The sequence below is a fragment of the Epilithonimonas hungarica genome (assembly GCF_900102265.1).
Classification (GTDB): Bacteria; Bacteroidota; Bacteroidia; order Flavobacteriales; family Weeksellaceae; genus Epilithonimonas; species Epilithonimonas hungarica.
On record NZ_FNBH01000005.1, the window covers coordinates 1 to 115,343 of the forward strand.

Consider the following 115,343-nt stretch of genomic DNA (forward strand, 5'->3'; position numbering starts at 1 on the left):
GTTCTGTTCGCTTCCCCGGGACATCTAATTCTGTCATCTTGTCCCGATTTGCGAGTGCAAAAGTAGAAAATTATTTTTTAATGACCAAATGTTTTTGAAGAAAATCTTAAAGTTTTTTTTAAGTGACCTTAACCCCTTCTCAAACCCCCGGTCCCGCTCCTGCGCTCCCCTTCTCTCGATAAGGGAATGCAAAGATAGCTATTTTTTCCGACCCGGCAAGTTATTCTGGAAATATTTATAGTCGACCCGAAGGCACACAACCAAAAATCCCAACCAGATATCATAACCCCCTCCTGCGCTGCCAATTCTCTCGTTTTGGTTCTGCAAATGTATGTTGAAATATAAACTACTTCCAAATTGAATTAACAATTAGTTTACAATTGTGTAAAACTTAATTAACTAAATTATTATTTAACAGTGACTTATAAAAACAACAAAGTTATCCACATTATGTTAAATAAGCTTTGACAATAAATTAAATGTATTAATTCAAATTTAAAATATATAACTAAAGGTTATATTAATCTTAAACAGTATAATTGAATCTAAAAAGAAAGGTTAATTAAACTTCAAATATGAAAGAATGGAACGCACAACATATTATAAGTGAAAAAGGAATATAAACTATTATTCAGAATTGGCTAGAAAAGAATTATAATTCATCTTAAAAAAATAGGAGATCATTTCAAAGGGATAAAATTAGTTTACATCATTATAATTATAAGTACTACACTTATTATATATTGTATATAACTTTATATGATAATTCTATGGGAGTGTCTTTGGCTTTTGAACATACACGTTTTACATATTTTAATTGATTGTTACAATCTTTATTTAGGTTCTAAATAAGTATCTTTGCAAAAATTTTTTAGAAATAATGGATAAATTCCAACTTAATACGATTGAAGAAGCTATTGAGGACCTTAAAAATGGAAAAATGGTCATCGTAGTAGACGACGAAGACCGTGAAAACGAAGGAGACCTTCTGGCTGCTGCTGAGCTTACGACGCCCGAGATTGTGAACTTTATGGTGACGCACGCAAGAGGTTTGATTTGTATGCCACTTACCGAAAAAAGATGTGACGAACTTGAACTCCACTCTATGGTAGCTAATTCTACCGACCCAAAAGAAACAGCTTTCACTATTTCTGTGGATCTTCTTGGAAAAGGTGCCACAACCGGAATATCTGCAAGCGACCGTGCAAAAACAATTCAGGCGATTATGGATTCGGAAACCAAGCCCGGCGATTTGATGAGACCTGGACATATTTTTCCACTGCGTGCAAGAGAAGGCGGCGTTCTGAAAAGAGCAGGACATACTGAAGCAGCGATTGATCTGACAAGATTAGCTGGGTTGAAAGAAGGTGGCGTGATCTGCGAGATCCTGAATGAAGACGGAAGTATGTCTAGATTACCAGATCTTTTGAAATTCGGGGAAAAACATGATTTGAAAGTGATTTCGATAGAAGACCTTATTAACTACAGAATGAGGCAGGGCGACCTTGTGGAAAGAATCGAAGAGCGTGACATCAAAACGCATTACGGTGATTTCAAATTCTACGTTTTTGAAGAGAAACCAACTGAACAAATCCATTATGCCCTTACCAAAGGAACTTGGTCTGCGGATGAAGCTGTGCTTGTAAGAGTCCAATCAACGGGAACTTATTTTGATGTTTTCAGCAGATTGTCCAATGGTGAACATCCGTTGATGCAACAAATCACTGACCTTATCAACAAAGAAGGAAAAGGTGCAGTTGTATTCATCAACAATGTTTCTAACAAAGAAAATACGTTGAGCAGAATTAAACATTTCCTGAATTTCCAGGACGGAACTAGCGAACAGCCAACAATTGCTCCTAATTTCCGCGACTATGGAATCGGAACTCAGATCTTGAAAGACCTTGGAATTAACAAATTTAAAGTAATTACCCAGAATCCTAATATCAAACCGATTCTTTCCGGTTATGACGTGGAAGTGACTGAGATGATTTGTTTGAAATAGATTTAAAGATGATAGAGAAAAGATAAAAGACTTTTCTTTTTATACAAAAGCGCTCCAATTGGAACGCTTTTTTGTTTTCTCGATTCTAAAAATCTTAATTCGGCCAAGCATTGTTCTTAGGATTAATATCCGGAACAATAGATTGCGGATCAAGTTTTACTTGAGTTACTTCTTTGGTCGAATCGATTTGGAAAGTCCATTCTGTATTACGTTTCCAAACCTCAACAGGTAATTTCACAGTTTGCGTGGTTCCATCTTTGAAAGTTACTAAGACAGTTGTCGGCATTGGTAATTGTCCAATATTTTCAACCGTGATCTGTGCTCCGTTTTTGAAATCGCCATTCACAGGTTTTACAACTTTTACAGCCTGGTCTACCTTCCATTTATTCATAAACCAGCCTCTCCAGAACCAGTTCAGTTCTTCGCCAGAAACATTTTCCATTGTATGGAAGAAATCCCAAGGTGTCGGATGCTTGAATGCCCATCTATGAACGTAAGTTTTGAATGCTTTATCAAATTTCTCAGGCCCAAGAATAGTTTCTCTCAAAATTCCCAATCCTACTCCGGGTTTGAAATAAGCCAAAACGCCGATGCTTTTTTCCTTCATATTATCCGGACCAACCATAATCTGCTCAAAGTTATCACTCTGAACGAATGGCCCAATTTTGCTGATATCCTGCTTATGGTAATACTCACCTTTGTTGAAAGCTTCCGTCGATAACTCATTGATAAACGTATTAAAACCCTCATCCATCCAGGCAAAAACTCTTTCGTTGGAACCGACAATCATCGGGAACCAAGTGTGTCCAAACTCATGATCCGTCACTCCCCAAAGATCGGCACCTTTTGAATTTCTATGGCAGAATACAATTCCGGGGTATTCCATTCCTCCTTCGTTTCCGGCAACGTTGGTTGCGGCCGGGTAAGGATATTCAAACCATTTCCCCGAATAATGTTCGATAGCAGCTTTTGTATATTCGGTGGAGCGTCCCCAAGCTTTATCACCAGCGCTTTCTACAGGATAAGCCGAGATTGCTAAAGATTTTTTACCGCTTGGAAGATTGATTCTGGCAGCATCGATAATGAAAGCCGCCGATGAAGCCCAGGCAAAATCTCTCGCTTTTTCTATTTTGAATTTCCAGGTTTTTGTTCCCGAGTTACTTCCTTTACCTAATTCAGATTCCGTATGAATCATCACAGTTTTGTCACTTTTTCTAGCTTCATTCCAACGATTGATCTCTTCTTTGGAATAAACTTCTTTTTCGTTCAGTAACTCTCCCGAAGCTACAACGTAATGATTAGCCGGAACGGTAATATTTGCTGATAAAGTCCCGTATTCCAAATAAAACTCCGAAGCTCCTAAATATGGCAACGTGTTCCAACCCATTACATCATCATACACACACATTCTTGGATACCATTGTGCCAATGTGAATATTTTTCCGTTTTTGGTGTCTTCAACTCCCATTCTGTCCGAGCCATACTTTGGAGAAACAAAAGAATATTCGATTTTCAATTTTGCAACGCCACCGTTTGCTTTCAAATCACTTGGAAGGTCAATCTGCATTCTGGTATCGCTAATCGTATATTTCACATCTTTTCCTTCATACTTTACAGATTTGATTTTGTAACCGCCGTCAAAAGCTTCTCCCTTCGCACCATTTCTACTGCCTGATAATGGAATCACACCATTTCCTCTAGAATCTTTGGAAAAAAGATTTTGGTCAAGTTGGAGCCACAGAAAACTCAATTGGTCCGGGCTATTATTGGTATAAGCAATCTCGGCTGAACCTGTTAATTCATTGTTTGATTCGTTAAGGCTGACATTCAATTGATAATCGGCCGAGTTCTGCCAATATTTGTGTCCCGGCTGCCCGCTTGCCGAACGGGTCTCAGTTCCGGTCTGAGGATAGAAAAATGGTTTGAAGGCTTCTGTGTAATCATACTTTGGAGATTCCTGAGCGTAAGCATTGCCGACAAAAGCAAATATTGCAACAGCAGAAATCAAATGCGGAAGTTTGAATTTCATTAGAGGAAAGATTTTATTGTTAAATAAAATTAGTCAAAAAATCTTGAAACTTGTTACATTAATAAAAACAAGACTGGATATAGCGTAAAAAAACCAAGCTTGTTATTGATGAACAACAAGCTTGGTTTTTATCTGTGAGAAGCTTCTCATTTTATAATTAAAGCATTAATTCGATTTTTTAGCTTTAATCATAGCTTCCAGCATATCCCACATTTCCTGCGGAATATCTTCCAGCATATTGAATTCACCTGCTCCTTGAAGCCATTCGCCTCCATCAATTGTCACAACTTCCCCATTCATATAAGCCGAATAATCGGAAACCAGATAAGCGGCAAGATTGGCTAATTCCTGATGTTCCCCTACTCTTCTCAATGGTACTTTCTTCTTCATATCGAACTTCTCCTGCAAATCTCCCGGAAGTAATCTGTCCCAAGCTCCTTTTGTAGGAAATGGTCCCGGCGCAATTGCATTGAAACGGATTCCATATTTTGCCCATTCAACTGCAAGGCTTCTCGTCATTGCCAAAACGCCTGCTTTAGCACAAGCAGACGGTACAACATAAGCCGAACCCGTCCAGGCATAGGTTGTCACAATATTAAGAACTGTCCCCGGAACTTTATTATCTATCCAATATTTTCCAACTGAAAGTGTACAGTTCTTAGTCCCCTTCAAAACAATATCTAAAATTGAATCAAAAGCTGAATGTGTCAGTCTTTCGGTTGGTGAAATGAAGTTTCCGGCAGCATTGTTCAAAAGAATATCAATCCTCCCGAATTCTTTCAAGGTGATGTCTTTCACAGCTTCCACTTCGTCCCAATTTCTCACGTCACATGCTACGCAAAGCACTTTTCCGCCAGTCTGCTCTTCCAATTCTTTTGCCGTTCCCTGAAGTTTCTCTAAATTTCTGGAAGTAATGACGACTTTTGCTCCCAGTTCCAAAAAATACTTGGTCATTGCTTTTCCCAGTCCGCTTCCGCCTCCTGTAACGATAGCCACTTTATCTTTTAGTGCACCTTCGCGTAACATTGGTTGTGTATATAGATTCATAATTAAAATTTAAGGATTTGTGTCAGTGGTAAATTTAGATTTTTATTTTGTAAAGAAAATTAACAAAAGCTATGCGCAAAATATAACCGTAAAAAATATAGCATCTTATTTTTGGCTACAACAATCTTTGATTTGGTCACAATGTTCTTCCCATCATTTTTCAACTTTGCATTGTAAATAATTAACAATCAAAAAACAATCAAAATGAGTACAAAAAAAGTATGGTTCGTGACAGGAGCTTCAAAAGGTTTAGGCTTAACTTTAGTCAAAAAATTACTTGCAGAAGGTTATTCTGTGGCAGCAACATCAAGAAACATTGCAGAACTCCAGAAAGTCATCAACGGAGAAAACTCAACATTTCTACCGTTAGAAGTTGATCTAGTTAATGAAAATTCTGTTTCAGAAGCCATTTCAAAAACTGTAGAAAAATTCGGAAGGATTGATGTTGTTGTAAACAATGCTGGCTATGGACAATTGGGAACTTTAGAAGAACTTACAGATGAAGAAAGCCGCCAGAATTTTGACACCAATGTTTTCGGCTCTTTGAATATCATCAGAAAAACAATGCCGTATTTAAGAGAGCAAAAAAGCGGTTTCATCATTAATATTGCTTCAATTGGTGGATTGACGGGAGAATTTGCAGGTTGGGGAATCTACTGTGCAACTAAGTTTGCAGTTGTTGGGTTTACCGAAGCTCTGGCTGCGGAAGTAAAAGAATTCGGAGTGAATGCAACGGTGGTTTATCCCGGATATTTCAGAACTGATTTCCTGACTGGCGGTTCACTCAGAACGCCGAAAACTGAGCTTGAAGAATATACTGTAGCAAGACAGCTTCAAGCGGCACATGAAAAAGACATCAACGGAAATCAACCTGGAAGTCCTGAAAAAGCAGCGGTTGCAATGATAGAATTGACAGAAATGCAGACTCCTCCGGTTCATTTGGTTTTGGGTTCTGATGCTTTCAATATTGCCGGAAATAAATTAAATGCGCTCCAAAATGAAATTTCTGATTTCAAAACATTGAGTACATCTACAGATTATTAACTTTGTAAAGGCAACAGTCACAAACTGTTGCCTAATTTTGAAATAATGACCAACAGAAAATTATATAATATCAATACGATTGCTGAATTCCACAGGATCTCAGGATTGTCGCAACCTCAGCATCCGCTCATTAGTCTGGTAGATTACAGTTTGGTTGAATATCAAATCGAGGAATCAGAAATCAGCTGGATCCAGGATTTGTATTTTATGGGTTTCAAGCGTGATATTCAGGGGAAACTACATTACGGTCAAAGTCAATATGATTTTGATGGCGGTTTGATGTGCTTTATCGCACCGAGACAATTGGTGAAGATGATTATCGACAAGTACGACACAAAACCGTCTGGCTATCTTTTGGCCTTTCATCCCGATTTCATTTGGAATACGCCATTGGCAAAGACCATTCACAATTATAAATTTTTCGGTTATGATGTGAATGAAGCTTTGTTTCTTTCCGAAAAAGAAGAGCAGACTTTGATAAGACTTTTTAAAGGAATCGAACAGGAATATCAGTCTGGAATTGACGAGTTTACCCAGAATATCATCATTTCTCAAATCGAGGTTATTCTGAATTACTGCGAAAGGTTTTATCAAAGACAATTCATCACCAGAAAAAAGAGTAATCATCAGGTTTTAGACAAATTAGAAAATATTCTTGAAGATTATTTCAATGACAAAGTCATCGATAGAGGTTTGCCAACTGCCAATTATATTGCTGAATCACTGAATATTTCAACTAATTATTTAGGAAGCTTGTTAAAATCTCTGACTGGACAAACCACACAACAACACATTCATGAAAAGTTAATTCAAAAAGCTAAAGAAAAGCTTTCTACAACAGAACTTTCGGTAAGTGAAATTGCTTATGAATTAGGATTTGAACACTCACAGTCTTTTAGCAAATTGTTTAAAGCTAAAACTGATATTTCGCCTTTGGAATTTCGGAGATCTTTTAATTAAATTTTTCGGCTACAACATAATACTTTTCGGCTACAAGACTACACCAGCGTTATCTGAACTTTGCTTCATTAAAATATATCAAAATGAAAGTATTTGTTACAGGCGCTACAGGTTTCGTAGGAACAGCTGTAGTACAGGAATTATTAGCGAACGGTCACCAGGTTTTAGGATTGTCCCGTTCAGAAGGATCAGCGCAAAAATTAATTGAAGCCGGAGCAGAAGCACACCGAGGCGATTTGAATGATTTTGAAAGTCTCAAATCCGGAGCAACCGCTTCTGATGCGGTGATCCATTTGGGATTTGTGCACGATTTTACAAGATTTGAAGAAATGTGTCAGCTTGATGAAAAAGTGATTAAAACTATTGGTGATGCGTTATTGGGAACTGAAAAGCCTTTTATTATCACATCAGGAACAGCACTTTTTTCAAAAGACAAAATCACAACGGAAAAAGACCTATTTGCTGACCATCCGCATCCAAGAATTGCTACAGAAAATGCAGCCGATGCTGTTGCCGCAAAAGGCGCGAAAGTGGCAATCGTAAGATTATCGCCATCAGTTCACGGTAAAGGCGACATCATTGGTTTTGTTCCTACATTAATAAAATTTGCAAAAGAAACTGGCAAATCGGCAATCATAAACGATGGCAAGAATTTTTGGCCAGCCGTTCACAAATTAGATGTTGCAAAATTATATCGATTAGCCTTAGAAAAACCCTTTGAAAGCGGAACCAGATACCACGCAGTTGCAGAACAGGGAATTCCTTTTGTAGATATTGCAACAATAATTGCGGAACGACTGAATGTTCCTGTAGTTTCTATCAGCAACGAAGAAGTGGCGGAACATTTTGGCTGGTTCGGTCATTTTGCGAAACTCAATAATCAAACCTCCAGCGAAGAAACGAAATCAACTTTAGGTTGGAATCCACAATATCCAACATTGATGGAAGATTTGAAAAGTGATGTTTATTTTCCTGAGGCACAATAATGTGTACCTTTATATTCATTAAATATCAAAATAATGTCTGACAAGCCCATTCGAATCAAAACCATTTCCGAATTTCACACGTTGCGGGGTCTGCCAAAGCCGAAACATCCGCTAATTAGTGTGATTAATTTTGAGGATATGACCCAAACTTCTGAAATTGGGAGACAGAATCTGATATTTGATTTTTATATGATTTCTGTCAAACGGGATATGAATCACAAATACAGATACGGCCAGCAGGACTATGATTTCGATGAGGGTCTGATGTTTTGTATGGCGCCCAATCAGGTTTTAGGCGTCATACGAGAAGAAAACGGCAAACCGCCATCCGGATGGATGATGATGATCCATCCGGATTTTCTTTGGAACACTTCTATGGCCAATGCGATTAAAAAATATGAATTCTTTGATTATTCCGTGAACGAAGCTTTATTTTTATCCGAAGATGAGGAAATTAAAATCCAGCAGATCACTGAAAATATCAAGCAGGAATATCAGATGAATATTGATAAATTCAGTCAGAATATTATTATTTCCCAGCTGGAGACACTTCTAAATTATTCTGAAAGATTTTATCAAAGACAATTTATAACACGTCATAAAGCAAATCACCAATTTTTGGAAAAACTGGAGATTTTGCTCAACAATTATTTTGAAGGAAAAAATATCATTCAAAATGGCTTGCCGAGTGTTCAATATCTTTCTGGAGAATTCAATATGTCTCCACAATATATGCGAAGCTTGCTGAAATCTTTAACGGGACAAACCACGCAACAGTTGATTCACGAAAAACTCATTGAAAAGGCAAAGGAAAAACTTTCTACAACAGAACTTTCTGTGAGTGAAATTGCTTATGAATTGGGGTTTGAACATTCTCAGTCTTTCAGCAAATTATTTAAAGCCAAGACCGACATTTCACCTCTGGAATTTCGAAAGTCATTTAATTGATATCAGTAATCTGCATACAACATCCGTCGTTTTGCATACATCAGGCTTTTAATTTCTGCTGAATTTTGTATCAGTAAAATTTAACGATATGAAATTGAATCAGGTAAAATTAGGAAATCAGGGATTAATCGTTCCAAATATCGGTTTGGGATGTATGGGAATGACCGGTTTTGGCGAAGTTGATACTTATGGGAAAGCCGACGAAAAAGAAGCTATTGCAACCATTCATCGTTCTTTGGAATTGGGTGGAAATTTTCTCGACACCGCAGATCTGTACGGACCTTTTAAAAATGAACAGCTGATTGCAAAAGCTATTCAAGGAAACCGAAACCAATATGTGATTGCAACAAAATTCGGTTGGGAAATTGATGATAACGAACAAATCACGTGGAAAATCAACGGAAAGAAAGATTATGTGAAAAAATCAATTGAGCGTTCTTTGAAAAACTTAAAAACAGATTACATCGACTTGTATTATATGCACCGTCTCGATAAAAACGTTCCGGTTGAAGAGACGGTTGAAGCAATGAGCGATTTGGTAAAGGAAGGAAAAATCGGTTATATCGGTTTGTCTGAAGTTTCTTCTGAAACGGTGAAAAGAGCGCATGTCGTTCATCCGATTTCAGCAGTTCAGAGTGAATATTCTCTGTTTGAAAGAACGGTTGAAGAAAAAGGTGTCATCAAAACTTTGAATGAATTGGGAATTGGTTTTGTGGCGTATTCTCCTTTGGGAAGAGGATTTTTATCCGGACAAATCCGTTCGATTGATGATTTGCCTGAAAATGATTTCCGAAGAGGAATTCCGCGTTTTCAAGGAGAACATTTTCAAAAAAATATTGAATTGGTGGAAGCGATTGAAAATATGGCAAAGGAAAAAGAAATTACTTCTTCTCAACTGGCTCTGGCTTGGATTATCAGCAAAGGAATTATTCCAATTCCGGGAACGAAACGCAGAAAATATCTTGAACAGAATATTGAAGCCAGCAAAATTATCTTGAGTGAATCTGATGTTCAGAAGCTGGAAAGTATTGTACCTTTAGGAACAGATACGGGTGCAACTTACGATGAATTTGGGATGGGGCTTTTGGATTATTAGTTTTTATCTAAATTAAATCATTTGTAATCTGTCATTCTGAATGAAATGAAATGTAGTGAAGAATCTCAATTCAATCTCAGAGATTCTTCCTGCGTCAGAATGACAAATTCTGGCTGGAAGTTTATCAATCGTAAAGTTGGAACGCAATAAGATTGCAGCCCGACTTGAGCGGAAATCCTTTTTTGCTTGGTCTCAAATTCTATTGAACTGAAAATCCTCTGCAAAAAAGATTGGGAGCGGAAGGCGGATTAAGCTGCCCAAATTATTAACTTTAATACTTAGAATTTCAAATTATGAACACGATAAAATCTATTTCAGCTTTTCATCGATTATTGTCGCTTCCGGAACCGAAACATCCGATGGTAAGTGTGGTGAATCTTTCGGAAAGTGTTTTTATTGACGATGACGTCTGGAAAGGTTTTACGAGTAGGTATTATTGTGTTGCTCTGAAACGGAATGCGACCGGAAAAATAAGATACGGTCAACAACACTACGATTACGATAAAGGTGTGCTGAGTTTTACGGCCCCGAACCAGGTTCAGTATCTCGATTTGCAGACGATGGAATGTGAAAATACGGGTTATCTTTTGATTTTTCACGAAGATTTTCTGCTGAAACATTCTTTGGCGAATACGATTTCGTCTTACGGATTTTTCTCTTATGCTGTGAATGAAGCGTTGCATCTTTCTGAGGATGAGGAAAACGATTTGCTTGAAATTCTGAATAAAATCGATAAGGAATGTCAGCACATCGACCAGCACACGCAGGAAATTATTTTGTCGCAGATTGAATTGCTCTTGAATTATTCCAAACGTTTTTACGAAAGACAATTTATTACGAGAAAAAGTGGAAGTCATCAGCTTTTGACGAAGTTTGAAACGTTTTTGAATGATTATTTTGATAAAGAATCTTCTGAAAAAGGACTTCTGACAGTTCATCAAATTGCAGAAGCGATGAATCTTTCTCCAAATTATTTGAGTGACTTATTAAGAATTCAGACCGGACAGAATACACAGCAACATATTCACGAAAAACTCATCAGTAAAGCGAAAGAGAAACTTTCAACAACGGAATTATCGGTAAGTGAAATTGCTTATGAATTGGGGTTTGAACATTCTCAATCATTTTCTACACTTTTTAAAAAGAAAACGAAAATGTCACCGTTGGAATTTCGACAATCTTTTAATTGATGTTTTTTCTCTCGCTGATTTTACGGATAGAGCAGATGATTTGTTTAAAATCTGCTTAATCTGCGAGAGTATTTATTTTTCGAAAACATCTTCTCTAATATTATTTTTATGTGTTCTTCCCCATTCGGAAAGTGCCATAATCACCGTTTTCAAAGTCTTGCTGTAATCTGTCGAAATATATTCCACCACAACCGGAGTCTGTTCCGAATGCACAATTCTTTTCACAAAACCATTCAATTCCAAATCCTTCAACTCATTTGAAAGAACTCTTGCAGAAATTCCAGCGACAATTCTTTGGAGTTCATTGAATCGAATACTTCCGTGTTCCTGCAATGCAATAATAATTTTCAGTTTCCATTTTCCGCCGATAACATAAAGCGCATCTTCCACGGAAGAAAGATGATTTTGGCAATTTACTTTGGTAATCGGTTCTTCTAATTCAATATCATTTTCCATAAATTAATCTTAAACTAACCAAAAGGTTACTACTAACCTTTTGTTTACTACTAACTTTTGATAAGCAAATGTACATAATTTTGCTGAAGAATTTTAATCATCAAAAATGAAAAACATACTTCATATCATTTCAAGTCCGAGAAAAGAATTGTCTGCAAGCAGAAAATTAGGAACTGCTGTTATTGAAAAAATCCAGGAAAAATATCCTGACGTTATTGTAAAAGAGCGTGATCTAACAAAAAATTCAGTTCCTCTTTTGGAAGAAAAACACATCAACACTTTTTTTACTCCAGCGGAAAACCATTCTCCTGAACAGGCGGAAATTAACCAATATTCAACAGATTTAATTTCAGAATTACAGGAAGCTGACATTATTATTATTGATTCTCCGATGTACAATTTCTCTGTTCCTGCTACACTCAGAGCGTATTTTGATTTTACGTCACGAGCAGGATACACTTTTAAATATGATGAAAATGGACCGAAAGGTTTGTTGAATGACAAGAAATTATACATCGCTTTCACGTCCGGAAATATTTATTCTGAAGGTCCTTATCAGATTTTTGATTCTAATGTTCCTTACATTAAGAATGTTTTTGGTTTTTATGGCGTTAAAGATGTCAGTGTTTTTCGTGCAGAAGGTTTAGCAATCCCAGGAATTATGGAAACCGCTTTGGAAAAAGGTATTGAAAGTATTGTAATTGATTAATTTCAAGTGATTGTTCGATAAATACTCTCTCGTAGATTGAGCAAATTTTGCAGACAATAAAAATCTGCTTTATCAGCTAAATCTGTGAGAAATTAAAACAAAAAAGGCAAATCTGCAGCTTAGCAAATTTGTCTTTTCTTTGTTTATTCTTCAACTTCAAAAAGCAATCGCTCCCCGAATTTTTCTTCCTTGATTTTTCCATTTTCGTAAACAAGATTTCCGTTTACGAAAGTATGGGTAACTTTTGAATGAAACTCAATTCCTTCAAGTGGACTCCAGCCACATTTGTAAAGAATGTTTTCCTTATCAACTGTCCAGTTTTGATTTAAATCAACCAAAACCAAATCTGCTTTATAACCTTCTCTGATGAAACCTCTCTTCTCAATTCTGAACAAAATTGCAGGATTATGAGCCATTTTTTCAGCAATTCTTTCCAGAGAAATTTTTCCGTTTTTAAAATTCTCCAGCATCACTAACAAAGAATGCTGAACCAAAGGCGCTCCTGAAGGACATTTCGTATAAACATTTTGTTTTTCTTCCCAGGTGTGAGGTGCGTGGTCGGTGGCAATTACATCAATTCTGTCATCCAGCAAAGCTTCCCAAAGTCCATCTTTGTCTTTCTGAGTTTTTACCGCAGGGTTCCATTTGATTAATCCACCTTTTGTTTCATAATCTTCATTCGTGAAAGTCAAATGATGAACACAAACTTCTGCTGTTATTTTTTTATCTTTTAAAGGAATATCATTTCTGAAAAGGCCCGTTTCAATCGCCGTCGATAAATGAAAAACATGAAGTCTTGCACCGGTTTTCTTTGCCAATTCAATTGCTTTTGAGGAAGATTTATAACAAGCTTCCTCACTTCTTATTAAATGATGAAATTTTATAGGAATATCTTCCCCATATTCATCCAGATATTTTTGAGTATTGGCTCTGATTGTTGCTTCGTCTTCGCAGTGAACGGCAATCAGCATTTTGGTATTGCTGAAAATATTTTCCAGAGTTTCAGGATTATCAACCAGCATATTTCCTGTTGATGAACCTAGAAACAATTTGATTCCGGGAACGTTTCTTGGGTTTGTTTTCAGGATTTCTTCCAGATTATCATTCGTTCCGCCCATCATAAAACCGTAATTAGCATAAGCTTTTTGAGAACCAATTTCATATTTATCAGCCAATAATTCCTGAGTCACAGCATTCGGAACAGTGTTGGGTTGGTCTATGAAACTTGTTATTCCGCCGGCAATCGCAGCTTTTGATTCGGTTTCGATATCGCCTTTTTGCGTCAAACCCGGCTCACGGAAATGAACCTGGTCATCAATTACTCCAGGCAAAAGATACTTTCTGGAAGCATCGATAACTTGGTCAGCTTCTTCATTAATATTGGAATCTATTTTAGAAATCAAATCGTTTTCGATAAGAATATCACTTTGGATAATTTTTCCTTCGTTTACGATTTGAGCATTTTTTATTAGAATTTTCATTTTACTTTTTTAGACAGAAACAAAATTAAGTTTTTGAAAATTATTACTCAAGTTTTGAATCTTAATAATTGAACCACATAGACACATAGTTTTAAAAAATATAATTAAGTTCAAATAGATTCAATTCTACTATGTTTATTTTTTTAATATTAATTGTCCCAATAATTCTATGTGTCTATGTGGTTGAAATTAATCCAATCATAAATTAATATTCTTAAATTGCTTCAAAATTCCAAAGAATGTCTCCGAGAAAATACATTTTAATTCTACCCGTTTTATTCACTTCGTTATTCAGTTCCCAAAAATTAGAAAACCTTGTCAAATTCGTCAATCCAATCATTGGAACCGAAAAAATGGGACATACTTTTCCGGGTGCAACGATTCCTTTTGGCGCCGTTCAGCTGAGTCCGGAAACGGATTCTCTTTCATATGAAGTCAATGGAAAATATAATCCTGATATTTATAAATATTGCGCTGGTTATCGCTACGAAGACAAAACGATTGTTGGATTTTCACATACGCATTTCAGCGGAACCGGACATTCGGACTTGGGAGATTTTCTGATAATGCCGACAGTTGGAGAGTTAAAATTAAATCCCGGAACTGCTCAAAATCCAGAAAGTGGATTCCGTTCCAGATTTTCTCATCAAAACGAAAAAGCGGAAGCCGGCTATTACAAAGTGAAGCTTGACGATTATAATATTCTGGCTGAAATGACTGCTACAACCAGAGTTGGTTTTCATCAATATACGTTTCCTAAATCGGATGATGCGCACATTATTCTGGATTTGATGGCAGGAATTTACAATTATGATGATAAAAATGTTTGGACTTATATAAGAATTGAAAACGACCACAAAATCACAGGTTACCGACAAACCAACGGTTGGGCAAGAACGAGAGCGGTTTATTTTGCAATGGAATTTTCTAAACCATTTAAATCTTATGGTCAGAAAAATTTTGATACGAAACAAGCTTACCGAGGATTTTGGAGAAAATGGAATCAGGACGAAAATTTCCCGGAGATTGCAGGAAAGAAAATCAGAATGCATTTTGATTTCGATACTCAGGAGAATGAAAAAGTTCAAATCAAATTTGCGATTTCGCCAGTCAGTCAAGCCAATGCTTTGGAAAATTTAACCAAAGAAACGCCCGATTGGAACTTTGAAAAAATAAAATCTCAGGCTCAGAATGATTGGAATAAGGAATTGAATAAAATAGTTGTCAACACAATTTCCGAAGATGAAAAAGTGAATTTTTACACGGCGATGTATCACACATTCATCAATCCTACAACTTATATGGATAGCAATGGAGAATATAAAGGTCTTGACCAGAATGTTCATCAGGCTAAAGATTTTACTAATTACACCACGTTTTCACTTTGGGACACTTACCGCGCTTTGCATCCGTTTTTCAACATTATTCAGCCAAAACGGAATAATGATATGATTCAGTCGATGTTGGCACACTATGACCAATTCAGTTTGAAAATGCTGCCGGTTTGGTCGCATTATGCTAATGAAAACTGGTGTATGAGCGGTTATCATTCGGTTTCTTTGATTGCTGATGCGATTATCAAAGGCACTTACACTGGAAATCCGGAAGAAGCTTTGAAGGCTTGTATTGCGACTTCCAACAAGAGAAATTACGAAGGCATCGGCGAATACATCGATAAAGGCTACATCTCTGCGGAGAAAAACGGAACTTCGGTTTCCAACACGGTGGAATATGCGTACGACGATTGGGCGATTGCTCAGATTGCCAAGAAATTAGGCAAAACTGACATTTATAATGAATATCTGAAACGCTCCGAAAACTGGAAAAATGTCTTTGACAAATCGATTGGTTTTATGAGACCGAGATTGTCTGACGGAAGTTTTAAGAAAGAATTTGATTTGATGAGCACGCACGGACAAGGCTTTATCGAAGGGAATTCCTGGAATTACAGCTTCTTCGTCCCACACAATCCTGAGGAATTAATGAAATCGATGGGTGGAAAACAGAAATTCGGGGAAAAACTTGACGAATTATTTTCAATGCATTTGCCTGACGCGTTTTTTGCGGATACGGAAGATATTACCAGAGAAGGAATTATCGGCGGATATGTTCACGGAAATGAACCGGCGCATCATGTAGCTTATCTCTATAATGTTGCCGGACAACCTTGGAAAGCTCAGGCTCAAATCCGAAAAATTCTGACAATGCAATACAAAGCAAAACCTGATGGATTGGGCGGAAACGACGATTGCGGTCAGATGAGCGCTTGGTATATTTTCAGCAGTTTGGGATTCTATCCCGTTTCGCCAGGTTCCGATGAATATTGGATTGGAAGTCCTAGTATCGTGAATGCAAAACTGAATTTGGAGAACGGAAAAACGTTTGAAATTGAAGCTAAAAACCAATCAGAAAAGAATGTTTACATCGAAAAAATCGAACTGAATGGAAAACCGTTTGATGGCTACAAATTGAAGCACGAGGACCTTATGAAAGGTGGAAAATTGGTTTTCTTTATGAATTATAAGCTGAAGAAATAAATCGGATTCTTCTCAGAATAGATTATTTTTGCAAAAATTTTTGAATTGAAATCGCAGATTCCATCTGACCGATGAAAACAATAGACTATTAGATGAAAAAGCTTCTCGGACAAACCGCTCTTTATGGATTGACAACTGTGATTATCAGACTGTTTCCATTTGTAATTAATCCAATTATTACGAGAACATTTGGTCCTACAGCCTATTCTCCTTTTGCCGATTTTTATTCTGTAGCCGGCGTTATTGCAGTGCTTCTGACCCACGGAATGGAAACTACATTTTTCCGATTTGCATTGGATGAGAAAGATGACAGAAAACTGATTTCGACCTCGTTTTTCAGTGTTTTGGTGGTGACATTAATCTATTTATTTTTCACTTTATTATATCGCCAACCGTTGGCAATTGCTTTCAAAACTCCAGACCAAGTAGATTTACTGGCAATTCTTACTGTGACTTTGGCTTTGGACGCTTTTTGCGCAATGCCTTTTGTGATGCTTCGGAAAAATGAACGACCTCTAAAATATGCCGGAATCCGAATCACAAACGGAATTATAAATTTTCTTTTAGTTGTATTTTTCATCATCATTCTTCCAAAATATCCGGACGGAATTTTTGGATTGAAATACAGTTCTGAGTTTGGAATCGGTTATGTTTTTGTGGCCAATTTGGTCGCAAGTTCTGTTACATTCCTGATGCTTTCTCAAGAATTATTAATCGCAAGAATAAAGCATTTCTCTTGGGAACTTTGGAAAAAAATGATAAAATATTCCTGGCCAATCACCATTGCAGGTTTAGCAGGAATTATCAATGAAACATTTGACAGACAATTCCTTAAATTCCTTTTACCCGAAGAAATTGGAAGACATGAGTTGGGCGTTTATGGTGGTGTTGCAAAGGTTGTGACTTTTGTAATTCTTTTCCGTCAAGCATATTCTTTGGGAATCGAACCTTTCTTTTTCAGCAATTCTAAAAATAAGAATGCTAAAGAAATGTACGTGAAATTAATGGACATTTTCATTGCTATCAATTGTTTGATTGTCTTGTTTTTATCAGTCAATCTCGATTGGATTGCAAAAGTTTACATCAACAATCCTGAATATTACGAAGGCATTGGAATTCTTCCTATTTTGTTTTTTGCAAGTTTGTTTCTGGGAATCTATCTTAACCTTTCGATTTGGTATAAATTGACAGACAAAACAATTATTGGCGCTTACATTTCAGCAATTGGAGTATTGATTACAGTTCTGATTAATTTCTATTTTATTCCAAAATACGGTTATTGGGCATCGACCTGGGCAACCATTGCAAGTTACTTCTTTATGATGGTCATATCGTACGTTTGGGGTCAATTCCAATATCCAGTTCCTTACAACATTTATAAAAATATAACTGTCATTCTTATTACCATGCTAGTGTCGCTGGTATGTTATCAATATTTAAAAGAAAACATTTGGTTGGGTAATGTTATATTTATACTTTTGGCAACGATTTTATTAAGAAAAGAGAAATTAATTCCTCAGAAAATCCTTAATAAAACAGGAATAAAACAATAGTTCAACCATCTATTAATCAATTAATAGCAAAAATTTAATAACAAATTTATGAAAATAATAGTTCCTATGGCTGGTCGTGGTTCACGATTAAGACCACATACATTAACGGTCCCAAAACCACTAATTCCAATTGCAGGAAAACCAATCGTACAGAGACTTGTAGAAGACATTGCAAAAGTAGCTAATGAGCCGATTGAAGAGATTGCTTTTATCATTGGAGATTTTGGTCCGGAAGTAGAAGCATCTCTTATCAAAGTAGCTGAAAATCTAGGCGCAAAAGGAAGCATCTACACACAAAACGAACCTCTTGGAACAGCTCACGCTATCAACTGTGCCAGGGAAAGTATGAGCGGACCGGTGATCATCGCATTTGCAGATACACTTTTCCGTGCAGATTTTCATCTTGACACCAATGCTGACGGTGTGATCTGGGTAAAAAAAGTAGATGACCCTTCGGCTTTCGGTGTTGTGAAACTGGATGATTATGGTTTTATAACCGATTTTGTGGAAAAACCAAAGGAATATGTTTCTGACCTTGCCATCATTGGAATCTATTATTTCAATTCTGCTGAGAAATTAATGTCAGAAATCGACTATATAATGGACAACAACATTACTGAAGGTGGAGAATATCAATTGACAACGGCATTAGAGAACCTTAGAGCAAAAGGCGCTAAATTCTCTCTCGGGAAAGTGGATGACTGGATGGATTGTGGCAATAAAAATGCAACAGTTGAGACCAATAGCAAAATTCTGGAATACGAAAAAGAATGTATGTCAAAGTATCCGGAATCTGCCGTTATCGAAAATTGCATGATCATACCACCTTGTTTCATTGGTGAAAATGTGAAATTGACCAATTCCAGAATAGGACCTAATGTTTCTATTGGGAAAAACACGGTTGTTATCAATTCCAATATCGATAATTCTTTGATACAGGAAAACACGATTATAGACCATGGAAATTTGAGCAATTCTATGATTGGAAATTCCGCAAAATATTTCGGTGTAGCAAGAGAGATCTCTTTGGGAGATTATTCTGTTCTTGATTTCCTTTCAAAAGATTAAATTTAATTTAATAACATATTAGCTTTGTCAAAGTTTTGAATTTTGGCAAAGTTTTTTTTAGATACCGATCTGAAAATATATGCCAGTTTTTGGCGTTAATATTGTTAGACTTATCCTAAAAGAGTTTATGAAGCCATATATTTTAACTATACTTTCCGCATTATTAATAACTTCTTGCAGTGTTCAGAAAAAACAGACGGAAAACCCTCCCGTAAGTACTACGAAACCAATTGAAAACAATACTCAATTTTTCTCATCAATCGAGAAAAAATCTACTTTTGATGCCGTTAAAATCAACAGTAAGATTGATGCAAGAACCGGCTCTTTCATCCCTACCTTGGATGCAGTGATCTATGTTGAAAACGGACAAAAGATATGGATGAATTTAACCGCGGTCATCCTTCAGGCAGCCAGAGGTGTGGCGACTCCTGAAGGTGTGAAAGGTTATTATAAATTGGACAAAACGTACATCGATTCTGATTTCAGTTATCTAAACAAACTTCTGAATGTTAATTTCATCGATTATAATTCACTACAAAATCTACTTTTGGGAAAAACCTTCCTCCCGGTTTCCGATGAGAATTATAGATTGACACCAAATCTGCAAGGCTTCAATCTATCTTCAAAAGAGACTCAAAAAATCACCGAAAACGGGAAAACTACAGAATATAATATTTCTCTGGATTACGACATGGATCTGAACCTAAATCATGTTTTACTGACCAACACTTTAAATAACGATCAGTTGGAAATCACTTACTCCAACAGGGAAATCTTCAATAATGAGAGCTTTCCAAAAAGTGTTAAAATAATTATAAAAGCTAAGAAAACGGACGAAATATTAATTGAAAATACGAAATTTGATTTTTCCCGAATGGAAACTACTTATTCCGTTCCTGCCAATTACAAAAAGACAGAGATCAAATGATTAAGAAATTAAGCTTATTTATAAGTATCATCCTTTTCGGAAGTGCGTTTGGACAAAAAGACAAAGAAGTTCTGCAAAAACAAAATGCAGACTTGAAGAAACAGATTTCTTCCCTTAATGCCACCTTGAATCAAACTAAGCAAGAATCCAAACTTTCCATATCTTATCTCAATGCTGTAAACCAAAAACTTACCCTCCGAGAAAAAGTTTACACTAATACCCAAAAAGAAAAGAGATTTATTGAAGATGATATCTATAGACGCCAATTGGAGATCAATAAAAACAACCGTGAATTGGAAGTTCTCAGAAAAAACTATGCTGAGATTCTTGTAAAGGCCTACAAAACAAAAGGTGTTCAAAATAAAGTCACTTTCATCCTGTCTTCCAGAAATATAGGGGAGGCACTCAGCAGAATAGAATATCTGAAAAGATACTCCGAATACCAGGACAAAAAAGCTGCAGAGATCTCTAACAAAGCGAATGAGATAAAGAAAAACATTGCTTTAAAGAAAAAATCTGTTTCCGAAAAGGATAATCTTTTACTCTCTCAGAAAAAGGACCTTGCTACCATAGAGATAGAAAGAAAACAAAAGCAAGACCTCCTAAATGAGTTCAAAAAGAATGAGGCCAGATTGACCGCAGAAATAAGACAGAAGCAGGTACAGTCAAAAGACCTTGAGCGCCAGATCAGAAATATCATAGCTGAAGAGATCAGACTGGCAAAAGCAAAAGAGGAAGCAGAAAGAAAAGCTGAGGCGGAAAGAAAAAGATTGGCCGACATAGCTGCTAAAAAAGAGAAAGAAAGAATAGAGGCAGAAAATAGAAAAAAACTAGCAGATGCTGAAGCAGAAAGAAAAAGGGCTGAGGCAGAATTGAAAAGAGCGAATGAACTAGCCGCTAAAAAACTTGAAGAAGAAAAAAAATTAGCTGAAACCAATAAAGCCGTTGAAAGAAAAGCGGCCGCAGAAAAAGCAACCAGAGAAGCTGCGGAAAGGGCAAAAGCGGCCAATGACAAAGTAGTTGCTGCAAAAGCCAATGAGGCAGCAATCAACAAGAAGAATGAAGATGCCAAAGATGAAGCCGAGAAAAAAGTAATGAAGAGCTATGGCGTTGGATCCACAGTCGGCAGTAATTTTGCAGATAATAAAGGCAGGATATCGTTTCCTGTAGAAAAAGGAAGTGTCACCCACCGTTTCGGACGACAGCCACATCCTGTCTTCAAAAATATTATTGAAGATAATATCGGAATCAAGATCGCTGTTTCCCCAGGTACAAAGGCACGATGTGTCTTCCCTGGTGTGGTATCAAGCATACAATCTATCAATGGTAGCCGTACAGTAGTAGTAAAACATGGTAATTATTTTACCGTATACTCTAATTTGGCGACAACATTGGTAAAAGCCAACCAGCAGGTCTCTGCAGGAACACTTATTGGTGAGGTTGGCAGTGATTTTGATGAATCTATAACCTTAGACTTCCAGATTTGGAATGGAGAAAATCCTGTAGATCCTTTGGGATGGGTTTCGTATTAAAAAATACTTTAACTTTGCTAAAATTTTTAAAATGACATTATCCACAGTTATATTAAGCTTATCTTGGCAACACATCTTGATTGTTGCTTTGATACTACTTTTATTATTCGGAGGCAAAAAAATCCCTGAATTAATGAAAGGTTTAGGTTCAGGCATCAAGGAATTCAAAGATGCTGTAAAAGATGAGGACAAGAAAAACAATGACTCTTCTACTCCAACAAACAACAATCCTTCTTAAATAAATCGAAGCATTAATGAGTTTGACAGAAAAAGCATGGGAAATCTTTAATCGATCGGTTAACGATTATCACATTACAGACAACGTAGATTCACCAGAAAATAATCCATTCCAAGCTAATACTTTGGAATGGATTTTGTATTCAAAAAACTGGATTGATACCGTTCAGTGGCATTTGGAAGATATTATTCGAGAAGAAGATATCAACCCGGTAGAGGCTTTAAAAATAAAAAGGAGAATTGATAAACTTAATCAAAAAAGAACCGACCTTGTCGAGCAGATTGATTTCTGGTTCTATAAAAAATTTGAAAACATTACTCCTAATCCCGATGCTAGGATCAACAGCGAAACTCCAGCTTGGTGTATAGATAGATTCTCTATTTTATCTTTGAAAATTTATCATATGTCTATAGAAGCTTCTCGTGAAGACGCTTCTGAAGAACATAAATTGCAATGTTCACAAAAATTACAAGTTCTTCTGGAACAACGTAAAGATCTGTCAACAGCAATAGACCAGCTACTTGATGACATAGAGAACGGCAAAGTTAAGATGAAACTTTATAAACAGATGAAGATGTATAATGATGAAAGTCTTAACCCGATCCTATATCAAAAAATGCAAAAAAAATGAAAAGTTTCAGTAAACTTTTAGCAATATTAGTAATAATAACGGTTATAGGTTCTTGCTCTACAAGTTCAGCGGCATCAGATGAATTACAATCTGGTGCTGTTTCAGATACTTATGCATATCTTTCTCCGGAAGCTATTGTTTACGCCTCGTCTATTTCCAATTTGATTGCAACATTTCCAAAATTCAGGAATGATGCAGTAAACAGAGAGATTTCTTCTTTGAAAATTTCACTTTCAGATTATTTGGGTGCTGTTCGAGATTTCAACCAGCCTACAAAGCACAGATCTCTGGCAGATTTTGAAAAATATTATAAAAAGATTCAGAAATTAAGAAAATTCTTGATAAAAGATGACGATGAAGTTCTGAATAGGTATATGGTGAAGATCAAAACCAATATCAATCTCTTAGAAGCATCTCAATCAAAAATTGAAGAAACTTCTATGTCTTCCAATTAACACTTCTTAATTTAATGTTACAATTACAAGCAGAATCGAATGTTCCCACAGACTTTGGGGAATTCAGAATGATGGCTTTTTCTGAAAATGAAAAAGATTGGATGCCCCATATGGCTCTGATTGCTAAAAATACGGATTTGAGCAAGCCTGTTAATGTAAGAATCCATTCAGAATGTATCACTGGTGAAGTTTTTCATTCCAAAAAATGTGAATGTGGGCAGCAGTTGAATTCTGCAATGCAATATATGCAGGAAAACGGGGGACTAATTATCTACCTCAGACAAGAAGGCCGGAATATTGGCATTATTAATAAACTGAAAGCTTACGCATTACAAGAAAAAGGTCTTGACACCGTACAGGCAAATTTAGAATTAGGACTGCCTGCAGATGATAGGGACTTTGGGATTGCAATAGAAATGTTGGAAAAACTGAATGTAAAATCTCTAAATTTAATGACAAACAATCCTGAAAAAATTCAAATCATTAAAAACAGCAATATCAATTTTAATTCCAGGATACCTCTCCAAATCAAATCTAATGATGCAAGTGCTTCTTATCTTAAAACAAAAAAGGACTTTTTCGGACATCTTCTGGATGATGAAAACCCTGGGTCATAAAAAATAAAAAAACCGTCGATTGACGGTTTTTTTATTTGAAAATTTTTCAAATAGATTATTTTTTCTTAGCTCCAGAAACTGCAGTAGCCAAATCAGCTCCAGCTTTGAATTTTGCAACTGTTTTAGCAGCAATTTTGATTGGTTTTTTAGTTGCAGGATTGATACCTTGTCTTGCAGCTCTTTCAGATACTGAGAAAGTTCCGAATCCTACTAGAGATACTTTACCGTCTTTTTTCTTAAGTGTTTCTGTTACGTTAGCAACAAATGATTCCAAAGCTTTTTTAGCAGCAGCTTTTGTAATTTCTGCATCTTTCGCGATAGCGTCGATTAATTCAGACTTGTTCATAATATTTATTAATTAAAGTTATGTTGTTATAGCAAATATAAGACAATTTTGATATCGTGCAAATATTTTTATAAAATTTAGTGAAGAATCTACATTTACATCTAAAATGATGAATTTTTGATAAATCAATAATTAACGGAAACACTCATTTTATTGCATTATTTTATTATATAATTCCCTCTATTCATCAATAATCAAACCAAATATTAAAAAATAATAACAAGATTAATAAATTCATAAAGATTAATATTAATTACATAAGGTCTTGTAATATAATTTCAAATATAATTTTTTCCAGTTTTATTATTTAATGTAAATTTGTGCCTATGTTAATCGAAGTTTTTAAATCGAAAATCCACAGAGTCCGTGTCACTGCATCGGATCTTGATTACATCGGGAGTATTACTATTGATGAAGACCTCATTGAAGCAGCGGGGCTTATTGTTGGCGAACGTGTTTATATCGTAAATGTCAACAATGGTGAGCGTTTTGACACTTATGTCATCAAAGGAAAAAGAAAATCCGGAGAGATCTGTCTTAATGGGCCAGCTGCCAGAAAAGTGCAGAAAAATGACGTCATAATCATCATTGCTTATGCACAGATGACACCTGAGGAAGCAAAAGATTTTCAGCCAAAAATTGTTTTCCCAGACGAAACTACCAATCTTCTAACATAATTAACCTTGGAAGATAAGAAGCCATCATTACTCAAAAATGTCCTTACCGTTTTAGTTTCTATTGCAATTGCAGGGTTATTTCTGTGGCTTGCACTCAGAGGATTGGACTTTGACAAGATCAAAGGGTCCCTGCAAAAAGCCAATTATCTTTGGGTGGCTTTTGCAGCAGTTTTTGGAGTTTCAGCCTACGTCTTCCGAGCTGTAAGATGGAATCTTCTTCTGGAACCAATGGGTTACAAAATCTCCAATAGTAATTCTCTCTGGTCGCTTTCTTTCGGATATCTGATGAACCTCACTATTCCCCGAAGTGGCGAAGTTGCCCGTTCAACTGCACTTTATGGCGTTGAAAAAGTTCCGGTTGACAAATCTTTTGGAACGATCATTCTGGAACGTGTTGTTGATCTGGTTTGTATGGGAATTTTCGCATTGTTGGCATTGGTTTTCAAATATGATGCGCTTTTAGCTTTCTATAAAGCTGCGACAAAACAGAAAGACCAAACAGCACCTCAATCGAGCTCTAATACAAACTATATAATTTTAGGTATCATTATTTTCATTCTAATTCTATTCTTTATTTTCAGAAAGTCATTACAAAAGCTTTCTATTTATAACAAAATGATCAATTTTGGTAAGGGAATATTCGAAGGATTAAAATCAATTTTAAAATTAAAACAAAAAGGAAAATTTATCCTGTACACCGTAGGAATCTGGATCTGTTATTTCTTTGCATCTTATTTGGTTTGTTTTGCACTTCCGGAAACGTCCAATTTCACGCCTGCTGACGGCTGTTTCATTTTAGTCGTTGGAACTTTGGGAATGATAATCCCGGCAAGTGGCGGAATTGGCGCATTCAATTTGGCAATGAAATTTGGATTCACAGCCTTATTCATTTCTATGGGAAAAGATGCTTTAGAAGGTGGAGAATTAGGCCTCGCCTACTCTTTCATAACACTACCTTTACAAATCCTAATTATGCTTGTAATGGGCTTGATTTCAATTCCGATGCTGGCCAAGAATAGAAAGATTTAAAATAAAAGAGCCAAACATTCTTTGTCTCTTTCAAACTTGATTATTTTTTTATTTTAAATCGTCAAATTTTGCCTTCATCGTTGGATTTCCATAGGTCAGTTTTTTAATTGTCAAATCTTCTGCTTTGTTGTTTGCAAGACGCAGATTATTAACAGATGAAAGTAATGCGTCTTTTGTTTTTTGAAGATGCGTTATTGTTTTATCAATTTCCTCAACGGCAGTCTTAAATTGTCGGCTTGCCAATTCATAATTTTTAGCAAATCCTTGTTTGAAAGTATCTATTTTTTCTTCAAAGTTAGTAATGTCAATATTTTGGTTCTTAACCAAAGCAAGCTCTTTTTTATATTGTAAAGAGTTCATAGCAGCATTTCTTAGAAGTGTAATGATTGGTATAAAAAACTGTGGCCGAACTACATACATTTTCGAAAATCGGTGCGAAACATCTACAATGCCTGTGTTGTAAAACTCATTTTCGGCTTCTAATAATGAAACCATCACTGCATATTCGCATTTTTTCTCAGTTCTGTCTTTATCCAGTTCGCGGAAGAAATCTTCATTGCGTTTTTTGGTTGCCGTTTGGTCAGCTTCATTTTTCATCTCAAACATTATCGAAATGATCTCGTTACCGGAATCATCAAATTCCCGATAGATAAAATCACCTTTGCTTCCTGACCTAGAGTCATTATCCTTTTCAAAATAGACATCCTGAAATGCGGTTGCACGCAGTTTATTGAACTCGATCTCGCAATGCTGCTCCAAAGTTTCACCAAGCATTTTTGTGGAAAGTCTGGCTTTCATCTCTTTCACACGGTCGATCTCCTCGTCCTTGTACTTGATGATAATATCTTTTGATTTGAGTTTTTCATCAAACTGTTCTTTTAAAGATTTTTCCGAAAGTTCTTTTTCCATATCTTTATTTTTCAGCTTATTTCTAAGCTCATTTTTTTCGTTTTCGATACTGTTTTTTTCATTTTCTACTTTCTGAACCGCTTCTGAGATTGCCAATTTTTTTTCGGTTTCGGCTTTTTCAATTTTCGCTTTTAGTTCCAGAATTTCTTTTTCCTTTTCCGAAACTTTTCCTGTCATCTCCAATTCGCTAAGTGATTTTAACTGCGAGATTTCAGCATCTTTTTTGGAAAGCTGTTCTTGGAGATAACTTTTGAATTTTTCTTTATTAAGTTCAATCTCACTGTTTTTTTCTCTTTCAGCAATCCTTAACCGCTCTTGTAGTTCTTCTTCAAATTGATGGTTGCGAACTTGTTTCAGAATCTCCGCAAATCCCGCTTCGTCCACTTTAAAGGCCTTATGACAATTCGGACAAATGATTTCGTTCATAATATTTCGGTTTCGTAAAGGCAAGGTACAAATTAATCGATAATTTTAAAAAATAATATTCTCACAGATCGGGCAAATTTTACATCTAAAATAAATCTGCAAAATTCGCTCGATCTGCCAAATCAACGAGATTTAAAAATTTGAACAAGCCCTAAATTTATAATTCATATTGCGTAAATTTGTTCTGTGAATCCCAACTTAGAACTTCAACTCAAAACCCTTCCTTCAGAACCTGGCGTCTATCGATATTATGATAAGAACGACCAGCTTTTGTATGTGGGAAAAGCAAAGCAACTCAATAAAAGAGTTCTTTCTTATTTCAACAAAAATCTTTCCGGTTATCGTACAAGGATCATGGTTTCTAAGATACACAGATTGGAAACAACTGTTGTAAATAGTGAATATGACGCTCTTTTGTTAGAAAACAATCTGATAAAAGAACACCAGCCGTTTTACAATGTGATGCTGAAAGACGACAAATCCTACCCGTGGATCTGCATCAAGAATGAAGATTTTCCAAGAATCTTTCTTACACGAACAAAAATAAAAGATGGTTCCGAATATTTTGGACCTTACGCCAAGGTAAGACCTGCAAGAATTCTTCTGGACACGATTAAAAATCTATATAAAATAAGAACCTGCAACCTGAATCTTGCTCCTGAAAAAATCGCTGAAGGAAAATACCGCGTTTGCCTGGAGTATCATATCAAAAACTGTAACGGACCTTGCGAAGACCTAGAATCCAAAGAAGATTATGATGAAAAAGTAGAAGCGATCCGAGGAATTATCAAAGGCGATTTCCGTTACGCTAAGAAATATCTGGAGGACAGAATGTATCGTTTTGCTGCAAACCTGGAATTTGAAAAAGCTCAGATGATAAAGCAGAATATCGAATCTCTGGATGATTATCAAGCAAAACATACGGTTGTGAATCCTAGTATTGATGATGTGGATGTTTTCGGGATGACAAGCGATGAAACGGCGGCTTATGTCAATTATTTTAAAATCAGGAATGGTTCGATTGTTCAGAGTTTTACAACAGAAATCAAGAAAGTTCTTGAGGAAACAGATGAGGATATTTTGGAAGAAGCGATTATCGAAATTCGTCAGAAATTTTTATCTGAATCGAGAGAAATTTTGATTCCATTTCATTTGGGAATAGAAATCCCGAATGTGAAATTGATCGTTCCAAAAGTCGGCGACAAGAAAAGAATTGTAGAACTTTCTGAGAAAAATGCCAAAGAATACCGTCTTGAAAAGCTGAAACAAGTTCAAATTGTTGACCCGGAAAGACATACCAACCGGATAATGGCAGAGATGCAAAAACTCTTGCATATGCCCATAGAACCAAGACATATCGAAGGTTTTGACAACTCCAATATACAAGGAACTAATCCGGTTTCGGCTTGTGTCGTTTTCAAAGATGGGAAACCAAGCAAAGCAGATTACAGGATCTTCCATCCAAAAACCGTGGTTGGTCCGGATGATTTTAAAACGATGGAAGAAGTCATCTATCGTCGCTATAGAAGGTTGCTTGATGAAGGCGAACCTTTACCCCAATTGATTCTGATCGATGGTGGAAAAGGGCAATTGTCTTCCGCCGTCAAAAGTTTGAAATTACTCGGCCTTTATGGTAAAATCACGATTGTCGGGATTGCAAAACGCCTTGAGGAAATCTATTTTCCGGAAGATTCGATTCCATTATATATTGACAAAAAAGCTGAAACGCTGAAAATCCTTCAGCGCGTGCGGGACGAAGCGCACCGATTTGGCGTAAAACATCATAGAACGAGAAGAAAAAATTCGACGATAAAATCTGAGCTGGAAGAAATCCAAGGTGTTGGTCCGAAATCTGTTGAACAGCTTTTATCGAAACTGAAATCGGTTAAAAGGATCAAAGAGTCAGACCTGGCCACTTTGGAAGAAATTCTCGGAAAGTCTAAGGCAAAAATCGTTTGGGAGTTTTTTAATAAGAATTAAAGAGCACCTTACTTGGTGCTCCTGATATTATTTTTTGATTACTTTTTTAGTTTCTATAAAATCATCCGTATATACTTTGACCAGATAAATACCAGAATTCAACCTTATAAAATCCAAATTATCAGACTTTGATTCAAATATTTTTACTCCAGAAAAATTATACACTTCTACTTTGTTTATTCTAGATGGACTTTGAATTTTTACATAGCTTGAAGTAGGATTAGGATAAACAGACATTGCTATCTTATCTTTTCCTTCTAAATTTTCAACTTGCAAATCAGGAAGTTGATCTATTGTATGCAGTTGTATGTATTCCGCTTTATTGGTATAAGCAGAAAAATATAATGTATTGCCATCGCTTGCAATATTTTTAAAAGGAACAGCTAATACGGAATAATCCTCTTCAATGTTTGTATTACTATCTACAATATTTACATTAAATGACGTATTTATTCCTCCAAATCTTACTATTCTTGGATCAGACGTATTTAAAGTATATAAATAATTTTTACTACAAGCCATTTCATTCTCAGTAAGATTAGCAGAAAGATATGTAGTTCCAATAGTTGTCCCGTTACTTCTATATAGTCTATTATTGTGCAGTATGAACATATCATTGCCACATTTAGTCAAAACATTAGAGTCAGAATATGATGAAGATTCTGATAAATTGGTGCTTCCCAATGCTTTTACAAGAGCAGTTCCATTAATAGTACCGTCCGTTTTATAAAGGCTAATAGTTCCACTTTTAAATGTCAAAAAATATAATATCCCATCATTAACCAAAGAGTGGTTTGTAAAACTTGTATTGATATTTTTCAATAGTGAAGTTCCGGCTTGCGTTCCATCTGAACTGTAAAGATCAACATATCCACTCTGAACATTAGTCGATTTATAAAAGACAATTTTTGAATTAATTACGCCTACAATCTTTAACATTTGGACACTTTCATTTGAGAAGTCAATCGCTTTTTTAGTATTTGTAACTGTTCCATCGGTCTTCCAGATTGACCAACGACTATTTTCATCCATAAAAGAAAAGTACAGGAAATCATCCAGCATATAACCATTGTTCAATTTAGAATAATAGTCATTACTATAAAATGGCATTTCTTTTAATAGAACAGGAATCGAAGAGTTATTTTCCAAAAGGTAAACCTTTAGTTTGTCACTTTTCGTTACATAAACTACAGCTTGATCTTTAAAATTGTTGAAACTGATAATCTCCTCTGTCACTGGGATAAATTTTGTATTGTCTTTGATCCCGTCAGACTTTATAAAACCATTGCTGTTATAATTGCTGTATGCATAGTAAAAATCTCCCACTTTCAAAGTTTTATCCACAGTTCCGATATTAGCCGTGAAATTACTTACTTGAGTTAATTCACCAGAATTAATAGACTTCTTGAATAATTGTTTTTGACCTATCGAACTAGTACTCGCAATATAAAATAGACTATTGCCAATTTTCAGATAAGAAGAAAGGTAGCTATTATAGCTAAAATTAGTATCTATAGCCAGCTTATCTTCCTTGGTAAGTACATTGTATTTATAAAGCTCTCCGCCGTGTTCAGAAATCCCTGTTCCTGCCTGCCCATCTAATCCATAGAAAAAAATATTACCGTCTAGTTCTATATAATTACCATCCCAATAACCATTTCCAAAATTAATTTTTTTTGCATTGCTAGCATTTTCATCAGATATCCATATGCCACTGTTATACTGCTCGGAAGATTTAAATATCAAATAATTTTTTTTACTTGATAACGTTGCGAAATCCAGATCAGAATCTTTCGTCGTAAGATTAGCCTGAACAGTATTCTCAGTACTACCATCTGTTTTCCAGATATTTAGATTGGTATCCAAATAAATTTCATCCTTGAATTTAAAAATCTTGGAAATAGTTTCTGTAAATGATTTTACAATCTTTGTATTGGCCTGTGTTCCATCGCTGGACCACAAATTATTTTTAGAATCATAGAAAACTATTTTATCATTGACTACATCCCCATTTAAAGAAGATACATCATTAATTGGTATAATACTTTTCGTCCCAGCTTCTGTACCATCTGTACTCCATAAAGCTTTTATGCCATTATTTCGAGCCAAAAAAAACAATTGATTTTGGAATTTTATCATCCCAAAATTAAGACTTGTCAAAGAAGAATCAGTAGCTTCAAAAACCTTGAATGGTTTTGTTCCTCCAACTGTTCCATCTGATTCCATTATGACATGTTGATTGTAATTATTCTCGGAATAGTAAAGCTTATTATTAAGGAAATAATATTGTGATTTGTAATTTTTACCAGTCAAAGCAATAGTCCCCGCAAATGTTCCGTCTGAAGACCACAATTGGTAATCTGTGACCACAAATAGTTTTTCTCCGTTGGTGAAAATATCTATATAAACATAAGCGGCAGAAGAGTTATATAATTGTTTTACAACTTTGGTTCCCTCCTCTGTTCCATCAGTAACCCATAATTGATTATTATTGTCGTTCAAATTGGTGCCTACAAAATAAAGCTTGCCTTTGAAATTGATTATAGGACTTTTGATTCGGCTGTAATAATTATTAAAGCTTTGTGCAAAATTTTTAAGTACTTTTGCTTTTCCAGAAGCTTCATCATAAGACCACAGCTCATTTCCTCCAAATTCGTAAGGTCTATTTCCAGAAAAAATAATTTTCCCTTCATATTCTGCGATATAACTTGGGCTTCCACTTCCAGAATAGTTATGAGCTACTAATTTTGTATTAAGAATATTTTGTGCACTAGTCGTAATTGATAAAATCAAAACTAATAAAAGGTATATTTTTTTCATGATTATTTCTTGATAACTTTTGAAGAATAAAGTTTTGTATTGGTTTTGACTTTGATAAAGAATATTCCTACAGGAAGTTCTTTTATACTTATACTAGAATTTTTAGATTCCAGAACTTTCTTACCAGCAATATCTATAATTTCGATGTGCTCAACTTTTTCGCTGTTATCGAGTTGTATATTGACTATATCATCCGTTGGATTTGGATAAATAATTATTCTTCTTTCGGATTTTGAAGTTTGAGACTCATTCGTGTTTAGTTCTTCAACAACATCTGTGATAAATAATTCTTGACCAGAGCTTTTATAATCCATAGAAAAGTGGAATTTTCCTTTATCGAAAAACAATTGTTCTAACGAATAATAACCAGTTAATGAGTTATCATTCACTTTAATTTGAATAGGTGTAAAATCGTCAGCGCTAGTCCCTTTTGTTTTTCCAAAAACATTATTTGCATTTTGAAAATAAAGTTCATTATTTAAACAAACATATGGCCTATTGTATAGTAGAAAATTATTTAATTTAAATGTACCTATTTCAGTTCCATCAGTTCTGTAAAATAATGATGAACTACTGGAATCAGAAAAATAAGCAAAATTCCCACACTTTATAGCTGTTTGTACATCAAAAAAAGGAAGAGTTGTAAGAACCGACGTTCCATTAGATGTACCATCTGTCATATATAACCTTTTGTTTACACCATTATTAAGAATACTTGAAAATAAATAAACTTTATTATTGATAATAAAACTTGCATCAGCATCATATTTATCATTATTTTGGATTAATACGACATTATCACTTTCATCATTGATGGCATATAATCTATTAGGCACTGTATAATTAATAGTATTTTCTACAAAAAGCACCTTATTATTAATCTTATTTAGGAAAGTTCTATAGAAATAATAAGATTCCAAATCAATTATTTTTTTTGTGTTGACAACAGTTCCATCTGTTTTCCAGATTGATGTTGCATTGTTATCCATCATTTTAAGATAAATTCCGGAGTTTGTTTTTATATAATCTTTCTTTGCACCTGAAGAATAATTTGAAGGGCTTTCAAAAATCAATGATAGATTTTCAGAAGAATTTTCCAGTGTCCAAAGTCTCATAAAACCGTGAAGTGAATTATACGATTTTATTAAAACCTTATTATCATTTAGAGAAATAAGCTCTAACAATCTTTCATTGTTGGGTAAATTTATTTTTTTAGTATCATTTATACTTCCAGCGGTTCTATACAAAAAATTATCCTCCAAAAAATAATAAATGTAATTCCCCGATTTTTCTGAATCAAAAGCAGAAAAGAAATTATTATTAATATTAATATCAGAAAAATTACTTAACTGAACAATCTTATCATCTAAACCTTTTTTGAATATCTGTGCATAAAAACCTGCAGATGCAATAAAAAGAAGATTGTCATTCAGTTTCACAAAACTATTAGGCTTACTGTGAGCATTATAAAAAATTTCATTTTCTATTCCGGAAGATTTATCATTGATATTATAATAGCAGAGTTCAGTATTTTTATAAACTGTATAAAAATCTACATAAGATTCTATATAGCCAGAAAAATAAAGTTTGTTATCTCTTTCTACAAAACTTTTCTCATCATTATACTTGATCTTTGTTCTAGTGACTTCGTTACCATCATAAATATATACGAAAGAGTCTGTATTATTATCGAGTTGTTTCAAAACGAGAAAGTTTTGGTTAGACGATGTAGAAACAGTTTCTAGTTTTATCCCAAAATTATTACTTAAAATACTGACTTGGTCATTCTCATCAACCACATAAGTGTCAGTAGTCGTATTGATATATAATTTATTTTTAAAAGGAAAAATTGTTTTAATATTATTGATCTGACCACTAATAGATTTTGTACCATCTAAATTTCCGTCCGTTATCCAAAGACTATTATTAACAAAATAGAGCAGTTTATTTGTTATTGCATTTTCATAATCTGGTAGTTGATAGTTATATGAGATGTTTTGTAAAAAAATAGTCCCGTTAGAAGTTCCATCTGAAGTGTATAACCCTGGTGTTTGACTGACTCCCGCAGAAAAAACAATCTTACCATTCACAGTGTACAGTTTATCATAATAAGTACCAACAGAAGAACCACTTCCCGGGTTTAGATCTTTTACTATTTGGGTTCCATTTTGAGTCCCATCTGAACTCCAAAGTTCCTGACCATACAGAGCAGAATTACCAAAAAAATAAACCTTATTATTCAGCGAAGTGAACTGATTATTGACTAATGTTACATTTGGAATTTTAATGGTTCCTTCAGTTGTACCATCACTCACATAGATATTATTTCTATATGAGAAAAAAAGTTTATCCCCGATAGTTTTCCCGAATAAAGTATTTACATATGACGAATAAGTATCTTCATTCAAATCTTTTACCTTAAAGGTATTATTCATATTCAAATCAGTGCACCATAGTTCAAGTTTACTATATGTGCCTTCTGCAAAAAAATAAACCTTACCATTCAAATTATAAAATGAGCTTTTGATAATGCGACCAGGCGATGTATAGTCCTTTAAAAGTTCCGATTTCTGAGTATTGAAATTATATTTGTAGACCTCTCTCCCAAATGCGTTTCCAGCAGTTGAGAAGATTAGATCATTATCAAACAATTTCATTCCTCTTGGGTCTGAACCAGGAAAACGGTTTATTTCATTCAATTGAGAATTAATGACATTTTGAGCATTATGAAAAACAGAAAATAAAATGCACAAAAAGAGAATCGGTAGATGGTAGATTTTTTTCATCATTGATTATTAGTTTTAATTTTCCGCAAAAATAAAAATTAAAACTAATAATCAATGATTCTTTTAAAGATATATTAAACTTAATATAGATTTTGAATTTGTTTTTATTTAAAATTCTTCTCGGTAATTCTTATCTTTGCAACCTAAAATTTAAAAATGAACAAATACATAAAATTTGTAATAGCGGCATTAATCATTATTGCAGGAGTGTTTCTTATACTTAATAGGCAATGGGGTTGGGGAATTGTTTTAATCGTACTTTCTGCAATTCCTATCACACTTTTCTTCAAAAATGAAAATATCCTTTTGGCTTTCTGGCAATTGAGAAAACAAAATATGGAAAAAGCAGCGAAGTTTTTATCCAATATTACCAATTACAAATCTCAGCTTCATAAGAGCCAATACGGCTACTTCCATTATCTGCAAGCTTTGACAACAGCTCAGGATAATCCACAAAAAACAGAAGGATTGATGAAAAAAGCTTTGGATTATGGTTTGAATATGAAGCACGACAGAGCAATGGCAAAATTGAATTTGGCGGCTTCTGCACTTTCAAAAGGAAGAAAAAATGAGGCTCAGAAACTTTTGGAAGAAGCAAAACAATTGGATTCTGCCGGGATGATGACCGACCAGATCAAAATGATGAAGGAACAACTGAAAATGCCAACGATGCAAAAACATATGCACAACCCAAACATGAGAAACAGAGGAAAATTCTTCTAGTTAAATAAAATTAAAAGGAGCAAAAATTATTTCGCTCCTTTTTTATATACAGATTTTGGTTATTCAACAATCAGCTTTTCAGAATAAGCTTTGTTATCGACCTCATATCTTAATAGATAAGTTCCTTTTGGATATTTGGAAACATTGATCTCCAGTTTTTTATCAGATGTGTTATTGATTGTCTGCAATAGTTTTCCTGTTAGATCATAAAGCAAAACTTTTGTCGGTTTAGCGTTTTCCCAGACCAAGTTCACAATATCTTTTGCAGGAATTGGATAAATACTAATTCCATTTTTCTTGAAAGATGCTACACCTAAAGTTTTAACTTCAATCGTTGCCTGATATGGTTTGAGGTTTTGCTTGGTTGCCGTGATCATCAATGATTCTCCATCAGCAATTCCACTTAAATCAAATACAACACTTCCATCTTTGCTATGTGCAGAACCAATTATATTACCATTTTTAGTCAAAGAAATGACCGCATCTGTCTCTTCGCAGGAAACAGTAAGAGTCTGCGTATTTGGATCAATCTGATCTGGATGCTGCAACTCCAGATCTTTGGTTGTATCATATCGGAAAACAACAGAAGGGTCACCAAAAAGAACCCAGGTCTGCATGACCTCAACAGCTGTTGGCGAAGCATTATAACTTTCCAACATTCCTATTTGCGAGTTGTAAAACAACCCTCCAATCGTTTCTTTTTTATTGTTCTCATAAACTTCTGTAAGGATATTCGTCATCTCATCCTGCGTTTCCATAGGTTCTGCCCAAGCCATCAGAATCGTAGAAGCCGCTGTTGCAATAGAACCAGCTGGAGAATTGTTATAATTTACCGACATCAGATCTTCAGCAAGGCAAGTCTTTCCGACAAAAGTCCCATTATTACAAGCCACAGAGACCACAAAAGGATACATCCCGTTATTTTTCAGTTGTTTTACATATGTAGAAGTATAGTTTCCTGTTACCATTAGATTAAGGTCACCGTGTCCTGTGTAATTGAATAATCCAACGCCGGAATTCATTGCATTATTGATCATCGTTGGTGTTGGCTCTCCCGCAGTATCTTCACCACCTTGCGAACCTTGATAAAATTCATAAACGTTTTGATAACCATAATTCTTCAATTGAGTTCTGATTTTTCTAAGATGTACATAATCCGCTTCTCCATCATTTCCATAACCATTCCCTTCATTAGAACCAATTCCGATAGCATTTTTCATCCAATCACCCGCAATAGGACTTTTCTCATACTCCAGAATTCTGTCTGTCATTGTTTTGATACCAACACTATTCCCAGATAATCTTCCTACGAAAGCTTCCGGATAATAATCATTTGTAAATTGCCCATAATAAGAATCACTCCAAAGCTGCTCCCCATTGTATCCATAAGTATGAGAAGGAACATCTCCGGAATCACCAACCAAAAGAATGTAGACCAAATTAGGATTGGTTTGGTAGAAATTGGTAATATAATTTTTAATAGCCGTATCTGTAGTTCCAGTAGTTGTCGTGTTCACAACTGTTGTTTTGATACCTTTTTCCCGTTTCCAGCTCACTAAAGAACTTAACTGACTTTCAAATGCAGGAGCTGTGATAATTAACAGATCACCTTCTTCTTTAGCCGGAGCATATTTATTTGAAGTTATATGATTAAGATAATGTTTTGAATAGATATCATTGAAAAATGTATTATCTGCTTTTCTACTGGCAATTTCATTGGTTCCTTTCTTATCATTCAGCACAACTTCTACTCTCAGATTTTTATAGATTCTAAGTTTGTGTTGAACCGGATTGTATTGATAAGGAAAAAGTGAAAACGTAACACCTCTCGTATTTCTCAGAATGTGAGGATCTCCAAATTGAGCCAAATTTCCGGGAAAGAAATCATCCTTTTTATAACTCTCTCCAAAGACATACGGAATTGTTTCTGGGTCGGTATTTCTTTTTAGGTTTCCTTTAGACGGAGCGATGTCAATATTATTGATATCCTCATAACTATCATATACTATTTTGTAACTGAAGTCTCCTTTCTCAGGAAGCTGAATGGATCTGGAGAAATATGGCATTGCAGGATTTCCCGCCTCGGACATCAGAACAGAATATTGCTTGGAAAATGAATGATAGTTTTTCCCGTTGATACTTTTCTCTGTTTTTTCAAAATGACCGAGATCAAAATCAACAGTAATATTCTGATTGTCAGAATTGATCAATTTGAAATCTTGCGCAAATGAGTTACCGGAAAGAAAAATCAATATTAAAGAAGAAAATAGTACATTTTTTCTCATAAGTTTTATTTTTTTATCAAATATATAAATTTAAAGCTGATCAAGTTTATATATTTCAATAAAAAATAAAATTTAGCTACATTTCATCATTTTGCTCATAGCCATAAAATTTCGGAATTTGCCAATGGTATTTTACAGCGAGGGTCCGAATGGTCACAATCAAAATAATGGTGAAAATCTGAATAAGTCCATAAGAAAGAATAGAATATTTAGATAAAAGTAAAAATATTCCTCCGCCGATAATACAAGCAGTTGCATAGATCTCCTTTCGGAACACCAAAGGAATTCTATTCAGTAAAATATCCCTAATAATCCCTCCAAAACAGCCTGTAATTGTTCCCAAGGTCAAGCATATCAATGGATGAAGGCCTTCATTCAGCCCCTTTTGAATTCCAATGATCGTGAATAATCCTAGTCCGAAACTATCAAATATGAATAAAGTGACTTTGAAATTTTTCTCAATAGATTTGAAAATCATAGAAAATACACAAGTGAAAAATATCAATGAACAAGTCAGCATATCCGTCATCCAGAAAACCGGAACATCCAAAAGTAGATCTCTTACTGTTCCACCTCCAACAGAAGTTACAAATGCAATGATCAAAACACCGAAAGGGTCAAGACGCTTCTGCATTGCCGCAAAACTGCCTGACATTGCAAAAGAAATGGTTCCTAAAACCTCGATGATAAAATTGAATTGTTCGTGCACAGTTTTATAATTGTTAAATGATGATTGATAAGTGATAAGTGATAGGTTAGATAAAAAATAATCGCTGATGAAACATCAATTATCGATTATCATTTATCATCTATAGATCCAACTCCACCATTACCGGACAATGGTCAGAGTGTTTGACTTCTGCTAAAATTACGGCTCTTGTCATTTTTTCTTTCAGTGGTTCGGAAACGAAATTGTAATCCAAGCGCCAGCCTTTGTTCCTTGCTCTGGAACCTGCTCTATAACTCCACCAAGAATATTGGTCCGGCTGGTCATTGAAATATCTGAAACTGTCCGTGAGTTTATTTTCATCCATAAAGTTGGTCATCCACTCTCGCTCCATTGGAAGGAAACCAGATGTATTGGCCAAACCAATTGGGTTATGGATATCGATTGCCTCGTGGCAGATATTAAAATCTCCGCTGATAATGAGATTTGGGATGGTTTTTCTGAGTTCTTTGATGTAATCCAAAAAATCAAAACAGAATTGCATTTTGAAGTCCAGCCTCTCGATATTGGAAGCCGAAGGAACATAAACCGAAATCACGGAAAATCCATCGAAGTCTGCTCGGACAACTCTTCCTTCGTTGTCGTAGCTTTCTATTCCGCAACCGAATTCGACGTGATTTGGTTTTACTTTTGAAGCGATCCCTACTCCACTGTAACCTTTCCTAACTGCCGAATGCCAATAACTGTGATATCCCAATTTTTCAAAACTATCAATATCGATCTGGTCATTTCCCGCTTTACTTTCCTGGATACAAATGACATCTGGGTTTGCAACATTGAGCCAGCCCAAAAAATCTTTTGTAAAGGCAGCGCGGATTCCGTTGACGTTGTAGGAAATGATTCTCATTTTATTATAATTGATGAATGATAGTTGATATATGACCTTATAATTTTCAAAGGTCGGAATTTTGATTTGAATGGTCAAAAGAAATACGAAACGACCTTATAGCCCCGATAGGAACGGCATCCTTTTTCTTTTTGGCTTTGACAGGCTCAGCCTGACAGTATGGGAAAAAGAAAAAGATATAGTGGATAGCGGGTGGGACAAGTGAAAAGAATGGACAAATCTCTTGCTCCTAAAAAAGAAAAAGGCGGAAAAAGTTGCCTCTTTCCGCCCAATAAACCCAAATCAAATAAACTATGAAAAAACTACTTGGGTTCTAATATGCTTATCGGAATGATGACCTCTTCTAGGGAAATCCCTCCGTGCTGATAAGTGTCTTTGTAATAATTTACAAAGTGATTGTAGTTCTTCGGGTATGCTAAAAATATATTGTTCTTTGCGAAAATATATTTTGAACTCAAATTTCCTTTTGGTAGAAAGAGTTTGTCGGGATTGTTTATCGCCCAAACATCTTTATCCTCATATGTCAAACTTCTTCCGGTCTTGTATCGGATGTTTGTAGAGGTTTCCCTGTCACCAACTACCTTACTAGGTTTTTTAACATAAATTGTGCCGTGATCGGTTGTAATGACCAGTTTGAATCCATTTTCTGCTGCAGTCTTGATAATTTTCAACAAGGAAGAATTTTCAAACCAGTTGTAAGTCAAAGACCTGAAAGTCTTATCATCTCTGATCAATTGATTTACAATGTTATTATCTGTTTTTGCGTGAGACAGGATATCGATAAAGTTGTAAACTATAACTAATAAATCATTGCTCTTATGTTGATTGAAATCATCTAAAATCTTTCTTTCGAAGTCCGAATTGAGGATTTTCAGATATTTCATTGATTTGCTGGACAATCCCAAACGTTTCATCTGGTCTTCCAAGAAGTCTCTCTCATGCTCGTTTTTATTCCCTTCCTCATTGTCATTGAACCAATATTCCGGGAATCTTTTTTCAATCTCTGAAGGCATCAATCCTGCAAAAAATGAGTTTCTTGCATACTGGGTCGCTGTTGGCAAAATACTGAAGTAATAGTCCTCGGAAGTTTTGTTATAGAACTTCGTGAACAGAGGTTCTATGACTTTCCACTGGTCGTATCTCAGATTATCTATCATCAGCAAAAGGACTTTTTCCTTTTCCAATTCTGGCTTCACCTTATCTTTGAAAAGCGTGTGGCTCATCATCGGTTTCTCGTTGCCGCGAAGCCATTCTTCGTAATTATTCTCGATGAATTTTGAGAATTGGATATTGGCTTCTTCTTTTTGGTTTTGAAGCAGGTCTGCAAACTCATTATCCGAAACTTTATCGAATTTCACTTCCCAGCTCAAGATTTTCTTGTAGTATTCTGCCCAATCCTGATAAGTTCTGAGATAGGATAACTCCATACTTAGATTACGGAATTCCTGCTGATAATCTACAATTGTTTTTTGCTCGACCAGAGATTCGCTTTGCAATATTTTCTTAAGTGACAACAGAACTTGATTTGGATTTACAGGTTTCAAAATATAATCTGAGATCTGAGAACCGATCGCCTGTTCCATAATGTGTTCCTCCTCACTTTTCGTAACCATTACGATCTTGAGTGCATTATCCTTTTCTTTGATCATTGGAATTGCTTCCAAACCGGAGATTCCGGGCATATTTTCGTCAAGAAGAGTTAACTCGAATTTTTCCTTTTCTATCATTTCCAACGCCTCATTCACATTATTCACCGGTGTAACGTTGTATCCTTTATTCTCTAGGAAGACGATATGTGGTTTCAGCAAATCGACCTCATCATCTATCCATAAAATTTTTCTTGACATATATTTTTTATATTTAAGTAGTTCGTATCAAAATTATAACCAAAGTATCATAATTATATTTTAAATAACAGAATTGGTGCGTTAAATATTAGTTAAAGGAAATTTTATTTTTGAAAACGATCAACTCGTCAATTTTGTCCATAAAAAAACAGACTTAATAAAAAGTCTGTTTATAATTCATTAATTGGAGAAACTCATTAATTCCTTCTTCTGAGCGTTGTAGAGATGAAACTCCAGCATCTTGAAAGAATCTCTCGGAATGATGGTTACCCATTTTTTGTATTTCAAAAACCATTTGTTTTGGATACTTGTCAATCCTTTGGTCAGGTAGGCTTCCACAAATGGATGCACGTGTAGGAAAAGTTTTCCTTTTTCTGTCTGCATAATGGTTCTGATAGAATCTTCCATTTTTTCGACAATCACGATCGGAGCGATGATCTCGCCGTCTTTGTTGGGATTTTCTTCAGACGTTTCGATGTGCTTTTCAGCCCGCACACGCTGTCTTGTCATCTGGATCAAACCAAATTTTGAAGGTGGCAAGATCTTATGTCTTGCTTTGTCACGCTTCATTTCTTCACGAAAATGTTCGTATAATTCCTTTCTGTGTTCAGGGTCGGTCATATCAATAAAATCGACAACGATGATTCCGCCCATATCCCGAAGACGCAACTGTCTTGCGATTTCCGTTGCTGCCATTTTGTTGACATTCAGTGCGTGAGTTTTGTTCGTGTTGGCAGATGAAATGTTGTTTCCGGAATTCACATCTACAACGTGAAGCGCCTCTGTATGTTCAATAACCAGATAAGCACCTTTGGAAGCCGGAATATTCACGTGCTTACCAAAACTCTGTTTCAGTTGTTTTTCGACATTATAATACTCCAAAAGTGGAATATGCGAATCGTAGAACTGAACAATATTTTTGCGTTCCGGAGCAATAACTTCGATATAAGCTTTCATATCCTCAACCATCTTTTCGTCATCACAAATGATACTCACGAAATCCTGATTGAAGTTATCTCTCAAAATCGAAGACGCTTTATCTTCCTCGCTCAAGATCTTACTCGGGACTTTATTTTTCTGAATATTTTTAAACGTAGATTCCCACTTTTTCACCAGCTGATTCATATCGTTATGAAGCTCAGCTACTTTCTTGCCTTCCGCAACTGTCCTGATGATCACACCGAAACCTTCTGGGCGAATACTTTCTATCAAAGTCTTCAGTCTGGTTTTTTCTTCCGGATTACTTACTTTTTTGGATACGGAGATTTTGTTATCAAAAGGAATCAGAACCAGAAAACGACCCGTAAGAGAGATCTGTGTAGAGATTCTCGGTCCTTTTGTAGAAATTGGTTCTTTTGTGATCTGCAATAATACCAGATCTCCGGCAGAAAGCACCTTATCAACAGTTCCCAGTTTATCAATATCTTTTACCGTTTCAAAATTTTTGAGACTCGGAGACTGTTGTTTTTTTGAGATCGTGTTCTTGAGAAATTTCTGGTAAGAAAGGAATTGCGGCCCCAGGTCCTGATAATGGAGAAAAGCATCTTTGTCTGTTCCGATGTTGACAAATGCTGCGTTGAGGTTGGGTGCAAGTTTTTTGATTTTACCTAAAAAAAGGTCACCGACTACGAAATCGGTTTTTGTTTCTTGTTCGTGAAGTTCAAAAAGGCGGCCATCTTCCAATAAAGCAATTTTTGAAGCATCTCCCTCATTGGAAATAATCAGTTCTTTTTTCATAACTTCATAAAAAGGTTTTATTAAAATTAGGTTGTAAATATAAAACAAAAATATAGCTGGCAAAGTGCCAACTATATTTAATATGTTTAAGACTCAAAAAGGCTAAATTATTTTTTCTTTTTGTGTCTGTTTGCTCTTCTTCTTTTCTTTCTTTTGTGAGTTGCAACCTTGTGTCTTTTTCTCTTTTTTCCGCTTGGCATAATTTATATTTTTTTATACTGTTAATACTCGATTAATTATTTTACTGCAACTTTGGTCTTTACTTTTTCTACAAAAGTTTTTGAAGGTTTGAAAGCAGGGATATTGTGAGCAGGGATTTCTATCGCTGTATTCTTAGAAATGTTTCTTCCTGTTTTAGCTGCTCTTGTTTTGATGATGAAAGAACCGAAACCTCTTAAGTAAACGTTATCTCCGTTATACATAGATGTTCTGATTTCTTGCATAAAAGCTTCGATAACTTTCTGTGTATCATTCTTTTCTACTCCCAGCTTGTTCGAGATGGTATTTACCAATTCTGCCTTTGTCATTTTCTAAAATTCTTTATATTTTTGGTGTGCAAATATAAGACATATTTTTGAAAACAAACAAACAAAATGCTGATTTTCTTCACATTGGAAAAAAGCTTACAAAGTGGTATGATACCAATGCCAGACAACTTCCCTGGAGAGAAAACCAGCATCCTTATAATATATGGATCAGTGAGATCGTTCTACAGCAAACTCAGGTAAAACAAGGACTAGGTCATTATCTCAGATTCATAGAAAGATTCCCCACTGTAAAAGAACTTCACAATGCTTCAGAGGATGACGTATTATTATATTGGAAGGGCTTAGGCTATTATTCCAGAGCGATCAATCTTCACAAAGCGGCTCATCAAGTTGTAGAAGATTTCGGAGGCGAGTTTCCTAATCATTTTAATGAAATTTTAAAACTAAAAGGTGTCGGAAAATATACCGCTGCGGCAATCGCGAGCATTTGTTTTGAGGAAAAGATCCCGGCTGTTGATGGGAATTTCTATCGGGTTTTGTCAAGGATATTTGCTGATGATTTTGATATTTCAAGCTCCAAAGCTTTCCAGTATTTTTCCGATCTGGCTCTATTGATCATGCCTGACGACAAATCTGGGGAATTCAATCAGGCGATAATGGATATTGGTTCGGAGATCTGCAAACCAAAAAATCCACTTTGCGGAGAATGTCCCGTGAATGATGATTGCATTGCCTACCAGACCGGAAGAGTTTCTGAATTTCCGGTAAAAACAAAGAAAACGAAAGTCTCTGATCTAAGTTTGAAATACTTCTTCGTCAAACATAAAAACCAATTCTTAATTAAACAAAGAGGCAATGATTTTATCTGGAAAAAGTTGTACGAATTTCCAACTTCGATCCCTACTGAATGGGAAGAATTTATCATTAACTCAAAAATTGTGAATCACAAATTGACACATAAAAACCTGTCAATAGAAATCAACACGGTTGAGCTAGATCCGAAAAAGGAATTTGAAATATTTGCTTCTGATAATGACTTTCTGATCGTCGATGAAAAACAAGCTGATGACAAATCATTTCCGAAACCATTGGAAAATTTCTACAAAAATATCGGCAAACCAGAAATTGGAGAGCTTCAGTTTTAAGAATAATTAAAATTTTCATCTGAACTTCATTATATTTGCAAAAATTTGGTTCCGAGTTTTTCGGATTAAAAAGGGAATGGAGTGTAATTCTTCAACTGTCCCCGCAACTGTAAATCGCGATAGAAGATCTTGCAATCTTGCCATTGCCCGCCATAAGCGTGTGAGAAGGCGCAAAATCAGCGAAAGTCAGGAGACCTGCCAATGATAAATTTATTAAAATGCTTTCGGAGGAAAGGCAGGTTATGATGAAACGTACTTTTGCATTTTTTTTCATTGGATTGATAGGTCAGGTTTCCGCTCAGGAATCTTTGATCGATACCGTATTTATTGATAATCAATTCAGTAAAGTTTCTAAAACCGCGAAAATATCGAATCTGAATTCTGATAAAATTCTTGAGAATTCAACCTCTTTATCAGATCTATTGAGATTTCAATCCAATATTTATATCAAAGAAAACGGACGTGGCGCAACTTCTTCGCCAGGTTTTCGGGGAACAACTGCACAGCAAACCGCTTTTGTCTGGAACGGAATCAATATCAACTCAATTTTTCTCGGACAAGGCGACATCAATAATATGAATCCTTTGAGCTACGAAAATGTCGGAATCAAATTCGGTGGCGGAAGTGTGATCTATGGAAGCAGTGCAATCGGAGGTTCTATTCACCTTAACAATGCTTTGAATTTTAATAAAGGTTTTAGCGGAACTTTATTTTCGGAATATGGTTCTTTTGGAACAAGTAATTCTCTTGCTCAGGCGAAATTCAGTAATGGGAATTTTAGTTTTAATGTTAATATCAATCATTCCAGAAGTGAGAATGACTATGAAGTTCCTCAAAGAAAATTTATCAACCGAAACGGAGAATATCAGAATACAAGCTTCAATCTTGGATTAGCTTACAAAATCAATCCAAATAACGAATTCTACTGGCAAAGCCAACTTTACGACAGCGAACAACACTACCCTGTTTTTTCAGAAAATCAAACTAAAACGAAATATCAGGTTCAGACCTTCCGAAGTTTAGCCGGTTGGAAATTCAATTCAAAATCGATAAAAAACAATTTCAAACTTGCTTATCTGGAAGACAATTTTCAGTATTTTGGAGATATTAATAAAAGTAAAACCAGCGGTGGAACCGGGAAACAATATATTATCAAGAATGATTATGACTTCTTGGTTTCGAAAAACTCGTCTTTCAACCTCATTACAGAATATCAGTATAACGAAGCGGAAGGATTTGGCTCGGGAATCAAAACTCCAAAAAGGAACTTGGGAAGTTTTTCTTTGCTATACAGAAACTCTCAATCTGAAAAATTCTATTGGGAATTGGGAGCAAAACAAGAAATTGTAGAAGATTATAAAAGTCCATTTTTGTTCTCTGCAAGCGGAAAATACACCATCAACAATTGGTATCAAACGACTTTGAATATTTCGAGAAACTTCCGCGCTCCGACTTTCAATGATCTGTATTGGCAACCTGGCGGAAACCCTGATCTGAAGCCAGAAACTTCAAATCAAATAGAGATGTCACATAATTTCAGTTATAAGAATTTCAAACTGGGAATCACGCCTTACTATATGCACATTGTTGATGAAATTGTTTGGAATCAAGCAACATCGACGATTTGGACCCCGAAAAACATTAGCAAAGTAGATTCTTACGGATTGGAAGCCAATTTGACTTTTGATAAAAATTTTGAAAGACATCACATTTTCAGCAATTTGTCTTATACTTACTCCCGTTCAGTAGATTTGGAAACGAAGAAGCAATTGAGATATGTTCCAAAACAAAGGGTTAATTTCAATGCCAATTATGAATATTCTTTTATCGGATTTTTTGTACAGGCTTTCTACAACGGAAAAACTTACGTTGATGAAAATGAGAAAAAGTCTCTGAAAGATTATATGATTCTGAATTCGGGAATAACGGCTAAGTTATCTTCGAAGTTTCAGCTTGGTTTCAAAGTCAATAATATGACCAATCAGATTTATCAGACGGTTGACTATTACTTTATGCCTCAAAGAAATTACGCGGTCAACCTCAAATTAAATTTTTAAAACAATAAATAAATTTACATATGAAAATCAACAAATTACTAACCGGACTTTTCGCATCTGTTCTTCTGACATTCGCAGCTTGTAACGATGACGATTTCGATTTCAACAATCAGGAAACATCTTATAGCGGGATTCTTATAGCTAACGAAGGTTCTTTTAACAAACCGGATGCGACAGTAGATTTTTTGTCTTCTGATTTGAGCACAAGCCAATCAGGAATCTATAAAACTGTTAATAACGAAGACCTTGGTGACGTTCTTCAAACTATCGGTTTCAAAGGGACCAATGCTTTTTTAGTACTTAATAATAGTAACAAAATTGTAATCGCCAATCGTTTTAATTTTCAGAAAAATGCAACGGTAACTTCTAATCTTGTTAGCCCAAGATATATTGCTTTCACAGACAGCCAATATTACGTCACCAACAACAATTTCTTTGGCACTTATAAACTTAACATCTATAATAATGCTGACAACACTTTTATCAAAAGCATCAATTTTGACCGTTATGCAGAAAAAGTAGTTGAAGCTGGAGGAAACATTCTTGTTCAGACAGATGGCTCATTATATAATGCATCAACGGGAACAATGGATATTACAGGACATACTATTACCATCGTAAAACCATCTACTAATAATATTGACAAAACCATAACACTTCCAGATTCGGGAGAAATAAAAGACTTAGTTTCATACGAAGGTTCTGCATATGCTTTATCTTCTACATCAACAGATTCTTACATTTACAAAATCAATCCTTCAGACGGAACTTTCTCAACAGTTACATTGACAGGAATTGCCAATGCTCAGAAACTAAGAATCGATTCTGGTTATTTCTACTTCATTGATGGCGGAAACAAAGTTTATTCTAAAATGACAGCGACTCCAACTTCTGAAATCAAAACTTTGTTCACGGCTCCAGGTTATGGCTCTTATGGCTTTAATATCATTGATGGCAAAATATTTGTATCAGACGCAAGCTTCACAGGAGAAAGCACTTCTTATGTTTATAATGCTTCAACTGGGACTCAAATCAAATCGTTCAAATCCGGAATTGGAACCAACGGTTTCTATAAAAATTAATTTTTCATCATTTGTGTTTTTAGGACTCTGTCAAATTTATTTTTGGCAGGGTTCTTTTTTTATTTTTAAATGACAGAAATCATTCTTTTCGCAAATTTTAAGCATAATTTTTGATTAGTCCAAAGCAAAATAAAAACCTTAATTTTATAAAAAAATCGCAATGAGGGAAAAGATCGTCATCATCGGAGGTGGTTTCGCAGGTTTACAACTTGCGAGAAATCTTAATAATCAGGGAAAATACAAGGTAATGGTCATTGATAAGATGAATCATCATATGTTCCAGCCATTATTCTATCAGGTTGCAACCGGACGAATCGAACCTTCCAATATTTCTTTCCCCTTCAGAAAAATCTTCCAGAAGTCAAAAAACATCCAATTCCGGATGACGGAAGTCAAAAAAATCATTCCTTCTGAGAATAAGGTCATTGGCGAAGATGGTGTTTTCACTTATGACAAACTAGTTATTGCAACTGGCTGTAAAACCAATTTCTTTGGCAATCAGAAGATGCAAAATCTGGCTCTTGGAATGAAGAATACGCAAGAAGCCATTACGATTCGTAACCACATTTTGATGACCTTCGAAAAGATGATTATTGAAAGAAAAGCCAGCGATGATGGAAACTGGAATCTCGTCATCGTAGGAAGCGGACCAACCGGAGTTGAATTGGCAGGTGCATTTTCCGAAATGAAGACCAACATTCTTCCGAGAGATTATCCTAGAATGAATTTCTCCGATCTCAACATCGTTCTGATCAGCGCAGGAGAAACACCTCTGGAAACGATGAGCCAGGAATCCCAAGAAGCTGCAGAGAAATATCTCGTTCAGTTGGGAGTGAAATTTATGAAAAATGAACGAGTAATAGATTACGATGGAGAAACGATCTTTATGCAAAGTGGCAACTCAATTCCAACCAATAATGTGATTTGGGCAGCCGGAGTTACTGGAAACATCATTGATGATTTCAACAAAGAAAATACCATAAGAAACCGATATGTTGTTGACAGATTCAACAAAGTGAAAGGTTACGATAATATCTTCGCTATTGGGGATATTGCCTATATGGAGACACCAAAATATCCTCAGGCGCATCCACAATTGGCTAATGTCGCCATCAATCAGGGGAAAAACCTGGCGAGAAATTTCAAAAAAGATTCTGAAAAAGACTGGACAGAATACGAATATATCGACCGCGGTTCTATGGCAACCATCGGGAAGCACAGAGCGGTTGTTGACCTGCCGAAATTTAAATTTCAGGGATTTCTTGCTTGGTATTTCTGGATGTTCTTACATTTGATGCTGATTCTGAGTGTCAGAAACAAACTGGCAATTTTCTTCAACTGGATGTGGAGCTATATCAACAAAGACTCTTCATTAAGGTTGATCATTGCGCCATCTAAGAAAAACCCGACAGAACAGTAATATAAATGATTATTGATAAATGATTACAATTCATCAATAATCATTTATCTCTTATCATTTATAAAAAATATGCGAATCGATATCATCAGCGTACTTCCGGAACTTATGGAAAGTCCTTTCAAAACCTCAATCCTCAAAAGAGCGATGGAAAAAGGGCTGGCAGAAGTTCATTTTCACAATATCCGAGACTGGAGCATTGGCAAACATCGCCAAATAGATGACGAACCTTACGGCGGCGGCGCAGGAATGATAATGATGGTAGAACCGTTGGACAAGTGCATTTCTGAACTGAAATCTCAAAGAGATTACGACGAGATCATCTATCTGACACCAGACGGCGAAACTCTGAATCAAAGAACTGCCAATACTTTATCCATCAAAAAAAATCTGATTTTCCTCTGCGGACATTACAAAGGCATCGACCAGCGTGTTCGTGATCTGCATATCACAAAAGAAATTTCCATTGGCGATTATGTTTTGACTGGCGGAGAATTAGCGGCTTGCGTATTAGCAGATTCTGTAATCCGATTGTTGCCCGGCGTTTTGAATGACGAACAAAGTGCATTGACAGATAGTTTTCAGGACAACCTTTTATCCCCACCAATCTACACAAGACCAGAAACTTACAAAGGGTTATCTGTTCCAAAAATATTATTGAGTGGAAATTTTGGAGCGATTGAAGATTGGTTACACGATGAAGCGGTGAGAATCACAAAAGAAAGACGACCAGACCTTTTAGAATAAATCCTTTTCTTCAAACTAGAAAACTTAACCAAATTCAAAAACAAATGAGACATTTTTTCAAAGTGGCTTCGGTTGCTATTATTACGTTATTTACTTCTTGTAACTCATCAGCTCAAAAAAAAGACGATTATCCGGTAAAAATTGATAGCTTAATCAAAACTACAAATCCCAGAACTTTCAACGGCGTAGTTTACATTCAGCAAAACGGGAAGGAAAAATATGCGAAAGCTTTTGGTTATGCTGATTTCAACAAGAAAACACCTCTGGAAATCTACAATAAGTTTTCTACAATGTCGATTGCCAAGCAGATTACTGCCACATTGATTTTGCAACAAGTAGAAAAAGGGACAATCGATTTGCAGCAGCCTATCCGAAAATACCTTCCGGATCTCAAATATTCTTGGACAGATACGGTAACCGTTCATCATTTGTTGAATCACACTTCCGGACTTTACAGCGATGATTTGAAACCAAATTTGAAATTTAAAACAGGGAAGGAATTCAGTTATTCCAATGTTGGATATTACATTGCAGGATTGGTTTTGGAAAAACAAAGCGGTAAAAGTTATCAGGAATTGGTAACGGCTTTATTCGAAAGATGCAAAATGAATGGCAGCGCCTACCCTACCAAAACCAGCAGTAAACTTTTGGCAAAAGGTCATACCATCAGAAAAGACGGAACTTTTAAACTGAATGAAAGATCAGACTTTAATCCGACTAATTATTTTGGAAGTCATTTGATTGTCACAGCTCCCGATCTGGCCAAATGGAACGAATGTTTACACAATGGAAAATTGCTAAAGCCTGAGACTTATAAATTAATGACCAATTATTCGATAACTTCGACACATCAGGTTTTCAGTGAGAATCCGATTGGTTATGGATATGGATTAAGAATTAATGATAAAGCTAAAATCAATGAAATCGGACACACAGGTTTTCATCCAGGCGAAGGTTTTACAGCCGTAAATTTGTATTATCCAAAAACAAAAACCAGCGTGATTGTAATGGAAAATCAAGCGAATGAGAACTTGGATATCGCTTATTATTTTGAGCAGGGAGTTAGAAAAATTGTGAAAGAAAGTCAGCTTTTGAAATAAGTATAAATCTAGTTTTACAATCTGTTAAAAAAATAATTCTTTATCTTTATTTAAAATTGGATTTATGCAGAAGACGATTTATAATAAAAGTGAATTACGGGACTTTGTGAACGACAGTATTTCGGGGAAAGTGAAAACTTTGGAGTTTTACCTCAACTTTTCTCTGGAAGCTAGCCGGGACATTAAAAAAACATCAAAATACGATTCTATCAGAGAGGAAATACAGGAAGAGATCTATCATTTGGACAGACAAATGGTTTCGCTTAAAAGTATGCAGACCCAAATGCGAAAAGTTCTGAACTCTGTCTCAGAGACTATAAAACTCGGGTCTCTTGTCATTACCAATAAAGCCCGTTTTTACATTTCCGTTTCTTTGGGGGAATTTTTCTTTCAAGGCGACCGCTTCTATGCCATTTCTCCGGAAAGTCCAATGGCGCAGATAATGCTCGGAAAGAAAGTGGGCGATGATTTTGTCCTTAATAAAATTCATCAGGAGATCGTGGAGATTCTTTAGAGTCGGATTCTGGATGTCCGAAGTTTCTCGCTTCAATCTTTTCTCGTTTCTTTTTACTTTGTTCTTTCATCTTTGTTCTTGTATCTTTGAACTATGGAAAACGCAACAATTCTCAAACATATTATAGAAGAACGCAGAAGCATCTTCCCAAAAGATTATACTGATAAAGAAATTCCACAACATATCATTGACGAAATTCTCAGCAATGCTGTTCTGGCTCCGAATCATAAACGTACGAAACCTTGGCGCTTCAAAGTTTTCAAAGGAGAAGAGAAACAAAAGCTTGGTCAGGAACTTCAAAATATTTATAAAGAAGTGACGCCAGAATTTCAGTTTTTGCAGAAGAAATACGACGACATCGGATTCAAAATTTCGAAAGCGAATGTTGTGATCTCAATCGTTGTTGAATTCAGTGGATTGGTTCCGGATTGGGAAGAGATTGCAGCAACGTCTATGGCTGTCCAGAATATGTACCTCACTTGCACTGCTCACAGAATCGGATGCTATTGGAGTTCTCCGAAAATCGTAAATAACCTGAAAAATTCTTTGAAAATTGAAGAGAATCAACAATGTTTGGGATTGTTCTATATGGGAAGTTTGGATTAAATGAACATCTATAAAATTTCAACGAAAAAGAATTGCTGATTGTCTTCAACGAATTGCTGGACAACTCTGGCAAAATCAATCGCGATATACAAGAAATTCTAATTGAGAGAGGTTATGATGAAGAATTCTTCGCGAAAGCTAGTCATAAAAAAATTGTAGTCAAAGAAAAAGGAAGGACTACTTTTGAAATCAAAAAACTGATTGACCAAGATATCTGCTTCGAAGATATTGGAGCACAAATTTTCTAAAAGAAAGAACTTTGGAGACTTACAAGAAAACATTGAACTAAATGATTATATAAAATATTTGTGACGAGACAATGTTATTTTTAGTTTTGCACCAAACTAAATAACTTTCGTGAAAAAGCTATCCATTTTATATTTTTTCTTTCTTTTTTCCCTGATATTTTCTCAGAACAGAGAAGCAAACGACTGCGTTAACTATATTCAAATCTGTGGAAATCAAACCATTACACTTAACCCAACTGGTTATGGTATTCAGGAATTAGACAGTACAAGAGTATGCAAAAGTGAAGAACATAATTCTTTATGGTTAAAATTCACAGCTAAAACTACGGGAACATTAGGATTTGACCTTATTCCGACAAGTAGCTCTATAGATGTAGATTACGATTTCTGGATCTTCGGACCAAACGTCTCTTGTGGTAATATTGGTTTCTCTGTTAGATGCTCTACAACTAATCCGGAGGCAGCCTTCCTTGCAGATAACCATACTGGAATGAGAGATACTGAACCCGCAGGAGATTTTTCAGAAGGCCCTGGAGAGTTGGGCGATGGCTATATAAAATCTATGGACGTGATTGCAGGTGAATCTTACTTTTTAGTTATAGATAGACCAATTGGTAATGGCGCTTTCACCCTTAATTGGACAGGAACCGCGTTGCTGGGAGACCCATTTGGGACAGCGCCTAATGTTTTCGGGGCAGTAGCTCCAATTGATGTATGTAATAGCAGTCTTCTATATGATTTTTCTGTCTATAGCACTGATATTCTAAATGGCAATCCAGAATTCGACATTACGTATTATGCTACTTATGAAGATGCAACTTATGACGAGAACAGAATTACAAATCCGATCACACTTGGGAATCACGATTATTATTACAGGATCCAAAGTACGGTCACAGAATGTTTCCGGGTAGAGACAATCAAGGTCAATTGGAAACCTTTGACATTGAATACACCAGAACTGAAAGCTTGTAAAAATAATAGCGGTGAAGGCATTTTCAATCTTACTTCTGCAAATCTTACTAGCGAAAGTATTGCAGATATCAAATATTACCTGACATTTCAGGATGCACAAGATCATATTCCCGGAACAGAAATACTAACACCTGGTCTTTATTTTTCAGTGGAAAAATCTGTCTTTGCCTGGGTAAAAACAGTTTCCGGATGTGAAAACATTGCAGAGATCATCCTAAGTTTCTTCCCGTTACCAAATGTTGACACCAGTCTGTACGATGCAAACCATTGTGACAATGACCTTGATGGTTCTGTTAGTTTGAAATTCTCAAACATTACACCAACCATCGTCATCAATCCTACCGATTTTAACGTTTATTATTATTTGTCCACAAATCCAGGGATTGCATTGGCAAATGATTTTACATTCACTTCTGATAGAACTGTAATAGTAGAAGTGAAAAGTAAAAATGGTTGCCCATCTGTCTTTGGAACTATTAATTTTAAAATTGCGCCCCAAATTACACTAAGCCCTGTACAGCCAATACAAATTTGTGACTCAGACCGTTCCGGAAATGAAATGGTGAACCTGAACGATTACACTGCACAATTTACAACACAAGCCACTGCTACGGCATACGAGACACTGGCTGATGCAAAAAAAGATATCAATCGTATTTCTTTTTCACAAGACCTGAAAGCTAATAAAAGTTTTTTCTTCCGTTTTCAAAATAGTGTGGACTGTCCGAGTGTAGGAGAATTAAAATTAATATTCCAGAGTCCAAAAATATCCAGCCTTATACAAGATGTTATCATCTGCAAAGAAAACAACATCACGCTTGACGCAGGGCCTGGCTTTGATTCTTATGTATGGAGTTCCGGATCCACAAAATCTTCTTCTGGTGCTTTAAAAGTAGGTGAGCATTGGGTAGACCTTATGTTTGACCATTGTACAACCAGACAAACTGTAAAAGTAATTGCGGAGGAAGAAGTCATTATTAAGATTCTGGAAATAGAGAATGATAGATTGACAGTAACCGTAACTGGCGGAACTGCACCTTACGAATATTCTTTGGATAACTTTACTTGGCAATCTTCCAACATATTCAATAATATCCCGAAAGGTATTCAGCATATTTATGTGAGAAGTTCCAAAAAATGCATCCCTTCTATACGTGAGTTTTCCAATATTGACCTTGTGAATGTGATCACTCCAAATGGCGATGGCAAAAACGATGTTTTGGACTATTCTGCTCTGCGTCTGAAAAATAATGTCACTTTCAAAATCTTTGACCGTTTTGGTAGATTTGTATTCATAGGGAAAGATGGCAATTACATCTGGAATGGGAAAGATGGAAAAAAACTTCTTTCTACCGGCACATTCTGGTACACTTTGGAATGGACAGAACCGGACACTGAAGTTATTCACAGATATAATTCCTGGATTCTGCTGAAAAACAGATAATCATATACAGGACACTTCCTCATTATGACAAAACCCATAGCCCTGATTGCAGTGGAAATCCCACAGCAAGCGATGGGAAAAGCAAGGTGCGAGGAATTGCAACGGAAAGCAGGTTCCCGGCTTTTAAAAAACTTTGAATCAGAAACTTTGAACTTTCAACTTTTTTTGTATCTTTGCGGACTTAATATTTAACCGGGACGTGTTCCCAAAATTTTTAAACATATGTCAGTAAAAATCAGATTACAAAGACACGGGTCTAAAGGGAAACCTTTCTTCCACATCGTGGTTGCAGATGCAAGAGCTAGAAGAGATGGTAGATTCATCGAGAAGCTAGGAACTTACAACCCAATTACAAACCCAGCAACTATCGACTTGAACGTTGATTCTGCTGTTAAATGGTTGAACAACGGTGCTCAGCCAACTGATACTGCAAGAGCTATCCTTTCCTACAAAGGTGCTTTGTACAAAAAACACCTTCAAGGAGGTGTTGCTAAAGGTGCTTTTGACGAGGCTGAAGCTGAGAAGAGATTCGCTGCTTGGGTTGATGCTAAAGATGCTAAGGTACAAGGTAAAGTTGAAGGTTTGTCTACAGCAAAATCTGACGCTAAAAAAGCGGCTTTGGAAGCTGAAGCTAAAGTAAACCAAGCAAGAATTGACGCTGCTGCGAAAGCTGAAGCTGATGCAAAAGCTGCTGAAGAGGCTGCAAACGCACCTGCTGAAGAAATTGCAACAGAAGAAACTGCTACTGAAGAACCAACTGCTGAAGCAGAAGGAACTGAAGAAACTCAGGCTTAATTCTTTACAAAAAGATACAATCTCAAAGACACGATAATCTCGTGTCTTTGTTGTTTAATAAAATTCATCATCGGAAATAATGAGAAAAGAAGACTGCTATTTTTTAGGAACAATTACCAGAACACACGGATTACAGGGGAATGTGATTCTAAAACTGGACACAGACCAACCTGAAATGTATGACAAACTGACATCGATTTTTTTGGAAATCAATGGATTGCTTGTTCCGTTTTTTGTTGAGAAACAGCAGTGGCAGAGAGGCGATACGAAAATCCTTTCTTTCAAAAACTCTTCTGAAACTTTGGTAAATCAGACGATTGGAAAAGGCGTTTATCTTCCGCTTTCTACCCTACCTCCATTGACTGGAAAAAAATTCTACTACCACGAAGTTGTCGGTTTTGAAATCCGTGAAGAGGACGGAAAATCTTGCGGCAATATCGTTTCTATTAATGATATGACAGCTCAGAATTATTTCATCTTAGACCTTGCCGGAAAAGAAATCATCATTCCGCTTATCAAAGATTGGATTCTGGAAGTGAACCGTGAAGAGAAATTCATCAAAATGTTTTTACCAGAAGGTTTGATGGATGTTTTCTTGGTGCCTTCGAAAAAGGATGAGTAAAAATCACTCATTCAAAACGGAAGGCAACAGATATTCCTGAACAATTTTATCAGCTTGAGAGTGGGCGTAAGGTCTATTGTAAGCTTTCGCTGTAATAACGATTACGACTGGAATGTCTTTGAGAATAATGATTTTATTTCCGCCGTTTCCGCTGGATTGATAAGATTCGAAATTTTTGTTTCCAACTTTGTAAACTTTTCGCCAGAACAAATAACCGTAACCTTCTGATTCTTTGTTGTCAGCAAAATAATTGGTAAAAGATTTCTGAATCCAGTTTTTATTCAGAATTCGCTTTCCATTCCAAGTTCCATCGTTTTTATAAAGCTGCCCGAATTTAGCAAAATCCAAAGCTTTCATTCGCAATCCGCCTGCTAAAGATGGTTTTTGCTGAGGCGTAAATTGCCATTTGTAATTCGTGATTCCAAGCGGTTGGAATAGTTTTTTATCAGCATATTTTTCCAAACCATTCGGAACAGATTTGTCCAGAATGTCTCCGGTTACCACAACTCCGGATGTGAAATAATGCCAGTTTTTTCCAATTTTATTTTCTGTCATTGGCAAATCAAGAGCGAATTTTACCCAATTATCTGTCGGATACATGTTTTCTTCATTTCCCGGAGAATCAGAATCCTCATCATTACCATCGAAAGCAGAACTCATTGTCAACAGGCTTTTGATTGTGACGCTATCTTTTTTAGATGAATAATTTTCGAATTGTTTCAAATCGTAGAAATTACTCAGACGTTGATTTTCATTTTTAATGTAACCGTCTTTGATTGCAATTCCCATCAAAGCAGAAGAAAACGATTTTCCGACGGAACGCGTATCATTCAAACTGTCTCTGTTGTAACCATTGAAATATTCTTCTAACAATAATTTATCATTTTTAATGACGACAATTCCAGTGATTTCTCTGAATCTGTTTTCTGCAATTTTTTGATTCAGAAGTCTGATTTTTTCTTGATTAATTTTCTCATCCGAAACTTTCCAACCACTATTTTGTTTGATTTTTTGAACCGCAATTTGTTCTTCGGAAACGTATTTTTTTGGAACGATTAAGTTGATTTCGCCTGAAGCAATTACATTTCCAACTTTCAAATCTGGATTTTTTAAGTATGGTTTGATTTCGATTTTCAAAGTATGATTTCCTACTTCCAGCGCATCTACTCCACTGTTGGCAAAATAAAAACGAGACCAAAGGTATCTTCCCCAGGAATCTTCATTTTTTGTACTCAAAAACGGAATTCTGAAATTGGTTTTGAATTTTTTATCTTCTATTTTTCCAGCTCCGGAATTTAGATTTTCGGTATAAATCAATTTCCCGTCGACATAGAAACTGAATTGATAATTTCCTTTTTTAAGCAATTCATCAGCCGTCAAAGAATTATCAAGTTGGTGTAAATAATTAACCAAAGAATTATCCAGAAAAACACGAATATCAAAATCTTTATCTTCCTGAAAAGTCATTGTTTTGAGAAAGTCAGATTCTTGAAGACTTTCAAGCGAAACGACTTTATCCAAAAACAGAATTTGATTCAAATTCTTTTTCTGAACATCATTCTCGATTTTTTCCGGTTCAATAATATTTTTGCTCTGGCTTAATGAAAGACCGAAAACAAGAATCAGGACAAATAAAAAGATTGATTTCATTGTAAATTTTATGTGACAAAGTTAGATTATCATTTGTGGAAAAAATAGAATGAAATTAACATTGCTATTTCTTCAGAATATTTTTGTACTTCAAAGGCGTGATTCCGACATTTTCCTTGAAACAACGGATGAAATGACTTTGGTCCGCAAATCCACATTCCAAAGCAACATCGGAAAGCGAATTATTTTGATTTAATAAAATCAGTGATTTTTCAACTTTCAGTTTTCTGATATATTCGCCCAAATTACATTGAAAATATTTCTGAAAATCACGACTCAAATGCATTGGATGAACGTTGAGTGTTTTTGAAAGTTCTGTCAGATTCAGTTTTTCAGTGAAACTTTCGTGGAGAATTTCATCAATCCGATTGACCCAAATCGGCTTCTTTTTAGATGATTGCTTTTGATTGGACAATTGGCTGAAAAGATTCAACAAAATCTGATTAATACTAACTTCAAAAGAATTATCATTCAATTTCGATTCTTTGAAAATCTGGTAAATCAATAATTTGAGAGAAGGATTTTTGATATTGAAACTTCCTTCAACATTTTCTTTCGAAATCTGGAATTTCTCAAACCATTCTTCTGTGATTTCAAGGTGAAAACCTCGTGTGAAAATATCAGGTTTCACGTTGTAATGCGCATCCTCCCAATGATGGTAAAGCAAAGTTCCGGCAGAACAATCGTAGATTTCCTTCTTGTTGCCTTCCTGCATATTTCCCTGAAGCAGAAATGTGAAATATGGATTCTCGTGATAATGCCAATCGACAAAAGGATGCGTGTATTCTGTATCCGTAATGGTCAATCCATCGAAACTTAGCTTCTCATTGGTCTGCCCGAAAAATTCGCCATTACGAAGGGTTTTCATATTTACAATTTTTGTTTCAGATTTTCAATCTGCTGATACATTCTATTGAAAAACAGCTTTCTATCTCTATTTCCGGCTGTGTTAAGAGATTTGCAGTTCTTGATTTGATGTTCAAAATAATTCAGAGTTTCATTACAAGTTTTTATATCGTTCGTCAAGAGATATCCAAACATATTACACGGAATCGCCATAGTTGACTGCGAACCATTTGATATGAAAATATCATTGGAAAGATGAACCAGCTCGTTCTGATAAATCTGAAAACGAGGATTTGTTTCTGTTTTGTTTTCTATGTAATGAATCAAATCATCCAGTTCTGAAAGTATGTTTATAGCATCTTCTTTTTTGAGAAGTCCAATTTCAAAATAGAAAGAAACCTGAAGTAAAATACTTGAAATCGTCATATCATTCCAAAGCTCTATCACATTTTGTTTTTCATAAATTTCCTTTAAAACTTGAGTTTTCGAATTAAAAGGTTCGGGTTGAAAATCCTGAAACGGAATGAAAACCTGTTTGGAGTTAAGCAAATTCATCCAAACATAAATTTTGAATCGGGACAAAGGTGTATCCGACAACGTATAAAAAAACGGAATATCCTTCGCAGAATAATAAATTACAGAATTTTCTGAAAAAGTGATAGAACTTAAAATATCCAAAGTATTATCAAAAAACGAATGTAAATCCTCAGTTTTACTTACAGCTTTTGTCTTTTTCACCAAAAGATTATCGCTATTTTCAAGAAATCTATCCAAAGAAATATTGTAGAACTTAGCAAGCTGTAAACTTTCCTCCAAAGAAAATTTAGATTTCATCGAGGTTCTTCGGTGCGATGCGTCGTAGCTAATGTTGAGAACATTCGCAATCTCATCGTTCAGAGATTTGTCTCCAATTTTGCTTCGAATCTGTTTCAATAAAAGTTCCTGATACATCTTTTGCGATTTTCACAAATTTAGAAAAAATATTAATTCTTTTCCGCATTGATAAGATTGGGTTTCGAATATAATTTTGAATCATAAATAAAAGATAAGATTATGAAAACGAAAATACTAGGACTCGCCATTCTTCTGACCACGCTAACATCTTGCGTGAGTTTTGACAGAAAATTAATCAAACATGATTTGACAAAGATTTCTGAAAACAATGGGAAATCAATCGAAGGAAAATATGAATTCAAAGGTTATGATAACTCAAGTTCATTACTATCAAAACCAATTGAATCCATTGGAATTGCCAGAATGTTGGATTTAAAAAATCAAGATTTGGAAGATTGTGATTTTTTGGAAATCAAATCTAAAAAATTAGACACAAAACTCTACGAACTGGAATTGACATTCTTCAAAAATGATTCGGTAAAACATTCTTACAAGTTGAACGCCACTTTGAAAAATGGAATCCTGACCTTGAAAAACAGAACCACAAAATGTACCGGAATCCCGTACTTTCTCGGTGGATGCGAAGTTTCCCAATCCAGAATCGGTTTGACGACGGACAACAATCTAGTGATTCACAGCTATAATGACAATAACGGTTCATTCCTTTTTATAATGTGGGCTGGCCGAACGATTAATTATGCAGAGAAATTCAACCGTATTCAATAATATTTAAAAACATTAATTATGAAAAAGTTGCCATATATTCTCATTGCGACAAGATTTCTTATTGCGCCAATTATTTTTCTATTGGCTTATTTTGAAATCGAAAATTCTCGTAATTTGATTTTAACATTAATGTACTTCGGATTGTTCACCGATATTTTTGATGGAATCATTGCCCGAAAAGTTGGCGTTTCATCAGAAAAACTGAGACGATTGGACAGCCAAACCGATTTGGTCTTTTGGTTATCAATTGGTTTCGCCACCTATTTTCTGAATCCCGAAATCGTCCAAGAACACTGGAAAAGCATCGCTTTGATTTTCATAATGGAAGCTTTGTGCTACATCATCAGTCTTTGGAAATTCGGGAAAGAAACTTGTACACACGCTTGGCTGGCCAAACTTTGGGGATTGAGTTTGCTCATCGCTTTCACTTCCCTTATTGGATTTTCCGAAGCTGGCTGGGCTTTTTATCTTTCTGTGGTCTTGGGTTTTATCTCGCATCTGGATGTTATTTTGATTATTTTAATTTTACCGAAATGGCAGTTCGATGTTCCAAGTTCGTATCACGCCTGGAAAATACGAAATGGAAAAAGTATTAAAAAATCTGTTTTGTTGAATTAAGATATTCAAAACTTTAAGCAAATTTTTAAACACTTAAGTCACCTAAGAATAAATTAAAAATTCGTGGAGAAAAGTTCACATAAGTTAAATCGAAGATTTATAAAACTTAATTGTTCTTGTGTGAACTATTTATCGTCATTTCACATAAACTTAAGTGTCAATAAATAAAAAGCGCAAAAGTTTTTCATTTTTTAATCTAAAGTTTATATCTAATATCTATTTACAACGTTTTTTCGTAAATTTGCGCACATTAATTTTGTACAATGAAACGACAGACAATTAAAGACCTATTAGCAGATTACAAAAAAGTATTACATCACGACATTACCGTTCAGGGTTGGGTTCGGGCTTTCCGTTCCAATCGTTTTATCGCGCTAAATGATGGTTCTACGATTAATAATTTGCAAATCGTGGTTGATTTTGAAAGTTTTGATGAGGAAACCATCAAGAAAATCAATACGGCTTCGTCTTTGAAAATTGTAGGTGAAGTGGTGGAAAGCCAAGGCGCGGGACAAACCGTGGAAATCATTGCGAAAAAAATCACGATTCTGGGTGACAATTTCTTTGAGGAATTGCAATCAACGATTCTTCAGCCAAAGAAACACAGTTTGGAAAAATTGCGTGAGCAGGCGCATTTGAGATTCAGAACCAATGTTTTTGGGGCGGTTTTCAGAATCCGTCACTCGGTGAGTTTTGCGATTCACTCTTTCTTTAATCAAAATCAATTTTTCTACATCAATACGCCAATCATCACTGGCGCTGATGCAGAAGGCGCTGGCGAAATGTTCGGCGTTACGAATTTCGACCTTAACAATATGCCGAAAACCGAAGAAGGAGAAATTGATTTTTCTCAGGACTTTTTCGGAAAGAAAACCAACTTGACTGTTTCAGGACAATTGGAAGGTGAAACTGCAGCGATGGGATTGGGAAGAATTTACACTTTCGGACCTACTTTCCGTGCAGAAAATTCTAATACAACGCGTCACTTAGCTGAGTTTTGGATGATTGAGCCAGAAGTGGCGTTCAACAATCTTGAAAATAACATCGACCTTGCTGAGGATTTCTTGAAATATGTGATTCAGTACGTTTTGGATAACTGCAAAGACGATTTGGAATTCCTTGACAAACGTTTCGAAGAAGAGCAAAAAGGAAAGCCTGAAAAAGACAGAGCTAAAGAAGGCTTGATTGAAAAACTTCAAAACGTGGTAGCGAAGCGTTTCAAGAGAGTTTCTTACACGGAAGCGATTGAGATTTTATTAAACTCGAAGGAAAATAAAAAAGGAAAATTCCAATATCCGATTGAGAAATGGGGAACAGATTTGCAGTCTGAGCACGAGAGATATTTAGTGGAGAAACACTTTGAAACGCCAGTTGTTCTTTTCGATTATCCGAAAGAAATCAAAGCTTTCTATATGAAACTGAATGACGACGGAAAAACAGTTGCCGCAATGGATGTTCTTTTCCCAGGAATTGGCGAAATCATCGGCGGTTCTGAAAGAGAAGCGAGACACGATGTTCTTCTTGAGAAAATGAAAGATTTTGGTGTTGACGAGCACGAACTTTGGTGGTATCTTGACACTAGAAAATTCGGTTCTGTTCCGCACGCTGGATTTGGTTTAGGTCTTGAAAGATTGGTACTTTTCGTAACCGGAATGACGAATATCAGAGATGTGATTCCTTTCCCAAGAACACCTAAAAATGCAGAATTTTAGAAACTGACTAAATATAAAAAAAGCAAAAAAACCTTCAGAAATTCTGAAGGTTTTTTTAATGCTAAATATCATTCATCAAAAATCGTGCTAAACTTATTGTTTTTAAAAAATATTTTTCTAACTTCGTAAAGTTGACTTTAATTGACAAATATCAAAATTATGCTAAAGCAAAATCTACAACTTAAACTCGGACAAAAATTAGCGCCTCAACAAATTCAGTTGATGAAGTTGATCCAGCTTCATACTTTGGAATTTGAAGAAGAACTTGAAAGAGAATTGGAAGAAAATCCTGCTTTAGAAAAAGTAGAGGACGAAAATTCCGAAGAAGAATATCCAAAAGCTGATGAAGAATACGAAAGCGAAGGCAATGAGAGCATCGAAACCGATTTTGATGTTGACGAATATCTTTATGATGACGAGCCAAGTTACAAAACCGCTTCCAGCAATTATTCTGCAGACGATGAAGAATTTGACAACCAATCTCTTTTAACAGAAGGACAAACGCTTTATGATTATCTTTTGGAACAGATCCGCCTTTCAAGCATTGATGAAGAAGATCTGAAAATCGCAGAATATCTTATAGGAAATCTTGATACAGACGGTTATCTGAGAAGAGAGATCAAATCAATCGTTGATGACCTTGCTTTTTCACAAGGTGTTTATACAACACAGGAAAAAGTGACCGATATTTTGGAAAATTATGTCCAGAAATTGGATCCGCCAGGTGTTGGAGCAAGAGACCTGAGGGAATGTCTGCTTTTACAAATCGAGAAAAAAGTAAGCTCTGATTCCTCCGTGATCTTGGCTGGAAATATTTTACGTAATCAATTTGATGCGCTTGCTAATAAACATTACAACAAGATCCTTCAAAAATATGACATCGATGAAGAAGATCTGAAAGGCGCTTTGGACGAGATTTCCAGATTGTCGCCAAAAGTTGGTGGAAATTTTGACACGCAGACTATTACTATCAATCAAGAGATCATCCCAGATTTTGTGATCCAGGTAAAGGATAATCAAGTCATTCCAACATTAAACAACAAAAATGCACCATCTCTTCGTGTTTCTGACGAGTACAAAGAGATCCTTACAACTTATTCTCACGACAAAAAATCTGCAGAACACAAGCAGGCCGCACTATTCATCAAACAGAAATTAGATGCAGCAAAATGGTACATCGATGCGATCAATCAAAGACAAAATACACTTCTGCAAACCATTACGGCGATCGTAAAACTTCAGAAAGATTATTTCATTTCCGGCGATGAGAAGAACATCAGACCAATGATCCTGAAAGATGTTGCTGACATTACAGGATTTGATATCTCTACAATCTCCAGAGTTGTAAAAAGCAAATATGCTGACACCCCGAACGGAATTATCTATTTGAAAAACTTATTCTCAGATTCGCTAACAAATGATGATGGCGAAGAGGTTTCAACAAAAGAAATCAAACAGCATTTGCAGGAAGCGATTGACAAAGAAAATAAAAGAAAACCTTACACGGACGATGCTCTTGTAGGGATCCTGAAAGAAAAAGGGTATAACATAGCAAGAAGAACTATTGCTAAATATCGCGAACAACTGAATATTCCAGTTGCAAGATTGAGAAAAGAATTATAATAGACCAGAATCCCGAAGTAATTTCGGGATTTTTCTTTTTATTTAACATAGAATGATCATCAAACCAGAAATATTGTTAACATTCATTTAAAGTTATTTAGAAAGATTACAAACTATATTTTTCTGACATTTCTCAATGTTATATGATTCAACTATTTTCTAAATTTGTGAAAATTCAAAATAACAATAGAATTATGGCAGGGATTACGTCTTCTATAGGCAGAAAATATGCTATGGCACTTTCAGCAATGTTCTTGCTGATTTTTTTGGTGATGCACCTATCCACCAATATGATTTCCATTTTCAGTGAGGATGCTTTTAACACGGCATCGCATTTTATGGGATATAACCCTGCAGTTCAGTTTCTGATGCAGCCAATCTTGATTTTTGCAGTCGTATTCCACTTTGTGATGGGATTTGTTCTGGAAATCAGAAATAACAATGCAAGACCGGTAAAATATGCTATGAACCAGGGTTCTGCTAACTCAACGTGGATGTCCAGAAATATGATTATTTCAGGAGCTGTAATTTTAGCATTTATAGCATTGCACTTTTACGATTTCTGGATTCCGGAGATCAGCTACAAGTATATCCAAGGAAACAATCCAGATGAATTGAGATATTGGGAAGAATTGCACCACAAATTCCACGATGTATGGAGAGTTGTTCTTTATGTGATTGCTTTCGTATTATTAGGATTGCACTTAGCACACGGCTTTCAGTCTTCTTTCCAATCAGTTGGAGCAAGACATCCAAAGTACACCCCTTTTATCAAAGCATTTGGGAATTGGTATTCTATCATTATTCCGCTTGGGTTCATTATCATCGCAATTTATCACTTCGTTACTCAATAATAAAAAGTAAATTATGAGTTTAGATTCAAAAATTCCTGCTGGTCCACTTAAGGACAAATGGAAAAATCATAAAGACCATATGAACTTGGTTGCTCCAAACAACCGGGACAAAATAGATATCATCATTGTTGGGACAGGATTAGCAGGTGGTTCTGCCGCTGCAACTCTTGCCGAACAGGGATATAACGTAAAAGCGTTCTGCTATCAGGATTCTCCAAGAAGAGCGCACTCTATTGCAGCTCAAGGAGGTATCAATGCTGCAAAGAATTACCAAGGTGACGGAGATTCAACTTACAGGTTGTTCTATGACACTATCAAAGGTGGGGATTACCGTGCAAGAGAAGCTAACGTTTACAGGTTAGCTGAAGTTTCTGCAAACATTATTGACCAATGTGTTGCTCAAGGTGTTCCATTCGGACGTGAGTATGGTGGTCAATTGGATAACCGTTCATTTGGTGGAGTTCAGGTAAAAAGAACGTTCTACGCAAAAGGACAAACCGGGCAACAGTTATTATTAGGAGCTTATTCTGCGATGAGCCGTCAAATCGGAAAAGGTAGAATCCAGATGTTCAACCGTCACGAGATGCTTGACCTTGTAATTGTTGATGGAAAAGCAAGAGGAATCATCGCAAGAAACCTTGTAACTGGTGAAATCGAAAGACATTCTGCTCATGCAGTAGTCATTGCTTCCGGAGGTTATGGAAACGTATATTTCCTTTCTACCAATGCAATGGGTTCAAACGTTTCTGCAGCTTGGAAAATCCACAAAAAAGGAGCCTATTTTGCAAATCCTTGTTATGTTCAGATTCACCCGACTTGTATTCCGGTTCACGGAACTCAACAGTCTAAATTGACCTTGATGTCAGAATCCCTTAGAAACTCCGGAAGAATCTGGGTTCCTAAAAACATCGAGGATTCAGTTGCCATCAGAGAAGGAAGACTTAGACCAGAAAATATCAAAGAAGAAGATAGAGATTACTATCTTGAAAGAAGATATCCTGCTTTTGGAAACTTGGTGCCAAGAGACGTTGCTTCCAGAGCTGGAAAAGAAAGATGTGACGCAGGTTACGGAATTGAAAATAATGATACGAAAGAAGGCGTTTATCTGGATTTCTCGACAGAAATCATGAAAAAAGGTAAAGAAGCGGCTATCGAAAAACATATTCATAATCCAACGGAACAACAGATCTATGACCTTGGTAAAAAATGGATTGAGGAGAAATATGGTAATCTATTCGTAATGTACGAGAAGATCACTGCTGATGACCCTTACAAAACACCAATGAAGATCTATCCTGCGGTTCACTACACAATGGGAGGTGTTTGGGTGGATTATAATTTACAATCTACAATTCCGGGATGTTTTGTAATTGGAGAAGCCAACTTCTCAGACCACGGTGCCAACAGATTAGGAGCATCTGCTTTGATGCAAGGTTTGGCCGACGGTTATTTCGTATTGCCTTATACAATTGCTGATTATCTTTCTGCAGATATCAGAACCGGAAAAATATCAACAGAAACTCCGGAATTTAACGATGCCGAAAAAGGAATCAAGGACAAAATTAATTTCTTTTTGACCAATAAAGGCACACACACTGTTGACCATTTCCACAAACAATTAGGTCACATTATGTGGAACAAAGTTGGAATGGGAAGAACACCTGAAGGACTGAGAGAAGCAATCAAAGAAATCGAGGAAGTTAGAAATGAGTTCTGGAAAAATGTAAAAGTTCCGGGAGAAGCTGATAACTTGAATCCGGAATTGGAAAAAGCTTTCAGAGTGGCGGATTTCTTGGAATTAGGACAACTGATGGCAATCGATGCGCTTAACAGAAACGAATCTTGTGGAGGACACTTCCGTGAAGACCACTCTACTCCGGATGGAGAAGCAGAACGTGATGATGTAAACTACAAATACGTAGCTGCGTGGGAATACAAAGGTATGGACATCAATCAATCTGTAGTACACAAAGAGGAGCTTGTGTATGAGAATATTGAAGTTAAAGCAAGAAGTTACAAATAATCTCCATTCAAAAATATATAAAAATGAGTGCAAAAAAAGGCCTAAATCTTACGCTGAAAATTTGGAGACAAAAAAATAATAAATCGAAGGGACAATTCGATACCTATAAAATTTCTGATGTTTCTACGGATTCTTCATTCTTGGAAATGTTGGATATCCTAAACGAGCAGTTGATCAACGAAGGGAAAGACCCTGTAGCGTTTGACCACGACTGCCGCGAGGGAATCTGCGGGATGTGTTCACTTTACATCAATGGTAGAGCGCATGGTCCGGATACTGGGATTACAACTTGTCAGCTGCATATGCGCCATTTTAAAGATGGCGAAACCATCCACATCGAACCATGGAGAAGTGCTGCTTTTCCAGTGATCAAAGATTTAGTGGTTGACAGAAGTGCATTTGACAGAGTAATGGCAGCTGGTGGATTTGTTTCAGTGAACACTTCCGGAAATACTCTGGATGCCAATGCAATTCCGGTTCCGAAAGAAGATGCAGACAAAGCAATGGATGCTGCGGCTTGTATCGGTTGTGGAGCTTGTGTAGCTTCTTGTAAGAACGGTTCTGCAATGTTGTTCGTAGGAGCGAAAGTTTCTCAGTTCGCATTGTTACCTCAGGGTCGCGTAGAAGCAAAAAGAAGAGTTCTGAATATGGTAAAAGCAATGGACGAAGAAGGCTTCGGAAACTGTTCAAATACCGGCGCTTGTGAAGTAGAATGTCCAAAAGGTATTTCTCTTGAAAACATCGCAAGAATGAACAGAGAATATGTTACAGCAAACATTTCTACAGCTAATCCTTAAATAATAGACATTAGATTTTAGAGGTCAGATTTTAGACTTCTTTTGAAATATAGATCCGATTGAAAATTCAATCGGATTTTTTTATTCAGAATTATAAATTTACAAATCAAAAACACTAGGTCGTTTAGTCACAACACAATCTTTTATCCAAAGCAAAAAAGCCAAAGTAAGATAGAAAATAAAGAAAATCCCAGCTGTTGCAAATGTAGAATAGATAAAGAAAACACGTAGTTTGGAAACCGGGATTCCTAATTTAGTTCCGTATCTCGTAAGCACTCCAAACCATTCTCTCTCGAATCTGTGTCTAATATTATCTATCATTATTCAGTAATTGAAAACCAATACTGCAATTTAAGCATTTTTTCTGATTGCAGAATACTTTGTATTGATAAAGAAAAGCTTGTGTTTGCAACGCATTTTCAAACTTCATTCCTAATTTTTTCCATTCATCTAAAATAGAATTTTTCTCAGGTTTCATTTGTTTATAGAAATCGAAAATATCATCAACAATTTCTGGATTATGGTTTTTATGATAGAAATATTTCAGTGGCAAAATCGTGTTAATGATAATCAAATCGATAAAATCCTGACTGAGGTATTTCTTACTTTCAACGGATGAAATCTTTCCAAAGTTGAAACGATTATCCCAATATTCAGAAGCTTTCACATCTTCTAAGATTTTATATAGATCATCAATTGATCTTGCTTCAATTAGTTTTGAAAAAAGATACGGTTGAGAATGATAGAGATTCGCTAATTGTGACAATCGGATTGTCGGAAAATTGGGAGGGCGAAGTTTTGAAAATTTTGGATGAATCTTAAAATCTGACAAATTGAATTTCACTTTCAAAAAATCAAATTCCCGTTTCCAAATTTGCATTATTTCATCTTTTGACTCCTCCAAAAATCCACAGATTCCAAAGAATAAAGCTTCCAAATGAATATCATTTTGTTTGATTTTCTGAATCACAGAAAAGTCCAGACTTTCTGCCATTTGAAGAAAAATTTCCGCATTCACTTTCAATCCGAAATTATAGACCAGATTTTGAAACAAAACTGCTTCATAATTACTTCGGTTTTTTATTAAAGACTCTTCAAAGATTTGAGATTTAGCTTCTAACTTTTTAAGCAAAACAGTTTCTTCAAAAAACAAGGGAATTCTATTTTCATCAAACAATTCTTCACACGCAATGAAAGAATGTTCTTGGCTTAAATTCTGATGTTTTTGAATCAGTTCCTTATCAATATAATTTTTGAGTTCAAGTGTTGGTATATTCTGTTTTTCTAATTCCGGAATATCACAATCATTGAGATAAACAGCGTGAAGAATCAGGTTCCCAAACTCAGGATTGCCGGAATGATTATGGAAAAACCAATCAGAAGCTTTGGTGTGAATCTCGATATTGCCTGCAAAAATTAGGTCGTCAATCTTAATTTTGGCAAAGAGAAAATCCGGACCAGAATTCTTGTTCCATTCTCCGAATTCTAATATTTCGATTTTTCGTCCGTCTGTAGAGACAAAATCAAAGTTCCGGAATTTCTTAAAATTCCAGAGATATTGTAATATTTCTTCATTCATTTGTGTCTGTGATTTTTCGTTAAATAAAAACCTTCCGCAGCAAGAACTACGGAAGGTTAATTTACAGAAATATTTTAATTCTCAAATATTTTTTTGACGTTGAATCACTCGCATTCCGACTTGTATGGAAATCCTTTTTACGCAACGAAGTGAATTGAAAAGATTGACTACGTCGAATCACTTCGTTAGGTTTGGGAGCGGAAGGCGGATTAAGATGCCCAAACAAAATTATCTCTTATAAAGCGGAGTTCTTTTCGCCAAATAATCCAAAGTGGTTTTATAGGCGTTTTCGTAAGGCCAAAACGAATTATGATTCTGTGTGAAAAGATTGTCGCCATTGATAGAGAAAATGTTCATCGTAATGCTGGTCTCATAATTCTGGTAAATTCTGCTAGAAGACGAGTCCGTAGAATTGACCTTCACACTGTTATTTTTCTGTGAAGCATTGGTCTGGGAACTTCCGTAATTTGATGTGTAAACTCCTGACTTTTCTATAGACACCAAACCGCTGATAACATATTCCACATTCAGGATATGACAGACTTCGCCCATTGTGAAGCCTTGAAGATTGCTTTCATTGATTCCTGCCTTGTATAATAATGCATTGGTTTCAGTCGGGTCTTGGAATTTGAGATTCTGTTTTTTGGAATTGAAAATCGTGTAAGTTTCCTGTTGGATCTTTTTCGTCATCGTCTCGTTGGTTTTCTCTTGGTCTTTCACATAACCGAAAGGCAGAATCGCCACTTTGTTGTGATAATCGCCAACTGCCTGATTGGATTTTGTGGAGTCATTCATATCATTAAGATACTCGATGCGACCGGAAGAAAATGTGATTTTCGAAATGTCTTTTTTGTTGAGCGTGTACTCCAAAGTTTCGTTCTGATAAACAAATTGGATGTCATTCGGATTGTATTTCACGACTTTTCCACGGACTTCTTTGCCGTCAGTCATTGTAACCGTATCGATTTGAGAATACGCAAGAAAGCTAATGAACAAAAAGAAAAATGTAAGAAAATGTTTTTTGATACTCATAATGTTGTGCTTTTGATGATTTTGTAAATTATTAGAAATATTTTTCTCTAATTTATAAAATAAATTTTAACAAACCATTAGTGTTCAAATAATTATGAGTTAGAACAACAAAAAAGTCGCAAATTAATTTTGCGACTCACATCATATTTAAATAAAAACTTTTAAACTTCTTTATATTTTGCTTCTTCAAATTTTGCGATTGTATTCTCATACATCTCGATATAGATCGGAAGAATGTTTTTCAAATCAAAATGGATGGCTTGTGCTTTCGCATTCTTTTTCATTTCAGCAAGAAGGTTTTCATCACTCAAAAGCTTGATACAATAATTGGACATTGCTTCCACATTCCCGGTTTCCGCCAAAAATCCAGTTTCTCCCTGAATATTAACTTCCGGGATTCCGCCCGCATTACTACTGATAACTGGTGTTCTCGCCGCCATTGCTTCCAACGCCGCCAGACCGAAACTTTCCTGTTCTGAAGGCAAAAGAAACACATCAGAAAGCTGTAAAATATGATACAGATTATTGACTTTTCCAAGTAATTTGATTTTTCCAATCAAATCGGGATTATGTTCCATGAATTCGGAAATCTTCTCCATTTCCGGACCTTCTCCTATGATAATCAGTTTTGATTTTATTTTCTTGTTGACATTTTTGAAAATCTCCAAAACATCCTGAATTCTCTTAACCGGTCGAAGATTGGAAACGTGAATCAAGATTTTCTCGTCGTCACTCGCAAATTGTTCTCGTTGGCAAGTTGTACATTCTTCGAATTCGGAATTATCAATAAAATTCGTAATCACCTGAATCTCTTTCTGAATATTGAAAAACTGAAGTGTATCTTTTTTCAAACTTTCGGAAACCGATGTTATCGCATCACTTTGATTGATAGAAAACTCAACCGCATGCTTGTAACTCGGATGCTGACCTACCAAAGTAATGTCCGTTCCGTGAAGTGTCGTAACCAAAGGAACATCTTTGTTATCCGCTTTCAACATTTGCTTTGCTGTAAAAGCTGCATAAGCATAAGGAATCGCATAATGTGCGTGCAAAATATCCAACTTGTAAAGATTCACCACACGATAAATCATCGACGACAATGCGATATCATAAGGCTGATACTGGAACAATGGATAGGTCTGAACGTTCACTTTATGGAAAAATATATTCGGATTGGTAACGTCCAAACGTGCTGGCAAAGCCGAACTGATGAAATGAACTTCAAAGCCCTTATCGGCTAAACTCATTCCTAATTCTGTTGCCACAATTCCGCTTCCGCCGTAAGTTGGATAGCAAAGTATTCCTATTTTCATTTCTTTTTGTACAATGTATTATGTAAAAAGTATAAAGACTTTTTTGCTTTTTTAAAGCGTAACAAATTTACTCAATTACAGTCTTAGAATTTTTTGTTTCTAAGCTATTTTTTCTATCAGTTTGATTGGCTGGATTTTTAGCTTCAATATCCATTCCCATTCCGAATTTTAAATTATTGTTCACCAACACCGGAAGTCTGCCCCAGATTTTTGTTTGACCAAGAATTCCGTTGGCTGCAGCTTTCATCGAGTCAACATTGTTCTCGTAAGAAACCAGAACTGTAGAAACTTTAGAAATATCAATATCCTTCAGTGCATAAGGACTTCCAAAAACATCTAGAATTATATTTTGGTTTTTGCTTAGATCTGATAAGACCTTCTTGCTTGCATCTGAAATTTTGTAAGGTTTGTAGGCTGTAGAATTATCTTTATGAAAACCGATGATCACTTTTGAATTGGCTGGGATTGTATTGATTTCATTAGTATTTTTAACAATCACGGTTGTTCCTGTATTCAGTTGGTTTAGAAAAATTTCATAAGGTGCTTCTTCTAATGGAACATAGTAGTAAGTTTCTTTACAATCCAATGGCAGTAGCTTTTTATCGTCTTTGATCAATGTCAACGCGTTTGCATACATTTTCTGAACTAGAGCAGAATGGGACGCATTATTCAAATCATCATTAACATTTTCAGGATTGATATTGTTGTATTTATCTAAACCTAAATAATACTTCGTCAAAAGAATTTTCTTCACGCTCTCTTCTACTCTGTTTTGGGAAATTTCTCCTTTATCAATCGCTTGCTGAATCAGTTTTTTTCCCGTTGCAACATCTTGTGAAAACAGCATAATATCATTCCCAGCTTTGAAAGCCAATGCATCCAATTCCCCCGCTTTGAATTTGTTCGCAACTGCACCCATATTAAGGGCATCGGTAATAATCAACCCTTTGTAACCTAATTTTTCTTTCAAAATGCCGGTCACGATTTTTTTAGAAACCGAAGCTGGAATTCCCTTTTCATTTTCCAAAGTCGGAACATATAGATGCGCAACCATAACGCCACCAATTCCTCTATTCATCAAGGCTTTGAAAGGTGCAATTTCTATTTTTTCCAATCGTTCCAAATTATGGGAAACGACAGGCAAATCCAAATGAGAATCAGTAGAAGTGTCTCCGTGACCTGGGAAATGTTTGATGGCTGCCAAAACTTTGTTATCCTGCAAACCGTTGGAATAAGCTAAAGCGGAACTCACCACATTATTGACATCTGAACCAAAACTTCTGTTTCCAATAATCGGATTATTTGGATTTGTATTCACGTCTACAACGGGTGCAAAATCCCAATTGATCCCCATTCTCTTGCAATCTTCGGCAATCTTCGCAGACATCTCGTAAATCAAATTTTTATCCTGAATTGCTCCTAAAACTATTGCCCAAGGATATTTATGTGCTTTTGCAATTCTTTGGAATAATCCCCATTCCGCATCCATCCCGATCATTAATGGAACTTTTGATTTCGCTTGAAATTCATTAACCAGATTGATTTCTCTCTCAGCATCATCCTGCATTAGAATTAATCCACCAATTTTATCTTGGTTAACAATATTTCTAATTTGGCTGATATGAGCTTCATCTTTATTGGTATAAAGTGCAACAATAAATAATTGTCCCAACTTCTCATCTTGCGAAAGTGAATTGTAAGTTTTATCTACCCAATCATTCGCTTTTTTGATTTCCAAACTGGAAATATTTTTGGGCTGATACTGAGTGAAATAAAATTGCGAAATAAAAGTTATTATAAGAAGACTTAACCTTTTCATATTTTGAAAATCTAAAATTCAGAAAGTTTCCATAAAGATATTAATTCCACGGAAAAAAGCTATTTTTATGGTCTGTAATTTGTAATTAAAATTTTAACGTAAAATATTTATACCTATGAAAAAGTTTTTGCCCCTTTTATTATTGCTAGTTGCTAGCGTTTTCATCTTCAGTTGTAAGGATGACGATGATGATTATGTACAAGTAGATGTTGATTATCCAGCTGTGTATGATTTGAGAAATGTTAATTTTTCATATAATTCAACGGATGGTTGGCATTATGGACAGAATTTCAATAATCCTATGCTAGATCAAGACTATGTGATCATCTTCAGACAAACGGGAACAACCGGCAACTCTCCTGTATGGCAACAAATACCTAGAACCCTTTACTTGAATGAAGGAGAATTAGATTATGATTTTGATTTTTCTAAAAATGATTTTATGATATATGCCGGAGGAACTTATGATATCAGTACTACACCACAGTATTTAAATAATCAAACATTCAGAGTAGTTTTAGTTCCTGCAGTCTATGGAAAAAATGCAAATTCTGAAGATTTAAAGAAAATGACTTACGAAGAGGTTATTGCTAAATACAAAATTAATGACAGCAAAGTTGGAACTTTGTAATCGCAACTTTCACAAATACATTTAAAACCGCAGAATCTGTGGTTTTTTTTATCCTTAAAAATAAATAATACTAATTTAGTATGAATTGAGATTTTTATTATTAAATTTGTTATCACTTAATTATAAAATATTAATAATATGTCTATTAAACTTGGCGATACCGCTCCGGATTTTGACGCAGAAAGCAGTTTAGGAAATCTTAATTTTTATGAATATCTGGGTGATTCTTGGGGAATACTATTTTCCCATCCCGCAGATTACACACCTGTTTGCACGACAGAACTTGGGAAAACATCCGAACTAAAGCCAGAATTCGATAAAAGAAACACAAAGGTTTTGGCTTTGAGTGTTGATGGAATCGATAATCACAAAGGTTGGATCTCAGACATCAACGAAACTCAAAATACAGAAGTAGAGTTTCCAATCATTGCCGATCAGGATAAGAAAGTTTCGGAACTTTATGACTTCATCCATCCGAATGCTAGTGCCACATTGACTGTAAGATCTCTATTAATTATTGACCCAAATAAGAAAGTAAGGTTGATTATTACCTATCCTGCTTCTACTGGAAGAAATTTCACAGAAATATTGAGAGTTTTGGATTCTTTACAATTGGTTGATGGCTATGGCATAGCAACACCTGTCGACTGGAAAGATGGAGAAGATGTGATCATTCCGCCAGCTGTTTCACAGGAAGATGCCGAGAAAAAATTCCCGAAAGGTGTAAAAATTATAAAACCATATTTGAGATATACACCGCAACCTAATAAATAAGGTCAAATTTTTCTAATTCCTAATTTAAAAAAGCTCCAGAATTTGGAGCTTTTATATATTGAATATTTACATCGAATTTAATTTGCAGAGAAAACTTCTTTGGTAAAATCACCGTTGCTTTTAGGAATCTCGATGATAATATTTCCATTTTCGTAGTAACCGATCGTTGATTCTCCGGAAGCAAGTTTCACTCGGAAAACATCTGCTTTATTGGTTGATTTGAAAGTTGCATAAGGAACAGAACTATTTCCATCCACCAAGATAAATTGACTATCGTCAATTTGAATTTTCTGCAGGCTCAAGTTTCCATTCTTGTATCTTTGTGCCGTTGGAGCCTGAGTTATTTTAACATCATCATTTCTCTTGACTTCTTCCGTAGACTTAGATTCAGCAAGCTTTTCTATCTCCTGACTAGGATTAGAAATAGGGACTTTAACCAATCCTTGCTTCAGTGCATCCTGATAACCTTGTTCAAATTCTTTGATCGTACTACTGGATTTTTCGGAATAGACCACTTTGCTATTGCAATCTTTGAACTGAAGAATGATCTTGTTTCTAAACATGCTTTTATCATCCAAAATATCGGCAATCAGAATTTTGCATGGATTCGTCAATGCATCTTGTGGCCATTGGCTTTTTGTCTCGGAAAGCACGATATATTTTTTTGATTTCAACGATCTTTCTAAAAAATTGTTAAGACCATATGATCTGTTTTCTTTAAAATCACTGAATTCTGTTGGAATTAAAATATACTTATAATCAGAAATATTTTGAGCTTTGATCAAAACAAGTAAAAACACAGATAAAAAAATTGAGAGCTTTTTCATTGGTGAAAGTTAGTTATTTTTTTAATTCCTAAAACCGTTTATATCCAATTTCAGAGAAAAGAAGTTGGAGTAAAAATTAGAACCGCCAATCCCGGAGTTGGTTATCGCATAGTCCAAAGTCAAGCCCTTATATTTGATCCCAATACCCGCACTTGGCTGGAAAGATACTTTTCTTTTCAGATCCTCAATATCCGAAAGCGTTTGAAATCTGTTGAGTCCTAATCTAACAAAGATCATGTCCTGGAAGATCAGCTCTCCACCGACATAAGGCGTTATACTAGCAAAATCTGTGGAAATAAGTGCTGCTGTTTTCGCAAAATCGATGTTCAATCCTGCTTCTGGCAAAAGTTTCAGGTCTCTATTGAATTCATAAGTGCGACTTACACCAAGATTTAGTTTTGGCATCGTGATTTCCATTTTGTCTGCGGGAGCAGGGTTGAATTCTTCACCATTAACAACAGCAGATAATTCTTTCTGGTTGATTGTCCAAAAGTTGACAGTTGTTGTAGCATCTCTTAGCATAAAACCAAGATTCCAATCTGTATCTGTATGATAAATTGCTCCCAGATCAAATCCAAAACCATAACCACTCGCAAATTTTCCCACATTCCGGTAAACCACTTTTGCAGTAGCCCCGACGTCTAATCTGTGATTCCCATTTGGATGAAATGCGTACGAGAACAAAGCCGCATAATCTGAAGTAGAGAAGGAACTGATTTTATCATAATCAATATTACCCTCAGAATCAATTAATTGAGTTGTATTAAGAATATTATCCACACCTAGTCTTACCAAAGAGATTGCAAAAACGCCATTTTCATTGTCCAAAGGTTTGGCATATGCGATATAATCGTATTTGGCTATCGATTCAAAATATTCTGCGTGCATTGCAGCAGCTTGCCAATCTCTGTCTATCCGCAAAAGTCCGGCGGGATTCCACATTGGGGAATACACATCATCCTGATTGGAAACAACAGCGCCTCCCATTGCCAGTCCTCTTGCACCAGCACCGATATTCAGGAATTCATTAGAATATTTTCTGATGATCTGGGCATCAAAAATTTGACAAAAAATAAACAGTAAAAAAAATAAAATTCTTTTCATCAAAAAATGTTTACAGATGGTTTGGTTCTGTAGTCATATCTTCTTTTTTTCTTCTCGATTTTATAATACCATTGACAATGATAGCAATTATCATCACCAAAGAAGCGATATAAAAGACAGGACTCATATGCTCTGATGCCCCAAAGATAAAAAAAGCCAGAATAATCCCATAAACAGGTTCCAGATTTACAGTCAAGATCAATGTAAAAGGTGAAATGAACTTCATAAGCTTCACACTCTCAAACATTGGATAAGCTGTAAAAACAGAAGCCAACAATACTATTAACGCAATATCGGTATAACTTATTTCGCTAACCGAAGAAATTTGTCCAGTAAAAAGAAAAAATAAACTAATGACCAGCCATCCTCCGGCAATCTCATAGAAAATTATATTTCCGGAACTCGTTTTTCCAAAAATCTTCCCATTGAAAACCGAAAATATTGTTCCGAAAAGCGCACATAAGATCCCATAGAAAATACCTTCTTTATACTTAAGTTCTGCATTGAATATCAAAGAAATACAAACTACTATAATTAGTCCAATGACAACTTCTATCCAATCCGGTTTTCTTTTAAAAACCAAAGGCTCTATCAATGATGCAAACAATGTAGATAATGACAGACAAGATAATGCAATAGAAACGTTGGAAACTTTTATGGATTGGAAAAAGAAAAGCCAATGAAAGGCCATCACACTTCCTATTCCTATAAGTTTAAACAATAATACTTTTGTTATCTTTATACTTTCTTTCTTGATAATTCTGATATATAAATATAGAAAAGCTGCAGCGAATGACATTCTGTAAAAGACGAGAACATTGGCATCTGTAGAAATCAGTTTTCCTAAAATGGCAGTAAAACCCCATAAAAAAACGATAAAATGTAACCTCAGCAAATAAGAGTTCTTCATTAATATGATATTGATCTTTCAATTTGCAAACTTATGACAAAAATTACTGATTAATAAGAAGTAGACAAGGCAAAGTTATTTTTTGTTCCAGAATATCGACATCAAAAAAATCCGTACAAAATCTTTATACGGATCTTTTAATAATAACTTATTAAAAATAAACATAAACTAACTAAAAATTCATTTCATTTTGTTTATGTAACGTAGAAAAGCAAAAAATATTATGTTATGTTATCTTCTGATACAATTGCTTTGTCATTATCTAAAAAATTTTATCTTTAACGCCAAAGAAAAACCTTATGGATCTAGAGTTCAACAAAAGAGAAGATATTAACAAGCTAAAACTTTCTGACATTAAAAAAAACCTGGCAAAAATTAAGTTGGGGGGTGGAGAAAAAGCACTCCAAAAACAACGAGACCAAGGAAAAATGACCGCCAGAGAAAGATTGGAATATCTTTTTGATAAAAATTCTGAATCCATAGAAATCGGCGCATTTGCAGGTTACGAAATGTATGAAGAGCAAGGCGGCTGCCCCGCAGGTGGCGTGGTTGTGAAAATAGGATACATCTCTGGAAAACAATGCATTGTAGTTGCGAATGACGCTACGGTAAAAGCAGGGGCCTGGTTCCCGATCACAGGAAAGAAAAACCTTAGAGCTCAGGAAATAGCCATGGAAAATCGTTTACCAATCATCTATTTGGTTGATTCTGCTGGTGTTTTCTTACCAATGCAAGATGAGATCTTCCCAGACAAAGAAATGTTCGGAAGGATTTTCAGGAATAATGCCAAGATGAGTGCAGCAGGAATCGTTCAGATCTCTGCCATCATGGGAAGTTGTGTAGCCGGAGGTGCTTACCTCCCAATTATGAGTGATGAGGCGATGATCGTGGACAAAACCGGAAGTATTTTCTTAGCGGGAAGCTATCTTGTAAAAGCTGCAATTGGAGAAAACATCGACAATGAAACTCTTGGAGGTGCAACGACACATTGTGAGATATCCGGCGTTACAGATTACAAAGCAAAAGATGACAAAGATGCTCTGGACAGGATCAAAAATATAATGAAATCTATCGGAGATTTTGACAAAGCCGGATTCGACAGGATAGAAAGTTTTCCACCAAAAGAAAATCCTGAAAATATTTTTGGAATAATGCCGATTGCAAGATCAGAGCAATATGACACTTTTGATATCATAAAATGCCTTGTCGACAATTCTGAATACGAAGAATACAAACCAGACTATGGGAAAAGTATTATTTGTGCAACAGCAAGAATCGACGGCTGGAGCGTTGGAATCGTTGCCAACCAAAGAAAACTGGTAAAAAGTGGTAAGGGAGAGATGCAGTTCGGTGGTGTGATCTATTCCGATTCGGCTGACAAAGCGACACGTTTCATTGCCAATTGCAACCAAAGAAAGATCCCTTTGGTTTTCCTTCAGGATGTCACTGGTTTTATGGTCGGTTCCAAATCCGAACACGGCGGCATCATAAAAGATGGTGCAAAAATGGTAAATGCCGTTTCCAATTCTGTAGTTCCCAAATTCACAGTGATCACAGGAAACTCTTACGGTGCAGGAAATTACGCCATGTGTGGAAAAGCTTATGATCCAAGATTGATCGTAGCTTGGCCTTGGGCAGAACTTGCAGTAATGGGTGGTTCACAAGCAGGAAAAGTTCTTCTTCAAATCCAGGAATCGGCTCTTAAAAAGCAAGGAAAGGAGATATCCGAGGATGAAAGAAAGGAGATTCTTGACAAAATACTGAAAGATTACAACAGACAAACTCAGCCAACTTATGCTGCAGCAAGGCTTTGGACAGATGCGATCATCAATCCTGTGGATACAAGAAAATGGATCAGTATGGGAATAGAAGCTGCCAACCATGCTCCAATTACAGAAAAATTCAACCTCGGAGTTATCCAGGTATGATTTTTGCATTTAAAGGAGGAATCTAAACACAAAAACATGAAAAAATATTTATTTATGGTTGCCGGACTATGGGCGATCAATTCCTCTTATGCACAATGTACAATTTCTGGAAGCAATATTTTAAAATTAAATGAAACAACTTCTTTCACAGTAGATACAAAGGGCCAGTGTGAAGAATGCTATCTATGGAAATCATCAAACGACAAGAATGTAACGTTCGAAGGAAGCCTCAAAACCAACAAAATAAACTTAACGCCTAAAGATGTTGGTAAAAACAACATCAGCGTATCGATATTGACCGACAAAGGACCTGTAGAATGTGGAAAAACAGTTGAAGTTGTTGAAAACAAACCAGGTGTCGCACAAAACAATTGTGGGATAAACATCGATGATTTCAAAGAGGTTAAGGTCAGTGAGTCTGTCATTTCTTTTTTCCCAAATGAAAATAGGATCTCCGACTATCTTTACAAATGGACTGTTACCTACGCTAACGGTGAGATTCAGGAATCGACAGAGAAAATTCCTCAATTCTTTTTTTCTGAGATCAATTACATAACATTGGTAAAGCTTAAAATAACATCCAAAAGTCCTATCTGCTCACTAAGCGTTTCCAAAAAATATGAACAAAATTTTTGGAAGCCCTCCTCGACCACAAAAACTACCAGTATAGAACAAAAGGCATATTCACAAGGAAGCTATAACGAATATATAAAACCCGATGACAACAAAATAAAAACTGAAATCAATCATTAATCAGTTTTATTAATTGATTTTACCAAAACCAAAACTTCCTATTCCGGAAGTTTTTTTTATGGATCTAATTCAAATTGATTTTTAATAAAATTAAAGTATTTTTTAATTTTATTAAAATAATTATTACATTTGTAACACAAAATTAAAACAAATGAAGCTTCCTATCATATGCCCAAGTTGCGACCATACTCTTAACGTCAGTCAGATGACATGCCCTTCTTGCGCAACTCAAGTGAATGGTGATTATGAACTTCCGGTCCTTTTGAAACTGAGCAGAGACGACCAAGAGTTTGTCCTCAACTTTTTTTTATCCAGCGGAAGTATCAAAGAAATGGCGAAACAAGCAGAACTCTCTTATCCGACCATGAGAAACAAAATGGATGATCTCATCGAGAAAGTAAAAAAACTTCAGAACTGAAAATTATGAAAAGTATTCCTGTGAGAATCGGTTGGGAGTTATTATTATTTATTTTAGTGGTAATGATTTTCTCAACCTATCAAGAAATTCTAAAACTTAACTGGATAGCCTTGCTCTTTCCTATCTTCATATTCGTATTGGTTTTATGGCTTTGTTTTTCTATAAAATATTATTTGGATGATGAATTTCTCTACATCAAAAATTCAATTTTTGGGACAACTAAAATTGATGTTAAAGAAATCTATAAAATAGAAAAGAGCTGGAATCTGCTTTCCTCACCAGCTCCAAGCATTATTGGAAGAGTGGAAATATATTATAAAAATAACAGTATCGTGATTTCGCCAAGAGATTTTGAAGAATTAAAAAACGAACTTCTAAGAATCAATCCAAACATCACTGTAAAAGAATAAATTATGACCTGGAAAACCATTTTTAACCCTTTCGGGAGATTTGATGAGAAAAATCTTCTCTTCGCAGGAATACTATTTTTTGTTTTGAATATTTTTGGCTGTTACTATGCCGGAAATGTAAATGACAGCATTTTCCATCTTTCTCTTTTGAAAGAAAACCAGACGATTTGGGATGTTGTAAGAATCAATTCTTTGAGTACAATTTTCGCAATTCTTGTTCTATTTATTCTTGCTTTATTCTTTAATAATAAGACCCGTATCATTGATATCATCAACACGGTTCTGGTATCCGCTATTCCGCTGATCATAATAATGCCAGTCTCCGGTATGTCATTCTTGAAGAATGCAACCCAGAGTATCACAAAAAGTGTTGGCAATCCCAATCAAATAGAAACTATAAACCTCATCTTGGTCACCGCTTTTGCATTGGCAACATTACCATTTATGATTTACAGCTTTGTACTTTATTACAACGGATTCCAAACCGCGACCAATATCAAAAAGTGGCAGCACATTGTTCTTTTTGCAGTCGTTTCACTTATCCTGGTCATCGTTAGCCAGACTATACTTTAAACAAAATTCAAACATATGAAAACCAAATTTTTATTGGTGCTGATCTTATTGGCACAGACTTTTCACACCCAAGATTTAACAGGTTCCTGGCAAGGCGAAATCGACCTTGGAGCAATGAAACTCCCTCTGATTCTGAATATTAAAAAAGATGGGAACAAATACATTTCCACGGCTAAAAGCCCAAAACAAGGCGACAAAACCATTACCGTTGATAGAACCGAATTTGCAAATAACGAGCTGATATTCGAAATGAAGGATCTGGATGCGTCTTACAAAGGACAATTCAAGACCGACCATTTTGAGGGAACTTTTACGCAACGTTCCAGAGATTTCAATCTGGATCTTTCAAGGACCAATGAAAAAAATGTGGACAAAATCTCCAAAGAATCAAAAATCGAAGACCTTGGAAGCAGGGAGATCAACACCAAAAAGATTGATGATTTACTGAATTATATGACAGAGAATAAACAGTCTGTTGGAAGTATTTCCATTTTCCGAAACGGGAAAGAAGTTTACCAGAAAAACTTTGGTCAAGATCAATTGTCCAATGTAAAATGGGATTCCAATACACGTTATCAAGTTGGTTCTGTCAGCAAATTATTTACGGCTATTATGCTAATGCAACAGGTAGAAAAAGGAAAGCTGAACCTCAGTGATAAACTTTCCAAATATTTTCCAGATGCTCCAAATGCCTATAAAATCACAATTGAAACAATGTTAAATCACACCAGTGGATTGGGCGATTATGTTGGAGAACAATACCAGTGGTTGTTCAAAAAACCGGTTGGAGACAAAGTAATTCTTGATACGATCAAGGCACAAGGCGTGGAATCCCAGCCGGGAGAAAAAACGAGATATTCCAATTCCGGATACTATCTTTTGAGCAGGATTCTGGAGAAAATCACAAAAACACCTTACAACGTGCTTCTGAAAGAGAACATTACAAACAAAGCGAATTTGAAAAACACTTTTTCAGTTCTGGACAACCCTACCAATGTTTTCAGATCTTATAAAAATAAAGACGGAAAATGGTTAGAAATAGAGGATTTTGACTTTCACAATTGTATTGGTTTGGGTGATATCGTTTCCACTCCTAATGATTTGAATCTTTTCATTAATGCTTTATTCAATGGAAAGTTCGTGAAGAAAGAGACACTCGACAGGATGATGCCAACTTCTAAAAAGCCTTTAGATTTTGGATTAGGATTAATGGCTGTCCCGTTTTATACCAAAGTTTCTTTTGGACACGGTGGTGATACAGCCGGAAGTCATTCGATAACATCATATAATCCGAAAGATGATTATTCTGTTTCAATGATCATTAATGGAGAAGAATATCCTCATAATGCTTTAGGATTAGGAATCTTGAGTATAATTTATGATATGGATTATACCTATCCGAAATTCGGAGTTGATGCTACCAAATCTGTGGATACACCAGAAAAATTCCAGAAATATATTGGAGATTACACCTCTCCGGATATTCCTATGGATTTGAAAATCTTTTCACAAGACGGAAAACTGTTTGCGCAGGGAAAAGGTCAAACTTCTTTTGAACTGGAATATGTAGATAAAGATGAGTTCAAATTTGTACCTGCAAAGATCCAGATCAATTTTTTTCCAAATCAATTGCAGCTTTTGCAAAACGGAAAAACCTATAACTTTACCCGGAAATAAATTTCCAAAAGAGACCTGGCTATTAATGAATAAAAAGCTGCGCAGGAGTTGGGCAACTCTTGCTTAGGTTTCTGCCAACTCCAGCGCAGGTGTTGGTAAAAAGAAGCGCAGGTTTCCGTTAACAGTTAAATTCAAATAATAAAAGCGAGGCGTCTCTATAAGATCAGCCTCGCTTCGTAAAAACACAAATTAAATATTATACTATTTCTTGATCACTTTTGCTGTTTCTGTTTTGCCTTCCACAGAAGCTTTTACAAAATAAACCCCAGAAGATAATCTCGAAAGGTCAATAACATTGGAATTGCTGATCTCCTGCAACAATTGCCCGGCAGAATTATAAACAGAAATCTGTTGTACTTTTTTGTCAGAGGTCACCCGCAGGATATCAGTAACCGGATTTGGATAATATCTGAGAGAGCCACTGCTAATATCAGAAACTCCCAATTGTCCAATATTCAAAGTATAATCCTCTACCTGTCCATAATAAGAAGCTCCGCATGGCGTTGTATTGGGATTGGAAATAGCCCCATAAAGCCTTACCCTCATCTTTGTTCTTCCAGCTACAGCAGTCGCGGGAATTGTTACAACACCAGTCCAAGGAGATGTTTTATAACTGGTGGTTAAAACTTTTTCTCCAGCATCATCGAAATCGCCATCCTGATTGAGATCGATCCATACAATTACCTGATCAAAATCTGAAGAACCAGTCGTAGAAGATGCTGTGAAGTTGTAGATCCGCCCAGCCGTCACATTGCCGATAACATTAGAAAAGTCTTCGTAGCCTGCATTAGAAGCAGAATTATTATTGATATCTGCGAACGTTACATTGGCAATCTTTTCAGAACTCAAATATGTAGATTCCGCTGTACAATAGCTATGGGCACCAGTGAAGAATCTGAGACCAGCATAAGCCCCCGTTGTTCCACTGCAAATAGCCGCTACATCCACATCATATGATCTATTGATCTCTAATTGAGATAAATCGTAATGGTTGGTATTGATATTATTAATTACAGTCCAATTATTTTCTGAAGATCTTTTATATCTCAAAGTATAGCTGGCTCCTGCGACCAGGTCCCAATCTACAGTTGCTGTGGTCTGTGTGATGTCAGCAGCTAATAAATTAGTCGGTGCAGAACCGTCACATGCTCCAACACTTGACACAGCAATATTTCCTAAAGCATAGAAAACATTATCAACCGCAGAAACCCTCACAATGATCTGTGAATTCGAAGTAATTGCTGAAAAATCAAAAGATTCAGATCCGTCGTTAGGTGTCGAATTCGTTAAAACACTCCAAGTCAAACCCTGATCTACTGAATAATCGATTTTCACATTGGACACATTATAAGGTGCAATATGCGTATTCACAACATCCCAGGTAATTGGACTTGATACGTTATTGTAAACCTTTGATGCTGTCATTTTGAAAGGTCCGTCATTCCCCACTGTAATGGTTTGTGAACCAAATGCAGTTTGCTGTTGTGTCACGTCCGGATTGTTATCTCTAACCAAAACCCGGAAATTCATTGTTCTTGCCACATTGGAAACGGATTCCCAATCTGCTGCGTTAGATAAACTTCCGCCCATCACCGTACCTAGTTTCGGAAAATATCTGTAAGGTAAGCCAGAAGGAGGCAATGACCTGAATTTGGCACCATTAGTATTATTATCAGTAACTGATTTTACCGGAGCTGTCGCCAGATCATATTCTTCCCAACTGTAAGTCAATGGGTCATTTTCAGCATCAGAAGCATCCGCCTTCAGCACAAAAGCTGTACCCTTTGGAATGGTCTTATTTTGTAAAACTGCAACAACAGGAGGGCTATTATCAATCGTTTTGCTGTTTCCACAAGGCTGGGAATTGACATAATCCTGAACCTGTTCCACACTTCTTGTATGAAAATACGAATCAGAATAGTTTTGTACATTATCAAAAATCGAAATGCCTCCATATCCCATAATGGTTGAACCAGAACCAGGTTCCATATGAGCCGTTTGATTCGGCGCAGCCTGAATGTCAAAAGAATAAGTATGGTCCGCTCCAAACTGATGTCCCATCTCGTGGGCCACCAGATCGATATCGAAACGTTCGCCCTCCGGACCGCCTGTCTTTGGTGTACTGAAGGCTGCTCCTTTTGAATTAGCATCCAAATTGCCGGACGGATTTCTGCACACATTCCCGACATCTCCAGCATTTCCAGAACCTCCGGTTCTTCCAAACAAATGGCCGATGTCATAAGCATTATTCCCGATGACAGAAGTCAGGGTCTGCTGTAATTCCAGATTCCAAGTACCACCAATTCCTACGTTGGCATTGGAGTAAGGATCGGTTGACGGATTGGTGTAAATCAACTGAGGAAAATCCTGCACATCCAGATGGATTGCAAAATCCTTTTCAAAAACACCATTTACCCTTGTTACCGTAGCATTGATCGCAGCAAAAGCTTGTGGAATGCCACCGAAATATTGTGTGTATTCTCCAATTACAGAGATTGCTAACCTATAAGTTCTGTATTTTTTATCGCTTGTTTTACTAAAATCTGTTACTGAATTCGAAAAATCTGCACCTTTTGCCAATTGGTCAATTTGGTGTTTACTGATCGGGGATTCATTGGTTGTGCAGGAAAATGCAGATTCTCCTTTTTGCTTTTCAGTTTTTGGAAAAACACCATAAACAGTTTTCTCTTTGTCCAATGGTTCAATAAATTCATATTGTCCATCTTTGAACATCATCGATTGTAAATCGTATGGAGACACACTGAATCTTACCCAAACCGTAGGCTCACCCACCTTAGTCCCGACATAAGAACCTAGTTGATAACGATCTGCCAAAGATTTCTCGACAACCGGCAAGCTATAAACCTCAAACCGTTCGGTCTTACCGTCTAAAGTTGGCAGATCAATGAAGGTTGGTTTATTATTTCTTCCCATCGCTTGTGCATTTGACAACTGATCTCTTATCAAATCAAGATCGAGAGAATAGAATTTCTTGGACTTTGTTTCTTTTAAATCCGTTCCTTTCAATGTAGTAGGACTCCATTGAGCTGAAGCTAGAGCAATTCCGCCACAAAGAGAAAGAACAGCAAAAATTTTCTTCATAATATGATTGTTACAATTACCCAGATCATCAATGTTAAAAAACGAGACCTTTCCGATAAGATCAGTCTCGTTCAAATTAATAATTATGATGAATAGATTTACTTTTTGATTATTTTCGTCATTTCTGTTTTGCCTTCTAAAATTGTTTTCACAAAGTAAACTCCTGAAGATAACTTGGTAAGATCGATGACATTAGAATTGCTGACTTCCTGGATCAATTGTCCGCCAACATCATAAACCGAAATGTGATCAACTTTTTTGTCTGATGAAACTGTCAACACATCATTCACAGGATTTGGATAAACCTGAATTTTCGTTTTTCCTGCAACATCCCCAACTGCCATTGTGGCAATGGTAAATTCGTCTGCCCCAATATCCGGCGTGGAAGCACTTCTCGCTTCTCCATCAAAATCCGCAGTAACATCTGCAATAGCAACACCCTTGTTATCAATAGCAGAATTTTCAGAATCCAGAACAAGATGGAGATTGATGGCAGAAACAAATTTTGGAAGAGCTTTTAAGGAATTGTTATTACCTCCAAGAATACTTTTCAATCCTGCAATATCAGTAAATGCAGGTGGACCTCCTGGGGTTTGTCCCAAATTCGGACCTGTACTATAATAGATATTATTATCAATATTAGAATATGTCGCCGCTACCGGTGGAACCGAAATAGAATATGCCGGAATGCTAGTATCTGCTAAATTGACAACAAAAATATTGTTTCTAAGGTCTATTGCACCCGCTGTAGAAACAGTAGAACTAAATGCTATAGGCATACCTTTGTTGGTTCCATCGTTCTGGGTTTCTGTCAGATAAACCGAATTGTTATAGACTTTATAACCTGTTCCCGCATTGATCAAAATTCCTCCAGTGTAAGTAGCACCTGAGGTATTTGCTGCAAAGCTGGATATTTTTGAAATGAAGTTGTTGCTTACCAATGTATTAGATGCAGTTCCCGCACTCAATATGATAGCTTCAGCTCCGTAACCTACAGTAGTTGCAGTTCTCAGACCGACCAGATTATTGATATCATTCTGGCTGATTACAGTTCCTACAGTTGACCCGCCTAAACTAATTCCTGTAACAGAGCTATTGAATCCATTGCTAGAAAAGTTAGAAATTTTGTTTCCAATAATCTTATTTGCTGTAGGCGCACCACCTGCTCCTGCATTGTTGAAAATTTGAATCCCTGTTACACTACCTCCACCTGCATTATTCACACTGATATTCTCGATAATGTTATTGGAAACAGTGGTATTCATAGTTGAAACGGCAAGCCAAATCCCTCTTTTTACATCATTAGAAGTATTTTCAAAGTTCCCGATTTTGTTCTCCGAAACTATCACACCGTCTGTCCCTCCAAGATAGATTCCCATAAATCTGTTAGAATTTTCCCCGCTTGTAGAAAGGTCATTTTTAGTAATCACTGAACCAGAACCGTTTCCGACCGCAGACACAGCAATCATATAGATTCCTTGATAGGATTTTTGTATGGAGTTATTTTCCAGTCGGATGTTATTAAAATATCCTGCAGTTTGCGCTCCAGCCGTGTTACTTACGATGATACCGCTTCCCGAAGTTTTCACACCATTGATAAGGGTCGTATTCTTCACTGTAACATTCGTCAGTGGATTGGCACTATCAGAAGAACCCATCGCAACAACCAATGCTCCAGTCGCAAAGCCATTGATAATACTTAGATTTCTGGAATCGGAGCCATTATTACTTCCGTCTATTGTAACGTTGCTTCCCAAGATCCTCAAAACAGGGCCTGCGGTAGCAGCATTGGTAATAGTTGCATCAACACCCGTTGCTGGTTTCAAAGTTACCGAAGTAAAGTTGGATGTTCCTGTGCTACGATTCAAAACAGCAGTTGCTGTTTCCGAAGTGTTAGCAGTTATGGTAAGATTGATTGCACCTTGGTGAGTTCCCGCATTGATGGCATCGAAAGCGTCTTTAACTGTTGCATAAGTCGCCGCTCCTGTTCCTGAGGTTGCAGTTACATCTACTTGTGCGAAAGCTGCAATTCCTACAAGGCTTGATAAAAAAAATAAAGTTTTTTTCATATAAATTATTTGAGAATAGGTTCAATTTTGGCAAAAAGAATCTCGGCTATCCATAAAAGATAGTTTTACAATAGCCGAAAAGATTCTTAGATTATTTGAAAGAAATTTGATTATTTCTTGATGACTTTAGAAGTTTCTGTTTTGCCTTCCACATCAGTTTTCACAACATACACGCCTGCAGAAAGTTTGCTCATATCAATTGTATTGGTATTCTGAACTGTTTTTATTAATTGACCAGCTGTATTGTAAACAGAAACCGAGTTTACTTTTTTGCTTGAGGAAACTGTTAAAACATCTTTCACAGGGTTTGGATAGAACTGAACTTTGTTTAAAGAAGTTTCGCTCGTTGCCAATGCCTCTTTTACATTCAAAGTATAATCTTCAATTTGTCCGTAATTATAATTTCCGCAAGCACCGGTAGGCCAGAACATTGCAAACGTGGAAGGTGAATTAACTTTTAGAAGTCTCATTCTCGTATTCCCCACCATTGCATTATCAGGAACTTTGATATCCAATTCTGCAACTTGAGTATCCATTCCTGTACTTCCTTTTACAAAACCAATTCTGTAGATCTCGTTCTCATTATCGAGTGTTCCGTTTTGATTCCAGTCGATAAAAGCTGTGAAAGTACTTACCTTCCAAGATCCGGCTGTATTACCTTTAACTGTGATCTTATACTCTTTGCCTCTTTCAAGATTTCCAACTTTGGAAAGAAAATTCTCGTAAGAACTACTGGCATTAGGATCAGTAGCATTAGATATATCTGCAAAAGTCACAGAAGTAATAGGCTCAGAAATAGTTGCAGTAACGTCACAATAAGACGAGGTACTCGGATTGTTTGGCAATACCCTTATTTTGGTGCTTCCTTTAAGACCTTCACCAGACCAGTCATTATAGCTCAAGCTCCAGTTACCTTCTACCGGCTGAAGAGGAACCATTCCCGCCGGTGCGAAAAGTCTTGAATCTGAATTGAAATCTACATCCAACTCGCCATTTTCATCGGCATACATTTCTTCATCCTTATTAAGTTCCCATCCATTCGCAGCAGGATCAGCAACATTTATTTTAACTTGCCCGTATGGGACCAGATTCTTCACCTTAACTGTAGAGCCAGATACAAAATCGGACATTTTAAACTCTACAGGGGCGGCAGTTCCGGTAATAACATTTTTAGGATCTTTTATAACTGTATAATTTCCTGAAGCTGTTTTACCAGAAGCATCTGCCACATTAAGTGTATAGTAACCCAGAGGAGATGTATTCGTCCAGCCATTGAACTGAAAAGTAACATTTCCGCTAGCATCTGTGCTAGAAGACAATGACCTCAAACCACCTTGCGGATCTACGGAGGTAAACTTAATTGCAGAATTGGCAGCAAAACCGCTACCTGTAACCTGGATGCCATAGGCCCAATACCAATATTCTAAAATACTGTTTTCAGGAGCAGGATTACCAGGTACGGTTGTATCGATAGAGATGCTCTGTGCGGACATCATTCCTGATAAAAGCAAAGAAGCAAAAAAAGCGTTTTTCAATTTCATATCATTCAATTTTAAATTATGGATCAAATGTAGTTACGAAATTGATGAAAAGAAAATTTTTGCTGTTTAGAATCAAAGAATTTACAAGAATCAGAACAGCTTTTAAAAGCATTAAACACCTGAAAAACAAATAATTATAGCAAACTCACAAAGAATTCTAGGCTTTTACCGATTTCAGTTGGTTTATTCTTTTCTTGATGTAAAATAAACTTCCGAATGTGAATAAAAATATTAATATCACAAAAAAATAAAACAATCTCTGATTATTTTTCAATTCTAAATTTTGTAACTCAACGTTTTTATCAAGCAAATCAGAGAAAGATTTTTTCTCTATTTCTTCATTCTTTAAAAGATTTTTTTCCAGTTTTTGGTTATAAAAGAAATACCGTTCTTCATTATTTTGAACAAGATAATTTTGACTGAGTGCATCATAGATTTCCGTCAACATTTCAATATTTTGTGATTTCCCAATCTGTTTTTCAGTCTCCAAAAGTATATGATTGGCTTTGATGAAATCCTTTTGACCTTCCAGAGATGCCGCTAAACCAATTCTTGCATAGGAATAGACTTCCGCAATTTTGTTTCTTTCCGATTCCCTGATGACGTCAGAAAAAACTATTTCCGCTTCTTTCGATTTTCCGATTTCGATCAAACAATAACCTTTTTGCATTTTGGTAATATTGATATTCAGAAGGCTGCTTTTATCTTTACTTTTATTATATTGATTAATGGCTTTATCAAAATATCTGATGGCGAACTCCGGGTCCAGATTATCCTTGTAAATCAGCGCTTTGACAAAATAAATATTGGCAGTCACCTGTTGCAGAGAATTATCGTTCAAATAATCAATAAGCGTTTCTGCCCTATTGAGATAATTAATTGCTTTTTTATTGAGTTTCAGAATGTAATACTGATTTCCGATAAAACCCAAAGAATTGATCATCATCAAAGAATCCTTGGATTTTTCAGAATTATTAAGCGCAGCCAAACCTAGTCGCAAGGCGTCTGAAGAAAGGTGTTTTACAGAATAAGCGCTTCCTTTGGCCAGAAGAAATTTACTTTTTAATCTGTCATCATCTAATTTCGGCTCCAACTTTTTCAACGTGATCAGTGCAGAATCAGGGTTTGCAAAAGCCATTCTGTCTGCAGCCGTGATTTCCTGTTCAAGCTGAACGCGACTTTCGGATTGTCCAAAAACAACAGTAGAAATTATCCAAAATAAAATAAATAATAACTTTTTCACCACTATTTATTTTTTAATTGTTCGATAAATTGAGACGGACTCGTTCCTGTCACATTCTTAAAAATCGTGGTAAATGTAGTTCTGGAAGCAAAACCAGCTTCTTCTGCCAAGTAACTCGTTTTATATTGCAAATACTCCGGATTATTTTCCAATTTCCCAACTATGTATTTAACCCTTAATTCATTAAGATAATTATTGAAGTTCTTTTCTTTATGTTTATTGATGATCTCTGACAGATATTTTGAGTTCGTGTCCAGTCTTTTCGCCAACACGGCCAAAGACAAATGCGGATTGGTAACTTCTTGTGATTTTTCAAAAATTTCTAATTTGGAAAGAATGAGATTCTCCGTCTTTTCCGGAATCACAAACACATTACTTGCCTGAAAATCTTTCAGTTGATCGCTCAGCTTTTGCTCATATTCATCAGAAATAATCCTCTTTTCGATTTCAGAATTGACTATTTTAATTCTGTTTTTCAGGATTAAAAAGTAGATCAGATAACCAATAACCGATAAAAATGCAATGACAATTAGTACCAACAGGATTTTGTTTTGAAGATCTTTTGCCAAGTTACTGGCTTGTTTTTCTTTTTGGTCGATGAGATTGATGACATTCACACGCGCATTCTGCAAATCAGAAATTGAAAGTTTTAAAAGTTTGATATATTCTTTTCTGACACGGAAACAGTCTTCAGAATTACTGCCATTACAAACTTTTTGAGACCAATTTTTGTATAGATCTTTGTAAAAAACATCACCGTATTGAGGGTTTTGTTTTTTAAGCAAAATCAAATCTGATTCTCGAAAATCATTATTCTTGATTTTTGATTTGAGAAAATTGATGTTGGATAAAAATTTGAAATATGGATTGTCTTTAAGATTAATAGCAAATGGTCTATTTTCTATCTCAGATTGAATCAATTGAAACTGAATTCCGAAATTCGGATACAATTCCGATTGCAGATTTATATTTTTCTGAATTAATGACAGAGCATCTTTATAATTTTTCTCTGAATATAATTTTTGAATTTCAAGTTCAGTTTTCCATATGACAACCGTATTTCTCTCTTCACCTTCCAAAGATTCCGAGGCTTTTTCCAACTCCGAAATAGAATGAGAAACTGCATTTTGAAAACCTGTTTTAACGTAAATTTCCCCCAGCAGAAAATCATTTTTCGCTTTCAGAAAACCGTTGGAAACATTGGAAGAAAGTCTGTCTGCAGAAATTAATTTGACAACAGCGTCACTGTATCTTTCGAGATTGATGTAGATTTCTACCTGCAAAAGATATGCATTATAAACATCATCCACAGTTCCAAAACTCTGATTAGAAACAATATACTGGGCCGTTTTCAGTGCTTTTTCTGGGTCAGAATACATCAATGCCTCGATGTCCTTTGTCAGATTTTGCGCATCCGTAATTTGGGCATTAGCTTTTGTTGCTAACACAAAAAACAGAATGATGGAAAAGAATCTTATCAGCATAATTTGACAATCCTAAGACAAAACAATAAAGATAAAAAATTCTAAGTTCAATTCAATTTAAAAAAAATCAAAATCCATCAATATTCCAAAACTTTTCCGGTAATCTGTTTGCGATGCCGGATTCCCCATTCCGCAAGATGTTCGATGATCTTTTTCAGCGTCCATCCGTACTCTGTCAATTCATATTCTACACTTATCGGCTGTGTGCTGAGAACGGTCCTTTTCACCAATTGATTGATTTCTAAATCTTTCAATTCACTGCTCAGCATTTTTGCGGAAACACCTTCAATTTCTTTCTGTAAATCTGAGAAACGCATCTTATCATAACATAAAGCTGCGATAATGGCAATTTTCCATCTCCCTTTTAAGACATCCATTGTATCCTGAACTGCAGCAAGATTAGATTTTGGGCATTTTATTTTCATATGAGCTTTTATTTTTATAAATATTAAATTTTCATTAATTCAAATCCACAAAGAATTGATTTTCAAATAAGTTACTTTTTAGTAATAATAACTTTTCGTAACCTAATTACAAAAATAAACTTTTCTTATTTACCTTTGCATCTTCAAATTAAAAATTATAAAAAATGAGTTTATTAGAAGACTTAAACTGGCGTTACGCAACTAAAAAAATGAACGGTGAAATCGTTTCTCAAGATAAAGTGGATTACATTTTAGAAGCGGCGAGACTGGCGCCCTCTTCCTCAGGTTTACAGCCTTACAGAATATTTGTCATCACAAATAAAGAATTATTAGAAAAAATTAAACCGATTGCTTTCGACCAGGCTCAGATCACAGATGGTTCGCACCTTTTGGTTTGGGCAGCTTGGGATGGTTATTCTCACAACAGCATTTCTGAAGTCTTCGAAAAAACGACTGCTGAAAGAGGAATACCAAAAGAAGCGATGGATGATTACAAAGCAAGACTTTGGGGAATGTACGAACCTCTTGGAGGCGAATGGCACGCAACACACGCAGCAAAACAGGCTTATATTTCTTTCGGATTGGCAATCGCTGCAGCTGCTGAACAAAAAGTGGATGCAACTCCGATGGAAGGCTTCAACAACCAAGCTTTAGATGAGCTTTTAGGATTTGCCGAAAAAGGATTGAAAAGTGTTGTAATTCTACCTTTAGGTTACAGAGACACTAGCGGAGACTGGTTGGTAAATCTGAAAAAATACAGAACTCCAAAAGAGGAATTCATCACAGAGATCAAATAAATTAAAAAGCGTCCTGAAAATATCAGGACGCTTTTTTGTCTATTATCTTTTATCTTAATGTCTATTATCAAAACTTAATATCCCAAAAGCTTCAGGACATCTTCCGGTCTCTGCTCTTCTCTGAACAATTCGTATGTGAAATTTCCATCTTCATCCTTATCAATCAAAATATGTTTTGGCTGAGGCATCAGACAGTGGTGAACACCACCGTAACCGCCAATCGTTTCCTGATAAGCACCGGTATGGAAAAATCCTATATACAAAGGTTTTGTATCGTTATAGACAGGAAGGTAAATCGCATTGGTATGTTGTTCAGAATTATAATAATCATCTGAATCACAAGTCAGTCCACCAAGAAAAACTCTCTCATAAGAATCTTCCCAACGATTCAATGGTAACATAATGAAGTGACGGGAAATTGCCCAAGTATCAGGCAAAGTGGTCATAAAAGACGAATCTATCATATTCCATTTTTCTCTGTCGTTCTGGCGTTTCTGAGAAATGATCTGGTAAAGATGCCCTCCGCTTTCGCCAACTGTAAAGCTCCCGAATTCTGTATAGATATTTGGTTCTTCAACACCCTCTTCTTCACAGAATTTTTTGATCTGAGAAACAATTTCGTTGACCATATACTGATAATCATAATCGAAATTAAGCGATGTTTTGATTGGGAAACCACCACCTATATTCAATGAATCCACTTCAGGCGCAATTTTTTTCAATCTTGCATAAACGCGAAGACATTTGTACAACTCGTTCCAATAATAAGCCGTGTCTTTGATTCCTGTATTGATGAAAAAGTGAAGCATTTTCAGCCTTGCATTCGGATGTTCCGCAATTTTTTGGCTGTAATAAGGAATAATATCACGGTAACCGATTCCTAATCTCGAGGTATAAAATTCGAACTTTGGTTCTTCCTCAGATGCGATCCTGATCCCGATATCGAAAGTCCTGTCAATACTTTCCGTCAGTTTATCAAGTTCTCTGTAATTATCAAGAATTGGTGTGATTTTTTCGAATCCGCTATTGATCAGATCCGAAATTTTCGCCAGGTAATCATCCGTTTTGAAACCGTTGCAGATCACCTCGATATCTTTAGTTACTTTCCCCTTGTCATAAAGGGATTTGATGATATCCATATCGTATGCGGAAGACGTTTCCATACTGATATCATTCTTCAAAGCTTCCTCCACAACGAATGCGAAATGACTGGATTTCGTACAGTAGCAATATCTGTAATTCTTGCGGTATTCGGTCTTTTCAAAAGCTTCTTTGAACCAAAACTTTGCCCTTTCTATATTCTGAGATATTTTTGGTAGATAATTGAACTTCAAAGGAGTTCCGAATTTTTCCACAACTTCCATCAGGTTGATATCGTGGAACTTCAGATTATTCTCTTCTACATTGAACTCTTCTGTAGGAAAATAAAGCGTTTGGTCAATTAGTTCAGAATATTTTATTTTCATTTCTGGCTAAAAAAAGTTAATTGGTTTTACGATGCAAAAATGATTAAAAAAACTGAATATATACGTTAATAATTCTATAAAAATTAATGAATTAATTCCCGACAAAAATCAGCAGATCACCTTTTTTATATTTAATCACAACCTCTTTATTTTCAGCAATATTCCGTGTTCCAATTCGTTCTCCTAGAATCAGATCTTCTTTATACAAAGGCCATTTCAATCCTTTGGTTTCAATGTTTTTCGCAATTGGAAAAGGCATCAGTGAAATCATTTTTCCTTTGACATCAGAAATTGTGAATTTCTTTGGAATAAAGTAATATGACGAATATTGATCAAAAAACCGAAGATTCGCTTTATCCTTAAAAACAAAAGCCACGCTCAGGTTCCCAAGAAAATGGTCCTGCTCTCCTCCACTTCCACCGTAAACATCAATGTTTTCAAAACTTTTTTCGATAATAATTTCCAAAGCTTTATGAAAATCGGTCTTGTTCTGGTCAGGCGTTTCTATAATTTCGAATTGATGAGCCTGAGCTTGCCGAATAATCTCTTCCTCAATTTTATGTGAATCAAAATCTCCCGAAATTAAATCCAGTTTATCTAAAGGAAATTTCAGTTTTTTCAGATAATGAAAAGCACCATCTGTACAGGCGATCAAATCATAACCTGACAAATCCGGAATCGTTTTCGGAGAATCTCCATTGATGAAAAGAAGTGCTTTTTTCATTTAAAATAATTAATTCTAACTTCTATCATTAGGATTCCAATATTCTTCGGGTTCGTTATGAAGCTTTGAAACATATCTTGCCAGAACAAAAAGATAATCAGATAAACGGTTCAAATATTTGATTAATTCCGCACGCACTTCTTCAGATTGATTGAGAAAAACCAAACTGCGTTCCGCACGTCTGCAAACCGTTCTCGCCACATGAAGAAAAGTCGCCGCTTTTCCGCCTCCAGGTAAAATAAAATATTGCAAAGGCTCCACTTTCTCTTCCATCTCATCCATCCAAGTTTCCAATTCTTCAATTTCTTTGTCGGAAATCACCAAAGGCAATCTTGCTTTTCCATTAGCCAAAAACAATTTATCAATTGGCGTCGAGGCTTCGGAACCAACCGTGAACAAATCGAACTGAATTTTTTTCAGCTGATCAATGACACTCTCGTCATCAATGTGAGATTTAGCTACGCCAATGTTCGCGTTTAGCTCATCGATATTGCCGTAGGATTCTACTCTTGCGCTGGCTTTGGAGATCCTGCTTCCGCCGTAAAGTCCGGTTTCACCTTTGTCACCAGTTTTTGTATATATTTTCATTTTCAGTTTTTATGAAAGCTTAAAATTAAGATTTTTATTTTTGAAAGACATAGATACAATAGAATTTTTAAAACACTTTAGCCACTTAAGATTAACTTTAAAATCCGTTAAGATAAGTTCACTTAAGCCGAAAATCGAAGATTTAAAAACTAATGTGTTCTTATGTGACTTTAAGATTAATCAATTTAAAACTTATGTGTTAAAGTTCTATGTTTCTATGTGGTTTATATTTTTCTTAAATTGCTGTAATGAAAAAGCCATTTCAAAAAACCACCAATCTTATTCATATCTATCTTCAGTTGAGACGCTTCATCAAACCTTACCGAATGATGATTTTCGTGACATTATTGTTGACTTTTATCGGCGCATTATTCGCTCAGGTGAATCCTTTGGTTTTGAAATATACTGTTGACGAAGTGACAAAACTGACACAACTTCCCAACCCGATGGAAGAAGGGATTCACGTTTTGATTCTGATTTCAATCATACTTTTGGGAAAAGAACTGGCGAATATTTTTATTCAATTCGGACAGAAATTTTATGGCGAAAAAATCCGAATCAATGTCAGCTCAGAATTATCACAGGCTGCGATTGACAAAATTTTGACTTACAGAATTGCCTATTACAATGACGACCGCCACGAATCCGGAAAACTTCAAATCCGTATCGACCGAGGAATTGAAAGCTTGACCAAACTCGTTCAGAATTTTTTCATCGATATTCTTCCGTTGTTTTCAACTGCGATTATTGCATTGGTTGTGATGTATATGCAGAATATTTATGTAGGATTGGTTTCCACATTCGTAATTCCGATTTATTTTTATGTGACGTCTAGGCAGGCAAAAAAATTGGGAAATGTAAGACGGACACTCAGAAATCAGCGTGAGCAGAAAACGTCCGGACTTCTGAATCTCATCAATTCCATAATGGTTATCAAGAGTTTTGTTCGTGAAAAATTTGAAGGAAGAAAACAATATAATCTTCAGATGAAGCTGATGGAAAGCCAACTTTACACAAGGCGAACCAGTTTTATTTACGACGGATTGAAAACTTTTATAGAGCAATTCGGTGTTGTTTTGATTATCCTTTTGACAGTTTATCTTGTGCTTGACCAGCAGATGACAATTGGTGCAATTATGCTTCACATTATGTTGTTCAACAACGTTTCTGCGCCTATTCGTCAGCTTCACAGGATTTATGACGATATGAACGATGCATTCATTTATGCCGAAGCTTATTTTGAAATTCTGAATGACGACGAGGAAAAAGAGCCGAACGGGACCATCGATAATATCCCTATCAAAGGGAATTTTGAAATCAAAAATGTCGATTTCACCTATCCAAACGGAATGAAAGCACTTCACCGTGTTTCTTTGAAAATCGAAAACGGAAAAACGACCGCTTTGGTTGGACTAAGTGGCGCTGGAAAATCAACAGTTATCAATTTGCTTTGTAAGTTTTACGAACCTGATTCCGGAGAAATTCTTTTGGATGGCAACAATCTGAATGATTTCAATAATGAATACCTCCGTGATGACCTTGGTCTGGTTCTTCAGAAAAATCACATTTTCAAAGGAAGTATTGAAGATAACATTCGATACGGAAATCTTAACGCAACTTTAGAAGAAATCAAAGAAGCAGCAAGAAAAGCTTATCTTCACGAGCAGATTTTGGATTTGCCGGATGGTTACAATCACGATGCGACACAGCTTTCCGGAGGTCAGCAACAGAGAATTGCCATTGCAAGATTATTCCTGAAAAACCCACCGATTATTTTCCTTGACGAACCAACCGCAAGTCTGGATGCGATTGCAACAGAACAAATTAAAAATTCTCTTGACGCTATTAAAAAGGACAGAACCGTGATCATTATTTCCCATTCGTTGTCGCAGATTTTGGATTCTGATATGATCTATGTGATGAAAAAAGGCGCCGTTGTGGAAAACGGGACGCACGAAGAACTCTATGAAAAAGACGGAACTTACCGCGAAATCTTCGATGCATCTGCAAGAAGCCTGAATCTTGACAGACTTGTGAAAACTTATAAAGATGAATGAAGACCATTACATAAAAAAAATAGACCGCGTTACTTCTATTCTGACACAACTGCAAACTAAATCCATTGTCCGTGCACAAGATTTAGCGGATAAATTTGATGTAAGTATCAGAACCATTTACAGAGACATCAAGACTTTGGAAAATGCGGGAATTCCAATTTTTGGTGAAGCCGGTTCCGGTTATTCTTTGGTCGACGGCTACAAACTTCCACCCGTGATGTTTACGAAGGAAGAAGTTTTGAGCTTCATCACTGCCGAAAAACTGATGCAGAAATTTTCTCACGAAAGCCTCGATTCCCATTACAATTCCGCAATGGAAAAGGTGAAAGCTGTCATCAGAAATTCGGAAAAGAACCTCGTTCAGAATATCGAAAATCAGATTGATATCTATTCCTATCGCCCGGAAAACTCGGATAATGTCAAAAATATCATTCCAACAATCCTGGAAAGTATTGCTGATAAAAAACAATTGAAATTTCATTATCAAAATGTTAAAGATGAGGCTAGTGAAAGGATCATCGAAGCGGTCGGGATTTTCTACGAAGTCAATTATTGGTATGTGATGGCGTTTTGTACGATGCGAAAGGATTTCAGACAATTTCGTGTGGACAGGATTTTAAAAATTGAGAAAACTGAAAATCCGTTTCATCAGGAATACGGGAATGTTGGCGATTACCGAAAAAAATCAAAGAATCAAAAAGTTGGCGTTCGGCTTTTGGTTGAGAAAAAAATATTGCCTTTTCTTGTCAATTCTAAAAAATATTACGGATTGGTTGCTGAAGAAGAAAGTGACAACAAAATGCTGATGACTTTTGAAACCGAATGGATTGAAGAGGGTTTTCCGCGCTGGCTGATTACGTTTGCAGATTTTGCTGAAATCATCGAACCCAAATATCTTAAAGACACAATGAATGATTTGATCAGTAAGATTTCTAATCAATTGAACAAAAAATAAAGTCTGCTTTTTGGCAGACTTTAAAATCAAATCAAGCGTATAAAATTATCTTTCTCTTTCCCAGAAAAACGGCGGTTCAATCCCCAAAGCTCTCAGATAAACATAACCCTGACCTCTGTGGTGGATCTCGTTGTCCACGAAATAAAGAATGTTCTGATAAATCGGAAACTCGTACTGCCCAAATAAGTTGAATGTCTCCTGAAATCTTTCCTCCGTGATTTGGCTGAAATATTCATTAATGATTTCGGTTTCTTCGTCCCATTTTGTCAGAAGCTCAGCTTTGGTTGTCGGATTGAAAGATTCATCAAATGTATTGATTGTTCCTTCAACAATGGATTTCAAAGCTGGTCCGCCGATAGCAATCATTTCCAGAACCAATTTTGAAAATGGTCTCATTCCGCCAATTGAAAACCCGAATAAATCTTTCTCCGGAAAAGCTTCGATTACTCTTCTTGTAAGATTTCTGTGACCTTGCCAATGGATTAAAAGTTGTTGTGAGTCCAGGACTTTTGCGTTTGCGTTCATAATAGTTTGTTTTATCTGATACAAATTTACGATGCTGTTGTGACAATAGTATGTCAGTAGAGTTTTTGGAAAATAAATTTATTAAGCAATAAAAAAGTCACAAAGGAAACTTTGCGACTTTCAATTATTTCATTTTTATAAATCTTGTGCTTTTGCGATAAAACCTATATCTTCTCAAAACGGAAGTTTTCCCCAAGGTAAGCCTGTCTCACTTCCGGGTCGTTCGCCAAATCTTCAGGAATCCCTTCTTTCAGGATTTTCCCTTCGAACATAATATACGTTTTATTCGTAATCGCCAAAGTCTGCTGAACGTTGTGGTCGGTAATCAAAATCCCGATATTTTTCTCCACCAAAGACCTTACGATCTTCTGGATATCCTCCACCGCAATCGGGTCAACTCCGGCAAAAGGCTCATCCAAAAGGATAAAATTAGGACTTGTCGCAAGACAACGCGCAATTTCGGTTCTACGTCTTTCACCTCCGGAAAGTAGATCTCCTCTATTTTTACGAACGTGTTCCAGATGGAATTCCTCAATCAATTCATCACATTTTTTTTGTTGTTCTTTTTTGGAAAGCTTCGTCAATTGTAAAACACCCAAAATATTATCTTCCACAGACAACTTTCTGAAAACCGAAGCTTCCTGAGCCAGATAGCCTATTCCTTTCTGGGCACGTCTGTACATCGCATCCTGTGTGATATTTTGCTTATCCAGAAACACATTTCCCAAAGTCGGTTTCACCAATCCAACAATCATGTAGAAGGAAGTCGTTTTACCTGCTCCATTTGGTCCCAAAAGTCCGACAATTTCTCCTTGTTGAACCTCTAATGACACGCCTTTCACCACTTTTTTTGGCCCGTACTCTTTGATTAAATTTTCTCCTCGTAAAATCATAAAACAAAGATATATATTTTTTTGTTGGAAGACAGATGTCAGAAGATGGAAGTTAAACTTTTACAATTTATTATCTTTGCAAAAATTCTCAAAATGCTCATAGAAAGCCTTCAAAACGAAAAAATCAAAAGACTAACCCGACTTCTATCCAAAAATCAGGACAGAAGGAAAGCCGGTATTTTTATAGTAGAAGGTCAACAGGAGAACGAAAGAGCATTGCATTTTGGAAATCAACCCGAAGAATATTTTATCTGCGAAAGCATTTTCAATGGAAAATTACCCGATTCTAAAATTCATTTTGTTTCCGAAAAGCTTTATGAAAAAATCGCTTATCGAGGGACTACCGAGGGAATTATTGGGATTTATAAATTAGAGCAAAGAAACCTTGACGAGTTCAAACCAAAGCAGGATTCTGCAATCATCATTTTAGAAAGCGTGGAAAAACCCGGAAATCTTGGTGCTATCCTGAGAAGTTGTGAAGCTTTCGGAATCAATGCTTTGATTGTTACCGACCCACGGACAGATTTCTACAACCCGAATGTCATTCGTTCCAGTGTTGGTTGTCTATTTGGAATGAATATCTTCCAAGCTTCAAATGAAGAAACAATGGAATTTTTAAAAATCAATGATTATAATATTTTCACCACTTTTATGAGTGAAGATGCAAAAAACATCCAGGAAAAAAATTTGAAAACCAGGTCTGCCGTTTTGTTTGGAACAGAGCATTCCGGTTTGAGTGATTTTTGGAAAGGGAAGGGAGAAAATGTCTTGATCCCGATGTCAGGAACAATAGATTCTCTTAATCTCAGTAATGCAGCAGCAATTACCTGCTACGAAATCTTGAGACAGAAATTAGAGAAATAAAAAAACCGCTTCTTTCGAAAAGCGGTTTCAAATTCTTAACTTGGTTAAGATTATTTTTTAGCAGCAGCTGAATCAACTTTAGCAGCAGCAGAGTCAACTTTAACAGCAGCTGAATCAACTTTAGCAGCAGCAGAGTCGATAGTTGCAACAGCAGAATCAACTACAGCAGAATCAGCAGCAGCAGTATCAACAGTTTCAGTTTTTTTACAAGCTACAAGAGCAACAGCAGCGATAGCAGCTACGAATAATGATTTTTTCATAATAATTAAATTTAAATTGTTAGTTAATAGATCGTCCATTATTTGAACAGGGCAAAATTATACCGATAAAATATCTTTGTTTTGAAAATTAATTGTAATATATTTGTAAAACAAGATTTACAAATAAGAACTACTGTAAATCAATAAATTAAGAATATATAGAATTTTGAGCGATATAGAATTTTCATATTTTCAGTCCTTAAAAGCTGCTGTTCAGGAGAAATATCTTGAGACGCATTCGCCATCTTATGATGACATTTCCAAATGGAAGGGCATTGATATTATTTATTTTCAGGAAGACCTGAGACAAAAGGCCAAGGGAAATATTAGTGAAAAGACTTTTTATACCTACTTCAAAAATAACTCACTGGAAAAAACCCCAAGAATTGATATGCTCAATATATTAGCAATCTACTCCGGATATAATTCTTGGTCTGAGTTTAAGAAGAAAAACCCTTTAGCAGTTGTTGAACAACCTGTATTAATAGAGTCTAAATTAACGACTGAAACGAAAGTACCAGCTTCTGAAGCCATAAACAATCTTCAAGAAAAAGTTACGAAACCACTTGTTTCCATAGATAATCAAGCTTTTGATGAAATCAATCAAAACATCAATTTCAATAGTGAAAAACAGAATTTCTTAAAAAGATATCTCTGGTTGGGGATTTCGGCATTTTTATTTGCAGTTGTTCTTATTTTAGTATTTTATGACAACCTTTTTTATAAAAAGTACACCTATGCTTTTACTGATGCAGATAGAAACTCATCCATAAAGGGAGAACTGGACGTTAAAATCATCCGAGAAAATGAATCTCCAATCCTCTTCAAAGTAAAGCCTAATTCAAAATTTGTCTACGAAACAAAAAGCAAAAATCTCAAGATGGTTATTTCTTCGCCTTTTTACAGGACAGATACCGTGACAAGAGATTTGACATCAGCACCTTCATCCGAAAATATCGAGTTGAAACCTAATGATTATGCGATCCAGCTTTACTATTATTCGAAGTCAATTATTGATTTTAAGAAAAAAACAAGTGAATTAAACAAGCTCATCAGTGACAATGCCCTGATCTATCAAGTTGTTGATAGCGACATATATGGCATTGAAACGATGGACAAACAGAAATACATCTCGCTGGTCACACTTCCTACAACATCGCTAGAAAACCTGGAAGTAATTGATTCTCAAATGAAAAATGGAAAAATAGTAATGATCAAATTCAAAATTACTGACGATGAAAAAGCAAAATAAATTATATCATCTTTTAATAATTACTGCACTAATAATCATTGGAATTATATCTTGTGATAAAAAATATGACGGCAAGGACAACTCTTTGGAGACCCTTCGAAATGCCAATAACAGAATAACCTATTCCAAGACAAAACTAGACAGCGTACAAGCAATCAATGTTATTACTTCGCAAAAAGTCCAGGATCTATTAGACCTATCAACACTTTATACCTCAGGGAACAAAGACACAGAAATTGATTCTGTTATTTACACACAAATGCAAGCTCACTTTCTATCCAAAGATTCCAATAATCTAAAACCTTTATTAAAGGAAATGGACAGTTTGAAAGTGAAATTTGCAAAAGTAAACAATCTGACTACATCCAAATCCATACACGAAAAAGACACTCTGGATTTTGCAACTTTCGATGTAGAATATTATGACAACAAGAAAACTTACATCACTACGGTTAACAGAAAAGCCCAATATCTATTAAAAGCTTCTCCCGTTAAATTCCAAAAAGAGTTCAAGTTTTACTTTACCAAATTCTATCAAAAGGAATCGGACAGTACAAAAACAACAAAACCCACTAATTAGCGGGTTTTGTTTTAATTAGATTAGAATCTAATTATTTTTTGATTTCTTCTTTAGCAGCTTTCTCGTCAGCTTTTACTTCAGCTTTAGCAGAATCAGCAGTAGCTTTTACAGAATCAACTGTAGCAGTTGCAGTAGAATCGATAGCAGCAACAGCAGAATCAGCTGTAGCGTCTACTGAATCAACAGCATTAGCTTCTACGTTATCAGTTTTTTTACAAGCTACAAGAGCGATAGCAGCGATAGCAGCTACAAATAATGACTTTTTCATTTTCTAAAAATTTAAATTATTAATATTATTGTTTGTGAATTATCGTGTTATAATTACAAGACAAAGGTAGAACGGTCTGATAAAAATCATTAATAAATAACTTGTAATATCATTGTAAATATTTTTACAAATAAAATACAATGATTTTCAAATACTTAAATTAAAATTCAAAATAATCATAAGGTGTAATTAAACCATCCAAAGCTATATCCAGTTCAAAAACATCAGCAACATCTTCATTCGGAGAAAAGAAATTTAAGCCAATTTTTTTATGAATCTTTGAATTATGAAAAAAGAAAGCATCATAGAAACCTTTCCCATATCCTACTCTATTTCCCAGTCGGTCACAGTATAGCAAAGGCGTTAAAACATATTCCAATTCAACATTTGAATCAATATTTGAAATTGGTTCTTTGATTCCCAACTTGTTAATTTCAAATTCAGAATCCGGAAAGATCTCCACAGAAATCATTTTTCCATTTTTAATTTTCGGAACAAAAACCCTTATTTTATTATCAAAAAAATAATCAATGAAAATCTGAGTATTCACTTCATTAAACCTTTCAATCGATAAAAAAAGATTAATCTTTTGATTTTCAATAATATTAAATTGTAAAATAAACTTTTTGAAGATTTTTTCGGACAAAAAAACAACCTCATCCTGTGATAAAGCCATTCTTTTTTCTCTATAAATCGTTCGAAGTTCTTTTTTAGTAAGACTAAGATTCATTTTTAATTTTCTTTGACCGAAATTATATTTACAGGACACGCTTTGGCAGCCCTATCACAAGATTCGGAAGCGTCGTATTGTGACGTTTTCATTGTATGAAAGCCTTTTTTATCAATAGATTTTAACAATACGGACTTCCCGTCTTTTTTAGACATTCTAAAAAATTCCGGCGCAAACTCTGCGCAATAATTACAACCGATACATTTATCCCGCTGAAGTGTTACAATTATCATTTCTATTAATAATCAAAGACAAAATTCTCTATCAGGCTTGAACTATTTTATACAATCTGTCAGAAGGACGAACTCTGAAGTTGGTCTCGAAAGTGATCACATCAGATTTTGATGCTTTTTCCGCTTCTGGTTTTTGATCAACTCGCATCGTTTCTACAACCATTTCCTGAGAACCTGTCGTAGGCCCCTGAATCAAAACTTTATCACCAACTGTCAAATCGTATGCCTCTATAAGGAACTCCGCGATATTAGATTTTGGGTAAAAATGGCGTCCTTTTCCAACATAAATTTTCTTTTGAGTAGCGCTGGATCCGGAACTATCAGACCATTCACCTAATTCCTGACCAAGATAATACCCATTCCAGAATCCTCTGTTATAAACAGTTTCCAACTGCGACATCCACTCTGCAACCTTTTCCTGAGAAAAATTATTTTCAGCAATAGCATCAATTGCCTCTCTATAAGCTTTCACCACAGTTGCAACATACTCGGGAGCGCGTCCTCTTCCTTCGATCTTGAGAACTTTCACACCCGCATCTATGATCTGATCAAGAAAACCGATCGTGCAAAGATCTTTCGGAGACATCATATATTCGTTATCCAGTTCTATTTCAAAACCTGTTTCTTGGTCTATAATAGTATATTTCTTTCTGCAATTTTGTTTGCACGCCCCTCTATTTGCAGAAGAATTAGCCGAATGCAAACTTAAATAACACTTTCCAGAAACAGCCATGCAAAGCGCGCCATGACCAAAAATCTCGATTTCGACCAAATTTCCAGAAGGTCCTCTGACGTCATCTTTTACGATCTGGTTACATATTTTTTTGATCTGGCTAATGCTTAATTCACGACTCATTACCATTGTATCGGCAAAAAGCGCATAGAATTTCACCGTTTCAATATTCGTGATATTGATCTGTGTAGAAATATGGACCTCCATCCCGATTTGTCTTGCATAAGAAATCACCGCCTGGTCCATCGCAATTACAGCAGTAATGTTGGCTGTTTTTGCTTTGTTTAGAAGTGTTTTTATAATAGACAAGTCATGGTCATATATAATCGTGTTAAGTGTAAGATAGGTCCTCACCCCTTTTTCCCCACAACGTCTGCTAATCTCCGGAAGGTCATCAATTGTGAAATTGATTGATGCTCTAGCTCGCATATTAAGCTGCTCTACACCAAAATAAATAGAATCTGCACCATTATCCAAAGCTGCTTGCATTGATGTAAAATCGCCAGCCGGTGCCATCAATTCCATTCTACCGTTGTTTGTCATCTCGGTCTTCCAAAATTTTATACAATTTATCCGACAATCTAATTCTGAACGGAATCTCAAAAGTAATCTGGTCTCCAACTTTAGCAGTTTCAGAAGAAACGCCATTGGCGAAAATTTCTTTTATGATAAACTCCTGCTCGCCAGTCGTTGGGCCAGAAATCAAAACTTTGTCACCAACTGAAACTTCTTTATTTTCAATTAAAAACTGTCCTATTTTCGATTTAGAATAATAATGTTCTCCTTTACCAATTAAGACTTTTTTACTTTTTATCTTTTGGCGAATATCTTTGGTGTCAGCTTTAGCCAAAGGTTTATCGGGTAAATTACCTGATTTTTTGAACTTCAAGGATTCGGATTTTCCTTTTCTGAAGATCTTATTCCCAACCTGCAGACCTTTTCTTTTCGCAACCTGCTCTTCCCAAGGCAAATGAATCGTTTCCAAACATTCTGTAGAACAGCAGTTTTCCATTGCAGCCTTACAGTCATCACATTGGATAAACAACAAATGACAAGCATCATTCGCACAATTCGTGTGATTATCACAAGGTTTTCCACACTGGTGACATTGCGCAATGATATCGTCCGTTATTCTCTCCCCTAATCTATGGTCAAACACAAAGTTCTTCCCAACAAACTTACTTTCAACACCTTCCTCTTTTACCTGACGCGCGTATTCGATAATTCCGCCTTCAAGCTGATAAACATTTTTAAAACCCTGATGTTTAAAATACGCACTCGCCTTCTCACAACGGATTCCGCCAGTACAATACATCAAAAGGTTTTTATCTTCTTTATAATCCTGCAATTGCTCATTGATAATTGGCAAACTTTCTCGGAAATTTTCAACATCCGGCGTAATTGCGCCTTCAAAATGCCCAACTTCACTTTCGTAATGATTCCTGAAATCCACTACAATCGTATCCGGATTGGCCAGCAAATCATTGAATTCCTGAGCCTTAAGATGAATTCCTTTATTCGTCACATCAAAAGTTTCGTCATTCAAACCATCCGCAACAATCTTATTTCGAACTTTAATCGTCAATTTCAAAAACGAGTGATTATCCTGCTCCACAGCCACATTCAGGCGAATGCCTTTCATAAAATCGTACGCTTCCAAAGTGTCTCGGAAAGCCTCAAATTGATCCGCAGGAACACTCATCTGAGCATTGATTCCTTCGTGCGCCACATAGATTCGGCCGAGCGCATCCAAGGCGTTCCAGGCTATAAATAATTCGTCGCGAAATTTCTTTGGGTTTTCAATTTTGGCATACGCATAGAAAGACAATGTAAGGCGTTCCTTACCAGCTTCATCAATAAGTCTGGCTCTTTCTTCTGCGCTTAAGGTGTTGTACAGTTGCATGCTATAAACGTTTTAAGTGAGAAAAATAATGGCGCAAAGATAGGGATTTTTGGTTGATAGTTGTTGGTTGATAGTTATCAGGAATTCATTAGGTTATCAAACGATTTAATTTAACAATCAAACTAACTAAGTATGTCGTCCAGGATCTTAAATAGATAATCAAAGTACTTGAGTAAACAATCAAGGATATTGAGTAGACCGTCAAAGGTCTTGAGTAGACTATCAAAGGTTTTGAGTAGACTGTCAGAGGAGTTGAGTAGACAATCAGAGGAGTTGAGTAGACAATCAGAAGAGTAAAGTAGACTGTCAGAAGAGTAAAATAGGTTGTTACAAGAGTTAAGTAGATAGTTACAGATAAAATTAACATTAAATCTACTCTGCTTTAAAACAATTAATCTTTATTATATTTACGTCATTAAAATCTTAAAAATGAAGAAAGTCTTATTTTCTGTTGTTATGATGACAGCAGTTTTCTCACAAAATACTTATGCACAAGAAATTACACTCGATAAAATCTATTCCGGCTACTATCGCGGAAAAGGAATCGCAGGAATCGCATCCTTAAATGACGGCGAAAACTACGCTACCATCGAGAAAGACGGCATTGCAAAATACAATTACAAAACGTCTCAACAATCCGGAAACATCGTGGATGGAAAATTCGAATCGTATATTTTCTCTGCCGATGAGTCCAAAATCTTGTTGCAAAAAGAAAGTGAGTCGATTTACAGGCATTCGTTTTTAGGGAAATTTGATGTGAAGGATTTGAAATCAAATAAAGTAACGCCTCTTAATAACGGAAACTACATTCAGGAACCGAAATTCTCTCCGGACGGGAGCAAAGTCGCTTTCATAGTTGACAATAATTTGTTTTATCAGGATTTGACTTCAAATAAAATCACTCAAATCACAACAGACGGAAAGAAAAATTCTATAATCAACGGACTTGGAGACTGGGTTTATGAGGAAGAATTCGGTCACGCAGATTATTACCAGTGGAACAAAGCAGGCGATGCGATTGTTTTCGTGAAATTTGACGAGTCAAAAGTTCCGGAAATATACATTCCAATCTACGGGAAATCGCTTTATCCAACCGAAATGCGGTACAAATATCCAAAAGCCGGAGAAACCAACTCAACTGTTTCTGCTCAATTATATCAATTAAATCCAGGGAAAACAACTGCTTTAAATATCGCAGGTTTTGAGAATCATTACATTCCACAAATCTGGCAAACGAATGACGCTAACGAAATTGTCATCGCAACCAGCAACAGACATCACAGCAAAGTTGATTTGATAAAAGTGGATACTAAATCCGGAAACTTAACCAAACTGTTCTCCGAAACAGACAACGCCTGGATAGAAACCGACAATCTGACCTTGGAATTTTTGGACGACAACTCTTTCCTTTGGGCTTCCGAACGTGATGGTTACAGACAATTGTATTGGTACGACAAATCCGGAAAACTGAAAAAACAAGTGGCAAAAGGCAATTGGGAAATCACAGATTATTATGGCTACAACCCAAAGACCAAGGAAGCTTACATCCAAACAACTGAAAAAGGAAGCTTGAACAAAGTTGTTTCAAAACTGAATATCAATTCCGGAAAAACAACTTTGATTTCTTATCCTGAAGGAAACAACTCGGCAAGTTTTAGCAAGACTTTTAATTATTTCATCAACACCAATTCAACAGCGTCTTCTCCAAACAAATATGTCTTGAAGGATGCTTCTGGTAAAGAAATTAAAGAATTACAAAACAATAATGAAGCGCTTGCGAAGCTTCAGAAAGATAATTTTGTAGCGAAGGAATTCATTACTATTCCAAATTCTGTTGGCGACCAACTCAACGCTTGGATCATCAAACCGAAAAACTTTGACCCAAATAAAAAATATCCATTGTTTATGTTCCAATATTCTGGTCCAGGTTCTCAGCAGGTTTCAAATTCTTGGGACGGAGGAAACGGAATTTGGTTCGAAATGCTGGCTCAGAAAGGTTACGTTGTAGCTTGTGTGGACGGACGAGGAACAGGTTTCAAAGGTTCAAAATTCAAAAAAGTGATTTACAAACAATTGGGTAAATACGAAATCGAGGATCAAATCATTGCTGCAAAATGGTTTGGAAACCAATCTTATATCGACAAATCCAGAATTGGGATTTTCGGATGGAGTTTTGGTGGTTATATGAGTTCTCTTGCAATGACAAAAGGCGCTGATGTTTTCAAATTGGGAATTGCTGTTGCGCCGGTGACGAACTGGAGATATTATGACAGCATTTACACAGAAAAATTCCTGCAGACTCCGCAAGAAAATCCGGAAGGTTATGACCAAAATTCGCCAACTACTTTTGCAAATTTGTTGAAAGGGAAATTCCTTTTGATTCACGGAACTGCTGATGACAATGTTCACTTCCAAAACTCAATGGAGTTTTCTGAGGCGTTGATCCAAAATAAAAAACAATTTGATTTTATGGCTTATCCGGACAAAAACCATGGCATTTTTGGAGGACAAACAAGACCTCAGCTTTATGAAAAAATGACGAATTTTATTTTGGAGAATTTGTAAGAATTAATTTCATCAATAAAATAAAAATCCTTTTAAATTAAGTTTTAAAAGGATTTTTTATTACAATCTTGTTTGCCAAATTTTAGGATTTCTGGAGGTGTGATAAATACCGATAATCAAAATTGAATTGCTTAAATCATCATATTTATAATGGATTCCGAATGGGAAATCTTTCAAATAACAAATTCTACAATCATTATATTTTTTCTCTTTGGATAGCGGATTTTCTCTAAGAAATTTCACCTCATTTTCAAATTCTTCGTAAAATCTAAGAAGTAGCTTTTTATTAATTTTTCTATACCAATCGTCAATTTCTTTTAAGTCTGTTTTTACAAATGCAGAAAATTCAATTCTACAATTCATCTTTTAACCTTTTTATATAATCATTCATTTCAGATTCTGAAACAATCGAGGTTGAATTTTCAGAAGTATATGTCAATCTTCTTCTTGTTTCTTCAATTTGCCATTGCGGAACTTCATTTTGACTATCATCAGAGTAATACTTGAATTTCAAAAAATCAATAAAATCGTTTACTTCTTCGTAGAAATCTTCCGGAAGTGTCTGTATATTGTCTTGTAAATGTTTTATGGTAATTGGCATTTCGGTTACTTTCTATCAAAGTTATAAAATTTTTTAATTCATTTTAAAATTCTATTTTTACGAATCAACAAATTAACTTTATGAAAACTAAACATCCTAAAGGCCTGCCTTTCCTTTTTTTCACAGAAATGTGGGAACGTTTCGGTTACTATTTGATTCTCGGAATTTTTGTTTTGTATCTGATAGAGCCGCAAGGCGTTGCCGGAGGATTGGGAATTCCTGACAAAGATGCCGATGATATTTTCGGGACTTTCATTGCCTTGACGTATTTGACGCCTTTTCTTGGCGGATTTTTAGCTGACCGTGTTTTGGGTTACATCAAATCCATTTATCTTGGCGGTGTTTTGATGGCTGCAGGTTATATTGGTGTAGGTATTTTCAAAGAATTGCCATTATTTTATGGTTCTCTCGCATTGATTATTATTGGAAATGGTTTCTTCAAACCTACGATTTCTACACTTCTGGGAAATCTCTATTCCGAAGAGCCTTACAAAGCAAATAAAGATTCTGGCTACAACATTTTTTATATGGGAATCAATATCGGAGCATTTATCTGTAACATTATTGCGGCATTTATGCGGAATAAATTCGGTTGGGGCGAGGCTTTTATTACGGCCGGCGTTGGGATGTTGCTTGGATTGGTAATTTTCACAATCGGACTGAAGCATTATAGACACGCTGCTATTATGAAACCAAGCCAGGAAGGTGATACAAAACTGTCTGAAATCCTGATGAAAGTTTTTGTTCCGGCGATTATTGCCGGCGTTATTGGCTGGTTTGTTCCAACGATGATTTTGGGAACTAATATTTTTGGTAGCACAAATACAGATGCATTTATTTTCGCTTGTGTTCCTGTTATTTACTTCTATGTCTTGCTTTATTTCAAATCCAATCCATTGGAAAAACCTGCGATTGGTGCTTTGCTTTCGATATTCCTCATCAGTATGTTTTTCTGGGCGGTTTTTAAACAAAATGGAACAGCTTTGACTAGATGGGCAAATTACTATACAGACAGAAGTGTTTCCGAATCTGTGGAAAAACCTTTGGCTTCGCTTTATCTGGTTGAAGAAAAAAGTTACGCCGATAAGGAAACCCCAATTTTTGATGAGCAATTCCGTTCTCAGAAAGATACTGAGGGAAAAACCTTAAAAGAAACAGGAAAAGATATTTACTTTAGAAATGTTTCCTCGGAGAAAAAATCAGAATTGGAATCGAATTCCGATAAACCTATTTTCCTTTACAACACAGAACTTTTTCAATCCATCAATCCATTTTGGGTTATTGCTTTAACGCCAATAATCGTCGGTGTTTGGGCAATGCTGAGAAAACGTGGAAAAGAACCTTTGACACCTAGTAAAATCGTTTTAGGGTTATTCATCACCAGTTTATCTTGCCTTGTAATGGTTGGTGCGGTTTACGCAGGAAATAATGGTGCTGAAAAAGTTTCTGCACTTTGGTTGATTGCCGGATATGGCGTCGTAACAATCGGTGAGCTTTGTCTGTCGCCAATGGGATTATCATTCGTTTCAAAATTATCCCCTGCAAGATTGACCGCATTGATGATGGGTGGATTCTTCTTAGCGAATTCAGTGGGGAATAAATTATCTGGAATCCTTGCCAGCACCTGGTATAATTATGAAAACAAAGCCAATTATTTCTTGGTTAATTTTGGACTTTTGATTTTCGCAACTTTGTTGGGATTATCGATGTTGAAAAGACTTAATAAAATAATGAAGGAAAGTGGACATTAATCATAAATGATGGTCGATAAATGATTATTGATTTGAATCACAATCAATCGATTATCATTTATTATCTATCTTCTGATATGCTAATCTTGGTGTTCCGTCTGCTACATAAATGATTCCGCATTTCTGGTAACCGAGTCTTTCCAAGACTTTTTGCATTGCGACATTGGTTTCGTGGGTATCAATTCTGATATTTGGGAATAGCTGAAAACACCATTCGAAACAGAATTGTGCCACACCTTTTGCTTTTCCGTTGGAAGCCAAACGATGAACGACACCGTATTTTTCATCATTCAGCCAAGCTCCGTTTTCAATTAATGAATAATTAGGGTCATCACCAATAATAAAATCGAAGGTTGCAACCACTTCATCATCATTAATAATCAAAAAATTATAATCTTTTTCTACACTTTCCAACATCAATTCCTTTGATGGATAACCATTGGTCCACTGGACTGTATTTCCACTTTCGCGCATCAGCTGTCTTGCGGTGTTGATGCAATCCATTATTTCATTGATATCTTCCGGCGTTGACTTTCTAATTTCCATAATATAAAAATAATCTGGCTGAATGTGTTAATCGTCTGCAATTTAACTTTACCGTTGATGAAAAAAAACTATATTTGTTACCTTTAAGAAAATTTAACAATTAATTTATATGGAGACAGTAAAGACTAGTTCGAAACATCCTAAAGGCTTGTGGGTCCTATTTGGGACGGAGATGTGGGAGCGTTTTAATTTTTACGGGATGAGAGCATTGCTTACCTTATTTATGGTAAACTCTCTACTGATAAGAGAAGCCGATGCTTCTATCATCTATGGTGGATTCTTGGCATTGTGTTATTTAACGCCACTTTTAGGAGGTTTCATTGCTGATAAATATTTGGGTAACAGAAACTGTATCATTTTAGGAGGAAGTTTGATGGCGATTGGGCAATTTTTGCTTTTCTTGAGTGCTTCAACTTTTTCTGACAACCTTGGCGGTGCAAAAGGTCTAATGTGGTTTGCTCTTTTTGTAATTATCTTCGGAAACGGGTTCTTCAAACCTAATATCTCATCAATGGTGGGGAGTCTTTATCCAAAACAAGAGAAATCTAAACTGGATTCTGCTTTCACGATTTTCTATATGGGAATCAACATTGGAGCATTCCTGGGTCAGTTTATCTGTCCATATGTTGGTGACGTAAAAGATGCAGCCGGAGTAAGAGATATTTTTGCTTTCAAATGGGGTTTCCTTGCGGCATCTATCGCAATGATCATCGGGACTGTAACGTTTTTCATCCTTAAGAACAAATATGTTGTAACACCGGAAGGAAGACCAATCGGAGGATTACCAAAGCATAATACAAGCGAAGACTTTGAAGAAGGTGAATCTCAGACTGCTAAATTCTCTGGAAAATTTATAGGATTTACAACGATTTTGTTTGTCATTCTTTTCTTCGTATTCAGATACTTTTTGGTAGGAGAATTTGGGTTTAATTCTGTGGAAATGGGACAATTGATCAAAGGAATCATCTATCCTTTCATTTATGCAGCTGGTATTTCATTAGCATTCTTAATTATGAGTTCTGCTGAAAATAAAATCGAAAGACAAAGAATCTGGGTCATCTATATTGTTTCGTTCTTTATTATTTTCTTCTGGGCGGCTTTTGAACAAGCAGGTTCATCACTAACCTTCATCGCAGATAATCAAACTGACAGAAATATTTTTGGCTGGGATATGCCGCCATCAATGGTTCAGATTTTCAATGGACTTTTTGTTGTGCTTTTGGCTTTACCATTCAGTTTACTTTGGGATAAATTAAGAGCCAAAGGAAAAGAGCCGGTTTCTCCTTTGAAACAAGCGATCGGTTTGGCATTAATTGCATTATCTTATTTCATCATCGCTTATAATGTAAAAGACCTTGGGAACTCAGGATTATTAGCAATCAAATGGTTGATCTTGCTTTATCTGATTCAAACAATGGGTGAACTTTGTTTATCGCCAATTGGATTGTCTTTGGTTGGTAAATTAGCACCTAAAAGATTCTCATCTTTATTATATGGTGTATTCTTCATCGCGAATGCTGCAGGTTATGCGTTAGCTGGAACTTTGGGAGCAATCATCCCTGCAACTGGAGACAAATTTGCAAAAGCACAAGAAATTGGTGTTAACCTTCAGGATGTTCTTGACAAAAAAGTAACATTGAATGCAGATCAAGTAAAAGCTTTCTCTACAGCACAATTGCCAACAGAATACACAACATTTGCAGGATTCACCATTCACAACCTTTTCGAATTCTTTATGGTTTTCGTAGTTCTTTGTGGAATTGCGTCTGTATTGCTGGCTTTCTTATCGCCTATCCTTAAGAGAATGA

Annotated in this window: 102 protein-coding genes and 1 riboswitch (1 of these 103 running past the window's edge); of the genes, 57 read left to right on the forward strand and 45 right to left on the reverse strand. The window is 35.8% G+C overall.

Going from position 1 to position 115,343, the window contains the following annotated elements:
* Positions 1-880 precede the first annotated feature (880 nt).
* Positions 881-2,005, forward strand: coding sequence for a 3,4-dihydroxy-2-butanone-4-phosphate synthase (gene ribB, locus BLT30_RS16595; protein WP_089874727.1), 1,125 nt, complete (start codon positions 881-883; stop codon positions 2,003-2,005).
* 94 nt (positions 2,006-2,099) lie between these two features.
* Here ribB and BLT30_RS16600 read toward each other — a convergent pair whose 3' ends face one another.
* Both BLT30_RS16600 and BLT30_RS16605 read right to left on the reverse strand, forming a co-directional pair.
* Positions 2,100-4,034 (reverse strand): M1 family metallopeptidase, encoded by a 1,935-nt coding sequence (locus tag BLT30_RS16600; protein WP_089874729.1) that lies wholly within the window; start codon positions 4,032-4,034, stop codon positions 2,100-2,102.
* A gap of 165 nt (positions 4,035-4,199) precedes the next feature.
* Positions 4,200-5,081 carry an SDR family oxidoreductase gene (locus tag BLT30_RS16605; RefSeq protein ID WP_089874730.1) on the reverse strand — a complete coding sequence of 294 codons (882 nt, stop codon included), beginning with the start codon at positions 5,079-5,081 and terminating at the stop codon, positions 4,200-4,202.
* Positions 5,082-5,285: 204 nt separating this feature from the next.
* On the opposite strand from BLT30_RS16605, the gene BLT30_RS16610 reads away from it, so the two are divergent.
* The 6 genes from BLT30_RS16610 to BLT30_RS16635 all read left to right on the forward strand — a co-directional run bounded on the left by BLT30_RS16610 (position 5,286) and on the right by BLT30_RS16635 (position 11,305).
* Positions 5,286-6,125: an SDR family NAD(P)-dependent oxidoreductase gene (locus BLT30_RS16610; RefSeq protein WP_089874732.1), complete on the forward strand. Its 840-nt coding sequence runs from the start codon at positions 5,286-5,288 to the stop codon at positions 6,123-6,125.
* A gap of 45 nt (positions 6,126-6,170) precedes the next feature.
* Positions 6,171-7,085 carry a helix-turn-helix domain-containing protein gene (locus tag BLT30_RS16615; RefSeq protein ID WP_089874734.1) on the forward strand — a complete coding sequence of 305 codons (915 nt, stop codon included), beginning with the start codon at positions 6,171-6,173 and terminating at the stop codon, positions 7,083-7,085.
* Between the two features lie 83 nt (positions 7,086-7,168).
* A complete protein-coding gene (locus BLT30_RS16620) occupies positions 7,169-8,071 on the forward strand; it encodes an SDR family oxidoreductase (protein WP_089874736.1) in 903 nt (300 codons plus the stop codon).
* Positions 8,072-8,104: 33 nt separating this feature from the next.
* Positions 8,105-9,019, forward strand: a complete 915-nt coding sequence (locus BLT30_RS16625; protein ID WP_221405604.1) for a helix-turn-helix domain-containing protein — start codon at positions 8,105-8,107, stop codon at positions 9,017-9,019.
* Positions 9,020-9,107: 88 nt separating this feature from the next.
* Positions 9,108-10,115 carry an aldo/keto reductase gene (locus BLT30_RS16630; RefSeq protein ID WP_089874740.1) on the forward strand — a complete coding sequence of 336 codons (1,008 nt, stop codon included), beginning with the start codon at positions 9,108-9,110 and terminating at the stop codon, positions 10,113-10,115.
* A gap of 293 nt (positions 10,116-10,408) precedes the next feature.
* A complete protein-coding gene (locus tag BLT30_RS16635; protein ID WP_089874742.1) occupies positions 10,409-11,305 on the forward strand; it encodes a helix-turn-helix domain-containing protein in 897 nt (298 codons plus the stop codon).
* Between the two features lie 72 nt (positions 11,306-11,377).
* On the opposite strand, the gene BLT30_RS16640 is transcribed toward BLT30_RS16635, so the two are convergent.
* A complete protein-coding gene (locus tag BLT30_RS16640; protein ID WP_089874744.1) occupies positions 11,378-11,761 on the reverse strand; it encodes a winged helix-turn-helix transcriptional regulator in 384 nt (127 codons plus the stop codon).
* A 106-nt stretch (positions 11,762-11,867) separates the two neighbouring features.
* Here BLT30_RS16640 and BLT30_RS16645 point away from each other — a divergent pair, with 106 nt between their 5' ends.
* Positions 11,868-12,470: an FMN-dependent NADH-azoreductase gene (locus BLT30_RS16645; RefSeq protein WP_089874746.1), complete on the forward strand. Its 603-nt coding sequence runs from the start codon at positions 11,868-11,870 to the stop codon at positions 12,468-12,470.
* A 143-nt stretch (positions 12,471-12,613) separates the two neighbouring features.
* On the opposite strand, the gene BLT30_RS16650 is transcribed toward BLT30_RS16645, so the two are convergent.
* Positions 12,614-13,951: a dihydroorotase gene (locus BLT30_RS16650; RefSeq protein ID WP_089874748.1), complete on the reverse strand. Its 1,338-nt coding sequence runs from the start codon at positions 13,949-13,951 to the stop codon at positions 12,614-12,616.
* A gap of 239 nt (positions 13,952-14,190) precedes the next feature.
* On the opposite strand from BLT30_RS16650, the gene BLT30_RS16655 reads away from it, so the two are divergent.
* From BLT30_RS16655 to ribA, 9 genes are all read left to right on the forward strand, one after another.
* Complete coding sequence (locus tag BLT30_RS16655; protein WP_089874750.1) at positions 14,191-16,488, forward strand: GH92 family glycosyl hydrolase; 2,298 nt, start codon at positions 14,191-14,193, stop codon at positions 16,486-16,488.
* Positions 16,489-16,580: 92 nt separating this feature from the next.
* Entirely contained in the window at positions 16,581-18,041 is a 1,461-nt protein-coding gene (locus BLT30_RS16660; protein ID WP_089874752.1) for a lipopolysaccharide biosynthesis protein, read from the forward strand.
* A 48-nt stretch (positions 18,042-18,089) separates the two neighbouring features.
* Entirely contained in the window at positions 18,090-19,109 is a 1,020-nt protein-coding gene (locus tag BLT30_RS16665; RefSeq protein ID WP_089874753.1) for a sugar phosphate nucleotidyltransferase, read from the forward strand.
* 127 nt (positions 19,110-19,236) lie between these two features.
* Positions 19,237-20,037: a lipoprotein insertase outer membrane protein LolB1 gene (locus BLT30_RS16670; RefSeq protein ID WP_089875096.1), complete on the forward strand. Its 801-nt coding sequence runs from the start codon at positions 19,237-19,239 to the stop codon at positions 20,035-20,037.
* Positions 20,034-21,569 carry a peptidoglycan DD-metalloendopeptidase family protein gene (locus tag BLT30_RS16675; RefSeq protein ID WP_089874755.1) on the forward strand — a complete coding sequence of 512 codons (1,536 nt, stop codon included), beginning with the start codon at positions 20,034-20,036 and terminating at the stop codon, positions 21,567-21,569. Before BLT30_RS16670 ends, BLT30_RS16675 begins: the two co-directional genes overlap by 4 nt.
* A gap of 31 nt (positions 21,570-21,600) precedes the next feature.
* Positions 21,601-21,807, forward strand: coding sequence for a twin-arginine translocase TatA/TatE family subunit (locus tag BLT30_RS16680; protein WP_027383580.1), 207 nt, complete (start codon positions 21,601-21,603; stop codon positions 21,805-21,807).
* 16 nt (positions 21,808-21,823) lie between these two features.
* On the forward strand, positions 21,824-22,438 hold the full coding sequence (locus tag BLT30_RS16685) for a DUF4254 domain-containing protein (protein WP_089874758.1): 615 nt from the start codon (positions 21,824-21,826) through the stop codon (positions 22,436-22,438).
* Entirely contained in the window at positions 22,435-22,893 is a 459-nt protein-coding gene (locus BLT30_RS16690; protein ID WP_089874760.1) for a hypothetical protein, read from the forward strand. The genes BLT30_RS16685 and BLT30_RS16690 overlap by 4 nt, the downstream gene beginning before the upstream one ends.
* 14 nt (positions 22,894-22,907) lie before the next feature.
* Entirely contained in the window at positions 22,908-23,510 is a 603-nt protein-coding gene (gene ribA / locus BLT30_RS16695) for a GTP cyclohydrolase II (protein WP_089874763.1), read from the forward strand.
* 55 nt (positions 23,511-23,565) lie between these two features.
* Here ribA and BLT30_RS16700 read toward each other — a convergent pair whose 3' ends face one another.
* Positions 23,566-23,856 (reverse strand): HU family DNA-binding protein, encoded by a 291-nt coding sequence (locus BLT30_RS16700; RefSeq protein ID WP_027383582.1) that lies wholly within the window; start codon positions 23,854-23,856, stop codon positions 23,566-23,568.
* A 326-nt stretch (positions 23,857-24,182) separates the two neighbouring features.
* Between BLT30_RS16700 and panD the strand changes: the two genes are divergently transcribed.
* Together panD and BLT30_RS16710 are read left to right on the forward strand one after the other, a co-directional pair.
* Complete coding sequence (gene panD, locus BLT30_RS16705) at positions 24,183-24,533, forward strand: aspartate 1-decarboxylase (protein WP_089874765.1); 351 nt, start codon at positions 24,183-24,185, stop codon at positions 24,531-24,533.
* A 6-nt stretch (positions 24,534-24,539) separates the two neighbouring features.
* Complete coding sequence (locus BLT30_RS16710) at positions 24,540-25,562, forward strand: lysylphosphatidylglycerol synthase transmembrane domain-containing protein (RefSeq protein WP_089874767.1); 1,023 nt, start codon at positions 24,540-24,542, stop codon at positions 25,560-25,562.
* A gap of 48 nt (positions 25,563-25,610) precedes the next feature.
* Here BLT30_RS16710 and BLT30_RS16715 read toward each other — a convergent pair whose 3' ends face one another.
* A complete protein-coding gene (locus tag BLT30_RS16715; RefSeq protein WP_089874768.1) occupies positions 25,611-26,897 on the reverse strand; it encodes a DUF2130 domain-containing protein in 1,287 nt (428 codons plus the stop codon).
* 186 nt (positions 26,898-27,083) lie between these two features.
* Between BLT30_RS16715 and uvrC the strand changes: the two genes are divergently transcribed.
* On the forward strand, positions 27,084-28,877 hold the full coding sequence (uvrC, locus tag BLT30_RS16720; protein ID WP_089874770.1) for an excinuclease ABC subunit UvrC: 1,794 nt from the start codon (positions 27,084-27,086) through the stop codon (positions 28,875-28,877).
* 27 nt (positions 28,878-28,904) lie between these two features.
* Here the strand turns inward: uvrC and BLT30_RS16725 are convergent, their stop codons facing one another.
* Together BLT30_RS16725 and BLT30_RS16730 are read right to left on the reverse strand one after the other, a co-directional pair.
* The gene (locus BLT30_RS16725; RefSeq protein ID WP_089874773.1) at positions 28,905-31,697 is read right to left on the reverse strand and encodes a T9SS type A sorting domain-containing protein; all 2,793 of its coding nucleotides are present in this window, start codon (positions 31,695-31,697) and stop codon (positions 28,905-28,907) included.
* Between the two features lie 2 nt (positions 31,698-31,699).
* Positions 31,700-34,486 carry a T9SS type A sorting domain-containing protein gene (locus tag BLT30_RS16730; protein WP_089874775.1) on the reverse strand — a complete coding sequence of 929 codons (2,787 nt, stop codon included), beginning with the start codon at positions 34,484-34,486 and terminating at the stop codon, positions 31,700-31,702.
* 153 nt (positions 34,487-34,639) lie between these two features.
* Here BLT30_RS16730 and BLT30_RS16735 point away from each other — a divergent pair, with 153 nt between their 5' ends.
* The gene (locus BLT30_RS16735) at positions 34,640-35,206 is read left to right on the forward strand and encodes a hypothetical protein (protein WP_089874777.1); all 567 of its coding nucleotides are present in this window, start codon (positions 34,640-34,642) and stop codon (positions 35,204-35,206) included.
* Between the two features lie 59 nt (positions 35,207-35,265).
* Here the strand turns inward: BLT30_RS16735 and BLT30_RS16740 are convergent, their stop codons facing one another.
* The 6 genes from BLT30_RS16740 to BLT30_RS16765 form a co-directional block, all read right to left on the reverse strand.
* Entirely contained in the window at positions 35,266-37,491 is a 2,226-nt protein-coding gene (locus tag BLT30_RS16740) for a C25 family cysteine peptidase (protein ID WP_089874779.1), read from the reverse strand.
* Positions 37,492-37,567: 76 nt separating this feature from the next.
* Entirely contained in the window at positions 37,568-38,200 is a 633-nt protein-coding gene (locus BLT30_RS16745) for a trimeric intracellular cation channel family protein (protein ID WP_089874781.1), read from the reverse strand.
* Between the two features lie 100 nt (positions 38,201-38,300).
* Positions 38,301-39,065: an exodeoxyribonuclease III gene (locus BLT30_RS16750; RefSeq protein WP_089875098.1), complete on the reverse strand. Its 765-nt coding sequence runs from the start codon at positions 39,063-39,065 to the stop codon at positions 38,301-38,303.
* Between the two features lie 302 nt (positions 39,066-39,367).
* Positions 39,368-40,912 (reverse strand): T9SS response regulator signal transducer PorX, encoded by a 1,545-nt coding sequence (gene porX / locus BLT30_RS16755; protein WP_089874782.1) that lies wholly within the window; start codon positions 40,910-40,912, stop codon positions 39,368-39,370.
* 180 nt (positions 40,913-41,092) lie between these two features.
* Positions 41,093-42,649 carry an Rne/Rng family ribonuclease gene (locus BLT30_RS16760; RefSeq protein ID WP_089874784.1) on the reverse strand — a complete coding sequence of 519 codons (1,557 nt, stop codon included), beginning with the start codon at positions 42,647-42,649 and terminating at the stop codon, positions 41,093-41,095.
* A 236-nt stretch (positions 42,650-42,885) separates the two neighbouring features.
* Entirely contained in the window at positions 42,886-43,176 is a 291-nt protein-coding gene (locus tag BLT30_RS16765) for an HU family DNA-binding protein (protein WP_027383593.1), read from the reverse strand.
* Positions 43,177-43,223: 47 nt separating this feature from the next.
* Here BLT30_RS16765 and mutY point away from each other — a divergent pair, with 47 nt between their 5' ends.
* From mutY to rimM, 12 genes are all read left to right on the forward strand, one after another.
* The gene (gene mutY / locus BLT30_RS16770) at positions 43,224-44,282 is read left to right on the forward strand and encodes an A/G-specific adenine glycosylase (RefSeq protein ID WP_089874786.1); all 1,059 of its coding nucleotides are present in this window, start codon (positions 43,224-43,226) and stop codon (positions 44,280-44,282) included.
* A gap of 29 nt (positions 44,283-44,311) precedes the next feature.
* Positions 44,312-44,499, forward strand: a riboswitch (cobalamin riboswitch).
* Between the two features lie 25 nt (positions 44,500-44,524).
* Positions 44,525-46,339, forward strand: a complete 1,815-nt coding sequence (locus tag BLT30_RS16775) for a TonB-dependent receptor plug domain-containing protein (RefSeq protein ID WP_245707203.1) — start codon at positions 44,525-44,527, stop codon at positions 46,337-46,339.
* Between the two features lie 20 nt (positions 46,340-46,359).
* A complete protein-coding gene (locus BLT30_RS16780; RefSeq protein ID WP_089874788.1) occupies positions 46,360-47,421 on the forward strand; it encodes a DUF5074 domain-containing protein in 1,062 nt (353 codons plus the stop codon).
* 160 nt (positions 47,422-47,581) lie between these two features.
* Positions 47,582-48,841: an NAD(P)/FAD-dependent oxidoreductase gene (locus BLT30_RS16785; RefSeq protein ID WP_089874790.1), complete on the forward strand. Its 1,260-nt coding sequence runs from the start codon at positions 47,582-47,584 to the stop codon at positions 48,839-48,841.
* 69 nt (positions 48,842-48,910) lie between these two features.
* Positions 48,911-49,585 carry a tRNA (guanosine(37)-N1)-methyltransferase TrmD gene (gene trmD / locus BLT30_RS16790; protein ID WP_089874791.1) on the forward strand — a complete coding sequence of 225 codons (675 nt, stop codon included), beginning with the start codon at positions 48,911-48,913 and terminating at the stop codon, positions 49,583-49,585.
* Between the two features lie 44 nt (positions 49,586-49,629).
* Positions 49,630-50,685, forward strand: coding sequence for a serine hydrolase domain-containing protein (locus BLT30_RS16795; protein ID WP_089874793.1), 1,056 nt, complete (start codon positions 49,630-49,632; stop codon positions 50,683-50,685).
* A 64-nt stretch (positions 50,686-50,749) separates the two neighbouring features.
* Complete coding sequence (locus BLT30_RS16800; RefSeq protein ID WP_089874794.1) at positions 50,750-51,199, forward strand: GreA/GreB family elongation factor; 450 nt, start codon at positions 50,750-50,752, stop codon at positions 51,197-51,199.
* 93 nt (positions 51,200-51,292) lie between these two features.
* Positions 51,293-51,805 carry a nitroreductase family protein gene (locus tag BLT30_RS16805; protein WP_089874797.1) on the forward strand — a complete coding sequence of 171 codons (513 nt, stop codon included), beginning with the start codon at positions 51,293-51,295 and terminating at the stop codon, positions 51,803-51,805.
* Between the two features lie 32 nt (positions 51,806-51,837).
* A complete protein-coding gene (locus BLT30_RS16810; RefSeq protein ID WP_089874799.1) occupies positions 51,838-52,053 on the forward strand; it encodes a hypothetical protein in 216 nt (71 codons plus the stop codon).
* A 109-nt stretch (positions 52,054-52,162) separates the two neighbouring features.
* Complete coding sequence (locus BLT30_RS16815; protein ID WP_089874801.1) at positions 52,163-54,472, forward strand: T9SS type B sorting domain-containing protein; 2,310 nt, start codon at positions 52,163-52,165, stop codon at positions 54,470-54,472.
* Positions 54,473-54,694: 222 nt separating this feature from the next.
* Positions 54,695-55,267 (forward strand): 30S ribosomal protein S16, encoded by a 573-nt coding sequence (locus tag BLT30_RS16820; RefSeq protein WP_089874803.1) that lies wholly within the window; start codon positions 54,695-54,697, stop codon positions 55,265-55,267.
* A 79-nt stretch (positions 55,268-55,346) separates the two neighbouring features.
* Positions 55,347-55,889, forward strand: coding sequence for a ribosome maturation factor RimM (gene rimM, locus BLT30_RS16825; RefSeq protein WP_089874805.1), 543 nt, complete (start codon positions 55,347-55,349; stop codon positions 55,887-55,889).
* Between the two features lie 3 nt (positions 55,890-55,892).
* On the opposite strand, the gene BLT30_RS16830 is transcribed toward rimM, so the two are convergent.
* The 3 genes from BLT30_RS16830 to BLT30_RS16840 all read right to left on the reverse strand — a co-directional run bounded on the left by BLT30_RS16830 (position 55,893) and on the right by BLT30_RS16840 (position 59,336).
* Positions 55,893-57,539: a serine hydrolase domain-containing protein gene (locus BLT30_RS16830; RefSeq protein WP_089874807.1), complete on the reverse strand. Its 1,647-nt coding sequence runs from the start codon at positions 57,537-57,539 to the stop codon at positions 55,893-55,895.
* A gap of 64 nt (positions 57,540-57,603) precedes the next feature.
* Positions 57,604-58,407, reverse strand: coding sequence for an AraC family transcriptional regulator (locus tag BLT30_RS16835; protein WP_089874809.1), 804 nt, complete (start codon positions 58,405-58,407; stop codon positions 57,604-57,606).
* Positions 58,408-58,409: 2 nt separating this feature from the next.
* Positions 58,410-59,336: a transcriptional regulator gene (locus BLT30_RS16840; RefSeq protein WP_089874812.1), complete on the reverse strand. Its 927-nt coding sequence runs from the start codon at positions 59,334-59,336 to the stop codon at positions 58,410-58,412.
* 102 nt (positions 59,337-59,438) lie between these two features.
* Here BLT30_RS16840 and BLT30_RS16845 point away from each other — a divergent pair, with 102 nt between their 5' ends.
* From BLT30_RS16845 to BLT30_RS16875, 7 genes are all read left to right on the forward strand, one after another.
* A complete protein-coding gene (locus tag BLT30_RS16845; RefSeq protein WP_089874814.1) occupies positions 59,439-60,005 on the forward strand; it encodes a hypothetical protein in 567 nt (188 codons plus the stop codon).
* An 18-nt stretch (positions 60,006-60,023) separates the two neighbouring features.
* The gene (locus tag BLT30_RS16850) at positions 60,024-60,623 is read left to right on the forward strand and encodes a CDP-alcohol phosphatidyltransferase family protein (RefSeq protein ID WP_089874816.1); all 600 of its coding nucleotides are present in this window, start codon (positions 60,024-60,026) and stop codon (positions 60,621-60,623) included.
* 263 nt (positions 60,624-60,886) lie between these two features.
* Positions 60,887-62,335, forward strand: coding sequence for an asparagine--tRNA ligase (gene asnS, locus BLT30_RS16855; protein WP_089874818.1), 1,449 nt, complete (start codon positions 60,887-60,889; stop codon positions 62,333-62,335).
* A gap of 159 nt (positions 62,336-62,494) precedes the next feature.
* A complete protein-coding gene (rpoN, locus tag BLT30_RS16860; protein ID WP_089874820.1) occupies positions 62,495-63,958 on the forward strand; it encodes an RNA polymerase factor sigma-54 in 1,464 nt (487 codons plus the stop codon).
* A 194-nt stretch (positions 63,959-64,152) separates the two neighbouring features.
* Positions 64,153-64,812, forward strand: coding sequence for a succinate dehydrogenase cytochrome b subunit (locus BLT30_RS16865; RefSeq protein ID WP_089875101.1), 660 nt, complete (start codon positions 64,153-64,155; stop codon positions 64,810-64,812).
* Positions 64,813-64,822: 10 nt separating this feature from the next.
* The gene (locus tag BLT30_RS16870; protein ID WP_089874822.1) at positions 64,823-66,835 is read left to right on the forward strand and encodes a fumarate reductase/succinate dehydrogenase flavoprotein subunit; all 2,013 of its coding nucleotides are present in this window, start codon (positions 64,823-64,825) and stop codon (positions 66,833-66,835) included.
* 23 nt (positions 66,836-66,858) lie between these two features.
* Positions 66,859-67,632 carry a succinate dehydrogenase/fumarate reductase iron-sulfur subunit gene (locus BLT30_RS16875; protein ID WP_089874823.1) on the forward strand — a complete coding sequence of 258 codons (774 nt, stop codon included), beginning with the start codon at positions 66,859-66,861 and terminating at the stop codon, positions 67,630-67,632.
* A gap of 99 nt (positions 67,633-67,731) precedes the next feature.
* On the opposite strand, the gene BLT30_RS16880 is transcribed toward BLT30_RS16875, so the two are convergent.
* From BLT30_RS16880 to BLT30_RS16900, 5 genes are all read right to left on the reverse strand, one after another.
* Positions 67,732-67,953 carry a hypothetical protein gene (locus BLT30_RS16880; protein ID WP_027383612.1) on the reverse strand — a complete coding sequence of 74 codons (222 nt, stop codon included), beginning with the start codon at positions 67,951-67,953 and terminating at the stop codon, positions 67,732-67,734.
* Positions 67,943-69,211, reverse strand: coding sequence for a DUF2851 family protein (locus tag BLT30_RS16885; protein WP_089874825.1), 1,269 nt, complete (start codon positions 69,209-69,211; stop codon positions 67,943-67,945). The genes BLT30_RS16880 and BLT30_RS16885 overlap by 11 nt, the downstream gene beginning before the upstream one ends.
* Positions 69,212-69,439: 228 nt before the next feature.
* The gene (locus BLT30_RS16890; protein WP_089874827.1) at positions 69,440-70,243 is read right to left on the reverse strand and encodes a hypothetical protein; all 804 of its coding nucleotides are present in this window, start codon (positions 70,241-70,243) and stop codon (positions 69,440-69,442) included.
* A 161-nt stretch (positions 70,244-70,404) separates the two neighbouring features.
* Positions 70,405-71,556, reverse strand: a complete 1,152-nt coding sequence (bshA, locus tag BLT30_RS16895; RefSeq protein WP_089874829.1) for an N-acetyl-alpha-D-glucosaminyl L-malate synthase BshA — start codon at positions 71,554-71,556, stop codon at positions 70,405-70,407.
* A 67-nt stretch (positions 71,557-71,623) separates the two neighbouring features.
* Positions 71,624-73,375, reverse strand: coding sequence for a glycoside hydrolase family 3 protein (locus BLT30_RS16900; RefSeq protein WP_089874831.1), 1,752 nt, complete (start codon positions 73,373-73,375; stop codon positions 71,624-71,626).
* A 142-nt stretch (positions 73,376-73,517) separates the two neighbouring features.
* Between BLT30_RS16900 and BLT30_RS16905 the strand changes: the two genes are divergently transcribed.
* Positions 73,518-74,006 carry a hypothetical protein gene (locus tag BLT30_RS16905; protein ID WP_175487224.1) on the forward strand — a complete coding sequence of 163 codons (489 nt, stop codon included), beginning with the start codon at positions 73,518-73,520 and terminating at the stop codon, positions 74,004-74,006.
* A 138-nt stretch (positions 74,007-74,144) separates the two neighbouring features.
* Positions 74,145-74,780 carry a peroxiredoxin gene (locus tag BLT30_RS16910; RefSeq protein WP_089874835.1) on the forward strand — a complete coding sequence of 212 codons (636 nt, stop codon included), beginning with the start codon at positions 74,145-74,147 and terminating at the stop codon, positions 74,778-74,780.
* Between the two features lie 77 nt (positions 74,781-74,857).
* On the opposite strand, the gene BLT30_RS16915 is transcribed toward BLT30_RS16910, so the two are convergent.
* Genes BLT30_RS16915 through BLT30_RS16925 form a run of 3 tightly spaced genes read right to left on the reverse strand, consistent with a single transcriptional unit; the run spans position 74,858 to position 77,621 of the window.
* Positions 74,858-75,607, reverse strand: a complete 750-nt coding sequence (locus tag BLT30_RS16915; protein ID WP_089874837.1) for a hypothetical protein — start codon at positions 75,605-75,607, stop codon at positions 74,858-74,860.
* A 21-nt stretch (positions 75,608-75,628) separates the two neighbouring features.
* Complete coding sequence (locus BLT30_RS16920; protein ID WP_089874839.1) at positions 75,629-76,711, reverse strand: putative type IX sorting system protein PorV2; 1,083 nt, start codon at positions 76,709-76,711, stop codon at positions 75,629-75,631.
* Between the two features lie 10 nt (positions 76,712-76,721).
* Positions 76,722-77,621 (reverse strand): DMT family transporter, encoded by a 900-nt coding sequence (locus tag BLT30_RS16925; protein ID WP_089874841.1) that lies wholly within the window; start codon positions 77,619-77,621, stop codon positions 76,722-76,724.
* Between the two features lie 299 nt (positions 77,622-77,920).
* Here BLT30_RS16925 and BLT30_RS16930 point away from each other — a divergent pair, with 299 nt between their 5' ends.
* The 6 genes from BLT30_RS16930 (at position 77,921) to BLT30_RS16955 (ending at position 83,380) form a co-directional block, all read left to right on the forward strand.
* Entirely contained in the window at positions 77,921-79,549 is a 1,629-nt protein-coding gene (locus tag BLT30_RS16930) for an acyl-CoA carboxylase subunit beta (RefSeq protein ID WP_089874842.1), read from the forward strand.
* A 36-nt stretch (positions 79,550-79,585) separates the two neighbouring features.
* The gene (locus BLT30_RS16935) at positions 79,586-80,302 is read left to right on the forward strand and encodes a hypothetical protein (protein ID WP_089874844.1); all 717 of its coding nucleotides are present in this window, start codon (positions 79,586-79,588) and stop codon (positions 80,300-80,302) included.
* Positions 80,303-80,453: 151 nt separating this feature from the next.
* Complete coding sequence (locus tag BLT30_RS16940; protein WP_027383622.1) at positions 80,454-80,720, forward strand: DUF2089 family protein; 267 nt, start codon at positions 80,454-80,456, stop codon at positions 80,718-80,720.
* A gap of 5 nt (positions 80,721-80,725) precedes the next feature.
* On the forward strand, positions 80,726-81,130 hold the full coding sequence (locus tag BLT30_RS16945; protein ID WP_089874845.1) for a PH domain-containing protein: 405 nt from the start codon (positions 80,726-80,728) through the stop codon (positions 81,128-81,130).
* Positions 81,131-81,133: 3 nt separating this feature from the next.
* On the forward strand, positions 81,134-81,703 hold the full coding sequence (locus BLT30_RS16950) for a YIP1 family protein (RefSeq protein WP_089874847.1): 570 nt from the start codon (positions 81,134-81,136) through the stop codon (positions 81,701-81,703).
* 15 nt (positions 81,704-81,718) lie between these two features.
* A complete protein-coding gene (locus BLT30_RS16955; protein ID WP_089874849.1) occupies positions 81,719-83,380 on the forward strand; it encodes a serine hydrolase domain-containing protein in 1,662 nt (553 codons plus the stop codon).
* A gap of 201 nt (positions 83,381-83,581) precedes the next feature.
* Here the strand turns inward: BLT30_RS16955 and BLT30_RS16960 are convergent, their stop codons facing one another.
* The 6 genes from BLT30_RS16960 to BLT30_RS16985 form a co-directional block, all read right to left on the reverse strand.
* Positions 83,582-86,482, reverse strand: a complete 2,901-nt coding sequence (locus tag BLT30_RS16960) for a reprolysin-like metallopeptidase (protein WP_245707204.1) — start codon at positions 86,480-86,482, stop codon at positions 83,582-83,584.
* 98 nt (positions 86,483-86,580) lie between these two features.
* Positions 86,581-88,551 carry a T9SS type A sorting domain-containing protein gene (locus BLT30_RS16965; RefSeq protein WP_089874851.1) on the reverse strand — a complete coding sequence of 657 codons (1,971 nt, stop codon included), beginning with the start codon at positions 88,549-88,551 and terminating at the stop codon, positions 86,581-86,583.
* A 110-nt stretch (positions 88,552-88,661) separates the two neighbouring features.
* On the reverse strand, positions 88,662-90,092 hold the full coding sequence (locus BLT30_RS16970) for a GEVED domain-containing protein (protein WP_139166702.1): 1,431 nt from the start codon (positions 90,090-90,092) through the stop codon (positions 88,662-88,664).
* A 157-nt stretch (positions 90,093-90,249) separates the two neighbouring features.
* On the reverse strand, positions 90,250-91,335 hold the full coding sequence (locus BLT30_RS16975; protein WP_089874857.1) for a tetratricopeptide repeat protein: 1,086 nt from the start codon (positions 91,333-91,335) through the stop codon (positions 90,250-90,252).
* Between the two features lie 2 nt (positions 91,336-91,337).
* Positions 91,338-92,819 (reverse strand): helix-turn-helix domain-containing protein, encoded by a 1,482-nt coding sequence (locus tag BLT30_RS16980; protein ID WP_089874859.1) that lies wholly within the window; start codon positions 92,817-92,819, stop codon positions 91,338-91,340.
* 77 nt (positions 92,820-92,896) lie between these two features.
* Positions 92,897-93,244, reverse strand: coding sequence for a winged helix-turn-helix transcriptional regulator (locus BLT30_RS16985; protein WP_089874861.1), 348 nt, complete (start codon positions 93,242-93,244; stop codon positions 92,897-92,899).
* Between the two features lie 164 nt (positions 93,245-93,408).
* Here BLT30_RS16985 and BLT30_RS16990 point away from each other — a divergent pair, with 164 nt between their 5' ends.
* Entirely contained in the window at positions 93,409-94,041 is a 633-nt protein-coding gene (locus tag BLT30_RS16990; protein WP_089874862.1) for an NAD(P)H-dependent oxidoreductase, read from the forward strand.
* 74 nt (positions 94,042-94,115) lie between these two features.
* Here the strand turns inward: BLT30_RS16990 and BLT30_RS16995 are convergent, their stop codons facing one another.
* The 3 genes from BLT30_RS16995 to BLT30_RS17005 form a co-directional block, all read right to left on the reverse strand.
* On the reverse strand, positions 94,116-95,507 hold the full coding sequence (locus BLT30_RS16995) for a type III PLP-dependent enzyme domain-containing protein (RefSeq protein ID WP_089874864.1): 1,392 nt from the start codon (positions 95,505-95,507) through the stop codon (positions 94,116-94,118).
* Positions 95,508-95,598: 91 nt separating this feature from the next.
* Entirely contained in the window at positions 95,599-96,231 is a 633-nt protein-coding gene (locus tag BLT30_RS17000) for a thiamine diphosphokinase (RefSeq protein WP_089874866.1), read from the reverse strand.
* Between the two features lie 15 nt (positions 96,232-96,246).
* A complete protein-coding gene (locus BLT30_RS17005) occupies positions 96,247-96,819 on the reverse strand; it encodes a cob(I)yrinic acid a,c-diamide adenosyltransferase (protein WP_089874868.1) in 573 nt (190 codons plus the stop codon).
* A 329-nt stretch (positions 96,820-97,148) separates the two neighbouring features.
* On the opposite strand from BLT30_RS17005, the gene BLT30_RS17010 reads away from it, so the two are divergent.
* Both BLT30_RS17010 and BLT30_RS17015 read left to right on the forward strand, forming a co-directional pair.
* Entirely contained in the window at positions 97,149-98,876 is a 1,728-nt protein-coding gene (locus BLT30_RS17010; protein ID WP_089875105.1) for an ABC transporter ATP-binding protein, read from the forward strand.
* Entirely contained in the window at positions 98,869-99,831 is a 963-nt protein-coding gene (locus BLT30_RS17015; RefSeq protein ID WP_089874870.1) for a helix-turn-helix transcriptional regulator, read from the forward strand. The genes BLT30_RS17010 and BLT30_RS17015 overlap by 8 nt, the downstream gene beginning before the upstream one ends.
* Positions 99,832-99,876: 45 nt before the next feature.
* On the opposite strand, the gene BLT30_RS17020 is transcribed toward BLT30_RS17015, so the two are convergent.
* Both BLT30_RS17020 and lptB read right to left on the reverse strand, forming a co-directional pair.
* Positions 99,877-100,356, reverse strand: coding sequence for a DinB family protein (locus BLT30_RS17020; RefSeq protein WP_089874872.1), 480 nt, complete (start codon positions 100,354-100,356; stop codon positions 99,877-99,879).
* 164 nt (positions 100,357-100,520) lie between these two features.
* A complete protein-coding gene (gene lptB, locus BLT30_RS17025) occupies positions 100,521-101,249 on the reverse strand; it encodes an LPS export ABC transporter ATP-binding protein (RefSeq protein WP_089874874.1) in 729 nt (242 codons plus the stop codon).
* A 93-nt stretch (positions 101,250-101,342) separates the two neighbouring features.
* On the opposite strand from lptB, the gene BLT30_RS17030 reads away from it, so the two are divergent.
* Positions 101,343-102,113 (forward strand): TrmH family RNA methyltransferase, encoded by a 771-nt coding sequence (locus tag BLT30_RS17030; RefSeq protein ID WP_089875108.1) that lies wholly within the window; start codon positions 101,343-101,345, stop codon positions 102,111-102,113.
* A 50-nt stretch (positions 102,114-102,163) separates the two neighbouring features.
* On the opposite strand, the gene BLT30_RS17035 is transcribed toward BLT30_RS17030, so the two are convergent.
* Positions 102,164-102,412, reverse strand: coding sequence for a hypothetical protein (locus BLT30_RS17035; RefSeq protein WP_235696101.1), 249 nt, complete (start codon positions 102,410-102,412; stop codon positions 102,164-102,166).
* A 127-nt stretch (positions 102,413-102,539) separates the two neighbouring features.
* Between BLT30_RS17035 and BLT30_RS17040 the strand changes: the two genes are divergently transcribed.
* Positions 102,540-103,625 carry a hypothetical protein gene (locus BLT30_RS17040; protein ID WP_089874876.1) on the forward strand — a complete coding sequence of 362 codons (1,086 nt, stop codon included), beginning with the start codon at positions 102,540-102,542 and terminating at the stop codon, positions 103,623-103,625.
* Positions 103,609-104,205, forward strand: coding sequence for a hypothetical protein (locus BLT30_RS17045; RefSeq protein WP_089874878.1), 597 nt, complete (start codon positions 103,609-103,611; stop codon positions 104,203-104,205). Before BLT30_RS17040 ends, BLT30_RS17045 begins: the two co-directional genes overlap by 17 nt.
* 31 nt (positions 104,206-104,236) lie before the next feature.
* Here BLT30_RS17045 and BLT30_RS17050 read toward each other — a convergent pair whose 3' ends face one another.
* The 5 genes from BLT30_RS17050 to trhO form a co-directional block, all read right to left on the reverse strand.
* Positions 104,237-104,473 (reverse strand): hypothetical protein, encoded by a 237-nt coding sequence (locus BLT30_RS17050; RefSeq protein WP_027383637.1) that lies wholly within the window; start codon positions 104,471-104,473, stop codon positions 104,237-104,239.
* Between the two features lie 160 nt (positions 104,474-104,633).
* On the reverse strand, positions 104,634-105,203 hold the full coding sequence (locus tag BLT30_RS17055) for a 5-formyltetrahydrofolate cyclo-ligase (RefSeq protein WP_089874880.1): 570 nt from the start codon (positions 105,201-105,203) through the stop codon (positions 104,634-104,636).
* A gap of 2 nt (positions 105,204-105,205) precedes the next feature.
* Entirely contained in the window at positions 105,206-105,436 is a 231-nt protein-coding gene (locus tag BLT30_RS17060) for a ferredoxin (protein WP_089874882.1), read from the reverse strand.
* Between the two features lie 31 nt (positions 105,437-105,467).
* Complete coding sequence (locus BLT30_RS17065) at positions 105,468-106,712, reverse strand: peptidase U32 family protein (protein ID WP_089874885.1); 1,245 nt, start codon at positions 106,710-106,712, stop codon at positions 105,468-105,470.
* The gene (trhO, locus tag BLT30_RS17070) at positions 106,696-108,072 is read right to left on the reverse strand and encodes an oxygen-dependent tRNA uridine(34) hydroxylase TrhO (RefSeq protein WP_089874887.1); all 1,377 of its coding nucleotides are present in this window, start codon (positions 108,070-108,072) and stop codon (positions 106,696-106,698) included. Before trhO ends, BLT30_RS17065 begins: the two co-directional genes overlap by 17 nt.
* 429 nt (positions 108,073-108,501) lie before the next feature.
* Between trhO and BLT30_RS17075 the strand changes: the two genes are divergently transcribed.
* A complete protein-coding gene (locus BLT30_RS17075) occupies positions 108,502-110,637 on the forward strand; it encodes a S9 family peptidase (RefSeq protein WP_089874889.1) in 2,136 nt (711 codons plus the stop codon).
* A gap of 60 nt (positions 110,638-110,697) precedes the next feature.
* On the opposite strand, the gene BLT30_RS17080 is transcribed toward BLT30_RS17075, so the two are convergent.
* Together BLT30_RS17080 and BLT30_RS17085 are read right to left on the reverse strand one after the other, a co-directional pair.
* Complete coding sequence (locus tag BLT30_RS17080) at positions 110,698-111,000, reverse strand: type II toxin-antitoxin system RelE/ParE family toxin (protein WP_089874892.1); 303 nt, start codon at positions 110,998-111,000, stop codon at positions 110,698-110,700.
* Entirely contained in the window at positions 110,990-111,238 is a 249-nt protein-coding gene (locus BLT30_RS17085; protein WP_089874894.1) for a DUF2281 domain-containing protein, read from the reverse strand. The genes BLT30_RS17080 and BLT30_RS17085 overlap by 11 nt, the downstream gene beginning before the upstream one ends.
* An 80-nt stretch (positions 111,239-111,318) precedes the next feature.
* On the opposite strand from BLT30_RS17085, the gene BLT30_RS17090 reads away from it, so the two are divergent.
* Positions 111,319-112,989 carry a peptide MFS transporter gene (locus tag BLT30_RS17090; protein ID WP_089874896.1) on the forward strand — a complete coding sequence of 557 codons (1,671 nt, stop codon included), beginning with the start codon at positions 111,319-111,321 and terminating at the stop codon, positions 112,987-112,989.
* Between the two features lie 54 nt (positions 112,990-113,043).
* Here BLT30_RS17090 and BLT30_RS17095 read toward each other — a convergent pair whose 3' ends face one another.
* On the reverse strand, positions 113,044-113,535 hold the full coding sequence (locus tag BLT30_RS17095) for a GNAT family N-acetyltransferase (protein ID WP_089874898.1): 492 nt from the start codon (positions 113,533-113,535) through the stop codon (positions 113,044-113,046).
* A 109-nt stretch (positions 113,536-113,644) separates the two neighbouring features.
* On the opposite strand from BLT30_RS17095, the gene BLT30_RS17100 reads away from it, so the two are divergent.
* Positions 113,645-115,343, forward strand: the 5' portion of a protein-coding gene (locus BLT30_RS17100) for a peptide MFS transporter (RefSeq protein ID WP_089874900.1). It continues 17 nt past the right edge of the window; only the first 1,699 of its 1,716 coding nucleotides appear in the window; its start codon is at positions 113,645-113,647; the stop codon falls past the right edge of the window.

Bases quoted from the DNA above. Each gene is read 5' to 3' on its own strand.
- BLT30_RS16840 (WP_089874812.1), bottom strand. From the start codon at position 59,336: ATGTATCAGGAACTTTTATTGAAACAGATTCGAAGCAAAATTGGAGAC.
- BLT30_RS16970 (WP_139166702.1), bottom strand. From the start codon at position 90,092: ATGAAATTGAAAAACGCTTTTTTTGCTTCTTTGCTTTTATCAGGAATG.
- BLT30_RS16865 (WP_089875101.1), top strand. From the start codon at position 64,153: ATGGCAGGGATTACGTCTTCTATAGGCAGAAAATATGCTATGGCACTT.
- BLT30_RS16760 (WP_089874784.1), bottom strand. From the start codon at position 42,649: ATGAAAAAAGAACTGATTATTTCCAATGAGGGAGATGCTTCAAAAATT.
- BLT30_RS16990 (WP_089874862.1), top strand. From the start codon at position 93,409: ATGAGTTTATTAGAAGACTTAAACTGGCGTTACGCAACTAAAAAAATG.
- ribB (WP_089874727.1), top strand. From the start codon at position 881: ATGGATAAATTCCAACTTAATACGATTGAAGAAGCTATTGAGGACCTT.
- BLT30_RS16680 (WP_027383580.1), top strand. From the start codon at position 21,601: ATGACATTATCCACAGTTATATTAAGCTTATCTTGGCAACACATCTTG.
- asnS (WP_089874818.1), top strand. From the start codon at position 60,887: ATGAAACGACAGACAATTAAAGACCTATTAGCAGATTACAAAAAAGTA.
- BLT30_RS16940 (WP_027383622.1), top strand. From the start codon at position 80,454: ATGAAGCTTCCTATCATATGCCCAAGTTGCGACCATACTCTTAACGTC.
- BLT30_RS16980 (WP_089874859.1), bottom strand. From the start codon at position 92,819: ATGCTGATAAGATTCTTTTCCATCATTCTGTTTTTTGTGTTAGCAACA.
- BLT30_RS17060 (WP_089874882.1), bottom strand. From the start codon at position 105,436: ATGATAATTGTAACACTTCAGCGGGATAAATGTATCGGTTGTAATTAT.
- BLT30_RS16685 (WP_089874758.1), top strand. From the start codon at position 21,824: ATGAGTTTGACAGAAAAAGCATGGGAAATCTTTAATCGATCGGTTAAC.
- BLT30_RS17095 (WP_089874898.1), bottom strand. From the start codon at position 113,535: ATGGAAATTAGAAAGTCAACGCCGGAAGATATCAATGAAATAATGGAT.
- BLT30_RS16955 (WP_089874849.1), top strand. From the start codon at position 81,719: ATGAAAACCAAATTTTTATTGGTGCTGATCTTATTGGCACAGACTTTT.
- BLT30_RS17065 (WP_089874885.1), bottom strand. From the start codon at position 106,712: ATGACAAACAACGGTAGAATGGAATTGATGGCACCGGCTGGCGATTTT.
- BLT30_RS16625 (WP_221405604.1), top strand. From the start codon at position 8,105: ATGTCTGACAAGCCCATTCGAATCAAAACCATTTCCGAATTTCACACG.
- BLT30_RS16995 (WP_089874864.1), bottom strand. From the start codon at position 95,507: ATGAAAATAAAATATTCTGAACTAATTGACCAAACGCTTTATTTTCCT.
- BLT30_RS16910 (WP_089874835.1), top strand. From the start codon at position 74,145: ATGTCTATTAAACTTGGCGATACCGCTCCGGATTTTGACGCAGAAAGC.
- BLT30_RS16690 (WP_089874760.1), top strand. From the start codon at position 22,435: ATGAAAAGTTTCAGTAAACTTTTAGCAATATTAGTAATAATAACGGTT.
- BLT30_RS16635 (WP_089874742.1), top strand. From the start codon at position 10,409: ATGAACACGATAAAATCTATTTCAGCTTTTCATCGATTATTGTCGCTT.
- BLT30_RS16730 (WP_089874775.1), bottom strand. From the start codon at position 34,486: ATGATGAAAAAAATCTACCATCTACCGATTCTCTTTTTGTGCATTTTA.
- BLT30_RS16780 (WP_089874788.1), top strand. From the start codon at position 46,360: ATGAAAATCAACAAATTACTAACCGGACTTTTCGCATCTGTTCTTCTG.
- BLT30_RS16660 (WP_089874752.1), top strand. From the start codon at position 16,581: ATGAAAAAGCTTCTCGGACAAACCGCTCTTTATGGATTGACAACTGTG.
- BLT30_RS16935 (WP_089874844.1), top strand. From the start codon at position 79,586: ATGAAAAAATATTTATTTATGGTTGCCGGACTATGGGCGATCAATTCC.
- BLT30_RS16785 (WP_089874790.1), top strand. From the start codon at position 47,582: ATGAGGGAAAAGATCGTCATCATCGGAGGTGGTTTCGCAGGTTTACAA.
- BLT30_RS17035 (WP_235696101.1), bottom strand. From the start codon at position 102,412: ATGGACGATCTATTAACTAACAATTTAAATTTAATTATTATGAAAAAA.
- lptB (WP_089874874.1), bottom strand. From the start codon at position 101,249: ATGATTTTACGAGGAGAAAATTTAATCAAAGAGTACGGGCCAAAAAAA.
- BLT30_RS16795 (WP_089874793.1), top strand. From the start codon at position 49,630: ATGAGACATTTTTTCAAAGTGGCTTCGGTTGCTATTATTACGTTATTT.
- BLT30_RS16605 (WP_089874730.1), bottom strand. From the start codon at position 5,081: ATGAATCTATATACACAACCAATGTTACGCGAAGGTGCACTAAAAGAT.
- trmD (WP_089874791.1), top strand. From the start codon at position 48,911: ATGCGAATCGATATCATCAGCGTACTTCCGGAACTTATGGAAAGTCCT.
- BLT30_RS16880 (WP_027383612.1), bottom strand. From the start codon at position 67,953: ATGATAGATAATATTAGACACAGATTCGAGAGAGAATGGTTTGGAGTG.
- BLT30_RS16765 (WP_027383593.1), bottom strand. From the start codon at position 43,176: ATGACAAAGGCAGAATTGGTAAATACCATCTCGAACAAGCTGGGAGTA.
- BLT30_RS16965 (WP_089874851.1), bottom strand. From the start codon at position 88,551: ATGAAAAAAACTTTATTTTTTTTATCAAGCCTTGTAGGAATTGCAGCT.
- BLT30_RS16775 (WP_245707203.1), top strand. From the start codon at position 44,525: ATGATGAAACGTACTTTTGCATTTTTTTTCATTGGATTGATAGGTCAG.
- rimM (WP_089874805.1), top strand. From the start codon at position 55,347: ATGAGAAAAGAAGACTGCTATTTTTTAGGAACAATTACCAGAACACAC.
- BLT30_RS16800 (WP_089874794.1), top strand. From the start codon at position 50,750: ATGCAGAAGACGATTTATAATAAAAGTGAATTACGGGACTTTGTGAAC.
- BLT30_RS17055 (WP_089874880.1), bottom strand. From the start codon at position 105,203: ATGAATCTTAGTCTTACTAAAAAAGAACTTCGAACGATTTATAGAGAA.
- BLT30_RS16885 (WP_089874825.1), bottom strand. From the start codon at position 69,211: ATGAATGAAGAAATATTACAATATCTCTGGAATTTTAAGAAATTCCGG.
- BLT30_RS16900 (WP_089874831.1), bottom strand. From the start codon at position 73,375: ATGAAAAGGTTAAGTCTTCTTATAATAACTTTTATTTCGCAATTTTAT.
- BLT30_RS16725 (WP_089874773.1), bottom strand. From the start codon at position 31,697: ATGAAAAAAATATACCTTTTATTAGTTTTGATTTTATCAATTACGACT.
- BLT30_RS16950 (WP_089874847.1), top strand. From the start codon at position 81,134: ATGACCTGGAAAACCATTTTTAACCCTTTCGGGAGATTTGATGAGAAA.
- BLT30_RS17030 (WP_089875108.1), top strand. From the start codon at position 101,343: ATGCTCATAGAAAGCCTTCAAAACGAAAAAATCAAAAGACTAACCCGA.
- BLT30_RS16620 (WP_089874736.1), top strand. From the start codon at position 7,169: ATGAAAGTATTTGTTACAGGCGCTACAGGTTTCGTAGGAACAGCTGTA.
- ribA (WP_089874763.1), top strand. From the start codon at position 22,908: ATGTTACAATTACAAGCAGAATCGAATGTTCCCACAGACTTTGGGGAA.
- BLT30_RS16920 (WP_089874839.1), bottom strand. From the start codon at position 76,711: ATGAAAAGAATTTTATTTTTTTTACTGTTTATTTTTTGTCAAATTTTT.
- BLT30_RS16655 (WP_089874750.1), top strand. From the start codon at position 14,191: ATGTCTCCGAGAAAATACATTTTAATTCTACCCGTTTTATTCACTTCG.
- BLT30_RS16740 (WP_089874779.1), bottom strand. From the start codon at position 37,491: ATGAGAAAAAATGTACTATTTTCTTCTTTAATATTGATTTTTCTTTCC.
- rpoN (WP_089874820.1), top strand. From the start codon at position 62,495: ATGCTAAAGCAAAATCTACAACTTAAACTCGGACAAAAATTAGCGCCT.
- BLT30_RS16600 (WP_089874729.1), bottom strand. From the start codon at position 4,034: ATGAAATTCAAACTTCCGCATTTGATTTCTGCTGTTGCAATATTTGCT.
- BLT30_RS16875 (WP_089874823.1), top strand. From the start codon at position 66,859: ATGAGTGCAAAAAAAGGCCTAAATCTTACGCTGAAAATTTGGAGACAA.
- BLT30_RS16615 (WP_089874734.1), top strand. From the start codon at position 6,171: ATGACCAACAGAAAATTATATAATATCAATACGATTGCTGAATTCCAC.
- BLT30_RS17005 (WP_089874868.1), bottom strand. From the start codon at position 96,819: ATGAAAATATATACAAAAACTGGTGACAAAGGTGAAACCGGACTTTAC.
- BLT30_RS16675 (WP_089874755.1), top strand. From the start codon at position 20,034: ATGATTAAGAAATTAAGCTTATTTATAAGTATCATCCTTTTCGGAAGT.
- BLT30_RS17020 (WP_089874872.1), bottom strand. From the start codon at position 100,356: ATGAACGCAAACGCAAAAGTCCTGGACTCACAACAACTTTTAATCCAT.
- BLT30_RS16805 (WP_089874797.1), top strand. From the start codon at position 51,293: ATGGAAAACGCAACAATTCTCAAACATATTATAGAAGAACGCAGAAGC.
- BLT30_RS16650 (WP_089874748.1), bottom strand. From the start codon at position 13,951: ATGAAAATTCTAATAAAAAATGCTCAAATCGTAAACGAAGGAAAAATT.
- BLT30_RS17045 (WP_089874878.1), top strand. From the start codon at position 103,609: ATGAAAAAGCAAAATAAATTATATCATCTTTTAATAATTACTGCACTA.
- BLT30_RS17075 (WP_089874889.1), top strand. From the start codon at position 108,502: ATGAAGAAAGTCTTATTTTCTGTTGTTATGATGACAGCAGTTTTCTCA.
- BLT30_RS16835 (WP_089874809.1), bottom strand. From the start codon at position 58,407: ATGAAAACCCTTCGTAATGGCGAATTTTTCGGGCAGACCAATGAGAAG.
- BLT30_RS17085 (WP_089874894.1), bottom strand. From the start codon at position 111,238: ATGCCAATTACCATAAAACATTTACAAGACAATATACAGACACTTCCG.
- panD (WP_089874765.1), top strand. From the start codon at position 24,183: ATGTTAATCGAAGTTTTTAAATCGAAAATCCACAGAGTCCGTGTCACT.
- BLT30_RS16610 (WP_089874732.1), top strand. From the start codon at position 5,286: ATGAGTACAAAAAAAGTATGGTTCGTGACAGGAGCTTCAAAAGGTTTA.
- BLT30_RS17010 (WP_089875105.1), top strand. From the start codon at position 97,149: ATGATTTTCGTGACATTATTGTTGACTTTTATCGGCGCATTATTCGCT.
- BLT30_RS16985 (WP_089874861.1), bottom strand. From the start codon at position 93,244: ATGAAAATAAAATGCCCAAAATCTAATCTTGCTGCAGTTCAGGATACA.
- BLT30_RS16820 (WP_089874803.1), top strand. From the start codon at position 54,695: ATGTCAGTAAAAATCAGATTACAAAGACACGGGTCTAAAGGGAAACCT.
- BLT30_RS16665 (WP_089874753.1), top strand. From the start codon at position 18,090: ATGAAAATAATAGTTCCTATGGCTGGTCGTGGTTCACGATTAAGACCA.
- BLT30_RS16640 (WP_089874744.1), bottom strand. From the start codon at position 11,761: ATGGAAAATGATATTGAATTAGAAGAACCGATTACCAAAGTAAATTGC.
- bshA (WP_089874829.1), bottom strand. From the start codon at position 71,556: ATGAAAATAGGAATACTTTGCTATCCAACTTACGGCGGAAGCGGAATT.
- BLT30_RS16945 (WP_089874845.1), top strand. From the start codon at position 80,726: ATGAAAAGTATTCCTGTGAGAATCGGTTGGGAGTTATTATTATTTATT.
- BLT30_RS16735 (WP_089874777.1), top strand. From the start codon at position 34,640: ATGAACAAATACATAAAATTTGTAATAGCGGCATTAATCATTATTGCA.
- BLT30_RS16830 (WP_089874807.1), bottom strand. From the start codon at position 57,539: ATGAAATCAATCTTTTTATTTGTCCTGATTCTTGTTTTCGGTCTTTCA.
- BLT30_RS16630 (WP_089874740.1), top strand. From the start codon at position 9,108: ATGAAATTGAATCAGGTAAAATTAGGAAATCAGGGATTAATCGTTCCA.
- BLT30_RS16925 (WP_089874841.1), bottom strand. From the start codon at position 77,621: ATGAAGAACTCTTATTTGCTGAGGTTACATTTTATCGTTTTTTTATGG.
- porX (WP_089874782.1), bottom strand. From the start codon at position 40,912: ATGTCAAGAAAAATTTTATGGATAGATGATGAGGTCGATTTGCTGAAA.
- BLT30_RS16750 (WP_089875098.1), bottom strand. From the start codon at position 39,065: ATGAGAATCATTTCCTACAACGTCAACGGAATCCGCGCTGCCTTTACA.
- trhO (WP_089874887.1), bottom strand. From the start codon at position 108,072: ATGCAACTGTACAACACCTTAAGCGCAGAAGAAAGAGCCAGACTTATT.
- BLT30_RS16890 (WP_089874827.1), bottom strand. From the start codon at position 70,243: ATGAGTATCAAAAAACATTTTCTTACATTTTTCTTTTTGTTCATTAGC.
- BLT30_RS17015 (WP_089874870.1), top strand. From the start codon at position 98,869: ATGAATGAAGACCATTACATAAAAAAAATAGACCGCGTTACTTCTATT.
- BLT30_RS16670 (WP_089875096.1), top strand. From the start codon at position 19,237: ATGAAGCCATATATTTTAACTATACTTTCCGCATTATTAATAACTTCT.
- BLT30_RS16715 (WP_089874768.1), bottom strand. From the start codon at position 26,897: ATGAACGAAATCATTTGTCCGAATTGTCATAAGGCCTTTAAAGTGGAC.
- BLT30_RS16915 (WP_089874837.1), bottom strand. From the start codon at position 75,607: ATGAAAAAGCTCTCAATTTTTTTATCTGTGTTTTTACTTGTTTTGATC.
- BLT30_RS16845 (WP_089874814.1), top strand. From the start codon at position 59,439: ATGAAAACGAAAATACTAGGACTCGCCATTCTTCTGACCACGCTAACA.
- BLT30_RS17050 (WP_027383637.1), bottom strand. From the start codon at position 104,473: ATGAAAAAGTCATTATTTGTAGCTGCTATCGCTGCTATCGCTCTTGTA.
- BLT30_RS17080 (WP_089874892.1), bottom strand. From the start codon at position 111,000: ATGAATTGTAGAATTGAATTTTCTGCATTTGTAAAAACAGACTTAAAA.
- BLT30_RS16960 (WP_245707204.1), bottom strand. From the start codon at position 86,482: ATGAAGAAAATTTTTGCTGTTCTTTCTCTTTGTGGCGGAATTGCTCTA.
- BLT30_RS16700 (WP_027383582.1), bottom strand. From the start codon at position 23,856: ATGAACAAGTCTGAATTAATCGACGCTATCGCGAAAGATGCAGAAATT.
- BLT30_RS16930 (WP_089874842.1), top strand. From the start codon at position 77,921: ATGGATCTAGAGTTCAACAAAAGAGAAGATATTAACAAGCTAAAACTT.
- BLT30_RS17090 (WP_089874896.1), top strand. From the start codon at position 111,319: ATGAAAACTAAACATCCTAAAGGCCTGCCTTTCCTTTTTTTCACAGAA.
- BLT30_RS17000 (WP_089874866.1), bottom strand. From the start codon at position 96,231: ATGAAAAAAGCACTTCTTTTCATCAATGGAGATTCTCCGAAAACGATT.
- BLT30_RS16850 (WP_089874816.1), top strand. From the start codon at position 60,024: ATGAAAAAGTTGCCATATATTCTCATTGCGACAAGATTTCTTATTGCG.
- BLT30_RS16645 (WP_089874746.1), top strand. From the start codon at position 11,868: ATGAAAAACATACTTCATATCATTTCAAGTCCGAGAAAAGAATTGTCT.